Below are 115343 nucleotides of genomic sequence, written 5' to 3'. Positions count from 1 at the left end.
CCACATTGCCCAAATCGAACGGACTCAAGGACGAGGCCCAGAACCACATCGTGCCGCTGACTGTCACGGGCACACCGCAGGAACTTGACACAGGATTCCTGCAGGCAGTCACAAGACCGATACAGAAAGCGTGCGGGCTGATCTCCAACATGGCACAGTTTGAGGCACAGGCGGACAAGGCCGCCGCCAGCAGCAAGGCCGCCAAGGAAGCGAAATCCAAGGAGACGAAGGAAGAACGCGAGAAACGGGAGAAGTACGAGAAACTGATGAAGAAGGCGGAAGAACTGACAGCCGCCAGGAACCATCGGGAAGCCGTCAGCGTGCTTACACAGGCGAAAGCACACGCGAATGCCGCCCAGTTGAAGGAAATCGAGGAGAAGATAAAGGCAGCCGACACGGAAATGAACCGGGGAAGCCTCTTCGACCTAATGGAACAGGAGGCACAGCCGGAACCTTCGGTACAGCAGCAACAGCCACACTCCCAACAGCCAGTATACACACAGACACCGGTACAGAGAAATCCGCAACCGCAACGTCCGCAACAGCCGGTACCGCAGAGACCACAACAGGCATACACGCAGCATCCGCAACAGCCAGGAATATGGCCACCGCAACAACAGCCGCCACAGCCGCAAGCAAGACCGCAGATACAGCCGCACGCGCAATACGTACAGCTGACAGGCGGACAGCAGCCTTCCCAACCTCAATATCCGCCGCAGCCTGAAATTCAGGACTGGCAGGAAGAACGGTTCATGCAGGAGGACGAACAGCAACCGTACCTCTCCGATCAGGAACACCCCGCATACAGTGAGAAGGACTACGAGGAATACATCGATTTCCCGCAGTCCATGCTGGAACCCAAGTATTCACCTTATCAGACAGTTTAAGACATGGCACTCGAAATTAAAGGAATGACACGCTCATTCAGATTCAAGAAAGGAACAGAGTATATTACTCTTCAGGACCCGGATCCGAACATCTCGCCGGACATGGTCATGAACTACTATTCGAACATGTACCCGGAACTGACGACGGCTACCGTTCACGGACCGGTCATCAGGGAGGACATGACAGAATATGAGTTCAAGACAACTATCGGAACAAAAGGATAAAGGATATGGCAAAGGACTACAGAAAAAAGAAGAAATCATGTGTACCATTGGACGGATATCAGGCGGAACAGCTCGCGAGACTTATCATTGCGGAAACCGAAAGGAAGGTGCATTACGGCACGGAAAGGAAGAAACGGATTGCGGCACCCAGCGGTGCCGTAATTCTTTTCTGAACACCACATTCACGCCGATGCCTCCGCCGGAACTGTTCTCGGAAAGTCCTGACGGAAAGCCGTGCAACCTGATCACGCGGGAAAACTACGAGTACCTGCGTGATTCCTTTTTCAGATATGCGAGTCTTATGAAAAAGGAAGCGGTACATGCACCGGGACTCACAATGGCGGAAGGAATAACGAGACTGCATGATGAAATGAGCGACCTTGTCGGCAATGACATGAATGTAAACATCGAGCAGGATGGGGAAAGACTCATTTTCCGTCTCTGGAAATGCCACAGATGGGGAGAACTTACGCTGTATTACTTCCCTGTGAAATTTGTGGAAAATCTCGGGCCGGAACTGAGACGCATATCTGTCACCTTCATCCACAACCTGATGCAGGCAAACGGAATTGACACCATACTGGACGAGGATGACACGGAATATGCGCTTACCTGGCTGGCTGAAGAGAATGACGACGAACAGGACGACAGGAAAAAACGGCTGAAACTGCTGCATTCATACGAGAAAGGCAGGATACACAGTCTGCTCAGGAGAGTGGAAAGAGCTGAAGGACGTGCATTATGTCACCTACAAGGACTCCGTGGAGCAGAACCTGATGGCGCTGGTGCTTACCAAAGAGCGGCTGAACGAGTTCATCAAGACGGGCGAAGTAAAGGAACAGTCGGAAATCTTCGAGGAGTTCGACGTCACCATGTCCGTCATCGAGAGCCTGCTGGTCAGGGAACGGGACAGCGAAGGCAAGATACACATCAGCTGGGGAAGCCAGCGCATCATGAACTGAAAAATGGAAAAACAAATGAGAAACCGCAGATTCCATTCCACAGGCAAAGGTAGCCCGCCCCCTTACCGGCAGGGCAAGGTCATGCCGCAAGCGGTTTTCGGGAAAATCATCCTCGCCGGAGGCTCCGGTATTATCCCGAAAAACCCTGCACTGCCGGGGTGCGGACCTTTTGGAGCCTGTGGAATGAAATCCCCGGTTCCGAATCATAAACTATAATGAAGAATATCATGGACTTGAATCAGGCAGAAGTGGCAGTGACCACGCAGCATCTCATAGACATGGGGCAGGAAAAAGACAACCTGCTGCAAATGTCCGACTTCGGCGACATGGGGGAATTCCTGTGCACCTGCTCCGAACTGTTTCCCGAAGAGGAAACTCCGGAATACAGGTACACGAGATGGGAGGAAATCCCGGACCTGCTCATCAACCGGGAATGGCTGTGTTCCAACTTCTTCGAGATAAGGGAGGCGATGGAACAGCTGGAGGAACCCGACAAGGATTGCTTCTTCGACTGGTGTGACCGTTACGGGCATGACATCAGTACGGAAGACCCGCACCTGCTGGTGGCGCACTATATCGAACTTTATGGAAATGCGGCCTATATCGACGATGAGCCTTGCCCGGACAGCGGGGATGACAGCCTGCTGTACTATCCGGGCATATCAAGCAACTATTTCGACACGGGTATTCCCCGCTTCGAGGTATTCGATGACAATTACGATTAAAGCGTATAAACATATACAAGATGGAAATCAACTTCAAAGGACCGGTAATGCCGGTTGACCCCTATTCGCAAATGGCGTTTGTGGAGATACTGAACATTCTCCTGACGGCAGGGCACATCGTGGATGTGAACAGGTTCCTGATAAACAGGAATGCCAATCCGCTATTCGGCTCGTTGTCAGGATATTTCAGATGGTCATTCTCCGACAACCACTTTACCCTGTGGCAACGGGTGGAATACAACTCGCCGCTCTGCTTCAGCCGGCGCATATTCAGCATCCATTTCGGGATGCTGGCAAGCCGTGACAGGAAAAGAGACAATACGGTAATGAACTAAAAACATATCAATATGAGTCACCAGGTAATTACAAGAATGGCATACAATGCCAAAACCAAGCAGATAGAAACTTGGCAGCATTCCAACAACGTGTGGCCGACAACAGACCATTTTTATGCATTGGATGTGAAAACAGACGAACAGATGTTTGAATTCATAACATTGATAGCAAACGGATTGTGGCAAGGGCGCAAATGGCGTAAAGCATTCAAGACACTTTTTGAAGAATATCCGGAATTGGTCAGGTCCTCATACGAGCACGAGCTTAGAGGCCAACCTTGGAAGGCATACTGTGCCATTTGCAAAAAATATGAGGAACTTGCCCAAAGCAAATGCAATGAAATAGTTGCGCGATTCAGGCAACTTACCGGGATTGTCTGACCCAAACAGATGCAAAATATATGGAAGAGATAAAGATTTCAAACAGACAAATCGCGCTGATGGCTTTCGACCGGTTGCGCAAGGAAGACAAGACAGATTCCGCATTGAAACTCGCACGGTGTATGCTGCATGGCACAAGCATATCTCTTGGCATAGGTGATATCGACTGGGAGATAGACAGGGCAATACAGCAGTGCGGAGGAGTGCCAAGAACAGGATACAGATACACGGCTTATTTCCACTTCAACCGGAATACGGAAATGGCAAAGGAAATATATGACAAGATCGTGAAGGAACTGTATGGTTAGGAAACAACACGGAGGCGGCTTGAAGGCCGCTTCCGTCATTTATAACGGTATGTACGGGAAAAGGAATCCTGCCGTACACAGGTAACAGAAATGGATGAACAGAAAACATTGACATTGGATTTCATCAAATCCCTGATGGAACCGGCCTATACACTAATATGGACGGACTACAATGACAATCTTGACAATCATTGCGGACTGATTCAAAAATGCCTTGACAGCAAGAGCCGCGAACATTTGTGGGAAAAGGCAGACGAGTGGTACAGCGATGCCGAATGGGAAGCTGTCCGTGAGATTATTGCGAAACTGAAAGAGGAATGTGCCGTATTCCATGACTTTGACGGGGAAGCGGTCGATGACTTCTTCGATGAATACGAAGATGAAATCCGTGACGAGATTTACAGCCGCAACGATTCGGACGTGGTGAAGGAATTGGTAAGGCACACGGACGACATTCCTATCCGTGTGGAGATGCTTTCCAACTATGACTGCATCAACTCCAACTGGTTTGAATCGCAAGGCGGTTACAGGTACGAGGAATCCTACTTCGGGGACATGGTGGACAGCCTGAACCTCAATCCGGCGAGAGTAAAGAAAATCTTGACAGAGCACGGCTACAGGGCTTACGGGCGTTTCCCGAACCGTAAGAACCGGAACGGCAAGGAGCAGGTTTCCTACGAACAATTCTACGAGGAACTTATCAATTCCTGCTGCGGGGCGAACCTGCTGACTTACATCGGCAGGGTAAGCCTGAAAGAGCTGTATGAAGCCGACTTTTCATTGAAAGAGGTCATTATCCCCAAAGGCAACTGTTGCGGACTTTTCAGTTCGACGTATGGTGGTGGAAGCCTGCTTGAAATGGAACTGAAACGGGACGTAAAGCTGAAATTGGAAGTCAAGGACTATCATGGTTTCCGCTTCCGGCTGGATGACGAACGTTCCAAATATGACTGTTCGGTCCGGCATGTATATGGGGTGGACGACTCCTTTTTCGGAGATGCGGTTCGCATTGTATCCTGATAAAATCAACTAATCAACAATCAAATCATAGAAGATTATGGAAAAATACGATGTAAAAGTAAGGTACATCTTCGAGGGTACTTACACAGTGGTGGCGGAAGACCGTGAAGAAGCGGAAAGCATGGTGGCGGAAGACTGCGGTCTGGTATTGGGCGGCAACATCCACACAACGCGGGATGACGATGAAGTGACGGACTGGAAGTTCGGTTGTCATCCGGACTTGCAGGTTCTCTCCGTAAGGCAGCGAGGCGGGAAATCCCCCATGTCGGTGTTCGGAGACAGGATCGAAGAACTGCGAAAAGACATCATCGAAGCGATACGGCAGTTGCTCCATGACCATGCCATGAACGCGATACGGTTTCCGGAAGAGGATTATGACCCGGTCTGGGTGATATGGTTTGGCAAGAACGGAGACCCCTACGAATGCAGGGTGACAGGACTCCGGGTAACGGACAGCAGCCTGACCGTCCTTGCCGAAGAGAAAGAAAGCGGTGATGAAGTGGAATGTTACAGCCCGTTCGAACTCGGAGCCAGTAACATCGACTGGCTTTCCGGAATGTATGAGGCTGTATGGCAGCAACTGGAAGAGAGCAAAAAAGTAGAACCACAAACTGAAGAACAATGAAATATCAAGCGGAAAACGCAGTCTCCAGCTTCTTCTACTATATGTGGAACGCCTGGAGCAAGGAAGAATGCAAGGCCGTATTTGGAGATATGTACCGGCACTTCTGGGATAAATGGTCCGCATTGGCGGACAAGTCCATATTCGGCGCGGCGGAACGGTTCTTTGCCGAGTTATCGGAAAACAACCAGAAATTGCTCGTGGAACGTGCCGTTACACTCTATGACGGCAGGGCTTTCAGAAAAGAGCCGGACGATTCCGACATCCTTGTCTGTAAAGAATGCGGTTCACGGCAGTTGGAAATCCAAGCATGGATAAACGCCAATACGGATGAACGTATCAGCTATGTGCATGATGACAATAACGGGCTGTGGTGCGATGGGAAATGGTGCGAAGAATGTGGCGTTCAGGTCTTTTTCTGTACTAAGGCGGAGTTCACACAAAAGATGCAGGGCTGGTGGGAGTCGTGCGGTTTTGAAACAAAGGAACAAATCACAGGGTTGAAAGTCTGTGACTCTCCGCCTTCCGAAAACACGCAGACATTCATTGATGCGGCAGACCAATGGTGGAACAGCCGGGACTACGAACATAAACGGGAAATTTACAACAGGTATAATTCTAAAAACGAATAATATGCAGATTAACATCATTGAACAGATTAGCAACTCATGCAGTTGCAGCCATATGGAAGCGCAGGAATACTTGGATTCTGAAATCCGGTACCTGCGCGAGTTGCAGGAGGCGGACGACCTGAGGGAAGATGACATCGAAATGGCGTGCAGCAACCTCGGACTTGACCTTGACAACCAGGAATATTTTATCAACCGCCTCGCAGGGGCATAAATACCTATAGCTATGGCTTATTTTCATAACATACATTCATTGGCGGACCTGAAGAAGGAATACCGCCGTCTGGCATTGCAGCACCACCCGGACAAGGGTGGCGACACTGCCATCATGCAACAGGTGAACACCGAGTTTGAAAGGCTTTTTGAAGTCTGGAAAGACAAACCGGATGTCTCTGCCGCATCAACCGGGTATGAACATGACTATTCGGGTGCCACGGCAAAGGAATATACCGAGTACGTGTATAATGAATACCGTTGGAAAGGTCGCAACTACAAAGGGCAACATGCCCCTGAAATCGTAGAACTTGTGAGAACTTGGCTAAAGGAAATCTATCCGAGATATAAGTTCTCCGTCAGACGGGAGAACTACAATTCCATTTACATCAAACTGATGAGCGCGGACTTTGAGGCGTTCACCAGGGAATCCGGCAAAGTACAGGATCATATCAACCACTACAACATAGAGCGAAACCCCGATCTTACAGACCGTGCCAAGGAGGTGATGCTGAATGTCTGTGACTTTGTCATGTCATACAACTTCGATGACAGCGATGCGATGACGGATTATTTCCATACCAATTTCTACCTGACATTGGCTATAGGGAGTTACCGGAAGCCTTACAAGGTGGAACTGCCGAAACTTGACTGTAAGGGGAAGGACAAGCCGGAAGTGTTCAAGCATCCCGAAGGTCCGGCACACAAGGCCATCAGGCAGGCGTTGGGCACAGCCCGCTTTGATTTTATCGAGCACAGGAGGCATTCCGGCGAAATGATATTCGGAGAAGACCATTACGGCTCACACGGAGAGCATTATTTCTGGCCGAAGGATTATTCAAGCGCGAAACTGGCTCAGAAACGGATCGACAAATTGGAGAAAGCCGGTATTCGGTGCAAGCTTACAGGCTATAACGGCGGTTACATTCGTTTTATCGGCTACACTCCCGAAGCAGAAGCGTTACTGGAGAAGGAACGACAGGAATACATCACCGCCCATCGGCAATGGCAAACCAAACAGACAGTAATCAATTAAACTTATCAATATGGAACCGAACAATTTGAACGAATGGTGGGGCGGACAGCCCGACGGACTGAAACAGGCATTCTCTCTTTTTCCCGATGGACGGTGGAAAGAGGCGGACCTGTATTTGCGAATCAATATCCGTAACTACTGCCTTCTGAAAAAAGGAGGGCTGCTTCCCGAAGACAAGGACCGCTCGATGCTCAGCGAGATTGTCTGTGAGCTGGCCGATACGGAGCTGTGCCGTGCAAATGGAAAGACACTCGAAGACATGTGCGATACGGACGGGGCTTTTCTGGAAGAGTACCAGGAACTGTTCAACCGGATATACGATGAACTGGAAATGAGAATTACGGATTATATGAACGGACAATCAAAAAAATGTAACAATGAAAGCAAAAGTGTTCAAGTACAAGTCTGACGGGAATACCGTCGTGGCTTCTTATATGGAACTGGAGCCGTATGCGAAGAATGTATATCTCTCCCTGTCAAGAAAGAACGAAGACGGGAATGAAGACGATGACTGTTTCCATGTGGTCTGCCGGATTGAAAACGTTTATTTTTCCAGCGGGCAGTATTCACGCCGGTTTCTCAAGGGAGAAGATTGCAGAGAGGAAGCCGCCACCTATTGCAGGAACTGGATTGCGGATACGCTTCAAAGTGCGGAAAGAGGAGCCTTCGTCAATTTGATCTCCGTTCGCGTGTTCGAGGCTCTCGGACTTGACACCACTTCCCTGGTGCAAGCCCGTGAGGAATATAAAAGAATACAGGAGCAGAAACGCAGGGAGCAGAAGGAGAAAGAGGCGGAAGAGCGCAGAGTGCAGGAAGAGCAACATCAGCGGCTACTCAATGAACAGAAAGAGAAATTCCTGGACGGGGAACGGATCACGGGAGAAATGTTCGTTGAAATCACCGGAAGGGACGGTTTTGACATCCATATCAGAACCAAAGGGACATTCAACAGGCATGTGAGGGGCATTGACAGGAACGGCACCGTCAGTTTCCGGAAAATCAAGGGCTGCCGGACTCCGGACTTTACCGGATGCCATAAGGCCGTGTCCGCCTATCTGGCGTTCATTACAGAAAAAGAGGGCAAATAATTAAATCCGGGGCGGTAACGGTCTGCTCCATGCAGCTGTTACCGCTACCGGCTTCCGGCCTCACAATTCACGGTTCAGCGCCATTGCCAGCGGAAACATCAACCGGTTATAGGCTTTAAGCTTTTGCAAATTCAGTACATATCCGGCATAGGGATTGGTCAGATCGGTATAGAAGAATACATCGGTAAATCCTGAGTGTTCCTCCACGACTTCACCCTCCAACGGAATCTCCTCCACATTGAACCGCTCCAGAGGCAGTTCTTCCAGACGGGTCTGTTCCGCATTTCCCAACACATTGAGGTTACGGTTAAACAGCACGAATCCTTTCTTCCTGTAATCCACACGCATACCGTACGGACGCTCCACAAGGAAAGCATCCGCCGCTTTCTTTATATAGTTTTCCATAAAACTGAAATTAGAATTGCAAAAATACATCTTTTGTCCGGCAATGGCGAACAAATCAGGAAGAGAATCGCCACAGACCATGCAAAGCACACTACCGTGTATTTTATTTCCCACCCTGCAAAGGTAGTCCCGTGTCCGGTGTACCCTGTCAAGGTCAGGCCCCTTGCGGGGTTGGCTGAAAGAAAATCATCCTCGCCTGACGGCTGCGGTATTTTCTTTCGCCAAACCTTGCGGGTACGATCACGGGACAGTCTGGCAGGCGAGAAATAAAAATACCGGCTCCCGGAGCCGGACGTGTTTAACAGATAAAATTCAAAAGTCATGAAAATCCTGAATGAAGAACATTTCGAGAATGTAAAGCGTTATGCCGAATCCATCGGTGACACCTCGCTCCAAAAATGCCTGGAGCGGTTGAAGAGCTGGGAAGAAAATCCCGACCATCCCTGCGAAATCTCACTCTACTATGACCATGCCCCGTACTCGTTCGGCTTTACACAATGTTATCCCGACGGAAGGACAGGCATCGTGGGCGGTCTGCTCTATCACGGAATACCGGACCGCTCTTTTGCCGTAACACTACAACCGTTCCACGGATGGCAGATACACACCTGATAAAAGACAAACGACAGTATTAACTTCATAAAATTCAAGATTATGGAAACGACATTGGCAGTAATGGAAAGACAACAGCAGTTTGACTTCCAGAAAAACGGAATTGAAGTGATGAACTTCGAGACGCTTCAGCGTACCTACAAGGAAAACGACATCTACAACAACCCGGTGCAAGGTATCTACCATTACCAGGTCATCCGGCGCATGATGGACATCTGCGAGAAATACAATCTCGACTATGAGGTGGAGGAAATCTTCGCGGCCCAGAACAGGAACAAGACGCAGCCGGGAGTAAGCATCCTTCCGCAGGTGGAACAGACACATGGCGAAAAAGCCGTGGAAGCGCACATCCTGCGCCGTATCTTCGCCACCATCCGGATCAAGGACTGGGAGACGGACGAACTGACCACAACATTGGTCGTCGCCTACCACCAGGACGGCATACAGGCAGCCATAGGTCCCTGCGTGCTAATCTGTCATAACCAGTGTATCCTTTCACCCGAGCGAAGTGTCTGCAATTACGGCAAGAAGAAAGTCTCGACGGAAGAGGTGTTCGAAACCGTGGACGGCTGGCTTGCCAATTTCGAGGTGAACATGAACGAGGACATCGAACGCATACAACGGCTGAAACGCCGGGTTATATCTATGGAGGAAATCTATATGTATATAGGTCTGTTGACCGCGTTGCGCGTCTCCCACGACAGTTCGGACAGGAATCTGTCATCCTCCGTGGAAACCTATCCTCTGAACCAAGGGCAAATTTCTATATTCACGGAAGAGGTGCTTAAACTGGCTATGACCAAAGGGCAGATTACCGCTTGGGAGCTATACAATATAGCCACAGAGATATACAAGCCCGGAAAAACGGACTTCCCGGCACTGATTCCACAAAACGGAGCAATGGCGGAACTACTGCTTTCCCATCTGCCGGAAGCAGCTGAAGTACAGGATGCCGTTCCGGTAAGCTGACATACAAGCCGCACAAATGGCCTGATTCCGACAATACGCATAAGGGAGAACCTGACAGTCGAAAACAACTGAAAGATTCTCCCTTTTTCATTTACTTCTCAAAAAGCAGCATATATTCCACTTTCCTTCTCCGTTCGATGCTCGGAACCACTTTCCCCTTGTAGCATCTGAAGGAGACATATTCCTTATAGATATCGCGGTCACCCGACTCCAGTTTTTTCAACAGCCGGCTCTTGGGTATTTTTCCATACCCTTTGATACGGGAACAGCCCACATTATACGCAAGAACACTAACGATCAAAGAATCACGTCCCAGATAACTGAACATACGGCACAACTTACGGAGGTCTGCTCTCAGAATGGAATCACCTTGTGCTTTTGTAATACTGTTGGTAAACCTCTCCCCGGGAAGAACTTTGTGCCCCCACCCGACATAAGGCCAATGCTTTTTCTCTCCATGCCAACCCTCGAATCGCTTGACACACTCGACCGCAATACTGAACCTGTCCGGACTTGCCTTTATCGGATTCTCCGCCCTCGACGGCATACCCGGAAAAAAGACCGTGATGGAAAGCACCGCAAACCATATTGCTTTTAACTTCATCATAGGCAGGACCGGCTTAGTGTCCGACAATTGTGACCGGCAATTCCTTGCTATCCGCAGTCACGACGGAATCCTCGTCCTCCGCCTCGTTGTTGAAATCAAAAGTCAATTGGCAAATCTGTGCCGGTTCGCTGTTGTCCTCGAAATAGATGTCTATCGTCTGCTGGTTCTCGCTTTCAGAAGTGTAGTATAGCCTGAACACCTCCCTGTCAAGGGGATAGCGGTCATTGGGCAGCAACACCATCCCGTCATCCATACGGAGTGTACCCTTGCCGTCCGGCTGGAAATATCGGATGGTGTAGCGGGCATCGGAAAACCGTCCTTCACGTTTGAGTTCACACCGTATTTCCACCGTCTCACCTTTCACAATACGTGTGGGGACAGGCAGGGTCTCCACCTTGAACGGATAGGACTGCTGTACATCCATTTCATCATTGCAGGCGGACAACAGACAAGCCGCCAGACCCAGGAACAGGATTGCCATCATTCCGGCCAATTCTCTTTTTTTATTCAATGCATTCATATTCAATCAGATTTTAATACGTTATACTTAATTCTATTTTTACAGAAACTTGTTCTGCAGGTATTCGTTCAGATCCTTGTATCCTTTGTACAAAGAGGAACAGTCCACTATTTTATCCGCGTAGCGTTTGCGGAGCGCCTCCAGCGTGCGCCGTCCGGCTTCGTCCCGGTCCAGGTAACAGTTGACTCTCTCATATCTGTCAAGAACGGGGAACGAGCGTTCCAGCAATGCCACCGAGTTCAGTACGAGATAGTCGTCGCCACATCCCAATTCGAGTTGCATCCACGAGAGGCAGTCGATAAACCCCTCGAAGAGATTGCAAGTATCCGAACCGTTGTCCATCAGCGAAATGTCTTTCGGAGAGAGACTGGCCTTAAAAAAGCGGTTGCGCACCTCGTACCCACCGCTGACATTCCTGAAACCGATGGCGAAATACCGCTTCCCGTGCAAGGTGTACCTGATCTCCTTGCAGTTCGGCATAGCCACATCACCGCTAATGCCACGTTCCGCCAGATAACGGAGCAGGACGCTGTTGTGCAGCGGTCCGGACTGTACCTTCGTGAAACTTTCCTGCCTATGGGAATCTTCCCTGTCATTTTCCCCGGAACGGGAAACGGTCTTGTGTTCGGGAGCAAGACCGCCCCATATCCCTGTGATGAACCTGGCCTGCGCCTTGAAATCCCCGCTGCCGATAAACTCCCCCGCAAGGGTGAATATGTCGCCTCCCTGTCCGGTACCGAAGTCATGCCATATATCCTTACGGACATTCAACTGGAACGAGGCGGTGCGCTCCTCCCGGTACGGGGCCAAATACCAATATTCATCCCCCCGTCTTCTTGCCGGTTCATATCCCATCCGTGCCAGAAAAACGGCGATTGGAATGTCTCTTATCTCTTCTATAGTCATAAGCGATACGGTTCTAATGGATTATGAATTTGACACCCAGACCGAATTGTGTCGTGAACAGGTCCAGCGAGCTTCCCCACAATACACGTTCCCGGATAGCGGCAAGAAGGACGATGCGGTCTGTCACGTATGCCTCAAGTTCCAGGGTTATCGCGCCGCCATAGACAAACGCATCCTTGGCGAGCAGCCTCGAACCGTCATACAGTATCCTCTCGCCCCAGTTCACGGTCTCATAGCCGGCCAGTGCGGAACCGCCGACCGAGAGGAAGACCGTCTTTGTCGGATCAGACAGGAATTTCAGATAATAGCCGCCTTCTGCCGTGAACTGCGCACGGGGTACGCTCGCATCCCGATACCCATAATTCTTCATCAGATACTCGGCGCCTATGACCCAGCGGTTGGCTTTTGGGGTGTATCCGGAAACGGCAAATCCGGTATAATAATTCAAGGGGGACTTTGAGCCGTTCGCAAATCCTCCGCGCAGTTCCACGCCCTTCATCCCGGGCAGGTACCGCTGGGCGTGCGCCCGCCCTGAAAACAGGGCAAGCGACACGGCTGTAACAAAAAGGAACAGATACTTCTTCATGGCTACTTCACTTTAAGTTCGTTGATAACCCCGGCTCTCACGATGTCCTCACTTTCCACGGTGAAGGTCTGGTGTCTGCCACCGCCTTTCTCGTGCATCTCCACCACCAGCACCTTGTCCGAGGGGATGGTGAATTTGTCGAAGACGAAAACGGTGCGCCCGTCCTTTTTCCCCGCGACGGACGTTACATAGTCGTAAGCACGCAGTGGGAATATCACCTGTTCCTGAATGGCGGTACGTTTCATCAGCTTCTTGTCCACAATTTTAAAAGTCACGAAATCCACCTCATAAGGCACGTTGGACCGGTTCTTTATCTGTGTATGAAAATAAAGCAAGCCGTTGTGCGTATAGAGTCCGCGGAGCAGGTACTGGATGCCGAACGCCTTGCTTCCGATATGCTTGATGTGCCGTCTGTTGTCCTTGTGGATGGACTTCGAGATAAGGTGTACCAATTTAGGCGATTCACAGCCCAATTCCTTCAGGTAGATGTCAAGGGCGTTGTTGGGGCGGTTCACCTCACTTCCGTCATGAATGAAATCCTTCATCTCGATATTCAGCAGCAGCGGCTCTTCCGCATACTTCACATTGAAGGTGTAAAAACTTCCGCTTTCGGTAATCACGGACATGTTGGTCTCCTCACGGAAGTCCTTCACGGTGGTCTTTACACGGATGACATTCTCCGCACCGTCCGCCTTGCCTGCAATGAGGTTCGGAGAACCGAGATCCACATAACGCACCGATGACGGGAAAATGATGTGCGTGGTCTTTCCATAGGTCACTTCCAGCCCGTATGGAGGTATCATCCTGTCAAAGGTGAGTTTACGGGTCAGACCGTGATAGAGGTCTCCGTCCTCCTCTTTTTGAGGATACACTTCCTTGGCCAGTGTGACGGCATTGTTTACCGCCGCTACGCTGTCGGCTTCATTTTGGGCGAAAGCGCCCACAGTGCCCCATGCAAGGGCAAGCATTACAAAAAACTTTTTCATGTCGATTGAATTTTAATGGATTGTTATTGATCGTTGTCTTGATAAAGCATCAGGGTATAGCCTGACTTGAGATGCGCCTTCTCTTCACGCATCTTCCGGGATATGTACTGCGAGACACCTTGTATGGCACCCTTTCCGAGTTCGGAAAGCAGCTGGTCACCTGCCGACTGGTTGGTGATGGAGATGCTCGTGCCGAGATTCTGCCCCAGATTGGCGGCAACCTCCCTGACGGCGTTAGCCTCCATTGACCCCGGAATGAAGATGCCGCCCTGTCCGTCATTGTCATACACGGCAAGTTCCACGGGGATGATGGTACCGCCATATTCCACCTGAAGGATATTGACGTGAAGCCTTTCACCCTGTATGCGCCCTTCTCCGGTAAGCAGGGAGTTTTTGGGCAGGATATGCTTCCCTACACGCATTGGCTCCAGCAGTCTCATCCTCACTCCCTGACCGCTGATGACGGTCTGGTCCCCGTGGATGCAGGCCCGGATGGTATTCCTCACATTTCTCTCTTCTTTATGACCGATTGGCGTGTGGAATCTTTCCGGTTGTGCCATTCCTGTAAGCTGTATAGAATCACTGACAGGCTGCGGCAACGATGATACCACCGGTGTGGAAACCAGCCCCACGGGAACGGCTTTCGCCTTTCCGTTCCGCCCGGGACTTTCATTATCGGAACGGCTGTCCGTATTCACACTGCCATTGCCCGGCATATACCTGGCCGCAAGCTCATAGGATTTTTCCAGGAGAGCCACCTGCTCCTCGTAACCCGGCTGCGCGTTCTGTGCGGCGACCGCCTGCTTGAGTTGTTCCACCTCGGCTTTCAACGCCTCCTTCTCCGGATCTTCCTGCGGTGACTCGTAAAAGTTGCCGAGCGTCCTGTTGATGTCATTGTAGGCGGAGACGGATGAAGAACAGGCTTCATTCCTTCTGTCACCTTCACGAGAACTGCCATCCTTGGCATCCGCATCCGGTGACAATTCCACGACAGTCCCGGAGTTCCCGTCTGCCATCCCGGAGAAATCCTCCAGCGTACGCAGTTTTTCCGTCTGTTTGCGTTTCATGTCAGCCTGCTCATAGGCGGCAATCTTGTCCCCTTCTATGCCCGCTTCCCTCGGATCGGGAAGCTCGGTGTTGAATCCCGCATTTTTTTCCTCTTTCTTTTTTTCCTCTTCGGACGGTGCGAAAATGAGCCACATCGCTCCGAGGAACAGGAGGAACATCCCGGCAAAAACCAGGTATTTCCTGATTTCCAGCCTCTGTTTCAATTTATTGACGTCATTACTCATTTTCTTTCTGATTGAATCGGTTAAAAAACTCTTCCATTTCCTGCACCCTTTTATCCGGGAGTGTATCGGCAGGAACGACATCCGGAATTTCTATCGGGGGTATCTCTATGATTTCCGGCCGTACATCCTCCCGTCCGATGTCATGGATGGCACGGAAAATCATATAGAAATTTCCGATGGCAAACAGGGCAGCCAGCATGACAATTGCCGGCACTCTCTTTTCCGGGCTAAGCCCGGCACACAGCTTCCGCAGCTTTTCTTCCACGGATTCCTTGATTTTTACAAACATCTTTTTCATACATTCTGAATTTTAACGGTCATACACTCTTATATCCCTGTTCTCCACCACACGGAAGGCTTCGAGGATGAAGCCGTGCGGATTATTGTCGCTGCGGGTGGAGTTCAGCAGCCTGCCACGCGTGACGAGGCTGCGCTCGGTCACGCTCTTCTCCCTGATAATGGAGAGTTTCGCGTAGGTCACGACCTCATACGGATAGGTATGGAAATCGCACTTGACGCTGTCAATCCCTACACGCTGGTTCACGTTACCCGAAATTATCCGGTTGTAATATCCCTGCTCTGCCAGATCCACATAATGGGCATAGGCGGAACGGTCACTGAGGAACATGGCCCTCCGGATATTGCCTTCAATCGCATTCTTGTCGGGCGAGAGCGTAAAGAACAGTTCGTGGAACCGTCTGACATGCTCCCTTGCTTCCACCGGGCGGTTCTGCTCCAGGTCTTGTGAAAGGGCCAGCATCAGTGACTTGCCTTCATCCAGCACATAGATCTTCTCCCGTTGCGCTTCCGCGAAACTGTAAGCCTTCCATACGGAAAATCCCACAAGCAGGGTGCATACACACAGATAGACGATTCCGAACAGACGCAGGTGTCGGAAGCTGCTCTCGATATTTTTCAATGATTTGAATTCCATTCTGTAAATGTTTTATACTGTTATTACTTGATAAGCCTGCCGGCAATGTTTCCCACCGCCGCTCCGGCAGTCCCGGCCACCACGGAGCCTGTCTTGGATGCCGCCTGGTTCACGTTCTTTCCATAATTGCCCGCACCGCCTCCGGCCTGCACAATCCAGTTCGATACGGTCGGGATGGTGAAATACCCGATGATGCCGATAATGAGGAAAGTGATGTAAACCCCGTTTGAGCTGTCGGGGATGAAATCCGGGTCGGAAAGCTGTTCGATGTCCCTCTGCAGCATCAATACCTGGATTCTCGCCAGCACGCTGCTGAACAGGTCGCTTACGGGAAGCCACAGGTAGATACTGATGTAGCGGACGAACCACTGGCTGAGAGAAGCCTGGAAACCGTCCCAGCAGGAGATGGCAAAGGAAACGGGACCGAGTATCGAAAGCACGATCAGGAAGAATGTCCTCAGCGTGTCGATGACCAGCGCCGCCGCATTGAACAGGAGTTCCAGCAGTTCGCGGAAGAAATTCTGCACGGCCCTTTTCATGTTGTACATGGCACGGTCCACATACATTCCGCAGGCTTCTATAGCGTCAAACGCGCCCAGCTCGTCCAGCCTGTTGTCAAAAGTCTCCTTGTCGACCAGATAGGCTGTCTCGGGATTCCGTTTCATCGCCTCAGTCTCCAGCTTGTCCTTCTGCGCCCTGTACTCGTTCATGTCAAAGGTCTGCGACTCCAATATGGTATGGGTCCCTTTCACGACGGGCGAGAGGATGCTGTTCAGCGTACCCAGAACGAGTGTCGGAAAGAACATGATACAAAGCCCCAAGGCGAACGGACGCAAAAGCGGAAAGACATCCACAGGCTCGGCACGGGCCAGAGCCTGCCATACACGATACGCCACATAGAAAAGCGCTCCCAAACCGGCAAGGCCTCTTGCCACACCGGTCATCTTTGAGCAGAGCGGCATCATTTCCACATACAGATTCTGTAAAATCTGATGCAGGTTGTCAAAATCTATAGCCAACAATAACATAATGAAAGCGGATTAGGAATAATTACCAATAACGTTCGTTCGGTGAGCCGTAGAGTGCCATCACGCGGTCCAGGTCGTTCCGTTTCTTGGCGCGCAGGTAGGACACCCCGATGTTCTTGTTGGTGTAATACTGCACCAGGCTACGGTTTTGCAGCATGTCGTTGTAGCAGCGGTCGATAATGTCCATACGTTCCTTGTCGTTCATCGAAAGGCCGTTCTCGTTGACCACCGTCTTCAGGTCGTTCAGCAGGTGGGCACTTTCTTCCAGCAGTTTGGTGTACCCAAGGGCAATGGCACTCAGTTCTTCCGGTGTAAAATACGGATCGCTGAGCATACGCTCGAAGTTGGTGACATAGATGTCCGTGATATCTCCCACCATCAGGACGGTCTGCTGGACTTTGCGGGCATCCCGGACAAGGTTCTTGACCTTGCGCAATCCGTCGTAATACTCCTTGCCCTGCTTGTAGATTTTTACAGTCTCCTGAAAATTATTCGCCATATTAGTGGCTGTGGAGGACGTGTGAACAATGTTCTTGGCGGCATTGATGATGCCCTGTGCTAGATTGCCCGGGTCGCTCACGACCCATTGCGCTTTTGCTGTGAGGCTGGCAAGGAAGCAGCCCATGCACAGCATGAGAATTTTCTTTTTCATGATGTTTCTGTTTTAATGGTGAATAAAAATCTGTTGAAAGTCAAAGTCCCATTTTTCGCCCTTTGGACGGCGGATTACGGAGGATAGGCTTGTGCACCGGTCTCGGACGGTCTACCTCTGCCACTTTTTCTTTCCCGTGTCTGAGGGATGCGAAGAATTCGTCAGCATAAGGTCTGCGGCTGGTAACCCGGACTAATCTGTTATCCAGTTCTTTGTAGGCTTTCTGTGCCTGACGGGATTGTTCTTCCGGGGCTGCGGTCTTGTCAATACCGTATTTGACCAGAAAATCCGGTTGCACATTGATAAGGTCGTTTGAAGCATCCGGTGACACGGCGATACGCCCCAATTTGTCAAGCTCCCGGTCAAGTCCCTCAAGATAGAAGTCCGGCAGACGGACTCCGGGGATATTCTCGACCGCCTTTTCAGCCGCCGCGCACATCTCGGCTTCTATACGGGGAATGTTCATCCTGACATCAGGCTCAATGCAGCAGTCATCCCTGTCCATCAGATAGCTTTCGAGCCATTCATAGGTACTGCATTTGTCCTCAATGCCATAGCGCAGCTTGACGTAGGTCGATGGCACCATGCTGTATGAGGCGAGTTCGCATAGTTCAGATACATCCCGGCTCTTTCTCTGGAAGTCCAATATTCTTATTGCGGATATTACTTCACTATGTGGCGGGCGTTCAATTCTATTCATCGGATATTTCGTACATCCCCAATCACGCATAATGGTGTACATTGCGAACAAACCATGCACTGATGTGGCTTCCCATGGTGGGATATCCGTCAGTTGAGAGCCGTGTTTCGCCATAAATGGAGTATCCGTCAATACATCCATCATATCTACGGATTCCTTGTTCATCGTTGATATGGGAGAATCGAAGGGTTCGGATTTCGCTATCAGCAGGGCGATCTGTTCAATAGCTTTTTCCGAATGACTGTACTCCCGGATAAGCTTTGCAAGTTCCCCGTGATTGTACACACCGGCAAGACGTTTGGCTTTTTGAGCAATCTCCTGCAATTCCCGGTGGTCCGGTTCCCGGAAGCGACCGACAATCCGATGTCTTATCCATTCGGTAAATTTCATGTCTTTCTTGATTTTTGAATGTTACTTACTGTTACGTTTGCTCTCTGCGAGCTGCCTTATTGCAAGCTCTATGTTGCCGCCGAGTTTGTCCGTAAGGCGCATGAGTTCCAGTTTTTCCGTTTCTTCAGTGGTGTAGCAGTAGGCTAAGCACCCAGCGCCTTGTCATATTTCTATGGTAGGTTTCCGAGTACTCGCCTCCGAACCGGACTTACAAGTCTCCCTGTATCCGGCTCTCCACTAATTAATTCAGTCTGATTCTTCGGTCGGGGTCTATTTTTGCATGACACTTTGAGCAGACAGCCAAAGTTTTTCGTCTTCGAGCTATCATTTTCTTTTCCCAGTCGGATTTACCTTTCAGGTCTTTAAGTTTGCGAACGTGATGCATTTCGAGTTTATCGGTAGCACCGCATAATTCGCAAACTTGGAGCTTCAGCCTTTCCATAAGGCTGTTACGTCCACCTGTTATGGAAACTGTCCGTGGAATAGTGTCACAGTAAATATTCCCTGCAACCTTTTTGCGTTTGAAACCATCATGATAAAATGATTGGTAAAGTGTCTTACCCTTGCTATTTTCATATGCCACTTGGAAAAACTTGTTCTTTTTATATTTCAGAAGTATTTTCTTTACAGATGATTTGTATTTGTTCGCAAATACCTTATACATGCTGTATGACATAATGTGATAGAAAGAATTGATGACATAGCTGTTATTGGCTATTGAGTAATAATTATAGAACCCTCGGATTTCGGCATTGAACTGACTGACTATTTCCAAGTCATCCAAGTTCAGCATGTACGTTCTGACGATGGATTTCCAAACCTCTTTGCCATTGACGACCGCGATTCTTGCGGCTTTATAATCAAAGAGTTTCTTCCGCATCGTTTCAAAATTCAGGTACAATACAGGCTTGTGTCCGAATGCACGAACCGTTTTACCGTACTTATCCTTACGTAAATCGTTACACCTACGTATAAATACGTCATATCCGAGAAATTTCGCTGGTTTCTGCGCATTGGTTATCAGTGTCTTTTCGTCTGACAGTTCCAGTTTAAGAGCTTCATTCAAATAATTCTTAATATCCTCTTTTACTGTTTTGCAGTCTTCAAGATTACCGGTAATTCCAATCAGAAAGTCATCTGCGTATCTCACGTATTTTAACCGTTTGATACTGCTGTCCATTTCATTACGTGCCGGATAGTTGTTCCGTTCTTCTCGTAGCCGCTTAATTTCGGCGGTCATCTGTTTCCTTACCTTTACATCTTTCTCATTCTTTAGTTTCTTTGCCAGTCGGTATCTTCGCTGTTCGTAGAGCTTGTATCGAGCGTCGCCTTTTCTTGTTACCCCTTTATTGAACCGATTGATGTATTCCTTGATGTACTTGTCGAACTTGTCAAGGTAGATGTTAGCCAGTATTGGGCTGATAATCCCGCCTTGCGGAGTTCCACTGTACGTTCTATGAAATACCCAGTCTTCCACATATCCGGCATTCAGGAATTTTCTGATAAGCCGCAAAAATCTCTCGTCGGCGATACGTTCCCGAAGAATATTAATCAGTACGTCATGATTGATATTGTCGAAGAATCCTTTAATATCGCCTTCAATAAACCATTTCACGGCAGTGAATGTCTTTTGTATATCTATAAGAGCAGTATGACAACTTCGTTTGGGACGAAACCCATGTGAAGTATGTTCAAAACTACCTTCATAGATTGCTTCAAGTATCATTCTGACTACTTCCTGTACCAGCTTATCATCAAAAGAGGGTATGCCAAGCGGACGTTTTTTCCCGTTTTTCTTAGGTATGTACGTCCTTTTGGACGGATTAGGCTGATAAGTCTCATTTTTAAGACTGCCAATCAGTTGTTCAACTCGGTCAATACTCATTCCGTCAATGGTTTTACCATCGGCTCCTGCCGTCATGTTGCCTGTCTTGCTGTAAATATTCTGATAGGCTACATAAAACATTTCCTCGTTAAACAGCACTCTATACAGCCGCTCAAACTTATAGTTCAAGTTACCGCTGTGTTTACTCAGACTGTTCAACACATTTTCTGGATTTCTCATGTCTCTCACATCTTCCTTTAAATTGTTAAACTTAATTAGCTGCTCCCCTTCGCCATGTACAAGGCGTTACCCTGCTCAGACTACTATGGAAGCTCCGTTGCCATGCCGGATATTCAGGGGCAGACCCCATAGCCCTACAACTGGCTTTCCGGTTTAGGCAATCCCCGTTTAGAAATTTGACGACTATTTGGCTCGATAGATTGTCGGATACGACTTTCGTCCTTTACTACTTATGGTAGTTGCCTTGCGGTAAGTTTATGCTACTCCTGCTACGTGTCATCAGTGTAGTACCGCAACATAACGGTATAATTCCGAAGAATTATTCAACTGTCTTCCGTCATTGCCCAAGGATACGACTGCTCGGACTATCGTTCAACCAATGCAGGCTTTATCCTCATATCTATCATTTTAACTTGCCATTCGGTCGCAGCCTGACAGTTGGCTGACTTATGGCTTTACCAACGTGCTATGTTCCCTTGTGGGGTTTTCCCCTCCGGTTAGCGGTTGTTAATGGGCATTTTAAACACTTGCCCAGTCGCTTGCCAAAGCGACATTCGTCAAATTCCCTTTACGGGCGCACCATATATTCTTCAAGCGACACCTCGGTGGCATAGACTGCTGACTGTGAGCCTCCGAGACCAATCCACACTTCCTTGTACTTTCGGGAAGGATTGTTTGCCATGTTGATGGAAAGTATCTGCGCCCGCTCCTTGTCGGTCAGACCGAGCAACGCTTGGATCTCATCGAACTTGTTCATATACTTGCGCTGGTCAAGGAGAATCTTACAGTCACTATTATTAATGATGGTACCCTTGACAATCGGGGAAGAAATGATGTCCTCCACTTCCTGGGTCACGACCACGGCCTCACCGAAAAACTTTCTGACGGTCTTGAAGAGGTACCGAAGATATTCCGCCATACCCTCCTTGCTAATGGCTTTCCAGGCTTCTTCCAATAATATCATCTTGCGGATTCCTTTCAACTTTCTCATTTTGTTGATGAAGGTTTCCATGATGATAATGGTGACTATCGGGAAGAGTACTTTATTGTCCTTGATATTGTCCAATTCAAAAACTATGAAGCGTTTACTCTGTAAATCAAGCTGTTTGTCAGAGTTAAGCAGGTAGTCATACTCGCCACCTTTGTAGTAAGGCTCCAATACATTGAGGAATCCCCATACGTCAAAATCCTTCTCACGGGTTCGCTTCTCTTTTAGGATATCCTGATACTCGTCACGGATAAACTCATAGAAGGTATTGAAGGAGGGTTTTATGCTGCTGTCCCTGCGGATTTTCTCCAGAAAGAGATTGACCGCATTGGATAGCGCCACCTCCTCGGCACGTGTCGGCGGCTCGTCGTCACGCTTCCACAGGGTAAGGATAAGCGTCTTGACGGATTCTTTCTTCTCGATATCGAAAATCCCGTCTTCCACGTAAAAAGGATTGAAAGCTATCGGATCTTTTTCTTCATAAGTAAAATAAATCCCGTCCTCGCCGTGTGTCCTGGCATGGATAAGGCTGCACAGTCCCTGATAGGAGTTTCCGGTATCCACCAACAGCACATGCGCACCCTGCTCGTAATACTGGCGTACCATGTGGTTGGTGAAAAAAGATTTCCCGCTGCCCGAAGGTCCGAGGATGAATTTGTTCCGGTTCGTGATTGTGCCGTTCTTCATCGGCAGGTCGGAAATATCCAGATGGACGGGTTTTCCGGTCAGGCGGTCCACCATACGGATGCCAAACGGGGAGAGCGAGTCCTTGTAGGAGGTTTCCCCGATGAACAGGCACAGGGCCTGCTCGATAAAGGTGTGGAAACTCTCCTCGGACGGGAAATCTCCGGCATTGCCGGGTATTGCCGCCCAGAAGAGGGTCGGCACATCCACCGTGTTGTGGCGCGGTTTGGCTTCCATCAACGCCAGCTGGCTGCCCACATCGTTCTTGATGCGCTTCAACTTTTCCCGGTCATCGCTCCATGCCATGACATTGCAGTGCGCACGGATGGAAACCAGCCCTTTGCTGTGTGCCTCGTTCAGGTACTCCTCAATCCATTCGCGGTTGATCTGGTTGGAACGGCTGTAACGGGAAAGCGAGTGCATGTTCCGTGCGGTCTGCTCGAATTTCCTGAGAATTTCAGCCGAATCATCAATGAAGAGATACTGGTTCACCACATGGTTGCAGGTAAGCAGGATGCCTATCGGTGCGGCAAAGGACAGCCGGCAGTCGCTCCGGTCTGTCGAGAGCCTTTCATACCGGCAATCGGTTGACACGTTCGACGGCAGGTCTTCCGGATCGGAAAGCGTATGAAGGCACAGGTAGTTGTCGCCCACCTTCATTTCTCCGGCACCGAGTGACAGATCCTGCAAGCAGGTAGCATCTTCCTGCGACATGGAAAAATACTTCTCGATGATGCCGGCGGAATTGTTGCTCCCGATGATCTCCTCATCCGTCAGGCGGATGATACGTAGCAGGCCGCTGTCGTTTACGATGCGTTCGAATTGTCCGCAGCACTCCATGAACCGGGTGACGGTTTCCTTGTCCTGCATTTCCTTGGGGATAATGAATCCCCTTGTAAGTGCATTGAAACTGCTGGTTGTCCGGCTGTGTTCCTTCGTGGTTTTCGTAAGGAACAGGTAACAGGTATGCTGCAAATACGGCCGCTCGTTGAAATGGCGTTCGAAACTGCGGCTCAGAAAGCTCAGGTCTTCCTTGCAGATATCCGGCTTATATCCCTCTTCGATGAAGAAGTCCTGCTTGTGTACGATGCTGTAGTTCGGCAAGACCTTTACCGCTTTTGCCCAGGTGGAGTGCATGGACTCGTACTCGGCACGTGTCAGCGTGAACAGTTCCGGCAGTTCCACCCGGTATGCCACGGTGATGTCCGCATCCTTGCTGATGATGCAGCCGTTCTCCACGGCCAACAGCGGAAACTTGCTTTCCAGCGTGGCTGTTTTCATTACGTTTTTCATGCTTTTCTGTTTTTAATGGTTGGAGAAAACAACCGGAGGAACTTTCTCCGGCTGATGATGTAGCGGGGATGGCTGCGCAGCGCATGGAGTTTCATAAGGCCCCATTCACCGTATTTCGAATTCATCCTGAAAGTGCCCCAGACCAGCACCGATGCGGAAACGACCCCGAAACCGATGCAGACCCACTGGTCGATACCTGCCATGTACATGACGACGAAGATTACGAACAACGCGAGCAATCCTCCCGCAAAGATGAACAGGTACTGGCTCTTGAGTCCCTTGAACTCCGGGCTGCGCCCAATCCCCTTGTTGACATTGAATTCCGCCATATTACAGGAAGAATGAGCGTAAGATGGTGGCAGCGACAATCAGGAAGATACACGCACCGAACCAGCTGGCGGCAGTCTTTGAGGTGTCCGGGTCACCTGACGAGAACTTGGAATAGACTTTCACGCCTCCGATAAGGCCGATAACGGCACCGATGGCGTAAATCAGCTTGGTGCCGGGATCGAAATACGAAGTGACCATATTGGTAGCTTCCGTAATTCCACCGATACCGTTGCCCTGGGCGGATGCCCCCATTGAAACCAGCAGCGTCATGGCTGCCAAAAAGAATCTTTTTTTCATGTGTCGAAACTTTTAATTGGTGAAACAAAAAATGATTTCGACTGCGAATATATAATGCTTAATTTATTGATTTACAGACTATACGATATGTGACACCGTATGACATCACGTTACATCGGAAAAAGATTTTGAGCTGTTCAAAAAGGGCTTTTCCATCAATGTTAAACAGAAAAACAGGGATAAGAAGAAAGTGGAATTTCATTCCTTCCGGCAAAGGCAGCCCCGTTTCCGCGGCTACTTTCGCAGGAATGAATACATGGTGCGTAAAGCGGATACAGTCATAGCCTATTGGGAATCTTTAGCCGAAAGGGGGAACATACTACACGGTGAGCAAGGCGTTTGAAAGCGGCAAACCGGTCTCAATCTTTATGAAAGGATGAAATAGCGGCTGTCTGTATTGGAATGGAAAAGCGAAGTGTGAAAGCCGGCTTTCACACTTCGCTTCTGTTCATTTTACACGTTTTATACATTGTCTACACCTCAGAACCGGAAAAGGAATCTGACATAGAGAAAGCACACCGATATCACATCGACATGCCTTCTGAAACTATGACAGCAAAAAGAAACAATTAAACGAATTCATCTATATCGAATGCCTCTGTCTTATTTTTTATATTATCCATTGCTGAAATTTGTGAATCATCACAAAGCATACTATCAATAAGATTTCCTATCTTCTTTTTGATAGCGGCTTCTTTCCGCATAATTCTGATGACTTCTTCTTCAGATAGATAGATGCGTGGGGCACGAATTGCAGGATTTCTTTTTATGCCAAAAGATTCTGCTTCTGACTTCGGCATTGCTTGTTGTTTTTTTGTTTTTCTCATTCGATTCCATATTTACATGTATTTATTCCAATCAATTCCAATCTGTTCCAAAGACTGTTTTGATGTCTCTTTTCCATTTGGCATATTTTCCCTAAGCAGTTTTTCCAATTGGCTTTGAGTACTCAATTCGGTTGAAAAGAACCTGAACAGGTCTGTATCCTGAAGTTGGTACAAGGTTTCGGCAGCATTTCGGATTTTCTTTCTGTCATCCGTCCCCGAAATAAGCACATCAGCGACATTGTCCAGTTCCTCAAAAGTCAATGCCCTTGAAAAATCCGGATCAGGAACGCACCCGTCATTTGACATAAGTTCCCGTTTTTCCGATTCTGTCAGTCCTTTTTTGGGAGTAAAGTCATCAATCACGTCATCCGGATTTATATCCTCATCCTCCTCTATGGGTTCCTTTTTCATAGGCTCAGAACGTGTGGGAGTTTTTCTCGCCACTTCCGGGTCTTCAAGATAGACTATCTTCGTCTTGCCGATTACTTCATTGTACTCGTTCAGGGGATTCGGCTGCGTTTCGGTATTCTTTTCATGCCCGACTTTAAGGATATCGTTCTCCGCTTGTGCGATCCATGCTTCAGCCTTGTCCAGTCTTGCCCTATACCGGGCTTTCCTTGCTTTTTCCGCCATCCGTTTTTTGCGTGATTTCCATAACCGGATACGTGCAATGCGCATATAACGAAGCTGATTGTTCCAGAATTTATAAACTTTCGGACTGAATATAAACATCCATACCTTATATAATATATAAGTTGCCGACACGGCTTTTACTGAAAAATAAATTAATGTTGTTTCCATGACTATTGAATTTTAGGGGGTGAAAAACGGTCTTTATACATTCGGGTGATTTCCTCGATGTTGAGTTCTATATGCTCGGCTATGATGTTACTGATATAGCTCGCAATACTTACTTCGGGAGCTATCACATTGAGATAATTCTTTATCTCGTCGTACAGCTTGCGGTTCAGGTACACCTGGATACGTCCGGGCATGGGGGTATTCACCAGATACTTTTGACGAAAGTTACTGTCACTTTTAGGCATATTGCAAGATTTGGAATTTTTCCGGGCAGTTTCTTTTTCCGTATCCTGCCTTTCATTGTTTCCCTCTTCCGGAACCTCAACCACTATGATATCCTCGTTCTCGATGGCATCAGGAATGTCACCGACCATATACCCCCTGATTTTTTCTTCATTCACTTTTACAATTTTCTTTGCCATATCTCAATTACAGGTTAAATTTTACAATCAGTTCGTTTGCCAGTTCCTGCAATCCGCTGCCTTTAAGCTGTCCTGCCGGCGGTGGAAGGAGCGAACAGCGGAAATAGGTGCGTGTCCGGGATGACAGTTCCTTGTCATAGCGGCAGAGATCGGGAATCATTGAATCCAGAATTTTCAACCCCTGTTTCTTCATCAGTGCCATATAGTTGTCAAGCACCTCGGTGTTGCTTCTTTTCTTGACCTTGGTCCAGAACAGGAACACGTCTTTTAAGGGAATGTTATTCCGGTTTTCCGCACACTTCATGACGCTTTTGGCAAAGACAAAACTGCTGTCCATGACAAAATTGTCAGCGGCAATGGGGGTCAATACATAATCCACATTGAAAATGGTCTGCAAAACGCCGGATATGTCCATAGATCCCGGCAGATCTATGAAAACGATATCAAAATCTGCTTTTGCCGCCAACTCTCCGGCCACCTGGCGTGCATTCTCCGGTTTTGCCTGCCTGATAGGATAAATCCTACATCCCCTGAGTCTCTGTTCCTCCAGCAACACCATGTACTTCTTGTTTATCTCCACCATCTCCATGTCCCGTTCCCTCAGATTGAACAGGCTACGCTGGGTGGAGTCACAATCAACGATGGCCACATTCCTGCCCATCGAATAATTCAGGAGACTGGCAAGCGTTATCAACATGGTACTTTTGCCGACCCCACCCTTTTGATTGCTGACCGCAACGAATAACGGATTCTTCTTCATAACTGAACTTTTTTAATGGTTTATTATACTATTGTTTTACTTGTCTGTTGTTTGCTTTGTGACATGGTTTGTTAGTGATACGGTTGCTTTGTGCTCACCAACCGGCAAACCGACCAACCGATAGTTCTCTGCCTTAACAAAGCAAGCATCCAATCATTACCCGCCTGTTACAACAAGTGCTTTCGCTAACCGGCAATACAACGGACAGTTACTTGACTATTGGTTTGTTTTACCGTTCACGCTGCAAATAAAATGGTATTTTCCCATACTTCCACCATGTTTCAAGGGAGGTGACGACCTGTGTCACCATATGTCATCATGTTACATATAACTTGCTATTTTACAACAGAATAAACTGCCATAACTTTGCACCGACAACGGAACGGATACGGCTGCGAGGGCTTTCCGAAGCCGAAGAATGAGGCTGAAGGTCAAAACACAATTTGACGAAGGAAAATTCATTACCAAGCGGTAATAGCAAGTTGTGTTTTCGGCAGCCCGAAATATTTCGGGCAACCCAAAACAACTTGCCGCTCGCCTGACGGCTCGGGAGGGATTTCCTCCAAAGTCGGAAATCCATGACGGAAGATCAGAAACTGAAAAAACTCAATGCGTATGGAAGAAAACAAGAACAGAAAAGCAAGAAAAGGTGTAGGGCGGAAATCAAAATCCGACCCTGCCGTGTACCGCTACGGTATCAAATTCAATTCACGGGAGAACGCGCAATTTGAACTCTCATTCCAGAAATCGGGTATGGCTTACCGTGCGAGGTTTATTAAATCGGTACTTCTGAACAAGGAAATCAAGGTGGTCAGAATCGACAAGGCAGCAATGGACTACTACGTCCGTCTTACCAATTTCTACCATCAGTTCCAGGCCGTAGGCAACAACTACAACCAGGCGGTAAAGGCAATCAAGACCAATTTCGGGGAGAAACGGGCATACGCCCTGCTTCGCAATCTGGAAAAGGTGACCATAGATCTGGTGGTGCTGAGCAAGCGGATCATCATGCTAACCCGTGAGTTTGAAGAAACCTACCTTATCAAAAAACAGAGGGAGGAGGAATGACATGGTGGCAAAAATCAACAGGGGCGCGTCGCTCTACGGGGCTGTCATCTACAACCAGCAGAAAGTGAACGAGTCAACGGCACGCATCATTTCGGGAAACCGCATGATTGCCGATGTCACGGGCAATCCGGAACAGGTCATGAGGAACACGCTCTGGGCATTCGAAAATTACCTGCTTGCCAACAGGAACACGGAGAAGCCGGTGCTACACATATCGCTCAATCCTTCGGTGGATGACCGTCTCACCGATTCCCAATTTGCGGATTTGGCAAGGGAGTATATGCAACGCATGGGCTACGGCGACCAGCCTTACATTGTATATATTCACGAGGACATCGGCCGCAGGCATATCCATATCGTTTCCACCTGCGTGAACGAGAAAGGGGAAAAGATTGACGATGCCTACGAATGGAACCGCTCGATGAAGGCCTGTCGGGAACTGGAAAGAAAATTCGGTCTGAAACAGGTGGAGGACAAACGCAGGGAACTGCTGGAACCATATCTGAAGAAAGCGGACTATCAGAATGGCGATGTAAAGCAACAGGTTTCCAACATCCTTAAAAGCGTGTTCTCCACTTACCGTTTCCAGTCATTCGGAGAGTACAGCGCGTTGCTGTCCTGCTTTAACATCGAGGCGAAACAGGTTAGGGGCGAATTTGAAGGGACACCTTACAACGGCATTGTCTATACCATGACAGACAATACAGGCAAACCGGTATGTACGCCCATCAAGTCCTCCCTTATCGGAAAACGCTTCGGTTATGAAGGACTGGAAAAGCGTATTGGTTACAATACCCGTGAATACAAGAACAAAAAACGGCAGCCCAAAATACGGAACGAGATTGCACTCGCCATGCATGGATGCCGTGGCAACCGGGAGGATTTCATCCGCCTCTTGAACGGCCGGGGAATAGACGTGGTGTTCCGGGAGAACGGGGAAGGACGCATTTACGGCGCGACCTTCATCGACCACAGGAACAGGGAGGTCTATAACGGCTCGCGGCTCGGAAAGGAGTTCTCGGCAAATGCCTTTGAGCGCCTCTTTAATAATCCGGGCAATATCCCGAATCTGGATGCGCCCATGCCGGACACCGGTCTGCAAAGCGGATTCTCCTCCGACATGGAAAGTGCCATAGAACAGGCTTTCGGGATCTTCGACTTTGAAGCAAACGGTCCCGACCCGCAGGAAGAGGCTCTCGCACGCAGGCTGTATCACAAGAAGAAAAAGAAACGCCGCTCACGGGGCATCTCCTAAAAACAATATTCATTCACCATTAAAATTATATCGTTATGCAACAGGAAGATGATTTGAGAGGACTGGCAAAGGTCATGGAATTCATGCGTGCCATATCCATCGTGTTTGTTGTCATCCACGTCTATTGGTTCTGTTACCGGGCATTCGTGGATGCGGGTATCAATATCGGAGTGGTCGATAAGATACTACTGAATTTCCAGAGGACGGCGGGGCTTTTCAGCAACCTGCTGGTGACAAAAGTGTTCGCCGTCATATTCCTTGCGCTGTCATGTTTGGGCACGAAGGGCGTGAAAAACCAGAAGATGACCTGGCGGAAAATATATACCGCCTTCCTTTCGGGGCTTGTATTGTTCTTCATGAACTGGTGGATGTTCGACCTGCCGTTCAGTCCGACAGTTGACGCCGCCATTTACACGGTAACGCTGACCGCCGGGTACATCCTTCTTTTGATGTCGGGCGTATGGATAAGCCGTATGCTGAAACACAACCTGATGGAGGACGTGTTCAATACCGCCAACGAGAGTTTCATGCAGGAGACACACTTGATGGAAAACGAGTATTCTGTAAATTTGCCGACCAAGTTCGTGTATCAGGGCAAGGAATGGGACGGATGGATCAACGTTGTAAACGTTTTTCGTGCGTCCATCGTGCTTGGAACGCCTGGCAGTGGGAAGTCCTACGCGGTGGTGAACAACTACATCAAACAGATGATTTCCAAGGGATTCGCTTTATATTTGTACGATTACAAATTTGATGACCTCTCGGTCATTGCCTATAACGAACTGCTTAAAAACATTGACAAGTACAGGGTCAGACCGGAATTCTACGTGATAAATTTTGATGACCCGAGACGCAGCCACCGCTGTAATCCCATCAACCCGAAATTCATGGCGGACATATCCGACGCTTACGAATCGGCCTACACCATACTCTTGAATCTGAACAAGACCTGGATTCAGAAACAGGGTGACTTCTTTGTGGAATCTCCGATTATCCTGCTCGCAGCCATTATCTGGTATTTGCGGATTTACAAGGATGGCAAATACTGTACCTTCCCTCACGCAATAGAGTTTCTGAATAAACCGTACGCAGATATATTTACAATCCTGACCTCATACCCGTCCCTCGAAAACTACCTCTCTCCCTTTATGGATGCCTGGCAAGGAGGCGCACAGGACCAGTTACAGGGCCAGATAGCGAGCGCAAAAATCCCGCTTTCAAGGATGATTTCACCGCAGCTATACTGGGTAATGACCGGCGATGATTTTACATTGGACCTGAACAATCCCGAACACCCGAAAATCCTTTGCGTGGGAAATAATCCGGACAGACAGAACATCTATTCGGCGGCATTGGGACTGTACAACAGCCGCATTGTAAAGCTGGTAAACAAGAAAGGGCAACTCAAGAGTTCCATCATCATAGACGAGCTTCCGACCATCTATTTCCGTGGTATCGATAACCTGATAGCCACCGCCCGAAGCAACAAGGTGGCTGTCTGTCTCGGTTTCCAGGACTTCTCCCAGCTGACCCGTGACTACGGTGAAAAAGAGGCGAAAGTGATCCAAAATACAGTCGGGAATATCTTCTCCGGGCAGGTGGTCGGGGAAACGGCCAAAAGCCTTTCGGAACGTTTCGGCAAGATTCTCCAGCAACGGCAGTCCATCTCCATCAACAGGCAGGACACATCCACCTCCATCAACACGCAGCTGGACTCGCTGATACCGGCATCCAAGATAGCCAACCTCTCGCAGGGCACATTCGTGGGCAGTGTGGCGGACAACTTCGGGGAAGAGATAGACCAGAAGATTTTCCATGCCCGTATCATAGTTGACAACGAGAAAGTAGCGGCGGAAACGAAAGCCTACAAGAAGATACCCGTCATCAACGAGTTCAAGGATGCGGACGGCAACGACATCATGCAGCAGCAGATAGAGCGTAACTATTCACGTATCAAGGCGGACGTGCTGCAAATAATTGAAGATGAAATGCAACGCATCAAGACCGATCCTGATTTACAGCACCTGATACCCAAAGAAGACAGCGACAGGAAGGAGGAATAGGATACCGCTGTTTTATTTCAGCCTGCAAAGGTCGCCCCGTGCCTGTCAGGATTGAGCAAGGCCGAGCCCTTACGGGTTTCCGCAAAAATCTTCCGCGCTCCGCTTGCGGTATTTTTCCGGAAAGCCTTGCACAATCCGGCACGGGACAGCGAGGCAGGCAAGAAATAAAATACCGGCTCACGAGCCGTGAAATGTTTAACTCAAAAATAAAAAGGTATGAGCAGAAGTAACTTCACCCCGATGAAAAGGTTCCACGAAATCATTGGACGTTATGGTCTGAGGCTGATGGAAGTCGGGACAAACCATTTGAGAGTATTCTCCGAAGGTCGGAAACTTTTCGACTACTATCCGCTGCGTATGAAACTCTTCGATTACCGGCAGTGGAAACAGCTTACCTATCCCTCGCTGATTGACGGAACGGACAAGTGGGAAACAGAGCTCGACGACATTATCAAAGAGCTTATGGTATCACAGCAATAAACAGCAGGATTATGAATGGCAATAACAGCAAGACGCTCGTTTGGGACAACATTCCCGAATGGGCGATTTTTGCATTGGAGTACGGCACCCGGGAGGAACTGTTCCTGTCTGATGAGGACAAGAAAATGATAACCAAGTTCATCGCCGAAAACTTTCCGAACGGCTACACCATGTCGGTGGATTGGGAGTCATACAAGGAATTTGACACCAATCCCGCTTTCGGGAAAGCATGTAAGACCTACAAGGTCACTTTCATAACGGAATCATAACTAAAAATCAAATGAGTATGGCAGATAACAGAAAACATACAAGAGTAGTGAATATCCGTAAGGAGGCATACGATGTGTATATCGGTCGTGCCGGTAAAGGGCAAGACGGGTATTTCGGTAATCCGTTCAGGCTGAAGCAGGACATGATCCGGGGCGGGACACTGGCCGGATTCCGCGAATATTTTTACAGGAGGCTGGTGAACGATGCGGAATACAGGCGCAGGGTTCATGAGTTGCAGGGAAAGACTCTGGGATGCTTCTGTAAACCGCATCCGTGTCATGGGGATATTATCAAGGAATACCTTGACAGGATGGCCGGGCGTGGCGAAGACATAGAGATCGGTACAATTTTCTACAAAGGCAAGGCATACCCGTCGCGTGAGATTACGACCGGCATGGAAACCTATACGATATCGGTGGAGGAGCTGGGACATGAACTGGAAAATGACATGCGAAACCTTTTGGACGAAGCTGTCGAACAGGACGAGAATATCCGTTACTATTGTACCAACGAAGAATTATGCACGTTTCCCGATAGGGAAATGGATAAGATTATATACGGATAGACAACAGACTGATATGGAAACACCTATTAAGGTAGTGTTCAGACGGTTCAAGGAAGGCGGGGTAATTGCTCTCTTTCCATATATACCGTGGAACGAATCCGAAAATACAATCACATCCTACATGCATGCGGGACAGCATGGCGCAGCCGATTACAAGGGAATCATCTCCGGGACACTGCCCGCGACGGAAAAAGAATACAGGAGCCTGCTGGTAGAACTGAAATCCATCGGATACGGCAATCTGCATGTATTGGAACGGGCTCATGCAAGACAGAAGTTTTTCTTATAATTCTACTAAAGCAGACCGGATGAATCTTTTGCCGTAGTCATGGAACCGTTCCACGGATGGAGCATACATATGTAAAAAAGTAAGACCATAAAAAGCACCATTTTTGTTTATTTGAGTGAGTAAAAATGGTGCTAATATCAACTACTGCTATAATTCACCAAACATTATATCCATATCTCGTTTCAAAACTTTATCTTCAAAATTCGCTAATATTTTATCTTTTACAATAATATGATTGATAAGATGTAACACAGTATCATAAGTGAGAGGGTATGCAAAGCCTTTTTCCATTACTAATTTCAATATTTTGGTTCTATTTGCACGATACAATAATTTTGCAGTTTTATTATTGTTTGACAAATATTTACAAAGTTCTTCTGACAAACCTTTATCAGCAAAACGAACTCTCATCTTATTGCGTAACATACTATTCCAAACTTTATTTTTATACTGGGAATATGAAAGTCTGTCAAATAATGTAAGCATTGACCATTCACTACTTTCCAAGGTAGCATAAATTCCGTTCAGAAGTCTGGATTCCTCTTTAAATTCATTCCACTCTTCTTTGCATTTATAACGTAAATCATGTTCAACTTCGTGCCAACCTTCCGATAAAATAGTTCTGATTTGAACTTCATAAGTGTTATCAATTAAATCTTCATAACCAGTTTCTTTTATTGCCGCTTTCATATCTTGCTGAAGATTATTTGGAACACGCATAATTAAATTTAGTCTTTTGGGACAGAATTTATCAACTTCGGCTTCATCAACAGATTCACTGTCAAAATTGGACTGACTTTTTAGATAGTTGTGAACAAGTTCTACATCATCCGTAAAATACAAAGTAATACGAAGAGCCAATAAATCTTGCATCTTCTTGTTGGCTTTACGATATTCTTCAGATTTTTTCTCAAGTTTATTTTTAATAGACATTTCTGACTTAGTACGATAAAACACATGGTACATTACGCCACATTTGTTCAAGACAGCCTCCAAATCTGTAACTATATCCCTCAAAACTTTATTTCCTGCACTCATACTTGTATGTTCTTATGATAATATGCAATACCTGATTTTGAAATGTGCGAATTATTCCCGTCAATCAGAATCATTCCTTTTTTCTTTAATAATTCAAAAGTTGCAAAAACGACATCCAAATTCTTTTCTCCAAATTCTTTTCTAAGGGTAGAGATATACCTCATTTTGGGAGATTTTCCATCAACTTTAAAATACTTGCTAAGTATTTCAATCTCTAGATCTATATCTTCTTGTTTCTGCAAAACAGAAGATGTCGTAACTTTTACCAAAGAAGATATAAAGCCAGTGTTATAGTCATCGCATCCATAACAATGAATATTGTTAGAACCAGAAGACAAATCACTATTCACATCACAATCAATAAATTTGCATCCTGTAAATGTAACATTATAAAAAGCGTTTACATCAAAAGTGCATCTCTCAAAAACAGAATCGACAAACGAAGTTTCTACAAACTTACATTCTTCACTAAGGATATTAATATCTTCAAAATGGAAAGAATTCAATCCTGCACATTTATAATTACCTGTTACTTTCTTTAAAAGAATGCAATCTGTGGTAACAGCCAAATACAAAGACATTTTATCTTTTATAACAGAAAACTTATCCCATAATTTTAATTTATCATCATTGGAAGAATATTTGTATGCGTAAATTGCCAGTTCGATTAGATGCTCAGGTATAGGGTTAAGTTTTTGCAAAAATGTGACAGGTTCTTTCTGAATTGATTTTCCGAGCAAATACCCAAAAATAAATTCATTGATAAAAGTTATAAAATCTTTATTCCCTGTTCTATCTAATAGGGCATGATTTGTAAGTGTGTCAGCAAGTTCATCCAAAGTTTGTTTTGTCGGTGTCAACTCTTTATAATACAAAAGACGTGACTTGTTATATTCTATAATCAGTTCTTTGACGAAACTTCTATTTTCACCAGTTATATCAAAATCAACAAAAGATTTGGCTAAATTTTCAAATATCTGCATTTGGTCTTCCCAACGAATAATAAGATTTTGCCTTTCTTTTTCCCGATTCAGTAGATATTCAAAATACTTATCCGTAATCGTTTCTGGATAAACCAATAAATCACTAAAATCCTCCTTGCTTATATTTCGTAAATAAGTTAGTAGAACAGGATTTGAAATATTATCCAAAGGAACATTCTTTCCAATGATTTCCTCATAACGTTCTGTTGAAAGCCATTGCTTAATATTGGGTTTCTCTAATTGAAATCTGATAACATCAAAGTTTCCATTGTAAGAATCAACCCAATCTCCAAATTCAGCGCCTGCAAATATTGCAGTTTTTCTAGAGGTAAGAATAATCTTAGCTTCATCTGTCAACAAATCTCCTATGGTAGAAAGCATTGTTTCAACTTGCTCAAATTCATTCAATTGTCCAGCCTTTCCATTGTCTATGTTTTTGGACAGTAATTCGTCAAACCCATCAATAATAAGAGGGATTTTCCCTTTTTTTATATTGTAAACAACTAATTCCTGTTTAGCAGTCGTATCCTTCTCTTTGTCAATTTCAGACCAAAGAATATATTTAAACTGCTTTGCATCCCTATTTCTTGACAATTCTGTAAAAATGGGCTTTTGATATTCACTATTATCTAAAAATGATTTATATACTTCGTATGCTGTACAGGTCTTACCAAATCCAGCAGCTGCTTCTACCACTACAAGATGTGCCCCCTTTCTATTGATTGCTTCTTTAATTGCAGAAATGATATCTGAAGTTCCACTAACAGTATCTTCCGCACCTTCACTATATATAGAATATGGCATACTGATATACTGGTACTTAATACCACAATTACAATAATGTTTTACTTGATTAGCAGCAAATTCTGTATATCTTCTATTTATATCATTTGCAGTAGTTTGTGTATTAAAGAACCCCTTAAATAAATAACTTTCTGCTTGTTCAATCGATTTGAACCTTTGTTGTTTTGCATGATATCCCAATTTGGAGTAACGATCAAGTATCGGAGTAGCATCAATATCATCGTCCATTATTTGGATTTCTGCTCCATGGTACATACCTTGATTCAGCAAATACACCCTATATGATGCGGTTCTTTCTTTTACATCATATCCGTACTCTTGGAAAAGGCAATCTAAATGATCCACGTTCATATAACCTATTATTTTGTCCTATCTGATAATATTATATTTATTTCCGCATTCGTTCTATCAATTTTTCCAAAACAAGTTCATAACCCAATCGTGGATTAAATTCTCTATCCGGACGGATAAGATTCTGAGTGTCACCTAAAAAATCAGGATCTAACATTTTTTCTTCCATATTGTTAATGAACTGTTTGTAAGTAGGTGGTTGTTGCACAACAAACGACATATAACGGTTGTAGCAACGTAAAATTTCATTAATATCCACAACCGCTTCCGACAGTGCAACATACAAATCAAAAAGGTCGCGGCCTTTTTTTCTTTGATACAATGCTCTTAATTTTGTTCCCAGCAATTCGTTCAAACGATATGTGGTTATCTCACATTTTCCTGAGAACCAGCTATTCTCCACCTCAAATGGAACTTTAACCAATCCCAATTCGTTGAAATGTTCAAAACAATTTATCTCTATTTTCAAACGTAAGGGGATTGTCGGGGGGATTTCCGACTCCATACGAAATAACATCGTGTTGTTATATCGCTTTTGTTTTGTAACCCTATCAGGCAAAAAACTTAAGACTTCACCTAGCTTGAACATGATTGGTTTTATCGGTCCCGGTGTGATTTGTACTAAATCAATATCTTCACTATATCTAGGCTGTGGCGACAGATATAATTTATGAAGTGCGGTTCCTCCTCTGAACGCAAGCTGTGAAGCAAGGAATTTATCACTGAAAATAGCGACTAATGCACGAGAGATAATAAGGTCTTGTTCTACTTGTGCATTATCATTCCAAGGAACAATCTTATTCCATTGGGTAATGGCTGTTCTGTTTATCATATTTCGTCTGTTTCTATTATCGAATTTATATAAACTTTCCAACGAGTATTCTTTTCTGCATTCTCATCAGTTTTGTGTGTACTAAGGGGAATATATCTAAAACGCTTGACATATGTCAATAATTCAGAATGTAACACTTCTGCAATCTCTTTCTGTTCTAAAATATCATCCAATATATATCCCAATCGTTGGATAGTAGCGATTGATGTATAGTTAAATAAGTTATCGGAAGCTTTACGAAAATCAAGTTTTTCTGCTAATTCATCCAAAATGGTCGCTGCCCTTGAGAGGCCACCGATATATTGTTCATAGTGTACAATATCAATGGCTGTCAATTCAGCATTTGAATAGTATATCACTCCTGTCTCAGAATTCTTGAACAATAAAAAATCAGATGGAATCTCCTTGCGATATCCCCAAACAAGCGAATTATTCTTTGATGAAGAGACGGAAGACTTTGGGAATACCGTCATTACAGAAAACTTCTGTGGCCGTTGATGAGCTGCACCCAAAATTTCTGCGGCATTCAATAAACAGATATAATATGGTTTATTCAGATACGACATCAATTGATCAATGTAATATATTGGAGGAACCATCCTTTTTGCTGCATACTGAGGAGGAATTATGACATAAAAGCCTTTATACACAGGACATAAGATGCCTTGTTTTGATAATCGGAATAATTCATTCTTGATGACTTGCTCCGAATAATCAGGAAATGTTTGCCTTACATCATCAACCGAAAAAGTTGGAAAGCCACCAATTTCCCTATCTCTAATCCATTCTCTTATTGTCATAGCGAGCGTTTTTAGTGCAAAGGTAATCAAAATCTGATTACTTCTGCACTTTTTTAGCGCACTTTTATCATCAAGGTGTCTTATTCCATATTCCTCTATAAAAATCCATCATAAGCACGCTTCGCTTGACAAGTCCCTTCAAGAAGATAACCCGGAGGACGATACCTTCCACGTTCGGGCCTCCGGTTTTCGGGCAAAAAATTCCCTGCGGTAATTTTTCACCCGAAAAAACGTTCCGGTATCGCCGTCCGAGTTGTGGAGACGGTCGGGACTTAGCAAGCGAAGCGACCTACGACGCATAGGACAAGATAAAAAACAATCTGACGGCGGTATTTTGCCGTGCTTGATGTCCCAATGGATTACGCCGTCAACACATCTCCCATACAAAATCTTCTTCCTGTCTTATAGAGCGGCACAAGGAAGCGGGGACTAAAGACAGCTCGCTCGCAACTCTGCATAATACGGTTTTCTCCTTGTCGGTTTCGTGGCGTTCCTGCCGTTTTTTCTTGTCCTGGGGCTTACCATTCGTGTGTGCCCGCCCTTTTCCGCCTTTTTAATCCGGTGCTTTTCCTTGCTTTTTCCTCTGACTTTCCCGTTTTTCCGCCTCCCGCTTTTCCTCCCGCAGTGAAACAGGATGACAAACGGTGAAACATATAGCACAACGTATTGTAAATCAATTATATATCAGAAATCATCCTATATATTTGCACTGACAATCATAGTTATCAACCCTAAAAAAACAAAGTTATGGCAAAGAAAAATGGAAGGGACGATCCCCCTAAACCGCAAGTCGCCGAGAACGAACAGATGAGCGACATCATCCTTATCCTCGACAAGATGGAACTGATTTTACAGGCAGTGTCCCAAATTGACAAGGACGGCAGGTACAAGACGGTTCCGGCAGACAAGGAGCATACAAACTCCTTTCTGAAAATCGACCGCTATGCCAGCATGTTCGAGAATTTCCTGAAGAATTTCTGGAGCCAGCTCAAGGACCCGACACGCTTCGGCATCCTCTCCGTCAAGGAGAAAGCACTGGACGACCCGAAAGTGAGGCAGGCCATCGAAGACCTCGCCGCCGGAAAAAAGACAGACGCGGTGGAAGAATTCCTCAAACAGTACGAGATTGTCCCCCGCGACAAGGAAAACCAAAGTATCAACCATCAAAATCAAGAAGAAATGGCAAAAGAAAATGAAACACAGCAGCAGGCCGCCCAAGGCGGAGGCACGCAGCAACAGCCCCAGTACCGCTACAACGAGTCCATGATCAACTGGGAACAGCTGAAGAACTTCGGGCTCTCCCGTGAGGAGCTTCAGGAACGGGGGCTGCTCGACCAGATGCTCAGAGGCTACAAGACCAACCAGGTAGTGCCCATCAGCATGAACTTCGGCTCCGCCGTATTACGTACCGACGCGAGGCTCTCGTTCCAGCAGTCCCGGGCTGGGGACATCGTACTGGGCATCCACGGTATCCGGCAGAAACCCGACCTCGACCGTCCCTACTTCGGACATATCTTCTCTGACGAGGACAAGAAGAACCTGCTTGAGACGGGCAACATGGGGCGTGTCGTGGAACTGAAAAACCGCAACGGCGAGTATGTCCCCTCTTTCGTCAGCATCGACAAGCTGACCAACGAGGTGGTGGCGATGAAAGCCGAGAATGTCTTCATACCACGTGAAATCAGCGGGGTGAAACTGACCGAACAGGAACAGAACGACCTGCGTGAAGGAAAGAAAATATTCATCGAAGGAATGACGGCCAGATCGGGCAATCCGTTCGATGCCCACATCCAGGTCAATGCCGAGCGCAGGGGCGTGGAGTTCATCTTCGAGAACGACAAGCTCTTCAACCGGCAGTATCTGGGAGGCGTGGAACTGACCAAGAAACAGATCGATGATTTGAACGGGGGTAAGGCCATTTTCGTGGAGGGCATGAAACGCAAGGACGGGGAACTGTTCTCCTCCTACGTGAAGCTCGACGAAGCGACAGGCCGCCCGTCCTACACCCGCTACAATCCCGACTCCCCTGAAGGCGCACGGGAAATCTACATCCCGAATGAAATAGGCGGCGTGAAGGTCACTCCCGAGGAGCAGAAAGAGCTGCGTGAAGGGCGGCCCATCTTCCTCAACGGCATGGTGAACCGCAGGGGCGAGGAATTCTCCTCATTCATCAAGGCGGACCTCGAAACGGGCCGTCTGAGCTATTCGCGCACACCGGACGGTTTCGACCAGCGCGAGGAGTTCAAGATACCGGCCAAGGTATGGGACGTGGAGCTTACCCGCAAGCAGCGTGCCGACCTCCAAAGCGGCAAGGCGGTACTGGTCGAGGGCATCAAGGGGTATGACGGCAAGACCATCTCGCAGTACGTCAAGGCGAACTTCAACCAGGGACGGCTGGACTTCTACAACGAGAACCCCGACCGCAGACGCGACGCCGCGCAGCGCAACGTGGTGTCCGCCGCACAAAGACAGGGAGAGGAAAACCGCCAATCCAGGGGCGCGAGCATAGCCTGACGGTCAAAGTAAAAGTAAAACGAATGTGAAATCCTAAAGAATCAGAACATGGAAATGAACAAGGAAAACAACACGCCTTTCAAGGCGGAGGACGTGAACTGGGACGAGTTGGCAGGCATCGGCATCCTGAAGGACGAGCTGGAGATGTCGGGAGAACTTGACACGCTGCTCAGGGGAGAGAAAACAAAAGTGATGCCGCTCAGCCTCGTGCTCCTCGGTGTGGACGTGGTGATGGACGCCACACTCCAGCTGGTACGCAAGGACGGTGACCCGCTGCTCGAAATCCTCGGCATCAAGTCCGTGGGAGAGTAACTCCACCTTTATAATTATGTAAACCGAATGTATAACCGCCGTTTCCCGTCCCTCCGTACGCCGGCAAGCGGGAAACGGCTTAATTCTTATCCGAATCATGATAGCAATCATAGCAGAAAAACCGAGTGTCGGTCAGGAGATAGCCCGTGTGGTCGGGGCTACAGAGAAAAAGGACGGCTACATAACAGGAAACGGCTACATGGTGACATGGGCGCTGGGACATTTAGTATCACTGGCATTGCCGGGAACATACGGCTACACGAGAACCACCGCCGAAGACCTTCCGATGCTTCCCGAACCGTTCCGTCTTGTGGAACGACAGATACGTACGGACAGGGGCATGGTGACGGACATCGCCGCCGGCAGGCAGCTCAAGGTCATCGACGGGGTGTTCTCCGAATGTGACAGCATCATCGTGGCGACCGATGCCGGGCGTGAGGGGGAACTCATCTTCCGGTGGATATATTCCCACCTGGGCTGTACCAAGCTTTTCAAACGCCTGTGGTTCTCCTCGCTTACCGATGAGGCCATCCGAAAGGGGATGGCAGACCTCAGGGAAGGATATGAATACGACAGCCTCTATGCGGCCGCGGACAGCAGGGCGAAGGCGGACTGGCTGGTGGGCATGAACGCCAGCCGCGCGTTGGCGGCAGTCTCCGGTTCGGCGAACAACTCCATCGGACGGGTACAGACCCCGACCCTCGCCATGATATGCGCGCGCTTCAAGGAGAACCGCAACTTCGTCTCCACACCATACTGGCAGCTTCATATCACGCTGAAGCAGGGAGAGGCGCACCGGCTGTTCATCCATCCGGAGCACTTCGGGGACAAGAAAGCGGCGGAAACGGCATACGGACGCATCATTCCCGGCTCGGCGGTGACAATCACCAAAGTGGAGCGTGGTACGGTTTTCCAGCAGGCCCCACTTCTGTATGACCTGACCTCCCTTCAGAAGGACTGCAACATCCACCACGACCTTACGGCGGACAAGACTCTTTCCATCGCCCAGTCCCTGTACGAGAAGAAACTGGTCTCGTACCCGAGAACGGGCAGCCGGTACATACCCGAAGATATCATGGCGAATATACCCGCCTTGCTGGAAAAAATCATTGCCATGCCTCTGTTCAGGGAGTACGGACGCTCTTTCGATTTTTCCGCTCTGAACACCCGGAGCGTGGATACCACGAAAGTGACCGACCACCATGCCCTGATCATCACGGGTGTCGCTCCCGAAGAGTTGTCCGAGGCGGAATCCGCCGTCTACACCCTGATAGCCGGCAGGATGCTGGAAGCCTTCTCCCCGCCCTGCGAGAAGGAGCGGCTGCTCATGGAGTGTATGTGCGGGGGCATGGATTTCCGCTCCCGCTCCGCCTTCATCGTCAACACGGGCTGGCGGGCGGTATTCGCCCGGAAGGAGGACCGGGAAAAGGACGAGCCGGAAGATGGCGGAGGAACGGCCTTGTTTGCCGAAGGCGGGCTGGTTCCGCTCTCGAGTCGCGGACTGTCGCAGAAGAAGACCCTGCCCAGGCCGCTTTACACGGAAGCCACGCTGCTTGCCGCCATGGAGAACTGCGGAAAGGATATCACGGACGGAGAGGCACGTGAGACTGTCAAGGATTCGGGTATCGGCACACCCGCCACCCGTGCCGCCATCATCACGACCCTGTTCAAACGTAACTATGTCGAGCGTTCCGGCAAGAGTATCCTGCCGACGGAAAAGGGGCTGTACCTCTACGAATCGGTGAAGGACATGATGGTGGCCGACGCAGAGCTGACCGGCACATGGGAAAGGGCACTGGCACGGATAGAGGGACGTACCCTCGATCCGGACAGCTTCATGCTCTCCATCAGGGAATACACCGGAAAAGTAACCGGCGAGATATTGCGCCTCAAATTCCCGGAACCGTCATCACACGCCTTTACCTGCCCCAAGTGCAAGGCCGGCAACGTGGTGGTGAAGTCCAAGGTCGCGAAATGCGACCGTGAAGGATGCGGGCTGCTGGTGTTCCGCCGTTTCCTGAACAAGGAACTGACCGACCGGCATCTTGAACAGCTTTTCTCATCCGGCTCCACCCGGCTTATCAAGGGTTTCAAGGGTAAGAAAGGATGTTCTTTCGATGCGGCACTCACCTTTGACGACAGTTTTAACCTGAAACTTTCTTTTCCCAAGCCCAAAGGTGCAAAAGGCAAATGATCCCGCCATTCCAATTCTGCGGACAAAGGTAGCGGAACCGCCCGTTTCCACCTGCAAGGTCGGGCCTTGCAGGTTTCGGGGAAAATCATCCTCGCCCCGCTCCGGTATTTTCCCCGAAAACCTTGCCTGTGGAGGCGGTCCGCTCTCCGGCCCCCGAAATTGGAAATGACATGTTTCACCCATTAACAATATACGGTCATGAAAACGAGGGAATATATCGGAAAACTGACAACAGGCAAATGGACAAGGATGACAGTATTGGCCATCGCGGCCTTCATCGTGTTCGGTTATCTGTATTCAAGAGGCGTGTCGCCCGTGTGGACGGCAGTCGCCATCGTCTGTTTCAGGGGATTCTTCAGGTTTCTCTATAAGGTAGCCTGCTTCCTGGTGGCAGCGGCGATACTTTTTTGTATCCTCAGCTACCTGGTATTCTGATTCCACCGGCATAAAATATAGGAAGATGGAACAAATACGGCATATAAACCGCTGCAATACCTTGCAGAACAGGGCTGTCCTCACGGAGGACGGCTCTTTTTGTGTTCCATGCCTTATGGAAACAGGGATAATGAAAACACGTTCGGAAAGGAAAGGGAGGCATATACAGCCATTGACAGACCGGAGAACTACCGGGCAAAGTTGGCAAACGCCTCTTTTCGGACGGCAAGGCCGGGCCCTCCGGGTTTCGGGGAAAAATCATCCTCGCCCGGAGGGCTTGCGGTATTTTTCCCGAAAGCCTTGCCTTTCCGGAAGCGTTTGCCGTAAAGCCCTTGTAGTTCAACGGGCTGCCAAAGCCCAGGTATTCACAATTAAAATTATAGAGTCATGAATCAAGCAATCATCTCAAGACCGCCGATGGCACCGGTACAGATACCAGTGCCGATACCGGCAAGAAGGAAGTATCCTGTCCCGGAACCGACCGTCAAATTCCCCCCACGGGAAAGAAGCGGACCCGTACACATCTCCACGCTGCTGGACCCGGTACTGGAGATATGCAGCCATCCCGACCGGAACAGGCTGCTGGCGGAGTTCTTCAACAGATAGAAAGAATACGGTTATTCACACTTTAATTCATACAATTATGTTTTTTACAGCAATCAACCAGATGATGACCGAAGGCGTGGACCTTACGCTGGTCATCCGTAAAGCAAACGGACAACTGGCAGTATCCACGCTGCCGAAGTCGAACGGGCTGAAGGACGAGGCTCAGAACCACATCGTACCCTTGACGGTCAACGGGAAGCCCGAGGAACTGGACGCGGGATTCCTGCAAACCGTCGCACGCCCGATACAGAAAGCGGTGGGACTAATCACCAACATGGCTCAATTCGAGGTGCAGGCGGAGAAGGCCGCATCCGAAAGTAAGGCGGCGAAGGATGCAAAGGCCAAGGAGACGAAAGAGGAGAAGGAGAGGCGGGAGAAATACGAGAAACACCTCAAGAAAGCGGAGGAGCTGATCGCGGCCAAGAACCATAAGGATGCCGTCACCGCACTCTCTCAGGCACGCCTCCATGCCAAGCCACAGGACCAGAAGAAGATTGACGAAATGATGGAGCAGCAGAAAAAGGCGATGAACAAGGGCAGCCTGTTCGAACTGATGGATGAACCGGTGCCGCAAGCCCAGTCGCAGCCACGACCGCAACCTATGGCGGCAACGGCACAACAGCGACAGCAACCGCAGCCACAACCTATGGCAGTTTCCGTACAGCAACCGCCCTATCCGCCACAGCCTCAGGTACCGGGATCCATGGCCGGACAACCGCAACAGCCTTCGATGTGGCCACCTCAGCAACCGCCGCACAGACCGGTTCAACACCAGACCCCACCACAACCGCAATACGCACAGCAGCCTTCCGTACAACCGCAAAACTATGGCGGTCAGGAAGTCACGCACTGGCAGGAACCGGAATTCACGCCTGAAGACTACCGGATGCAATACCCCGCAGACGAAGAAATCAATTACAATCCCAAGGATTACGAGGAATATCCCGATTTTCCCCAATCCATGTTAGAACCCAAGTATTCACCCTATCAAACAGTTTAAGACTATGGCACTCGAAATCACAGGAATGACACGTTCATTCACGTTCAAGAAAGGCAGCGGAATGGTCACGCTCGACGATCCGAACCCGTCGGACAGCCCGGAAATGGTCATGAATTATTACTCCAACTTTTATCCTGAACTGACAACCGCGACGGTACACGGTCCGGTACTCAAGGATGACAAGGCCGTGTACGAGTTCAAGACCACTGTCGGAACCAAAGGATAGGATATATGAGGAAGAACAGGAAAAAGAAAAACAAGAAACCATGTGTACCATTGGACGAACACCGGCAGGAACAGCTGGCAAGGCTCATCATCGGGCAGACACGGAGGGAAACCCGATACGGGGTGGACAGGAAAGAACGGATTGCGGCTCCAAGCGGGGCCGTAATTCTTTTCTGAGCACGGCGCTTGCACCGGTTGCCCTGAAAAGCCTTGTCGTGGAGACATACGACGGACTTCAATGCGGCAGCATCAATGTAATCACGCGGGAAAACTATGAGTTCCTGCGTGATTCCTTTTTCAAGTATGCCCTGTTGCTGCAAAAGGAAGCGGCGCACACACCGGGAAACAGTATCGGGGAGGGCATAGCCAGGCTGTACGACGAGATGGACGCGCTTGTGGGGGATGAGCTGAATGTCAATATCGAGCAGGAAAGAGGCAGGCTCTTCTTCCGTTTGTGGAAGTACCACCGGTGGGGAAGTCTGACGCTGTACTATTTCCCTGTGAGGTTCCTGGAATCACTCAGTCCCGTTTTAAGGAGGATCGCCATTACCTTTATCCACAAGCTGATGACGGCCAACGGTATCAGCACCATTCTGGATGACGATGACGCGGAGTTCATATTCGAGCTGCTCTCGGAGGACGGAGGCGATGACCCGCAGGAATGGAAAAGCCGGGTGAAACTTGTGCGTTCCTATCAGGAGGGGAAAATAGGCAGGCTGCTCAGGCGGGTGGCTGCAAAGTCCTATTACAAGGACCTGCCGGGGGCAATCGGCTCGTACACTCCCCAAAACGGGTTTGAAAGGCAGCTGGTCGACGCCATGAGGAGCGGTCTGCCCTTCCTGACACCGGAACGGGGCATCATGGGGTACGGGTATGACGCCTACTACTCCGAGAATCCGGATTTCCATCCGATGTACCTGCAACAGCAGATAAGGGTCGTCTATGACATCAACGATATAGTGTCTGAATATCTCGTTGACTATTACAATTCAAACAGCAGGGAGACCTATGACATCACGCCGGTAACGACCTGCGACCTCTCGTCCGATACCGGAGAACTGTTCCGGATGGATGACTATCCGGAGCGGTTCTTCAAATGGGCGGATAAGTTCATCAATATAATCTGTTAAAACATGCTGGAAACGAACGAATTGACAAGAAAACTCAGGACGCTGCTCCATCCGCGGGCAGCGCTGATTGCCTATGCCCGGGAAGACAACAGTCATTATGTATATGACAACAGTTATTTCATCGAGGTCAGGGATATAGATGAAAGCGGTATAATGGGCGAAGGCCGTCCGGTGACGGCGGAGTTCATGAACGAGCTGGTACGGGGCTATTCCGAAAGGCACAGCGCCACACCGTATGGAAGGATACCGTCCAACCTGTTGTGGTGCGACCCGCGTAAGGGAAGCGAGAAATACATCTGGTACAACTCTCCCCGGAAACGTATGATGTTCTTCAAGGAAGCCCTCAAGATAGAGAACGCGGAGTATCATCTGCCGGGAATCATCTACGAGGCCGGAGAAAGCCACCTGAATGTCTATGCCTGCAAAGACAGGGAACCGACGGAAAAGACGGAACTTTATGCCGCCCCGTTCTTCAACGTGACGCAGGCAAGCGTCTGTCTGGGTTCCGCCAGAATAGAGAAGCCGAAAGACCTGACCTACGCGAAACTGCTCGAATATTGGGAGAGGAAGTTCTGGCTGACGGAGTTCTCCCATCTGGGAGCGCATGGCAACCCGACCAAATCAAATCTCGTTCTGGTCACGAAAGCGGCAAAGGACAGACCTTTCGACCTTGAAGAACTGAGACCGTTGAACAACTTGAAACTAAAGGACATACTGAAATGAAAAGAGTGCATTATATCGACAACTACCTGATTGACCCGCAGCACCCGGTAACAGTGAATCTTATCGGCGCGGGCGGAACCGGTTCGCAGGTGCTGACATGTCTGGCCCGGCTCGACGTGACATTGCGGGCGCTCGGACACCCCGGCCTGTCCGTCACGCTCTATGACCCTGACATCGTGTCCGGGACCAACATCGGACGCCAACTCTTCAGTGATTCCGACATAGGCCTGAACAAGGCGAAATGCCTCATTACCCGTGTCAATAATTTCTTCGGCAACGACTGGAAAGCGGAGCCCAGACCCTATCCGTCGGTGTTGAAGGAGGTGAAACGGGATGAAATCGCGAACATCACCGTCACCTGCACGGACAACATCAAGTCCCGGCTCGACCTGTGGAACGTGCTGGGAAAGATGCCGCCGGCCTCCTACACGGACAATGCCACGCCACTCTACTGGATGGACTTCGGCAACACGCAAACGACCGGACAGGTTATAATGGGGACCGTGCTGAAAAAAATCAGGCAACCGGCTTCCACGCTGTATGAAGCGGTCGGCTCGCTGAAGGTCATCACCCGTTTCGTGAAATACGCGAGAGTGAAGGAGGAGGATTCCGGTCCGAGCTGCTCGCTGGCAGAAGCATTGGAGAAGCAGGACTTGTTCATTAACTCCACGCTGGCGCAACTCGGGTGCAATATCCTGTGGAAGATGTTCCGCAACGGGATGATAGAGCATCATGGGGTGTATTTGAACCTGGCAACGATGAAAGTAAACCCGATATCAATCTAATATAAAAGTATTTCAGTGTTATTTAGACATAAAAAGAAGCTGTGAGAATACTTCGGTTCGCTGATAGTTTTGTAACTTTGCCCTGCAAAATAAATAAGCATATTACACAATGGAACCATCTATATACAGTTATTCACTTTGCATTGCGCTGCCGTTGATGTCGTTCTTCGGCTTTTATTTTTTGTTGGCTCCAACCCCGGAAAAAGCCATTTTCAATAATTATCTGCGTTCCCGGCGAATTATGGGGGTAGCCATACTGTTACTTGCCGCCAACTATTCGGTACATTTCTTTTTTGGAATCAGGTTCAAGAATACCGATGCCGCCATCCTGATGAACCTGTCCACCTATTTTTTGTGCTACTGGTTGTTCAGTTCGGCCCTCACCACTCTGCTTGACCGCTTTTATATCACCAAATGTCGGTTACGGACGCATATCTGTCTATGGATACTGTTTTCCATCCTTTCCGGCATCGTTCTGCTGTTGTTACCAAAAGGTGGTTTACAGACAACGGTGATGTTTGCCTTGGCCGCATGGTTGGTTATCTATGGGCTGTTCTTGACCCGTAGGCTTCTCCGGGCCTATCACAGGGTCATCCGCATTTTCGATGACACCCGTGCGGATGACATCGGTGCCTATATCAAATGGCTTTCCATTTTCACCTACTGGGCTGTCACATTCGGGGTGGGATGCGGACTGCTGACATTCCTGCCTGATGAATACATCTATATCTGGATTCTGTCATCGGTACCGTTCTACATTTATCTCTTCCTTTGCTATCTGAACTATCTGCTGTTTTACGAACAGGTGGAAAACGCGATGGAGGATGGCATGACTTCTGAAGAGGAAGACCTGTGTGACACCACAAACCGGGAACAGGCACAGAGGCAGGATACTCCTTTTTTCCATGCCGAAATGGCGAAAAAAATCAAAGGTTGGATCGATGCGGACGGTTATATCCGGCCCGGCCTTACCATAAAGGAGCTTTCAGATGTGCTTCATACCAACCGTACCAATCTTTCCGCTTATATCAAGACTACGTATAAAATGACATTCCGCGAATGGATAACCAGTCTCCGGTTGGAGTATGCGAAAAACATGCTGAAGGAGCATCCGGAAATCAATATACAGAAGCTGGCTGAGTCCTCCGGTTTTCTTTCCCGCAGTAACTTTATCAAATTATTTTCCGAGAAGGAAGGATGTACGCCTGCCAAATGGAAAAAAGCAAATCGGGAATAATTTGTGTACTAAAAAACATTGAAAAAGGTCTCAGAAACCCATTTTCAAAAAGTGCTCAAACGACAAAAAAGTGCTAATTCGACAAAAAGGTGCTCTAACGACAATTTGAAAAGTGCTCAAACGACATTTTTTTATAAAACGCTGTATTTCAACAGAAAAAGTTTTTGTAATATTTTGGGCGCTGAATGGCATTTATTACCTTTGGAGAAGACAAAGATAATAAATTCAAGTTTATATGAGCAGAAAAATCACTTTTCTTACCCTGTTTCTGTGGCTGATGACGGTAACTTTTCCTGTCATTGCGCAGCAGAAAGCAGACACGACCTACACCTTCCGGTTCGTTCCGCAGAAGGACACGTTCTACGTGCCTTGGAATGGCAATGACACGGAACTTGCCCGTCTGTTGGAATGTATCGAAAACAACAAAACCACAATTCTTGACGGCAAGCTGCCGCTATTGGTTGACGGCTACTGTAATTCACTGGGCAGTGAAGCCGAGAACCTTGCCACGGCGAAGATCCGTGCCAACCGTGTGAAATCCGAACTGATTATCCGTGCGGAAATAAAAGAGGAGAATTTCATTACCCGCAACCATGCGACTGAGGGTGATTTTGTCACCGTGCGCCTGACGGTACCGGTAAAGGGAACTGCCGCGACGGATGCGGAAGCACGACGCAAGGCGGAAACCGAACAACTGGAAGCCGAGAAGCGTGCCGAACAGGAACGGCTTGCCGAAGAGCAGCGCAAGGCGGAAGAAGCCCGACTTGCCGCTGAAAAGGCAGAAGCCGAGAAAGCCGCTCAACAAAATAAACTTGTCGACACGCCGTCGGAAACTAAAATCACAAATGATTATCATTTTTCCCTGCGTGCCAACCTGCTGCGCTGGGCTACCCTGACACCAGATCTTGGCGTGGAATGGCGCATCTGCCCGTCGTGGGGCATTGCCGTAAACGGCTCGTGGACTTCTTGGAGCTGGAGCGACAAAGACCGCCGCTATGCACTCTGGGAAGTGGCTCCGGAAGTACGTTACTATATGGGTGAGAAGAAAGCCTGGTATCTGGGCGCGATGTTCAAGGCCGGACAGTTCAACTACAAGTTCTCCGAAACAGGCAAGCAGGGCGACCTGATGGGTGGCGGCATCACCGCTGGCTATCAGCTGCGGCTGAACAAGGCACTGGCTCTTGATTTCAACCTCGGTTTGGGCTACCTGAATGCCGATTTCGAAAAATATGAAGTCATCGACGGCGTGCGTGTACGCCGCGGCAACGAAACAAAAGATTGGTGGGGTCCCATCAATGCCGGTGTGACATTGGTATGGAAGTTATTCTAACACGGAGGAATAGAATATGAAAGCAAGACAATATATAAATATGATGGGAATGGCAGCCGCCGTGCTGTTCTCTTCCTGCGTGAAGGACACGCTTTATGACACGCCGCATCCCGACTACGGGAAGATTGCGGTGACAGCCGACTGGTCGGCCCGCGGTGAGGGTATTGACATACCTGCCACATGGACGGTCACCATGGGTGACTATACGGGTACGGAGACTTCCGCCACCCATACCCCCGACCATCTGTTTGCTCCGGGCAGCTACACACTTGCGGTGTGGAACCCGGCTGAAGGAATCACGGTGAACGGCACCACAGCCACCATTGCCGCATCCACGGGAACCCGGGCAGGCACGGATGCCTTTGTGAACAATGCCCCGGGATGGTTCTTCACCTATACGGAACAGGTGACCATCGAGAAAGACAAGGACTATCCGCTGACTGCCGCAATGAAGCAGCAGGTACGCGAACTGACGCTTGTCGTCGAACCTACAGGTGATGCCGCCGGACGCATCACGGAGATTGTTGCCCATCTGACGGGTGCAGCCGGAACACTCGACTTCGCTACCGATACCTACGGAGCCGCTTCGAACGTCGTGCTGCCCTTCACCAAGATTACCGAAGGTGACGATGCCGGCAAGTGGAAAGCCACGGTGCGGCTGCTGGGTGTGACTGGCACGGAACAACTGCTGACGGGTGAAATCCGCTATGCTGACGGCAACCCGACCCCCACCACGCTGAAAAGCGACCTTACGGAAGCCCTCAAGGATTTCAACACCGGAAAGGGCGAATCGCTGACCCTCGGCGGAACGCTGGTTGAGACTCCCGAAGGCATGGAAGTGGACGGAGCCGAAATCAACGGCTGGGGAGAAGTGAAAGGTGATGATGTAAATGCCGATTTGTAAATAATTAGTAAACCGAACGCAGGAGCAAAGCTTGCTTTGATTTTGCTGAGGTGCAGCAAATATTGAAATGGAATTAAACTAATATAATGACTAATATAATGAAGACGAGATTTTTTACACTTGCAACGCTCGCCCTCGCACTGGCAGCCTGCAACAACGACAACGAGAACCTGAACGGTGACCCCGTGGCCGCCCAGTTTACCGCCAACATCGCCCCCGCCACCCGCGCCAGCGGAACCACCTGGACTGGCGGCGACCGTATCGGCATCACCGACATCGGCAACGATTCCCAGTACGGCAACGTGCCTTTCATCCTGAAAAACGGGAAATTTGAGGCAGAAGGAAAGGTTATCTATATCGAAGATACAAAGACCCATACTTTCCGCGCCTACTATCCGTACAACACGACGGGAGGCATCCTCGCAGCCACGACCGATGCCACGGCGCAGCAGAACAAGCCTGCCATCGACTTCCTCTTTGCTTCAGGAGCCACGGGAGACAAAAACAACCCGGTAGTAAGCTTTACCGACAAAACCGCCAAAGGCGGTGAAGACAACTCCTTCCACCACCGCATGAGCCAGATAACCCTTACCTTCGAGGCGGGCGACGGCGTGGATTTCAGCGTGGTCAAGCCTGAACGTTACACGCTAGACGGATTGTTACTCACCGGTACGTTCAACACGGCCGACGGTATTGCCACCGCAGACAACGGAGTACAGACCGGAGAACTGGCCATGAATCTGGCAGACGGCAATCTCACGTCATCGATCATCCTCTTCCCGCAGACAGTTGCATCCCTGCCGTTGGTTGTGAATTACAAAGGTCAGGAATATCATGCCACACTCACCATGCCCGAAGGCGCACTGCTGGCGGGCAACAACTATACCTATACCGTCAAGGTACGCAACAAAGTCCTTGAAGTCAGCGAAGCCACCATTGCAAAGTGGAACGATATAGACGGTGGAGATGTGGGTGCTGACCTGTAGGATTTTAATAATTAATCGATTAGAATGAAGAATTATGAGACATAGATTATATATCCCCGCAGCCACCGCACTGCTGTTCGCCCTCGCCGCCTGCACGCAGGACGAACTTGCTGGCGATAACCGTCTGCCCGAAGGTGAATACCCCGTCGTCATCCGTGCCACCGGATTGTCCGTAGAAGCAACGCCGCTGGCAGCCCCTTCCACCCGTGCCTCTGTGGACGGCGACTGGCAGGGCATCACTTCCGTGGCACTCAAGATGGGCGATGCGGTAAAGGAATACACCGTAACGGCTTCTACCGATTTCAAGAGTGCCACGCTCTCACGCGAGAACGACCCGCACTACTGGACCAGCCGCGACCCGATTACCGTATCGGCGTGGTTACCCTTCGACAATGCCGACATCACACAGATGCCTGCCGTGAAGGTTGCAGAAGACCAAAGCAAACTGGCTGACTTCCAGAACAGCGACTTCATCTCTGCTGAGAACCGGAAGGTGGAATTTAACAACCCGACACTTGAATTTACCCACCGCACGGCACGCGTGACAATCGAACTGAAGCCCGGCACGGGATTCACGAGCGTCGCCGGTGCCACGGTGAGCCTCGTGAGCCTGTCCGCCGATAACGGCAACCCGACCGCCATCAAGACTTACAACGCAAGCGGCAACACCTACGAGGCACTGACCGCCCCGCAGACCGTTGCGGCAGGCAAGCCGTTCGTCAAGGTGGAACTCGGCGGCGGCACCTTCTACTTCCGTCCGCAGAACAACGTCGTATTAGAGGCTGGCAGCCGCTATAAATATACCGTCAAGGTGAACACCACCGGCCTGACGTTAGAGGGTTGCACCATCGGCAACTGGGCTGACGGCGGCGGCGAGAGCGGCGAGGCTGAGGATTTGGGCTACATCTACGACAGCAACACCAAGACCTACACGGTCTATAACGCCAACGGCCTGATGAATGTAGCCGAATTAGTGAACGGAGGTAAGACCGACATAAACATTACCCTCGACAAAAACATTGACCTCACAGGCAAAGTCTGGACGCCGATAGGCACAGACTACGACAACTCATACACCGGCACCTTCGACGGCGGAGGCCATACCATCACGGGGCTGACCGTTACGACAAATGACGAATATGCGGGTCTGTTCGGCTATCTCGGTAATTTCGGTAAATTCGGTACGGTGAAGAATGTGGTGATGGATGGCATACAGATAACATGCAATCACAGGTCGGGTTATGCCGGCGGCGTGGCAGGATATAGCCGGGGCACCATTGAAAACTGCTCGGTGTCGGGCAGCGTCAGCGGCACGGTGAGCGTCGGCGGTGTGGTGGGTGCTCAAAGGGACGGTTCCATCACCGGATGCAGTTCCTCTGCCACAGTGAAGGGAACGCTCAATGTCGGCGGCGTGGCAGGTCAGACGATTTTTGGTGCCACCTTGACCGCTTGCTATGCCACAGGCAACGTGACCATAGAAATAGACCCCAGACAGAATATCTCTGGCGGCGGTCTGGTAGGATTCAACGACGGAATCAGCCTCCTTGCCTGCTATGCCACGGGCAACGTAACCAGTACGGGTAGTAGCACTGGCTATGTACATATCGGCGGCTTTTTGGGAGATAACTACATTACCGTGACCGCCTGCTATTGGAAGAACAATCATGAACAAGGCATCGGCTACAATAGGAAAAGCACCGGAGCCACGAAGGTGGACGGCTCTGTCGTTACCTGGCAGAAAGCCGTTGATGCCATGAACACCGCCTTGCAGAACGCAGGCTCAGAGTGGCGTTACGAACTTAAGGGAGCATTGCCCACCTTGAGGAAGCAGTAAACCGTCGTGGGGAAAAGTTACGCCCGCAACGGAAAGAACCAGAGTAATAAAATAACAGATATAATGAAGACAAGATTTTTTGCACTTGCAGCGCTCGCCCTCTTATTGGGCGCCTGCACACAGGACGAAGCGGGCTTCCTGCCGGAAGGGGCGGAAGGCACACCCATCGTCTTCACCGCCACGGGGCTGAATCCCGTCGCGACAGCCACCGCCGGCACCCGTGCCCCAGCGGACGGCAATTGGGAGGGTGTGCAGAGCGTGGCAGTCCTGATGGACGGCACGGTGAAGGCATACGACGTGACGCCCTCCACCGCCGCCCCCACCAGCGCCACGCTGACCTCCACCGACCCGTACTACTGGACCAGCCACAACGACATCACCGTCACAGCGTGGTGGCCATACACCGAGGGCGAGACAACTCCGCCTGCTGTGAAGGTAAAAGCCAACCAAAGTGCCCAGAAAGACTTTGAGGGCAGCGACCTCATCGTAGCCGACGGACAGACGGTGACCTACGGTAGCCCCACGCTCCGCTTCACCCACCGCACGGCGCGAGTGACCATCGTTCTGACGGACTACACCGAGGGGCTGGCATCCGTGCAGCTGACGGGTCTCTCCACCGAAGGCGACAATCCGGATAAAATCACCCCGTATGACAAGGGCAGCAACACCTACACCGCCATCGTAGCCCCGCAAAGTGTGGCTGCTGGCACGGCATTCATTACCTGCACCTTCACTAACGGCAAGACCTTCGTTTATAAGATGAAGAATGCTACCGACTGGCAGGCGGGCGGTGAATATACCTACACCGTCTCCCTCGCTGCGGCAAAAGACCTGGGCTATACCATAGAGAGCAACGGCAGCTACACCGTGACCTCCGCCGATGGTCTGATGAATGTTGCCGAATTAGTGAACGGAGGTAAGACCGACATTAACATTACCCTCGACAAAAACATTGACCTCACCGGCAAAGACTGGACGCCGATAGGCACAGACTACGACAACTCATACAAAGGCACCTTCGACGGTGGCGGCCATACCATTACGGGGCTGACCTTTACGACAAATGACGAATATGCGGGTCTGTTCGGCTGGCTCAATAGAGCTGGTACGGTGAAGAACGTGGTGATGGAGGGCGTACAGATAACAAGCAATCAAATATATGGCGGCAGTATTGGCGGCGTGGTAGGATCTAGCTGGGGCACCATTGAAAACTGCTCGGTGTCGGGCAGCGTCAGCGGCACGGTGTATGTCGGCGGTGTGGTGGGTGTTCAAATAGGCGGTTCCATCACCGGATGCAGTTCCTCTGCCACAGTGAAGGGAATGGTCGATGTCGGCGGCGTGGCAGGTCAGACGAATTCGAATGCCACCCTGACCGCTTGCTATGCCACGGGCAACGTGACCTTAGAAATAGCCCCCAAAAAGAATATCGCTGGCGGCGGTCTGGTGGGAATGAACGCAGGAAGCAGCCTCCTTGCCTGCTATGCCACGGGCAACGTAACCAGTACGGGTAGTAGCACTGGCTATGTACATATCGGCGGCTTTTTGGGAAATAACTACACCACCGTGACCGCCTGCTATTGGAAAAACAATCATGAACAAGGCATCGGCTACAATAGGGAAAGCACCGGAGCCACGAAGGTGGACGGCTCTGTCGTTACCTGGCAGAAAGCCGTTGATGCCATGAACACCGCCTTGCAGAACGCAGGCTCAAAGTGGCGTTACGAACTTAAAGGAGCATTGCCTACCTTGAGGAAGCAGTAAGCCGTTGCGGACGGAAATGTTCCGCCCGCAACGAACATTAACCGAAGTATAACCCCAATAAAAAAGGAGGACGTGATGGAACACACGGAGAATCCACCATATTGGTTTTGGCATCAAGGCATTGTCAATAATAATATAGACTCCAGTGTAAATATGGAAGCTGTAAGCCGGACATTGTCAAGATTGGTGCTCATTAAAGGCAACAAATCAAGTAATTAAATAAAAAACATGGGACTTTTTCACAGAGGCAAGAAAAATAATGACGATGAGCCGGACAGTGTTCAAACCAATTCATTCTCTGATATTATGAATGGTTTGCAGTACGCCGTAAACTGTGCACAAGATACATTACAGAATCATCAGATACAAAATCTGACCAGACTTTTTGAAGGAACAAATGCAAATAACGCAAATACGTTCCAATCGAAAAAAATCATGGTTGGAGACAAGACTATTGATATTCCACTTATAGCCTTGATATCCCATCATTATCTTGCAATGGATAATGTGCAGATAAAGTTCAAGGCGAAGGTCGGAAGCGTGGAATCACAGATCCCGGAAAACAACTTGCTGTTATCCAGTCCGCACAGAGCCAATCTCCAGATGCAGATGAGCAACATAAAACCGGATGCGGATGATGTCATGGAGGTTTGCGTCAATTTTAAGGTTCAGGAGACTCCGGAGAGCATTTCCCGAATTATTGACGATTTTGTAAAAAATATCTAACAATTTTAAAATTCAAATGTTATGGCAGAAGAAATAAAGAACCAAGGGCAACAAGAAAATGCGGAAAACTTGAATGAAAATGTAAGCGGACAGGCGAAAGAAATTATCTCCGCTGCATTGGAAGAGACTCAAAACAGAGAAACTTCTCCAGTTCTTAAAGCAGATTCAAACGTGACTGACAAATTCAAGGGGCTTCCCATGCGGGAACTTATTGCAGCTCCACTTATTGCAGCAGCCGAAGCACAACAGGAATTGGCAGCGACAGCATGGAATTTCTACCAGCAAATTGCATTTGATGGTAAAAGCGGCAATAAAGCGCGTATATTGGAATTCGATGTCGAAAGACCGATACAGCAGGATGGAAAAATGACAACAATGTCACAAAGTGTCAAGGCTCCGTTTATAGGATTGGTGCCTATTCCTTCCCTGCTCATAGATCGCGTGGATGTCGATTTCCAGATGGAGGTTACCGATACATCAAACGTAAAAAGCACTACCAACGCAGAAGTAGAGGCAAAAGCTTCTGCAAAACATTGGTTTATAAATGCGGAAATCAGCGGCAAAGTCACGACCGCCCGCGAGAACACCCGCATGACCAACCAAACGGCAAAATACCAGATACATGTGACAGCCAGTCAGCAGCCGCAGACCGAAGGTCTGTCTAAACTGATGGATATAATGGCTTCCTGTATCGAGCCTATAAATACAGAAAGCAGTAAATAGAGTATAAACATATAGAACGGGATGTATAAAGTCCCGTTCAAATTTGATAATAATTATTATGAAAACATAATAAATGCATCAAACATCTAAAAACAGCCATATGAAAATTTGTACATGGAATTCCCAAGGAAATCCTCTTAATGATGCTATTAAATTAAATATATTGAATCATCTATTAACAACAGAACAATGTAATGTCGTTATGATACAAGAATGTGGTAATTTCATACTGCCTGCACAACATAGTGGTAGATACCACTATGTTGTGGTAGAACATGCAGGTGCTTATAATTGTAGATGTAATACTTGTATCATTGCGGATTTGAATTTTGTAGCATCAATACATTATCTGATATCAGGAACAGGCCGATCTGCAATTTGTTTAAATTATAATGGATGTAACATTTATACCCTTCATTGCGAATCTGGGTCTGGTGCTGTAGGAGATATAAGAGATTTAGTACGTCATGCAGTATCTCCTTTCATCATTGGCGGAGATATGAATTCAACGCCAAGCGAATTATCAGAATATTTAAGAATAATGACCACAGGTACCAGGAGTAGGCCGGGAAATAGTGCTAATTTTGCTTGTTGTGGTATGCCAACACATTTTTCAGGTCGAGAATTAGATTATTTCCTTATCGATAGCAGATTACAGCTAAGAACATGTGTACTAAGATATCATATGATGGGTGGGGATCACTATCCTGTGATATTGATATTTAGTTAACCAATTATATTTTTCATCAACAAACAGTGTCGCTGCGATATAAAATATTTTTCGGCTATGCCATACTTATGGCGGTCATCGGTAGCATGGCCGCCATTTTGATATATGAACGGCAGCGGATGCGCGAAATTGAGGCAGAGACGGCAAACATAAACCTTGTACGTCGTGGTATCAACACGGCTCATCGCCGTATTACGGGGCTCGCCACATTGGGTGAGGGTGTGGTAAATTGGAACAAAGCGGACTATCTGTACTATCGTAACCACCGACTTCAAGCCGACAGTTTGTTGAACTCGCTTAAACGACACTGCCGTGAATATGTACGCCCGGAACAGATAGACACTCTTCGTGCTCTGCTTGCCGAAAAGGAGACACACCTGCTGCACATAATGGAAATGTTTGAACGGCGAACTGAAGCGGACAGCGTGCTGGTAAACCAGTTGCCGGAAGTGGCGAGGCGTGCAACACATATCCGTACCATAGAACAAAAGAAAAAAGGGATTGCAGGATTCTTCGGGAAAAAAGAAGAAATACAAGTAATGCCATCCCAAAAAGAACTTCATGATTTCAGCGACAGCCTGATAGCAATACATCAAAGACAGGCGAACGAAATGGACATTTATGCCGACAGCCTGCGTATGCGCAACAGGGAATTGAACAGGACATTGAACAAGCTGATAAACGACCTTGACGAACAGGCACAGACTGCCTTCTCACAAAGAGAGTTAAAAATGGCAGAAGCAGAGAAAATGTCGTTCTTTTTAATGGCAGGAGTAATCGGCATGGCCATCATCCTGCTCATCATTTCGCACCTTATCATCATGCGTGACCTTAACCGCAGGGAAAGGGACAAGGCTGAACTGGAAGATACGGCAACACAAAACCGTACACTCTCCGACATGCGCAAGAAAATAATCATCACACTTTCCCATGACATACGAGGACCTCTCAATGCCATCAGTGGCAGTGCTGAACTGGCCATGGATACTCGTGACCGGAAACGCCGCAATGCCTATCTCGGAAACATCCTTGAATCATCCCGTCATATCACCCGGCTTGCCAACAGCCTGCTTGACCTCTCCCGTCTGGACGATGCTAAAGAAACCCTGAACGAAATTCCTTTCCATCTTGAATCCTTTCTGGAAAGTATCGCTGAAGAATACACACGCAAGGCGAACGACAAAGGATTGATGTTTGACAAGGCTTTTATGGGGTGCGGCATCACCGTCCTTGGCGATGCAGACCGCATAAGGCAGATAGTGGTCAACATTCTGGAGAATGCTGTAAAATTCACCCGTACAGGTTATATCAAATTTCTGGCAAGTTATGAAGAAGATACTCTTTCAGTAAAGGTCAAAGATACGGGGATAGGAATGGGCGAGAACACAACACAACGCATTTTTCAGCCCTTTGAACGGGCTGCTCCTGATTTGGATTCAGAAGGCTTCGGACTGGGACTTTCCATTACGAAAGGGCTGGTGAACCTGTTCGGAGGAAGACTCTCTGTTTCGAGCCAGATCGGTAAAGGCAGCGAATTCAAGGTGGAAATTCCGCTTAGGCAGACCAATGAGCCTGCAAGAGACAAGCCAGAAACTTATACGGGAAACCTCAGACTTCCTCGGCGGGTTCTTGTAGTCGATGACGATCCGATACAATTGCGCAACACAGTTGAAATGATGGAACGGAACGGTATCTCATGCCGAGCCTGTACCAATGCACAGGAAGTGGTCAAGGCATTGAGAACCGGAGAATACGACCTATTGCTGACCGATATACAGATGCGTGGTACGGGAGGTTTTGACCTGTTGCATCTGCTACGCCTTTCCAACATAGGAAATTCACGGACAATTCCCATAGCTGCAATGACCGCCCGTAACGACGGCGATGCAGACCGCTATATTCAAGCCGGATTTGCCGGCTGTATCCACAAACCGTTCTATACAAGGGACCTGCTCGAATTTCTCTCGTCACTCATTGGACAGAACAGAACAATGGATAATCATTCTCCAGATTTCGAGGCTCTGTATGTCACTACAGGAGACGAACGCTGGACTTTGGAGACTCTTATAGAGGAATCCAATAGGAACAGTTCTGACTTGCTGGATTCTTTGAGTCAGGAAAAGCTCGACCGGAAGCGGATATGGGAAACTCTGCACAGGATGTACCCGATGTGGGAGCAATTGGGAATAGCCCATGAGCTGGAATCGTACAGCTATGAAGAGTATGTGGAAGATACGGATGAGTCAGCATTCCGCAATGATGTGGAAAGAATTGTCAGAAGAATAGACCGGCTGATATCTGAGACAAAAAGCCGATTATCGTAAATGGACGGACATAATTAAATGAAAACATGAATGAAATACAGAATACTGATAGTTGAAGACAACATCATGCTTGCCGGGCAACAGAAAAAAAGGTTGGAAAAATCCGGTTATGAAGCAGAGATAACAATAGATGAACCTGGGGCACGAAAACTGCTCAAGAAAGAAAGTTTCGACCTTGTGCTGTCCGACGTACGCCTGCCGGAAGGGGACGGTATATCTTTGCTCGAATGGATGCGGAAGGAACGGATGGATATCCCTTTCATTATCATGACCGGATATGCTTCAGTACCGGATGCTGTACAAGCCATAAAACTGGGAGCCAAAGACTATCTGGCAAAACCGGTACAGATGGACGAATTGCAAAGACAACTGAAAGATATTTTCCGTCCCAAATCTGTGATATGCGACAAAAACAAGGATTTGCTCCCCAGAAACAGCCTTCAGATGCAGGAGGTCGAACATCTGGTCAGTACAGTCGCCCCATTTGACATTTCTGTGCTTATACTTGGTCCTAACGGTGCCGGAAAAGAATCGGTTGCACAGCGTATCCACTATATAGGAGAGCGGAAGGATATGCCGTTTGTCGCCGTGAATTGTGGAGTCATACCCAAGGAGCTTGCACCCTCCCTCTTTTTCGGGCACATAAAGGGAACATTTACCGGTGCCGACGCCAACAAGGACGGATATTTTGAAGTGGCAAAAGGCGGAACACTCTTTCTGGATGAAATAGGGATCTTGTCCCTGGACGTCCAAGCCATGCTGCTGCGGGTTTTGCAAGAAGGCACATACATCCCAATAGGTGGTAACAAAGAAAAGCGGGCTAATGTAAGAATTGTAGCCGCCACCAATGAAGATCTCCAACTTGCAATACAAGAAAAACGGTTCAGGGAAGACCTATACCACCGGCTATGCGAATTTGAGATTGTCCTGCCTTCCTTGCATGAATGCCCCGATGACATTCTGTCTTTGGCTCATCATTTCAGAAAAAAGTTTTCCGGAGAACTGAAAAGACCGACAGAAGGCTTCAGTTCTGAAGCGGAACAATTGCTTCTCTCTTACCGCTGGCCTGGGAACGTACGGGAACTGCATAACAGGATAAGAAGGGCGGTACTTATGGCTAAACAGCCGCTCATTGAAACCGCCGACCTGAATATCAAACTGGAAGCGGCGACCGAGGAAATCAATCTTTTTCCTGAAAACGATGCGGAAGAGAAACACTCGATAATACAGGCATTGAAAACCAGCCATGGGAGTCGCAAACAAGCAGCAGGCATACTGCATATTGATCCGTCCACACTATATCGGAAAATGAAAAAATATGGATTGAATGACAAATAACCGTCATTCCATATTTCTGTTTGGAATAAAATGCCTACATTTGCATATGATTGGAAATCCTTGTAATATAGGAATGACAGTCACAACATAAGGAGAAAATATCGGCATTGCTTTAAGCCTTGCCGAACATTACAACATAAGTCGCAAGACGTCTCAGGTAGAAATCTGGTAAATTGATATTGTAGAGGCTTTTGCGTGTAGCTTATGCTATGTCCTATAGCGTGAGCTCATGCATGATTCTACAATGGGCTTACCAGAGCCTCTACCTGATAGTGCGTGAGTTTCACGCTTTTCATTTAGAGGAAAAAAGGTATGGCCAAGTTACAGGTTCTGATAGCAATGACATTAGACGGTTCCATTCCGGCGGAAGACGACCCCTTATTACAATGGATGAGAGACGACAAGGACGGATTCTCATACGGGCGCGACAAATGTACCCGCCGGCTCTATCCGGGTTATCCGCTTGTGGATTTCATGTGCGAGAAAGACATGTCAGACCCATCCATCCTTTATCAAGCCGAGATACATGACGAAGAAAGCATAGAACTTTTGCGTGGTCTCTCAGTTTATCATCTCATAGATGAAATGATCATTTTCCTGTTTCCTTCCACTCGTCCGAACCATAAATCCGTCTCAAAACATCTGCCACGTGGAGAGTGGAAAACCGTAAAATCCAAAACATTCAAAAACGGAATTTGTCGCCTGGTTTATTGCAAGACATTGCAATAAGGCATTGCAACATATTGCATTTGCAATACTTCCATCAGTCTCATTTTTATGGGGCTGATTTTTTATTTTCCTATTACTCAATGACTTGTCATGCTTTTATGTGGCGATATGTTCCGTTGGTCTATGTTTTGGCCTATATCATAATGAAACCTGTTGCGCAACACGGTGTAAAAAATGGAATTATTACACTAAAAACAGAATTCATTATGATACAGATAAACAGGGAGACATTCCAGATGATACTCCATCAGATAATGGAACGGTTTGACAGGATAGATGACAGGCTGAACCGCATGAACAGGCAGACGGCCGCTCTTGAGGGTGACAAGCTGCTTGACAACCAGGATATGTGCGAGCTCCTTGGTGTTACCAAGCGTACACTTGCACGCTACCGCCAGAAGAAACTCGTCACCTACTACATGATTGACGGACGTACCTATTACAAGGCTTCGGAAGTCCAGGACTTCCTGAGCAGGAAAGGAAAGGTACTTCCGGCAAAAATTAAAAAGGAACTCGGTATTCAATTCTAACAAAACGGCAGTATGGAAATTATATGTATAGACAAACGGACATTTGACGAACTGGTTGTCCGATTCAGCATGATAGAGAAAAAAGTCACTGGTATATGCAATCCGGCCAAAGATGCAGGACTGAAAAAATGGATGGACAATCAGGAGGTATGCGGGATTCTCCGCATATCAAAGAGAACGCTTCAGGTATATCGTGAGAAAGGGCTGTTGCCTTTCACCCGGGTCAAGAACAAGTTCTTCTACAAGCCGGAAGATGTGCAAAACATGTTGGAATCAAGTTATCACCCACAAAAAAGAAAGCCATGAGTTACGATCTTATAGACAGAAAGGACCAGCGGATTGATACTATTTTCAAAGGGCTGGAAAACATGGAGCGTATGATAGACGCAATAAGGACGGCTCCGAGACCCGCATTCCACAGTGATTATTTCCTCACGGACGAGGAACTTTCAAAGCTGTTGAAAGTAAGCCGGCGTACCTTGCAGGAATACCGGACCCTCGGTGTGATACCTTACTACCTTGTGCAGGGAAAAGCCCTTTACAAAGAGTCAGACATACAGAAAGTTCTTGACGACGCATATAAAAGATGCAGGGAAGAACAGCGATGGGTATGAAACAATGCAAAAGAAACGGCCTCGTTACAAGGTCGTTTCTTTATTTTCTGATAGCTGGCTTTGGGATTTTCGTCTCTGTTTCCTTACTATAATATCCTCCTCATATAAGCCGGATGTTTGGCTTAGACCAGCTGCCTTCAGACGTTTCATGTCTTCATCTACTTTCTTGTCGGTGACTTTAGCATAAAGCTGCGTAGTTTCAATTCGCATATGGCCCATCATTTTACCGACCGTTTCAATTGGAATGCCCATTGAAAGAGTTATATGAGTTCCGAAATTGTGTCGCGCCTTATGGAATGTGAGTTCAAAACCGTATACCTCACCTAACTTACGGGTAAGCATAATGAAATACTCACGCTTGTATAAATTGAAAACCTTGTCATCATGACGCTGTTCCCGATACTTTTCAATTATCTTCAACGGAATATCCAACAGCCGTACAGAAGACAATGTCCCTGTTTTCTGACGTTGGATATGAATCCACCACGAACCATCCTCAGATTGTATAATATCATTAACAGTCAGTCTTTTCAAATCTGCATAGGCAAGTCCGGTAAAGGTGGAGAAAATGAACATATCTCGGACAAACTGAAGCTGTGGCTTCTCGACCGGGGTTGTAAGCAGTGTCTTCAGATCTTCCAATTTCAGATGACGACTTTTCCGTTTGGGTAATTCCGGATGAAGACGACAGTAAGGATCGCGGCGTATTGTTCCCTGACTGACAGCCCTCATAGTCATCTTCTTCAGTCTATAAAGGTGTTCATGTACTGTCTTCGGACTTAAGTTCCTGTTCGTCCTGAGAAACAGTTCAAAGTCATCATAAAAAACACGATCAAGATTCCGTAAAAGAACATCCTCTATACCACGTTTTTCCTGCACAAAAGCAGAAAGGTGCTTATATGAGCGCAAGTAGGAATCATAACTTTCCTTTATCCGATCCACCCCGATACGCTTCTTGAACTCCTCGTTATGCTCTCTGAAAAGAGCCAGCAGAGTTAGCGGTTTCTGACCGACTCCCATCACAGCATTCTTTACCTGCTCTGCCGTAATAAATCCCAGACTGTTCTTAATCCGCCTATAATGCTCCTTGATTTCTTTTGTCAGATCATCAATGGCCCGGTTGACGGTAATAGCATTCTCACTGCGGCCGTCAGCCCGTCCCTTTTCCGGATTCCAAACGGCAGGATTGACAGACACTTTCGTTCCTATCTGTTCCCATTTGGCATCTATGCTTATCTTGCACAGCAGCTGACATGTTCCGTCTTTACGGATTTTGGTACGGTTTATATAAAACAATATCGCAAATGTACTGCGACGTTTGATTTCCATATTATCAGTATTTCTTTTCATAATCCTATTTTTTGCCATTATCAAATAACTACAGAAAACCTCTCAGCAATTTTTTTATCCAATGCTTTTGTATCTGTATCTATCTTATTGTCTGTAACCTTTGCATAAAGCTGTGTAGTACCAATTCTGCTGTGTCCCAACATCTTGCTGACCGTTTCAAGTGGTACACCATGGGAAAGGGTGATTTCGGTCGCATAGGTATGACGGGCCACGTGGAAGACCAGCTTGCGTTCTATGCCACAGAGTACGGCTATCTGTTTCAAATAATGGTTCAACGAACTGTTGGAATACATAGGAAGAAGCTTTCCCTCAGGAGCCACATCCCGGTACTTTTCAATGATATGAAGCGGCAATTCCATAAGCGGTATTTCAAAATCTACACCGGTTTTCTTGCGTGAACTCCTAATCCACCAAATGCCATCTTCAGCAAGGGAAAGATTCTCATTTGTCAGCATACACATATCGCTATAAGGAATACCAGTATAGCAGGAAAACAAAAACAAATCCCGTACATGATAAAGGGTGCGACTATGCAAAGGGGTGGTCATGATTCTGTTCAATTCCTCTGTTGTAAGATATTTTTGTTCCGATTGCGGATGCGTCGGTTCATAACCCACAAAAGGAAACGCTGTAATGATACCGTCCGCAATCGCTTCTCCGACAATTGTTTTCAGCCTTACAGTAAGATTTACAATCGTTCCTGGAGCCAAATGACATTCCGTACGCAAATGCAAATCGAATTTTTCAATGAAAGAACGGTCTAATGCTGCAAAAGGAATGTCTGACAACTTGTATTGTGACTGTAAGAAACGAACCAGATGATCATAGGAATTTCGATAACCGTTCAAGCTGCTTTCCGTCCGGTTAATCCCAACACGTTTCTCGAAATTTCTCATGAAAAGCCTGAAATAGCTTAACAAGGTTTCCTGTTCCGGAGCCATTCCCAAAAGCTGGTGTTTTACTTCTTCTGCAGTAACAACTTCACGGTTTGCGGATTGTTCCGCATAGATACTGAAAGCAGCTGCACGTATTTCATCCAGCCTGTTATTTATGTCTCGGGCCGCAGCGCTTTTCCCACAGGCACGTCCAGATAACCACAAAGACTGTGGCACACGAAGCTTAACACTGAATGCTGTTTCAGAGTACTTGCCGACAATAAGCCGTGCCATTACGGGACAATTTCCCTTGGCATCCGCCTCGCTCTTTTTAAGGTAGAACGAAACCTTTACATCTGTTTGATTCATAATCTGTTCCATTGTTTGCAAAATTAACGGAGACAGAGTTAATCATCGGCATGTAAAATATCGTCAAACATAGACAAAGCTATCACCATTGACTTCCGGAACCTATATTTTTCATATCTCAAAAAAAATAAGTACCTTCGCTAAGCCAAAATGATAAAACTGCGTTCTTTATGGTCGGAGCAAAAAGGATTTTCAAACAACTCCATACAACTGGAATGGGCAACGGATAGGTAGCAATTTTTCCGCTTAACTATTCAAAAAACAGCTTCAAAGCACACGTTTACAAATGCGGAATAATGCTGCGTATCTCCCTGAAAACCCAATAGTTTACATTATTTTTCCTGAATCCATCCATAATCGGGCGAGTTTTCTTATATTTGTATAACACACAAAAAAATGAAACACACAATGAAAAGTACACTAATTATGGCAGTTTTTATGGCATTTACCTTTATGGGGTGCCAGCCCAAAGTTCAAGATTTGAACGTGAAAAATGAGAAGGTTACAGTGAATTCTGAGAACTGGGATATTACGGTAAATCGTTCCATGTTTTCGTCTGCTGATGCAAACGTGAACAAGAGTTGCGAGGTATTGAACAAGAAAATTGAGAAGTTCGTGAATGATTTGCAGGATAGTTTGAAGGCTGATGCGAACGAGTTCTTTCAATCATGGCAAGGAAGCGGGGAAGAGCGTCCGGCATGGATATACGAGTTGCAAGTAGGAGATAGCGTGTTCATGGCAAATGACCGGTACGTGAGTGTTCGTTTGATGGTTTACACGTTTACGGGTGGGGCTCATGGAATAACAAATTTCTATACGTTCAATTATGACGTGCAGAATCAGAAATTCTTAACCGATCAAGAAGTGTTGAATTACGTGAATGAAGCGCAGATTAATGCCCAATTGAAAGCGAATTTCAAGAATCCGGAAGGTTGTTTTACAACAGATCCCACGCTGAAAGATGTGACTACTGTAAACTTTAATAAGAAATCTGTTTGTTTTACCTATGGTCAATATGTGCTGGGAGCTTATGCGTGTGGGGTGGCAGAAGTGACTGTGCCCCGGGCGGCATTGAAAAACGATTTATTGATTAAGTAAAGCGATATTGCTTTATAGAAATTGGCCGGAAAGTTTCCCGGCCAATTTTATTTTGTTCATTTTAGCAAGGCGGCGCTTTCAACCAGTCGGATAAATTCTTTCCGATATCCTTCCGGATCGTAATTCGTGGCTTGTTTGGCGAGATCGATAACGTCGTCGAATGTAAAATTGTTCTTGTATTCCGAGTTTTGTAATAACATTCCGAAGCCTGCAACAGCGGCAGAGAACCGGAAATTCTCGGAGCTCTTTTTTAGCGGTGTATTATTATCGATAATAGTTACCTCCATTTTAGAACTTTTATGTGATTCCGGTTGCTTGTAGCGGAGTTTCACGGTTAGTAGTTCTGGACTATCTGTTAATGTTTTCTTTTCATTCTTTTCGGTTTTCTGGTATTTCAAGGGGTCGATGCTTGGAATAAAATTGCTTTTAATACCGACTGGGATGATTTCGTACAAGGCGGTAACACTATGTCCGGCTCCCATTTCTCCGGCATCTTTCGTGTCATCATTGAAATCTTTTGCTTCCAGCAGACGACTTTCATAGCCAATTAAACGATAGGCCTGAACCTTGGCCGGGTTGAATTCCACTTGAATCTTCACGTCTTTGGCAACCGTGAAAAGGGTTCCGCCGAATTCGTTCACTAATACTTTTTTCGCTTCTGTCAGATTGTCAATGTAAGCGTGATTTCCGTTTCCTTTCTCCGCGAGTATTTGCATCCGGTTATCTTTGTAGTTTCCCATCCCGAAGCCTAAAACGGTCAGGTATATACCCGTATTTCGTTTCGTTTCAATCATCTTTTCCAGTTCTTCGGGTGAAGAAATCCCGATATTGAAATCCCCGTCTGTGGCTAGGATGATACGATTATTACCTCCTTTTATGAAATTATTCTCGGCAACCCGGTAGGCTCGTTGTATACCATCTCCACCGGCCGTGCCACCGCTAGCATATAAGCCGTCGATTGCATCCAGAATTTTGGCTTTATCACTTCCCGGAGTAGAGGCAAGTACCTCTTTCGTGTGGTTTGCATAAGTGACAATTGCTACCCGGTCTTGCGGGCGAAGTTGTTTCACGAGTAATTTCAGGGATGATTTTAATAGCGGGAGTTTGTTCGCGTCACTCATGGAACCGGACACGTCGATCAAAAATACAAGATTGGAAGCAGGAAGATTATCCGTGGGAATTTCTTTTGCTTTGATGCCGATGTGTACCAGTTTGTGTTGCATGTTCCACGGGGCGTTGGATACCTCGGTGGTAATACATACCGGGTCTTTTCCCTGTGGTGTGGGATAGTCATAGGTGAAATAATTCAAGAACTCTTCCGTGCGTATGGCATCAATTGGAGGAAAAGTTCCTTGGTTAATAAAACGTCGTACATTAGAGTAAGCTGCATTATCCACGTCAATCGAGAATGTGGAAAGAGGCTCGTCTAATGTCGGCAGAAAACGATTTGCGGCAAATTCATTATACTCTTCCGTGTTTTGTTGGTGAACTAATAGCATTGCTTTACCTTGAACATGCTTCTCGGAATGGAGTTTAAGCATGGCACTTTTATGATGGGTGATTTCGGTTTTGGCAACAATGACTTCTTCCTCCATCACCATTCTGTCCTCTTTTAGATAGACATTTAATTTCTTCTCTTTTACCGGGATATATTGGATTTCTAACCCGATAAAACTGAAACGTAGGGTATCTCCGATATTTGCCTGTATCGTGTAATTCCCCTGTGAGTCAGATACAACGCCAATATTCGTGTTCCTAATGAAAATGGTGACTCCGGGTAATGCCGAACTGTCTGCGGCAAGCATTACTTTACCGCTTACTTGGATTTTTTGGGCTAAAACCGCATGGGATAATCCAATGAATATAATTAATCCCCATGTTAATTTCTTTAGAATGGTATTTGTTTTCATATGTCGTTTTTTTAGATTCATTTTATCTTAAGATGACTGTTTAAAAGAAATTCCATAAATATTTAGAGAGATTTTTTTTTATTCTTATATTTGTAAAAATTAACGCGTAAACATGTGAAGCCGGAGCAGGAGAACCTAACGGATGAAGAACTACTGAAAAGATATTGTGACAGTGGTGAATTGGTGTATTTCGTGGAAGCTTATAAAAGATACATGCCTTTAGTATACGGGGTAGCCTTAAAGTATCTGAAGCGACCGGAAGATGCACAAGATGCCGTTATGCAATTATTTGAAGAATTGGTTGTGAAGATAAAAGAGGTGGAAATACAATCATTTAAAGCTTGGCTATATACCTGCATTCGCAATAATTGTTTGATGGAAATTCGGAAAAGAAGTAAAAATTTGTCTGTTTCTTTAGACGATTCTTTTATGGAATTTTGCGATGATTTTCATCTTACAGTTGTATCCGAGAGTGAAAATCGGGAGGAATCGTTACGAGAATGTGTTGAGAGTTTGCCAGAAAAACAACGTATCAGTGTGAAATATTTCTTCTTCGATGAACTTTCGTATAAAGAAGTAGAGGAACGCACGGGGTTTTCTTTGAAAATGGTAAAGAGTTTTATACAGAATGGGAAACGGAATTTGAAATTGTGTTTGGAACGTAAAGGGGTAACATCAAATGGAATGGATTGACGACATAAAAGAATACCTGCATGGCAACCGGAGGGGAAAGGCTGCTAACCGTATGGAGCGGGAGGCTTTATCCGATCCGTTCTTGTTTGAGGCGTTGGAAGGATTGACTTCAATTCCAAGCGATCCTATTGATGGTCTGATTCGTTTGGAACGCCAGTTAAATGAACGAGCCCGTTCTTCCTCCAAACACAAATGGACATGGATGTATGTTGCAGCCTCGCTAGCTGTTTTATTGGTTTGTGGAACATGGTGGTTTACCCGGCAAGAGAACATGCTTGATGAACCCGTGATGACGGTTGCCCAATTATCAGATTCGGTGAAGGCTAAAGAGAGGGAAAGGGTAACGCTTGAAAGTCAAGCAATGGATTTGTCTGATAAAACGGATTCTTTAATGGTACGCCCAAGTGATAAAAAGCAGTTGCAATTCTCGGATGACAAAATAGAAGGTGCGCGGAAGATGAAAGAGTTTGCCGATCAAGAAATTTCTTCTGCAAATGTTCAAATGGAAGATACTTCCCGACAGATGATGCGGAAAATGAACGTAGTCAATAATCCCGTGTCGGGTACGATAACGGATGAAAAGGGCAATCCGTTAGCGGGAGTAACAGTCGTCCTTTCCGGTTCCACGATGGGAGTAGTCTCGGATGACAATGGGTACTTTACTTTGGAGCTTCCTGCATCAGAGGGCTTACTTACCTTCTCTTTTGTCGGTATGAAGGCCCGAAATATTTTGGTTAAGGCGGGAGATAAATTGCAAGTGAAGATGGAAGAAGATACAAAAGGTCTGGACGAAACGGTTGTTACCGGTTATGTTGCAAAAAAGCGAGAGGTTGAAACGTCTAATGTGAAAATACAAGAAACCACCGCTACTATTGCCGGTAAACAGAATGTTGCACTTGGGACCTTGTCTGGAGATGATATTCGTCATTTCAATCAATACATGGAAAAAGCTTTACGTTATCCGAAGGCAGATTTGGATTCGAATAAAATGGGGACGGTTATACTTTCATTTGAGTTGAATCAGAGAAAAGTTCCCAGCCGAATTCGGATAGAAAGTGGCTTCTCGAAAGAGAGCAATAAGGAGGTTATCCGATTATTGGCCGAGGGACCTAAATGGGAAAACTCTCTGTCAAATAAGCGAATACGAGTTTGTGTCCATCTCACAATTGGAAAGAATGGAGAATCTCATAAAGCCATCTTGAACGTATTACCTTCCGGGAGTAAATGAAAACCTAAAATAAAAGGCGAACATCTTCTTCTATTTTGCGAATGGCTGGATAAGCTCCGAAATGTAAATTCTTTTTTAATTGATCGTCAATGCTGTTCCGGTATCCGAAAAGGTTGACGTGGGGCGGTTGTCGTGAACCGGAATACGAATCTTTCGCAATTCGTAGCACCTTTTTACAAACTTCCCGATTCAACATGTAAACCATATCGTAGATATTATGTCCTCGGATAAAAAGATACGTGGTATCTGGGGTTAGTCCCATCTTTTGATACTTTCTCTCGAGTATGGAAAGGTTTGCTTTGGGATAATTCTTCCGGAGTTGAGCAAGTTTCTGTTCTATCCGTCCTTTCAGCTTGTTTAACTCGTGGCGTCCGTTCTGGCGGATGTCTGGTCGACGTTGCCATTGAAACGAAACCAGTTCGTTGAAATCAGCGATCGAAAATCGTTTTGGATCTGCTACCAAGAAATAAAGATGCCACAGGAATAATTTGTACACGATATTCGAATACTCTTTCAGGAATTGGTGAAAATCGAACACGTTATTAGGTAGAGTCGTGATCCGGTAGCATAGCTCGTTCAAACCCTTGTCATAACAATGATGGTTCTCGAAAGAATAAGTATAAGTCTGAAAAATATAATGCTTGACATCAATCCCTTGTTCTTGTAGCAAATAGCGATAGTCACTATCGATGCAGATAAAAAATTTCGGGTTTAGGTATTTGACATATTTCAGACATTGCGTCACTCCTTTGGTTTCATGACCCCGTTCGTTCCGGGAGCCCGCGATAAAATGAAACCGGTCATTCGGGCGGAAATGTTTAAAAATATCACTCCAGAAAACAATGTCGTCTTTATCTTCCACGTGAATAGTCGCCTTACAACGCAAGAGCTGGGCGTCCATCATAAAACGTTTGGCTGCATGGTAATAATATTTTTCTTTGGATATAGGAGGAGAAAACATAGAAGATAAGAATTAAAAGCTAAAAACTAAATAGATTCCTAAAATCTAAAATTAACAAGGTTATTAAATTAATAAGTCTTCGATAAATACCAACTTATCGCCCCAACCATCGCCAAACAAACTCGGGGAGTGGGTAGAGGTGATGATTTGACAATGTGGATTCAGTTTTTGAATTTCTTCAAAAAGACGGTACTGCCACTCGATATGTAACGAAATTTCCGGTTCATCCATAAGTAGAATATAGGGTTGTTCGTCCATCAAGAACACGCGGAGCAGGATGATCAATAATTGTTTCTCGCCTGATGATAGCTTGTAGAGATGTATAATTTCATCCCCATCTCGAAAAACCAGTTGATTGGTCATCGGATCTATTTCGATGGTTTTCCCCGTTCCGGCAAACAGGTGGTTCACGGTGTCATAAAACTTGCGAATCCTGCAATTAATCTTTTCCGCTTGATCCGGGAAATTTGTAGCTCGAAGGCGGTAATCAGAAAACGAATTGTTATTTTCGCCCACGCTGTACACGATCTCCTTCAATTCGCTGAGTAGGGGACTATCCTCTTTACCCATTTTCCGTCGGTCACGGATAGGTACATCAAATGTACTTATCTTCAAATAATTTACCCCGGCTAACTTTTGTTTTACGGATGCTAGGGTACTATCTTTCCGAAAGCTGATCAAGATGTCGTCAATCGTAACCTCTGCCTCAATATTATATAATTTCAAGCGTTTAATATCTGCCGAAAGTAAGGCGTCAATAATATTGAAGAATGTGGTTTTCCCGCTACCGTTAATACCTGTCAAGATATTTACATCGGGATTGAGATTTTCCCACCGGAAATTATATTTCCCCCATATATTGCGGATCTCTATTTTCTGAATCTTGTTCGCTTTCATATGCTACTTCTTGATGGTAAAGTTTATCCGTTATCACGAACAAAGATAATGTTTACAGGTTGAAAAAATTCTCTGATGTTCTATTATTTTTCTAGTTTGTATGAAAGACTTTCTTTCCTTTGTCGATTTAATGAATTTCTTTTGAAATTTGTACTTTTGTGTCGTTTTCTAGAAAACTATAAATACACTGAGAATATGCAGGGATTTTATGCGATATTATTATTAATTGTTTCAAACGTATTTATGACTTTTGCCTGGTATGGCCATTTGAAACTACAAGAAATGAAATGGATTGACAATTGGCCTCTCTTCGGGGTAATCCTGTTTTCGTGGAGTATCGCTTTATTGGAGTATTGTGCTCAAGTTCCGGCCAACCGATTAGGGTTCATTGGGAATGGAGGACCTTTTTCCCTGATGCAGTTAAAAGTGGTTCAAGAAGTAATCACACTGACCATATTCATAATCTTCTCCATGCTTTTCTTCAAAGGCGTAACTTTCCAATGGAATCATTTGGCTGCTTGTGTTTGTTTAGTGTTAGCGGTTTACTTTGTGTTCATGAAATAATTGTGGAGTGAGTTAGTTTCTTGTCGGGAGGATTCCTATCGGGATGAATCCATATCGTCAAGATTCCACGATCCATTTCTCGATATTCCTTGTTTTCGAACTAAAGTTCACCCCGATTTTAAATATTTTTCGCTTGTCAGATTGGAATGGTTGGGCGTAATGCTTGTCGTGGATTTGTTGCAAGGCATCCTCGGCACTGCCATTCAGTTTAAACTCCATGATATAGATATAATCTTTGGTCTTCAACACGAGATCCACGCGACCCTCGGAAGTGTGATACTCTACTTCCGTGTAAAAACCTACCAACTTGAAGATAATGAAAAGCACGTTTTGATAATGCCGTTCCTGTTCGCTGATCAGTTCGTAAGGAGTATCGGCCAGGAAGCTTTTCAACCTATTGAAAAAGGCTTCTAGTTGCCCGGCACGTATTTCACGGACGAATTTTTGTATTTCAAACGGGGCTTCGATTTTGTTGAATCGGGTGTAAAAAGGCATCAGAAAATTGATAAAACCTTCCTCCACTTCTTTATTTGGAAATCCTAGGCGGTACAATCCGAATTCTTTATCATAGCTTTTAATAGTGAGGTACCCGCTTTGGAAGATCACGGGAATAGGCTGTTCATCACCGTAAATGCTATTCAAGACGTCGGAACTGGTTTCTTCGGTAGCCATGCGTTCCAAGTCATAATGATTGCGTTTCAGTAGCTCCACGAGATACGTCGGTGTGCCCGTTTCGAACCAGTAATTGTTGAAGTCTTTCCGCTTGAATGCGTTTAGCAGGCTAAACGGATTATATATACCAATCGAGTCGTGTGTGAAGTGATACCCGTCATACCATTTCCCCAGTTCCGCGTTGACTTCATCGTAGGTCATATTTTGGACCTTGGCAAATTCATGTAATTCTTCTTCTAAATTTTCATGTATTTCCTGATTGCTGACACCGCAAAGAGTGATATATTCATTCCACATGGAAAGATCTTCCAAGTTATTCAGGTCACTGAACACGCTTACCTTACCGAATTTAGTCACGCCCGTGAGCATGGCAAACTGGATACACCCGTCCATTGTTTTAAGTACCCCGTAAAACGGTTTCAGCGTGTTACGGTATTCCCGTTGAAGCTCCTCGTTACCGATGGCTTGTAACAGAGGTTTGTCATACTCGTCAACAAGAATGGCAACCCGTTGTCCGGATTGCTTGTAGGCTCGTTCCACGACTCCTTTGAAGCGTAAGGCCAAAGTACTTTCTCCGGCACCCGTGCCAAACACCGATTCCCACTTGACAAGGGCTTCGTTTAGAATTTTGTCCAAACTGTCGGGGGCATCATATTTCCCGATATTCAGATCGATATGCAGTACCGGGCGTTTCACCCAATCTTTTTCCAGCTTCTCGATGGCCAACCCTTTAAACAACTCCTTTTCTCCCCGGAAATAGGCTTCCAATGTTGAGATTAACAGGCTCTTGCCAAAACGACGCGGGCGACTGAGGAAATAATAACTACCCGTTTTTACCAGCCGGTAAATCAAAGCAGTTTTGTCGATATAGAAATAACCTTCTTTCCGGATCTTTTCGAAATTCTGGATACCTATGGGGTAAATTTTCTCACTCATGCGCGTTCGTTTATGGATAATAATAGAACAAAGATACTCAATTTTATATGATTATCGACAATGAACGACAAGTTTAACGCCTGCTGTCAAGCGAACTTTCACCGGATACGGATGCGCAATTCTTTCGGATCGAACGTGATGGTCTCGTTACGAAACAGACGTTCGATATGACCGCTATTGATCATCTGTTGCGTGGGCAGGTAGTGCAAATGCGGGCGATCAATTAAAGCAATGGAATCACAGAGCGTGAGAGCGATATCGAGCTCGTGAGTTGAAAAGAGAATGCATTTATTTTGCTCGTGTGCCAGCTTCTGCAATAGAACACCCAACTCGTAACGGTTCGGTAGGTCCAGAAAAGAGGTGGGTTCATCAAGCAGGATAATGGGCGTGTCTTGAGCGAGAGCCCGGGCGATCATGATTCGCTGGCACTCCCCGTCCGACATCTGATCCATTGTTCGTTCGGCGTAGGTGGACATATCGAGTAATGCCAACGATTGTGCAACGATTTCTCGATCTCGTGCTTCCAAGCGTCCGACCCAGTTCGTGTAGGGAGCCCGTCCTAAAGCCACGACATCTTGACACTTTAAGTTCGGGATTCGAATCTTTTCGGTAGTCACAAAACTGATGATTTTTGCCAACTCCTCCGGTCGCAATCTGCTTATCTCTTTCCCGTTCAGTAACACCTCTCCCGAGGCAATCTCTCCTAATCTGGCGATGGCTCGCAACAAGGTGCTCTTTCCACTGCCATTGCGCCCCAATAAGGCGATTAAACCTCCTTCACTCAATTTGGCTGACACGCGGTCCAGCAAGATGCGTTGTCCGTATCCTAATGTTAAATCTTTCAGTTGTATCATGCTACACGAAGGTTTTTGTATACCACCCAAATAATAACCGGGATGCCTAGTAAAGCAGTAATGCAATTAACGGGTAAAATAAGTGTTTTGGCAACGATGTCGCACGCTAACATGGCGATGATCCCTAATAATATACTTCCGGGCAATAACGTCCGGTGGTCGGCATTGTTGAACAACATACGGGCCACATGAGGAACGGCAAGCCCCAGGAAACCCACGGGACCACAAAATGCGGTTACAGTTCCCGTAAGCAGTGTGGTTGATATAAAAATGAGAGTCCGGGCCTTTCGAATGTTAAGTCCCATCGTTTGTGCGTAACTGTCTCCCAGCAAAAGAAGGTTCAAGGCTTTGATGCAATAGACGGACAGTATGGTACCGATACAGACCACGGGTATCATGATAAACAGTTTGATGGTCGTTACATGTCCCAGGGAACCCATGGACCAAAGGAAAAACATTTTCAGTTGCTCGGCTGAACTTAAGTATTGTAATATCTGTACAATAGCACCCGCGATATAACCGATCATGACCCCCATGATCAATACTCCTAATATATTTTTCATGTAGCGGCTGATAATGGCTATGAGTAGTAATACCAGGATAGCACCGCCCCAACCGGCTCCGACAATTCCCACGGATTGCCAAAAGACGGAGTGATTTAAACCGAGTAATGGTGCACCCAAAATGAAGAATGCAACACCTAAACCGGAACCGGAGCTAACCCCCAACAGATAAGGATCTGCCAAGGGATTGCGAAAAACAGTTTGCATTTGCAAGCCGCTTATCGATAGAGCCACACCGATGAGTAGTGCTACAATCGTTCTAACCAACCGGATCGACAATACGATATTTCGGGTAATCTCGTCAACCTCGTTGCCTGTCAATGCATTCCATACCTCTCCGACCGTAAGGGCTGAATCTCCGGATAATAAATCTAGCACGAACAAAATGACTGCTAAAGGAATTAACAATGTGAATATAATGGTGTTGCGGTGCATACGTGGTATTAATCTAAAGCTTGAATTTACAAATTATTCCAAATGTCTGAAATAATACAATTCTTCTGTCACCAGTTCGGGATGCAGGATTTTTATCAAGTCTCGAAGCACGATGTCCGGATGGATAGACCCTGACTCCCAGTAATCATTTCCTCCTCCAGGGGTGCGGCGCAAATTGTTGTTATACACGCTATTTGTCTGTATCGCCTTGGCATCTTTGAAATTCGGATTTACCGCCTTCAGCTCGTCTAAAGAGATGGCGGAACCAACATTAAGCCATACATCTGCTTTGCGGATTAATTCATAAGCTGTTTCCAAACCGATGGCTTCAGCACCGTTAGAGGTGTTTTTCTTGTAGATATAATCCCCTCCGGCATCACTGATTAATCGTGCAATATAGCTTTTAACGGAAGGCATAAACCAGCTATCCTGCCAAGGTGTATTCAGCATAACGGTTGGACGATGGGTTGCGTTTGCAGCTAGTTCTTTCATGGCATTATAGCGTTCAGGAATGTCTTGAAAGGCTTGTTTCCCGGCTTCTCGGCAATCCGTTAATTCCGCAAGGGCAACCATCCATTCTGCTTTTCCTAGGGGCGATTCTTCCATGTATTCGGCCACGTACATGTAAGGAATATGTAGCTCTTTTAATTTATCGGTTACCGTAGATTGGGCATCTCCAATACCGTAAAGTAGCACCAAGTCCGGGTTTAATCCCACAAGCAGTTCGTAGTTAATCTCGGCTCCCATATCCTTGATCTCATCTTTGTGTTGATTGATATAAGGATTCGTAATGAAGTGGATACCGGAAACACCGACCACCCGATTCACTTGCCCGAAGGCATCCAGCATGGCAATGTACGAGGAAGACATACAAACAATCCGCTTCGCTCCCGCGGGAATGACAACACCCTTGAAATCTTGTGGAGGAATCTCGTCATTGCGTGCTATGAAGTAAGACATCTCAACGTCTTCCGCTCCTTTCCATGGATTGCGCACGTGAACGATCGTACTCTCCGTGTGATCTGCTCCCATGATGTCAAATCCTTTGGCATATTGTGGAATGTAAACATTTTTGGTAAAAGTGATTGTAGACCTCGATTGACAACCGAGTAGGGTTAAAAGACAAGTGACAGTAAATAATATTTGTTTCATATCTTGTTAATAATGGTATTCTGATAAATCATCCGACCTCCGCGAATGTAAATCTTTGTAAATCATAGCAGGTCTTCTGACTTATCCCGTTTATTGCGCCTTCCCGGTTGAAACCAGTGGCAAGAATGCAATAAACCATATCCTCCAACAGAGAGGGAAATACAGCAACGGATATTGTTCCGGATTCACACCGGATTCCCTTTTCATCCTCAACAATAATATTGTACTAGAACTATGACGGCACGAAAATAATATATATTTTCAAAATTTCAAAAGATGCTTGAAAATAGTCTTTTTCATCTGTTTTTAGCCCTATTTAAGACATCTTAAATCCCTTAATTTTAGATTTAATGAAAAAATATACTTAAGATTTTAGATAATGTTTATTTTTTTATATTTTCGCGATGATTTTGGTGTCACATAATATTTTTAATCATGTGGTGAAAAGGGAATCCGGTGTGAATCCGGAACAGGCCCGCTACTGTAAACTTCAGCAATGTCTTTGGCAAGACTCGTATCCACTGTTTCGAATGGAAATGGGAAGGATGTTCAAAGGCGAAGTAAGTCAGAAAACCTGCCAAAATTGTAATAGTATTCAAAGTTTCGAGGAGTAAACGATGAATCAATTGGTTTAAGATCGAGGTGCACACGTTCAAAAACTTTTTGTTCACAGTTTTCATCCTTATTTTTAATGTTTATTTGTAAAAAAGATGATGAAAAAGCTTTTGTTTTTATGGTTGTTTTTTGCCGTATTGTTTGCGGCATGTACAGATGATGACGATAATGGCGGCGAAATTCCGATGCCGGAAGTCAATAAAGTAAAGATGATCGTTGTTAACGAGGGGTTATTCAACACGGGTACTGCCGATATTTCCGTCGTATATGAGGATGGAACTACTATTTGGAATGCTTTTGAAAGGGCGAACGGAGTGCCTATGGGTGATGTTGCCCAATCTATTACTTATATTAATGGGAAATATTTTGTTGCGTTAAACGGTTCTGGCAAAATTGAAGTCGTGGAGCCGGAAACTTTTAAATCTATAGGTACAATACTTTACACGCAAAAAGGAAAGCCTCGTTTTATGGCTCCCATTAATGATACAGTAGCTATTGTATCTGATATACAAGGACAATTGGTACGGGTTAATACATCTGATTATAGTGTTATTGAATATATACCTCTTGCGACGAATTGGGGAGTTGAAAAAATTGTAAAAATTGGTGATAAGCTCTTTGGAGCCAATCCAGCAGGTAAAGGAATTGCAGTATTTGATATAGATAATATTTCAGAAGCAGGGAAACGTATTATTCCGGTGTTGGTGAAAGATAATGCAAAAACCAGTAAGATGCATTTGGATAAAAATAATAAGTTGTGGGTACTTACGACAGGTACAAATACTCAAAAAGAAAGTTGTGTGTTTTGGAATTGTATAGATCCTGATACAGAAGAGGTTTTGGATGTTGTTGAAATTCCTTTTTTAAAGAAAGGTGATCCAAATTTGAAAATTGATTCCCCCATGGCTGGTGGTTTCCTTTATTATAGATCTGATATCAGTGGAGATAAAAGTACTATTTATTTTAGTATGAATGCTTGTACTGACGTGGAAAATGGGACTTATCAGCTTGCTGTTTTTGAGTTAAACGTTGATACTAAAGCTTACAAATTGTATAGAAAAACCTTGGGAGTTACTAATATGTATGGAATGGGTGTTTCTCCGGATGGAGAAGTATATGTTTGCGATGCAATTGATTATGCGGCACAGCGAGGCTATTTGCGTCATTTCTATGCAAATGGTTCGGAAACAGCTGTTAAAGTTGGTGTTTATCCCCGAATGATTTGGTTTACAGAAAACGAAACGCCTTCTGTTAAATAGGTAAGACTAAAAATGCGTCATTGATTTAAATAGAATTGGATTATGAAAAAAATATTATATTTAGGGGTACTCTGTACCATTTTATTATCAGCTTGTAATGATGATGACAAGGGGGAGATTACCCCTCCTAGGGACGTACAAATGCTTGTTGTGAATGAAGGAGTAAATGGAGAGGGAGGCTTGTCTGTCATTTATGGAGATGGAACGATAGAAGTGAATGCTTACGAAAAAGCCAATGAAAAAATATTGCAAGGCTCTCCTTATGCTATTAATTCAATCAATGATAAATATTTTCTCACGGCAAGTGCTCCCGCTAGAATAGAGATCCTAGACCCGACAACCTTTGTTGTATTGAAAACGATTGATTATGAAAAAATAGGCATGCCTCGGGATATTATCCCAATTAGTGAATCGGAAGCGATCGTGGCAGACTCTATTCATCAACTTACTAAAATCAATACAGTTACAAATACTGTCGTTGAGCACATAACTCTTGCGGAAGAATGGGGTATGGAGGAGATCGCGATCGTTAATAATAAACTTTTCGGGACTCATCTTGATGCTTCGGGGATTGCAGTATTTGATATAGATAATATTACAGGAAACCCTCAAAGTGTCATTCCGGTAAGTATAAGTAAAAGTGTCAAGACTTGTAAAATGCATGTAGATAAAAACAATAAATTGTGGATATTCTCCACTGGAAAGAATGCAGAAAGCCGGAACTGTGCATATTGGATCAAAATAGATCCGGAAACACAGAAAGTTGATTCTGTTGAAATACCATTTTTTAAACGTGGGGACGAAGAATTGGAATTAGGTGTACCTATGGGAGCCACGTATAATAAATCTTATCTGTCTCTTGATAAGGGAACCATTTATTTTACATTGCAGGCTTGTGCACGCATTTCTGCCGGACGAGATCGGTTAGCCATATTTGCTTTAGATGTTAACGATAATAGCTATAAACTGTATCGGGAAACTCCAGGTGTGGAAGCAAGATTAAATGGAATGGGAATTTCTCCGGAAGGTGAAGTCTATCTTTGTGATGCCAATGGAACTATTGCTGGTTTCGTGCGTCAATTCCCAGCCAATGAAACAATTTCTGCTATTCAGGTGGGTATAAAACCGCGAATGATTTGGTTCCCCCGGTAAATAAAAGTGGGGATCCCTCAATCAAGTTTGCTTAGAAATACTTTTACTATAAATATTTTGAAAGAAAACTGTCTGATTTTGATCGATCGGACAGTTACTTTTCTTTTAAGAACTCTATTGTTTAAAATAAATCTTACTTTTCCTGTTTATGAAAATGCTTAATCTTTTCGTGATCTATATACTGTTTCTCCCCGTGGTCACATTTGCACAAAAACGAGATAGTATTGCCATGCGTGGTGTAATTGATACGGTTGACGTGATCGAAAACAGAGCATATAATGCACAAGATGCAAATGCCGGTTCTCGTGTAAGTCGCATTTCTGTGGAAGTCATGCAGGCTAATAAGTCAAGATCATTGGCAGAATTGTTATCCGACAATTCGGCTATCTATATTAAAAGTTTAGGACAAGGGGCTCTTGCTACTGCTTCTTTCCGAGGAAGTAGTCCATCCCAAACTAGAGTTAACTGGAATGGAATTAATATTACGCCTCCTATGGCCGGAACATTTGATTTTTCACAAATTCCTGTATTTTTTATCGATAACGTGGATCTCATACATGGTAGCGGACACGTGAAAAGTGGAACCGGGGCGATCGGGGGAAGTGTCAATTTGTTTAATCAACCCGGATGGAATAAAAAGAACAAATATAAAATCTTCGGTGAATACGGTTCATATAATACGTATACAGCTGGGGGAAATCTTTTGATCGGGAAAACTAAAAGTTCCTATCAAACTCGATTTTATCATCAACATTCTGACAATAATTACACGTATCTTAATAAAATACTGGTTCCGACAAAACCTTTTCGGGAACAGAGAAAAGAAGCTCAATACGATCAGTTTGGTGTAATGCAGGAGGTTTATTTCAAATTATTACCAGATTTGACATTATCAACGATAGGTTGGCTTCAATGGGGGAAAAGGAAACTCCCTCAGCCTCTCACGGTTAATGTATTAAGCCATGAACAACAAAAAGAAACAAATTTGAGAGGATACGTGGGAGCAGACTACATTAAGGGGAAACATCAATTTTTTGCAAAAGCCGCTTATTTATACTATCGATTACGCTATGATAAATGGAACGATAGCAAAAATGGAGTATTTCCACCTGAAGGCAATACGAATAAATCTGAAACATATACAATTAGCGGGGATTATCATTGCAATCCATTATCCGGACTGCATTTGAATACTACGTTAACTTATACATACGACCGGATTAACGCGGAAAGTTATATGGAAATCGATTCTTCAAAATATTATATTGATGGGCTTGATTCTGCCTATTATGAAATCCCGACGGTTGCAAGTCCTTCCATAAAAAATCGAGAAGTGCTTTCATGGCAAGCCAATGCTCGTTGGAGCGTATTCCCGTGGTTATTGATTAACGGGCAATTTATGACGGAATGGAATGACGGGAAAAATGTATCTACTTATTCTATGGGATTTCTTTCTCAAATTCATCAAGACATTTTGACGATCCGCGGAAATGTGTCATATAATTACCGCTTCCCTAGCATGAACGATCTATACTGGAGGCCGGGAGGAAACCCTGGATTGAAACCGGAAAAGGGCTATTCTTATGATATTACTTTTACCTACACTCCTCGCTTGGGACATGGTTTTCATTTAAATACAGTGGTGTCTTCCTACTTGATGACTATTGACGATTGGATTGTTTGGCTGCCTGAGGATGGGAAACAATGGTTCTGGACACCTCAGAACATGCGGGATGTACTTTCATATGGGTGTGAGGTTTTCATGCGAGGAGAATACAAGACAAAAGATTTTAACCTGAGTATTACAACGAATTACACGGTGTCCGTGTCTAAAACGCGTAAGAAAAATCATAAAGATGACAATTCCTATATGCGACAGATTCCTTATGTCCCTAAATACAAATGGAATACTCGTCTTTCTGTGAAATACAAAAAACATTTCTTTGCATATCAAATCTCTTACTTTGACAAAAGATTTTTAACCACAGATGAATCGTACAGTACACCAGCGTACACTGTTCATAATTTACTTGTAGGTTCTTCTTTCGATATTGGAAATATCCGAGTTTCTCCGCAAATTCGAATAGATAATCTTTTTGATACCTATTATGAATCGACCAAGTATTATCCGATGCCTTTGCGAAATTGTTTGGTGTCGGTTGTGTTTGAATTTTAGTTTGTATGAAGCCCTTGATTGATATTTTTCAATTTAGTGTTTTTTACTCCGGTTTTCGCAAACATACCGAGTCGGAAACATCTTTCCCGTCAGCATTTTTGGCAAAAACGTAAATAATGAGTTCCTCGGCAGTGGCATCTCGGGGAAAATCCACGGTTGTGTTCAGCGTTTCACCCCGTTTACCCAGTTCTTTGACAAGGCAGCGGTGTTTATTATCGTAAAGGAAAACTGCATAGATGCTATCATCCATGAAACAATCCACGGATTCGAATTGGACTCCGGGAGAGGTGAAAGAAACTTTCCTGTTTTCAGCATCAATTTCCGCGTTGACCATCGGAATAACCAGTTGACCTGCAGCAACCCGTAACTTCCCGTAATCGATGGTGCCTTGAAATTCCTGTGTGGCTCTTTTCTGTCGGTTCACGGGAACTTCCGGATGTATTTTCTCCACCGTGATGGCATGTGTTACGTTAGCGCTTGTAAACCCGTAGAAACCTTGTGGGTAACCGTTCCCACCGGGAAATCCCAGTCGGATGACCGGGGAGAGCCATCTTTTTCTACTCGTTGTTGTCCCGAATGCCACGGATTGCCGTTTCTGGCCTTCTCCTCCAGCCTTACGTTTTAATGATGTTGACCGACAATAGTTTTTGCCGTTTTTCCCCACGTATGGGATCACGTTTCCAAATTTTCCTCGTATTTTCCCAATGGGGTTTATAAATTCTGCCATGTTTCTTGTATTATGGTTATGGTGGTGAAGGTACGGTTAAAAAACCGTATTCTAATGAATATCAATGATTATTTTAGGAATAATTCATGATCACATCTGTACCACTTCCATGTAAAGCGCTATTAGAACGCTATTAAAGCGCTATTAAAACGCTATACGCAATAGCGTTTTATTAGGATTTTAATAGTATAGTAAAAGTTTTTTATCTACTTTTACTCAGGAATTAATAAGGTATTAATTCTTAAATATTTATTGATATGGAGAATACATTGTCTATTCCTGTTGCTCTCTTGGCACAGGGGCCTATACGGATTGACGGAGTCACGTATTATCGCCACGGTAATAAAGTTAGAGCCTGTCGATCTCAACGGGGGCCGAAAAAAGGGCGACAGGAAGGGGAGGAAGAATCCTCGAATCGTTTCACCGAGGTAAGGAAGATGTGGCGGATTTATCGCCGGGCTATCGGGGATTTGCCGATATGGAGGGTTATGGCTAAAGAAACAGGAGTGAACAAGAGTGATTCTCTGTTTCATTCTCAAAACGGGGGATGTTTCCGTCCGGGAGTAGGAGTTTGGGCATTCCCGACATTTCGGTTTTCAGTAGGAACATTGGATGCACCCGTGATTACAGGTGCCGCACGAGAGGGATGGTCCGTGACGTTAAATTGGGAAAATGATATTGATCGCCCGAAAGCGGGAAATTCGGATCGGGTGTACGTGGGTTATTTTTACGACACGCAACCTCGTGCCCCGCAAATGGTGTCGTGCCTCGGAGCCTGTCGGAGGGATGGCAGGGTGATTGTCGATGTTCCATCTGCGGGGCAGCCTGACGGGACACGTTTACATCTTTATTTGTTCTTTGGTAACAAGATGTCGAGTCGGTTTTCCCCGAGTGAATACGTGGAGGCTTAAATTATCAAAATACATATCGTGAGGTGAACCCTAAAAGTTGACAAAAACTTTTAGGGTTCATTATTTTAGGTGCCTTTTTGTAATGTTGATGATGGTCGTGTTTCTAATGTTTGGTTTGTTATTAAATAATAAATATTGTGAAAAGTAAAAATAAACATTTTTAAATCTGGCTAACATGTGTTTTTTGTATAATTTTGTGACGATTTTGGTGTCACATCTCGTTTCGGGCGTGTGGTGAAAAGGGAATCAGGTGAAAATCCTGAACAGACCCGCTGCTGTAAACTCCATCAAAGTCTTTAAACACGACTCACATCCACTGTTTCGACATGAAATGGGAAGGGCGTTTAAAGACGGGGTAAGTCAGAAGACCTGCCAACTTCATTAGATCTAAAGCTTTCTGGGATTAGAGCTTGGATGCAGATATTATTTTTATCATACTGTTGTTGCGATAGGTAATTGTAGCTATTTGTATCTGTTGTGTGGTACTGGAAAGCTGTTATGTTTTTTTTATAACAGTAAAGAATGAAGTTAATAACTTTGATTGTATTGATTTTGCTATGCTTTGAAGGTGGTAACTTTTTGAGGGCGCAGAACGTGGATTCGACCAAAATGTATCATATCGACGAGGTGGACGTGTCTGCTCCGCGGGTTCGTAAAGAAGTGATACCTGTGCAGGTCATGGAAGGAAAGGTATTAGAAAGATTAAGCGTTCACTCTGTTGCTGATGCCCTGCGTTATTTTTCCGGTGTACAAATTAAAGATTATGGTGGTATCGGTGGTTTGAAAACAGTGAATATCAGGGCAATGGGTACGCAGCATGTAGGGGTATTTTATGATGGCATCGAATTGGGGAATGCTCAGAACGGGACGGTGGATCTCGGGCGTTTCTCTTTGGATAACATGGAGACGATAACTCTCTATAATGGGCAACGGAGTGCTATTTTCCAGCCGGCAAAAGATTTCGGCTCAGCAGGTTCTATTTACATGACTACCCGAGTTCCTCGATTTCTGGGAAATAAGAAACATAACGGTAAATTTACTTTTAAGACCGGGTCTTTCGGTTTGTTGAATCCGGCTCTTTTGTGGGAAAGCCGGTTGTCCGATCGAATAAGTGCTTCTTTTAGTTCCGAATACATGTACACTACCGGGAAGTATAAGTTTAGTTATCGGAAGAAAAACGGATACGATACTACAGAAATCCGCCGGAATGGAGACGTGTATGCTTTGCGTGCGGAATACGGGATGTTTGGAAAAATGAATAGTGGAGATTGGAAAGCGAAGATTTATTTTTATGATTCGGAAAGAGGTTATCCCGGGGCATCGGTACGAGAGGAACCGGGGAAGTTTAAACACCAAGATCGGCAATGGGATACGAATTTATTTCTGCAAGGTTCTTTTCAGAAGCATTTCAGTTTTTATAGTTTGTTGCTGAATGGGAAATATGCTTATGATTATTTACATTATCTTTCGGATCCGCGTTTGGATGTGAGTACGATGTACGTGAACAATCACTTTCGTCAACATGAGATTTATTTCTCGTCAGCGCATATGTTTACTCTTTTCCCTTTTTGGAATGTAAATATTTCAGTGGATTTTCAGTGGAATAAGTTGAATGCAGATCTTGTGGATTTTGTTTATCCCAAGCGTTATACTGTATTGACTGCGGTTGCCACCGCGTTGCATTTCGAGAGATTCAAATTGCAGGCAAGTTTATTAGGTACTTTTGTGCATGAACGTACTAAAGTGGAAAATGGTGCCGCAGATGATATGCGGGAGTATACTCCAACGTTGGTGGCTTCATGGCAACCTTTCCAGACGGGGAGTTTCAACGTACGGGCTTTTTACAAAAGGATTTTCCGGATGCCGACATTGAACGATTTGTATTACACGTTTATTGGGAATATATATTTGAAGCCAGAGTATACCAATCAATATGACATGGGGGTAACGTATGTTAAGACGTTTGATAAAGGGGTCTTGGAACATTTCGAGTTGCAGGCAGATGTGTATTATAACGAAGTGTCGGATAAGATTATTGCCATGCCGACTTCCAACCAGTTCCGTTGGACAATGATAAATCTGGGAGAGGTTGAAATTCGGGGTGTTGATGTCGCTTTGCAGGGATGTTGGCGATTTGGGCAAGATTGGTTATTGGATACCCGGGTAAATTACACGTACCAGAAAGCCCAAGATTTCACGAAAAGAGAGAGCCATTTTTACGGGGATCAAATTCCTTATATCCCTTGGCACAGTGGTTCTTTAATATTAAACGGGACGTATAGAAGTTGGTTTGTGAATTACAGTTTTATTTACACGGGTAAACGTTACGAGGCGAGTGCTAATATTCCGGAAAATAGGGCTAAAGAGTGGTATACGAGTGATTTTTCGTTGTCCAAGAATTTCTCGTGGCGAAAGACCGCGATTCGTTTGACGGCAGAGATTAACAATATTTTTAATCAGCAATACGAGGTTGTACAATGTTACCCGATGCCGGGGACGAATGTGAAGTTCATTGTTAACGTGACAATTTAAAAATGACAAAATGTAAGTTATCTAATTGAAAAGTAATATAGATATGAATAAAGGAGTATTTAGGCTATTTATTTTCCTGTTGGGGATGTTGTCGGTTTATTCTTGTCGAAATGATGATGACGAGATTATCCAGTCAGTTGTGACTAAAGTCACGCCAAGTGATTCGGTTCTTGGCCCCGTGAAGGGTTTTTTCTTACTCAACGAGGGAAATATGGGAAATAACAAAGCTTCCCTCGATTATTTTGATTATGCTACTGGTGAGTATCATAAGAATATATTTCCGGAACGGAATCCCGATGTGGTGAAAGAGTTAGGAGATGTGGGTAATGATATCCAGATATACGGGAGTAAGTTGTATGCCGTGATTAATTGTTCGCATTTGATCGAGGTTATGGATGTGAACACGGCGAAAGAAATCTCTAAAATAACGGTGACAAATTGTCGATATATTGTTTTCAAGGATGGTTATGCTTACGTGAGTTCGTACGCGGGACCGGTGTTGATAGATCCGAATGCGCGTTTGGGGGAAGTGGTGAAAATTGACACGGCAACTTTACAGGTCGTGGGTTCCTGTACGGTGGGATATCAACCGGAGGAGATGGTGATCGCCGGAAATAAATTGTACGTGGCAAATTCGGGAGGGTATAGGGTTCCGAATTATGATAATACCGTGTCCGTGATTGATTTGGAAACATTTAAGGAGGTGAAAAAGATCACGGTTGCAATTAATCTTCACCGGATGCGTATTGATCGAAATGGGTTGATTTACGTGACTTCCCGAGGAGATTATTATAATGTACATTCAAATACATACGTGATTAATACCCTGAATGACATGGTTGAAAGTACATTGAATTTCCCTGCCAGTGAACTATATCTTTGCGGAGATTCTCTTTATTCTTATAGTACCGAATATAGTAAAATTACAGGGAAGTGGACAATTAATTATACGATTTATGACACGAAAGTCAGACGTGTTGTTTCTCGCAATTTTATAAAAGACGGAACAGACAAGTTGATCGTAACTCCTTACGCTTTGGCTGTGAATCCGGAAACAGGGGAAATTTTAGTTGGGGATGCGGGGGATTATGTTACTCCGGGTACCCTTTATTGTTTTACTCCCGATGGCAAGAAAAAATGGAGTGTGCAGACGGGTGATATTCCTGCACATATCGTGTTCTCGACAACTTCTTTACAAGATTATAAATGATTTAATATTATAAGTTATGAAAAAAGAGTTTAGGTTTAAATTTTTGTTACTGATGACGTTATTGGTCGGTGGCTTTGTGGCCTGCGATGATGACGATGAAAAAATTGAGGTGGGTAATCCTGATTTTACCTTTAATTCGGAGACCGGGGAGTATAACGTGAAAATCGGCAAGGAGATTCCTCTTCGTGTTCACGTGAAGGATGCGGTGAATCCCGTGTACGCTTGGAAACAGGAAGGAAAGATTGTGGCGGATGATACGGTGTATTATTTCAAAGGGGAGTCTTTAGGAGAGTGTTTTGTCAATTTCCGTTTGGATGCAGATAACGGAAGTGTGGAGAAGCAAGTAAAAGTGACGGTGGTTGATCGGTTGGCACCCCAAATTAAGTTGGAGTCTGCGGCGGTGGCTTATTGTGGAATTGCCAGAGGATTTGCAGCCGAAACGGAGTATACGGATGAAACGACCACATTCGAATGGAGTTATAGTGGGAAAGTCGTATCTCATGATTCCGTTTATATGTTTAAAGAGGAAGATATAAATATCTATTCTCTGGCCTTGAAGGTGACGAACGAGGATGGTGTTGATGTGAAAAATATCAACGTGTCGGTTATTCCCGAGGAAGAACCATTGTTGTTTTTCGATAACGCGCGTTACGTGCAACCCTCCATGTTGGATAAAGCGATCACGATGACTTGTCCGATCGGTAAGCATGTCGTGTTGGCTCCCGTGAAATTTGCGATCAGTGATCAAGCGGTTTACGAATGGAAAGTTGACGGACAGGTGCAGAGTGGAAAGACTTCTATTTATTTTGATTTTACTCCATCCGTGGAAGGGAAAACGTATGAAATTGACGTGAAGGCGACGGATAATGGCAAAACGGCATCCACGAAAGTTTACGTGCAATGTACCCCGAAGGAGGGAACTTATTTTAGAGCGGTGACATCAAAAAGCAAAGTTTTTTCTGATCATTGTTTTGAATTTATGCCTGCTCCCGGTCAATTTGTTAATTTTAATCAAAACCAAACTGCAGAAGACGCTCGCATGCGAATCCAAACGGCCTTGGATAAATTGGATAATGATAGCAATATGGCGTGGATTGCTTCCCTGGGTGCATGGGGAGGTTATTTTATATTGGGATTTGATCATAGCGTGGAAGATGATGGACTGGGAGAAGCGGACTTTGATATCATAGGTAATCCCCTTGGTAAGAACTGGTGTGAGTGTGGTGTTGTATGGGTAAGTCAAGATGAGAATGGAAATGGAATCCCTGATGATACATGGTACGAGTTGAAGGGAAGTGAAACGGGTAAGCCGGGTATCACGCAACGATATGCCTTGAAATATTATCGTCCTACGGCAGATAAACAGGATGTGTTATCTATCGATAATGATGGTAATTTGGACTTTTTGAAACGTAATGCTTATCATCCGGAGAGCGGTTATTATCCTTGGTTTATGAAAGAGGAGTATTATATTCTTACCGGTACTTGTTTGGGAAATCAATTCAAGACAGCAGGGATTGAAACAAACTGGGGTTTTGATTGGGGATATGTGGATAATGTTAATGACCCGACAGGATTCAGAATCGAAAATGCCATCCAGCAAGATGGAAGTCCGGCTAATTTGAAATATATTGATTTCGTGAAGGTACATACAGGTCAAATGGGACAAGGTGCTGCCGTGGGAGAAGTTTCTACCGAGTCTTCTGCTGCAATGGATTTACGTTTAAAAGCGAAAAAATAATATCTAAAAAATAATATGTTATGAAGAAGATTATTCTTTGGGGAGTTTTTCTTTTCAGCCTAACATTTCTTGTCGGTTGTGAAGATGATAACGATCCTTTTGTGGGAAGTGATAATTTTATCACATCTTTTAAATTGAAACAGGGAGAAAATTCTTACGAGGCGTTATTACGGGGAGATACAATTATATTGGCAACTCCGGATGGAGTTGTGCTGAGTGAAGTTACGCCGGATATCGTGTGCAGTGAAAACAGTTCTATAAAACCGGATCCTTCCACGATAACCAACTGGGAGGAGCAAATCTATTTCGTGGTAACTTCTCACAGTGGTGCGGAAAGAAGATACCTATATGTTCCAGAGAAGAAGGCGTTAACTTTTGAAGGTATTGTTATGTTGAATACCCAGGAAGAGGTGGATGCTTTCGGGGCAAAGGGATTAACTCGAATTGACGGAAGCTTGATTATCGGTCGGCAGACGGGGAGGGATACCATTCGTTCTTTGGAGGCATTGTCTACTTTAAAGCGTGTGACGAGTGATATCACGATTAACCAATTGTTTATGGGGTATGAATTGACCGGTTTGGATAATCTGGAAGAGGTTGGAGGAAAATTCCATATAAATTCTGCGGATAGTTTGTGGGGAGTGACGTTGAATCGTTTGGTTCGCGTTGGAGGAGATTTGAATATCACTAGTAAAGCAATTAGCGAGATCCTTTGTCCTCGTTTGGAGTCTGTGGGGGGAACTGTTACTTTGGCTGCGGCTTCTGTAACCTTGAATTTTTCTTCTTTACGGCAAATAAGCGGTGATCTTAATTTGAATGGAAAGACTGCGATGTCAAGCATCGTGTTCCAGTCTTTGGAACGAGTAGGGGGTGCTATCGGTTCTACCATGACTTCTTTGAAAAAACTGGAGTTCCCGGTGTTGCAAAATTGTGGTAAATTGTCTGTGGTTAAAGGAGCTTTGGCTTTGCTTTATGTTCCTCAATTGGAAAATGTTGATATGGAATTGTCGGTGGAAAATAATCCTTTGTATGAAGTGTCTTTCCCGATGTTGTCCCATGCCGGGGCAATTATGTTGAATTGTCCTAATGTAAATCAGTTTAATGCTCCGTCTCTGAAAAATGTGGATAATAATCTCAGTCTTACGTTTGCCGGGGTTAATCCGGAACGGTTCTCGGCATTGGAAAAGATTGGAGGAGCGTTGTCATTAAATTTTGTGATAGAGAATTTTAAATTACCGGCTAGTTTGAAAAAATTGGGAACTTTGATTATCTCTGCCGGAATCACGAGGTTAGATGTTCGAGGAACGGAAATGGATGAGATTCAGTTTAATGGTACCGGCTTAGAAAATACAACTGTAATCGGGGATGATGTTTTTGCCGGAAGTTTCAATTTACAAAATCTTGGAGGGTATTTCCCGAAATTGGAAGGTTTCCGAGAGATTGAAAATCTTACTATCGGTTATTTGGGCATGAGTGGTAAGCCTGTTGAAATTGCCGGAGTTCGTAAAATTGCCGGAGATTTTTCTTATTGGGCAAATTCGAATGTGTCGGAAATATTGCTTACGGATTTGGAAGAAGTTAGCGGAAATTTTAAACTCTATTCCAATATTAAGAAATACCATTTCCCGAAATTGGAGCGTATCGGAGGAAATGCGATGATGTCCATCGATAATTATGATGATCAAACCTTCCCGTTATTGACTACGGTGGGTGGCGATTTGGTATTCAAGACAGGATATCAAGACAGGTGGGGGTCTTATGGTCCACAAGAAATCCTTTATCCTTCGTTGCGGAGTGTAGGCGGAGTATTGGACATTCGTCCTTTAACGCCGAATCCATGGAATGAGAATCCTTCAGAAGTGAATAAGACGTTGACAAATTTGGATTTTCTTTCCGGGGTTGAAAAAATAGGTGGTTTCCGGTTAGTGAATCATGAGGCCATCGTTTCTTATGAAGGATTGAAAAAAGCGATATCAACTTGTCCGGCATCTAAATGGCAGGTAGAGAACAATGGTTACAACCCGACTTACGAGGAGTTGGTTGAAAAGCAGCAATGGACAAAACCTGAGTAGTTTATGAATAAAAATAGAGAATATGAAAATAGGTAATTTTATATATGTTTTATGGTTTATCTTCGCTGGCTTTATGGTCGGTTGTGAGGATGACGATAGTTTGTTCTCCGGAGATGAGAACTATATAACTTCTTTTCGTTTGGTGCAGGGAGAGAAGACTTATGTCGGTGATATTGTCGGAGATTCGTTGATTCTGGCTGTTCCGGAAAGTGTCTCTTTTGAAAATGCGGTAGTGGAGTTTACTGCAAGTGAAAACACCACGTTGAGTCCCGATCCTTCCACGATCACGAATTGGGGTGAGGAGCGTACGTTTACGGTTACTTCTTACAACCGGACGCAACGTGTTTATAAATATTTAGTTGTAAGGACTCTTTTGGCACAGGCTGGAGATGTCGTGTTGTCGACCCCGGAGGAGATAGAAGCTTTTGCAGCTCGAGGAATCAATAAGATAGAGGGAAACCTGACGATTGGGAAGTTCATGGGAACCGTGAAAGAGGATACTTTGACCTCTCTTTCTCTTCTCTCTTCCTTGAAAGAGGTTACCGGGAAAATAACGATTAATCCGACTTACGGTGGAACATCTCTCGATGGATTACAAAATTTGGAACAGGTTGGTGGATTGACAATGGTTTCTCGTTCTTCTCAATATGGAGCTCCGGGAATATCTCGGTTGAGAGAGATTGATTTATCGCATTTGAAAAAAGTGGGTTCCGATTTAGTTATTTCTGCCGATACGCTTTATTCTTTGAACCTTGGAGCCTTGCAGCGTGTTGGTAATAATTTGCAATTCGAAGTATGGAGTATTGAAGATCTAAGTGTAGATGCTTTGACTGTAGTTGGTGGTAACTTGTCTTTCCCGGGAAGGCATTATAATGGAGGAGGTAATATGTTACTTCCTGAGCGGATGGAATTTCCTCAATTGAGCGTGATTGGAAATCAATTGCAAATGCAAAATCCTCATAGAATTAAGGAATTGCTATTCCCAGCTCTAACATCGGCATCCGAAATTTCTTTACAGCAGACGGATGTATTGGCGAAAATTGATTTCAGACAATTGAAAGAAGTGGTTGGGAATTTTACATTACAATGGACTCACCGGATCCAAGAGTTTGATTTTCCCGAATTGAGTTCTGTCGGAGGTTTCAAAATATATTATATTGAAGATTTGGAGAAAGTGAATGCAAGCAAATTGAGAAACGTGGGAACTGGCGGGTTTTCGATAGAGGTTTGCAACAAGTTGAAGGATCTTAAATTTGATGCGTTGACAGCAGTACAAGGTAATTTTACATTGGCTTCAGATGATGTTAGTTCGTTGAGTAATTTGAAAGAAGTGGGTGGAAAGTTTACATTAACCGCAAATATGGAACGTTTGGACGGTTTCAATAATCTTGTGTCTGTCGGAGAATTTGCGTTGAGTGGGGCTGCTCTAAAAGAGGTAAACGGTTTTAAGGTTTTAACTTCTATTCATGGGAATGTGACATTAAGCAACATGAATAATGTGGTGCGTATAGATGGTTTTGATGCTTTGAGATCGGTGGGCTCCAAACTAACCGTGCAGAACATGGAGAAATTGGAGAAAATTTCGTTCTTATCGAATTTGCAAGGAGTGCATTTTACGCAATGTGATTTTTTGGCCCTTTCTGCTTTGTCGGAATTGGATGCTTCAGGTTTCTCTGTTGATAAATTGACCCTTAGTAATGTCGGACCGGATTTTATTTTGCGAGGCAATGCGGAGTTTGAAGGTGAAATGTTTTTAAATAATAGCCGTGGTGTTCATTTTGAAGGTATAGAGCATGTTCAGACGCTAACAGTTTCGTGTTTTGTTCAGCAAGAACCGGCTGTGTTTAATTTTGCAAATTTGAAAAAAGTTCGTAAGCTCACGACTAACTTAGGATATTCAGCTAATGCAGCAGCCCTTTGTTTCCCGGATTTGGAAGAGGTTGAAGGAGCATTAACTTTATCGGAAGGTAGTAGTGCTCAACAAATGCAACCTACACAATTCCCAGTCTTGAGGAAAGTAGGGACATTAGCTTACACGGGAGTTGTCTCGGTATTGAATTTGCCGTTGTTGGAAAGCGTGGAGGGAGAGTTCCGTGTTAGTACTAGTTATCAGAATGGACCGGTTAAGATGTTGGAAGAGATTCGTGTTCCTAATTTGAAACAAGTCGGAGGGCTTGTTCTGACATCAAATGCCTATAGTGCAAATAATTACAATAATGTAATTGTTGATTTGAAGTGTTTTGAAGCGCTGGAGAGTGCCGGTTATGTCAATATTCAGAAGCAGGCAGGCTTAGTTTCTTTCGAGGGATTGGAAAAAGTTATAAGTAAGCTGGAAGATGAGGGGTCTTGGGTTGTTTCTGGAAATGGTTATAACCCGACTTTTGAGCAGGTGAAGGCGGGAGAACTTGTAAAATAAGAGTATCATAAATCTTGTTATGAGGCTGTCTGAAGTTCTATTTGGACAGCCTCTATTTTTTATTTCGCCGTGCAACAATATTCGGGATGGCTACACCTAGTGAAATACAAAGAATGATGAGGGCTGAATTGACGCCATTGAAGAAGGCGTTGGTAACTTCTCCGATTACCCCATGAAGTTCGATAAAGCCTAATAACGAGCGATACATTAATACTCCCGGAATCATAGGAATGACAGAGGGAATGGTTAGTACGTGGTTGGGAACATGAAACCAATGTGTGGCTTTTACGGCAATAAGGCTGACCGTGAAACTCCCTATGAATGAACCGATAACTGGTCCATAGCCCAGTTCTAAGTTTACGAAATTACGCATGCATACCGCAATAATTCCACCTGTGCCAACGATCCACAACAGGCGTTTGGGTACGTTGAATATCATTGAAAATCCCATTGCTGCAATGGCAGCCGCAAGGGCATACACGAGATAGGAATCGTGAGGAACGATGCTTAATTCATTGATTTTTTGATTTATGTTGAGATCGTTCACGATTAATATCCGCATGGCAAATGCAATACCGAAAGTCATGGCTCCGATCATCATGATCGTGTTGGCTGCGCGAGTGATGCCAACGAGTAGGTGATTGTCGATCATGTCATCAACAAAATTAATTAGCGGAACGCCGGGAACGATGAATAAGGCACAAGCCAATAACGGATGATAAGGTGTTGAGGATAAACCGGAGAAAGAAGAGGCATAGGCTAGGCAAGTGGAGACAAATGCAGCAATGCCAATACTCATGTAGACATTGATACCGGTCTTCATGCAACGTGCTCGTACCCGGAAGCCTATGAAAGCACAAATGGAGGCAAACAGGAAGGCGATCCAGTCGGAACCGAATAATTTGCAGAATCCACCACAGGCAAAGCCTGCGCCGATAGCTACCAGATAAGGAGTGTAATTTCGGGGGGTATGGATAATGTTCTCTAATTCTTTTTCATAATCATCCAAGGAATAGTTTTCTTCTGTCGCTTTGAATGATAGTTTACTGATTTGTGAAATCATGGTCATGTTGATTGCATGATTTTCGCACTTTTGAAATTTGGAAAATGAATGTTGTTCATCACTTACGTTGACCATGATCATGGTCCAGCGAATGTCAATATGTAGTTTCTCTTCGGGGATATTCATAAAAGCTGCGACACGTTTCATATTTCGTTCAATACGATTTGTGTCTGCCGCGCTTTCCATCAATAATTTCCCCGTGCGGAGTAAAAGATCCAGTTTACGCCGTAAAAGAAGTACATCCCATACTTCAGGATTGACTTGATCTGTAGTATGATGAAATTTGGTATTTGAACTTTCCATGTTTGGGTGCTAGCTTTCAAATATGGTTAAATGTATCCGTATTTTAAATAGGTTATCCCAAAGCGAGAATAAGTAATTGTGCCGAAAGAACCCGAAGGAACATGGCTAATGGGTAAACGGTGGCATAACCTACGGCCGGGGCGTCGCATGAGGTCTGTTCATTGGAATAGGCTAATGCGGGAGGATTCGTGTTGGCCCCGGAAAGAATACCGATCAGCGTGTAATAATTTAGTTTACAACCATAGCGTCCAATTAGTCCGGTCAAAAGTAGCGGGAAAATGGTAATGATTGCTCCATAGCCGATCCACATGTAGCCTCCTTCGTTCACGATGGTTTCGATAAAGCCTTTTCCGGCTCCTAAACCGACACAAGCAAGGAATAAGGAAATTCCTATTTCCCGAACCATAAGGTTGGCACTCATGGTCGTGTACGTGATTAATTTGTAGTGTGGGCCGAAACGGCTGATGAGGATTGAAATGATAAGGGGACCTCCGGCTAGCCCTAGTTTTAGCGGTTGCGGAATTCCGGGCAGCATGAATGGGATACTTCCTAGTATACACCCGAGGGCGATGCCGATAAATATAGGTATCAAGTTGGGATGGTTCAAACGTTTCAGGGAATTGCCAAGTATTTTCTCTGCATGACTCACTGCCAGTTCGCTTCCGACGACGGTGACACGGTCTCCCATTTGCAGTTGTAAGTTTGGAGCTGCTACCAGATCCACCCCGGAACGGTTTACCCGGGTAATGCTGGCCCCAAAGTTTCGGCGTATCCGGAGCTGGGATAAAGTTTTCCCGTTCAGTTCGGGCTTCGTGATGAGGATGCGGCGTGAGACGAGATTGCTATCCTCATCTTCCCATTTCACGTCAATTTGTTTACCGAAAAATACGGTAATGGCTTCAATATCTTTGGGGTTGGAAATTACAAGTATTTGATCTCCAAGATGCAGTTCGGTGTCCGAGTTGACCAGTTCCTGTTTCCCGTATTGATCGCGTATACGTGAGATGACAAATTTGCGGTTTACCAGGGGATGAATGTCTTTGATGGTTTTATTGTCAATAGCCTTGTTGATGATTTCCAAAGAGACGGGACGTACTGTAAGTTCCTGTAAGTGGCCCATGCCTTTTTCAGCCTCGGCTTCTTCTGTTGTCGTGTTAATTTTTAGGATGTACTTTAGGCTTTGTAATGCCAAGATTGCTCCGATTACTCCTAGAGGATAGGCTACGGCATATCCCATAGCGATTTCCGGGGCGTCGATACCGTTTAGGTCGCTGTTGGCTTGTTGGGCAGCTCCTAGACCAGGCGTGTTGGTGACAGCTCCGGAAAGGATGCCTACTATGGTTGTGATAGGAGTGTCTGTCACGAGATAGAGGACAATAGCAACCGCGACACTTAGTGAAACGGACGTGACGGCCAGTATGTTCAGCGTGAAGCCGCCCTTTTTGAAGGCGGAGAAAAAGCCTGGACCTACCTGTAGGCCGATGGAATAAACGAATAGGATTAACCCGAATTCTTTCAGAAAGTGAAGTAGGTGTTCGTTTAGGCTTAAATTGAAATGCCCGAAAACGATTCCAACAAAAAGAATCCACGTGACACCAAGTGAGATCCCGGCAATTTTTACCTTTCCTAGCATGATGCCGAAAGCGATTACTAACGATAAAATAAGCACGGAGTGTGCTACTCCGCCACCCCAAAGATTGGGACTTCCCTCGAAAAGATCTTTTAATAATTCCATAAATAAATTGGCAGCACCGGATTGCAAAAGCAATACGCCTGCACTAAAATTATAATTGTATATTTGTTTTTCGTACTGTTTCTCTAATCCCTCGAGCAAAAACAGCCTTTAATGAATGGCAGGTCTTCTGACTGGCTCCCGTCCCAATTCCTTCCCGATTTCTTTTAAACCAGTGGAAAAAGTATGTATCGGGACGTTGAATGGAGTTTTACAGCAGCGAGGACTGTCCGGGATTTTCACCCGATTCCCTTTTCATCCGGTTGATGATTCAATCTCCCGGAACCAATTCAGTGCAAAGGTAATGAATTTGTTGAAAACGTTGTGTTATTTTCTTGGTATTTCGGATGCTTTCAAGTGAATTATTATTTCTCATATTCTTTTCTGTCTTCTAAAGATGTTGAATTAATTTTATTGATGTTAGAGGCTCCTGAAGAGTGTAGGGAGAGGATGATCGGATCTCCGGAGTACGTGGCCTTTGAAGCACCGGAAGTATGTAGGCTGATTTTTTCCTTGACTTGGAATTGAGCTTTTGCAGCTCCCGATACTTCTGCTTTTAGTTCGTTTACCGAAAAGTTGTCAAGGGCTGCTTTCGAGGCTCCCGATACTTCTATTTTACAACGAATCGTGTTGCCTTGCAGGGTCAACTTAGAAGCTCCACTGATATTGAAATTAGATTCGGGGCTGGTTATTTTACCTTTGAAGTTAGAGGCTCCGCTTAGTTTTATTTCAAGTTTTTCTTTTGCCAAGAAGTCTCCGCCCACGAGCATTTTGCTTGCCCCGGAAAGGTCTACTTTTAGCTTGTTTGTCGTGAAATCCCCGATCGTTTCCAGTTTGCAGACCCCGGTTAGCTTGACCTGATTGAGGGTGGTAACGGTGACTTCTGCCGTGAATTGGTCTTCATCATTGTTTCTTCTATTTTTACTCGTGATCTTCCCTTCGATATGGATTTGCAGTTTCCCGTCGGGATTCAGTCTTAGGACAAGTTGCTTTTCAAACCGGGCGGGAATGTTTACCGTGACTCCGGTGGAGGTGCCTTGTCTGACAATAATACTAAAGACCCCGTGAGCCTCGATCTCTGTGATTTTTTTGCCTTGGAATTGGGATACGGTGATTTGTTCTTGTGCGAAAGCGCCGGCTATCGTGAGGTAGAGCATGAAAATGACAAACAATATTTTTTTCATAGTGATTTGTTTTATGATGAAACGCTTAAAGGTGATGAAAAGTTACAGGCATTGGTGTTATAAACCAATTATATTTTATACATTTGTTCCCGTCAAAGTTCTTTGCAACATGTAATCAGACTGCTCAGGTGCCCCGTTTCAGCGGGGAGAATAGGGAACCGTGTGAGAATCACGGACTGTCGCGCAACTGTAATCACCAGAAAGGATTTGCCACTGATGTCCACTGTTCAAAAGATGGGAAGGACGGCAAAAACGGTGAAAGTCAGGATACCTGCCTTTGCGGATTGACAATGCTTTCGCGGAATAAAGCTAAGGTCAGACTTATTAGCCCTGTTGAAATACGTGGGTCGTAATTTCTTTCTTATTTTTTCCCTTTATTTCGTGTGAAGCTAAATAGTGTATAAACTAATTTAGTATGAGAAAATCGTTTGAAAAATTTCTGGAAAGACAAGATGCTTTAGCCCGACAATACGGTAAGGAGTACGAGGATAAACAGCATAATCGGGGAAAGCTTACCGCTCGGGAACGGATTGCATTTCTTTTCGATGAGGGAACGTTTGAAGAGGTGGATGCTTATTCTCCTTCGGCTACGACTTCTTTTGGTAAAGCCGTACGTTCGTACGGGGATGGCGTGATTGCCGGATTCGGTACCGTGAATGGACGTCAGGTTTTTGCTTATTCGCAGGATTTTAACGTGCAAGGTGGTTCATTGGGTTCCGTGCATGCGGCTAAAATTATGAAGGTACAGGATATGGCATTGAAAACGGGGTCTCCTGTCGTGGGACTGATCGATTCGGGAGGAGCCCGGATTCAGGAAGGAGTGGCTAGTTTGGCGGGGTATGCAGGAATATTCCGGCGAAATGTACTTTCTTCTAGAGTGATCCCTCAGATTTCGGTTATCATGGGGCCGGCTGCCGGGGGTGCTGTTTATTCGCCTGCTTTGACCGACTTTATTTTTATGACGGCAGCAACTAGTTATATGTTCGTGACTGGTCCTAACGTGGTAAAACAGGTGCTGAATGAAACAATTTCTCCCGAAGAACTTGGTGGTGCCTCTGTACATGCGGAAAAATCGGGTGTGGCGGATTTCGTTTTTAATGATGATGAAAATACGTTGTTGGGAGTGAAGATGTTGTTGGCTTACTTGCCTTCCAATAATATTGAGAATGCTCCTTTCCTGATGACGGATGACCCGGTTGACCGGGTAGAAGAGATTTTACGGGATATCGTGCCTGAGGATCCGGATAAGCCTTATGATGTGAGGGATGTTATCCGGTTGATTACCGATAAGGGAAAGTTTTTGGAGATTGCGGAGAGTTATGCCCCCAATATCATTATCGGCTTAGCCCGCTTCGGAGGATTCGTGACCGGGATTATTGCGAATCAACCTAAAGTGATGGCGGGTACTCTGGATATGAATTCATCGGTAAAAGCTGCTCGCTTTATTAATTTCTGTGATAGTTTTAATATTCCGATTGTTACTTTGGAGGACGTACCCGGTTTCCTACCGGGGGCTGATCAGGAACATGCTGGAATTATCCGGCATGGAGCCAAACTCCTATATGCTTACACGCGGGCAACGGTTCCCAAGATTACCGTGGTTCTGCGTAAATCTTATGGAGGAGCTTATATCGTGATGAACAGCAAAGGGATTGGTGGAGATTATAATTTTGCATGGCCGACAGCCGAAATTGCCGTCATGGGGCCGGAAGGGGCTATTGCGATTCTTTATCATAAGGAGCTTGCCGAGGCAGATGATCCTGTAGCTTTGAAAAAAGACTTGCTGGTGCGGTATAGGGATGAGGTGGCTAATCCTTATATCGCTAACGAGAAGGGATTTATTGATGAGGTAATAGATCCGGCGGTTACCCGACAGAAAATTATACGGGTATTGAAATCTCTGGAGAAAAAATCGGTGAGCTTACCACGACGTAAGCATGGAAATATTCCTCTTTAAATGTAAAATGTAAAGTATGATAAAATCAGTTTTAATAGCTAACCGGGGCGAGATTGCTATCCGGATTGCACGTACGGCCAAACGTATGGGAATCGTGACATACGCCATTCGTACCCGGAAGGAACCGGAGGCCGTGTATTTATCGTCTGTAGATTTTGTTCTTGATTTCCCGGAGACGGATGGGAAAGTGTCTGAATTTTTGGATATTGACTGTTTGATTTATTTGGCCCGGGAGCATGAGATCGAGTCGATACATCCGGGGTATGGCTATTTGTCGGAGAATGCGGAATTGGCAGAACGTTGTCGAGAGAATGGAATTATTTTTATCGGTCCCTCGCCGGAAGTGATTCGTCTAATGAGTGATAAAGTGGCAGCAAAGGAGATTGCGGAACGTAGTGGAGTACCGATGCTGGGAGCTAGCAAGGGAGCTGTCCGGAATATTGATGATGCTCGGGAAACGGCAGACAAGCTGGGGTATCCGGTTATTATAAAGGCTGTCTCCGGGGGAGGCGGAAGAGGTATGCGTATTGTACGTAAGAAAAGTGAATTGTCGCAATTATACAAGTTAGCCACGGCAGAGGCGCAAGTGGCTTTTAATGATCCTTCTGTTTTCATTGAAAAGTATCTTGAAAGTCCGAAGCATATCGAGTTTCAGATTGTTGCCGATAATCATGGAAATGTGATTCACTTGGGCGAACGAGAGTGTTCCATTCAGCGTAAACATCAAAAGTTAATGGAAGAGGCTCCCTCTCCGGCTCTCGATGATCGTTTACGGAAAAAGATGGCCACGGCTGCTGTTGCTTTGGCTAAAGCTGCAAGGTATCAAAATTTGGGAACCGTGGAGTTTTTGCTGGATAGTCAAAAGCGTTTTTATTTCATGGAGATGAATACTCGTATTCAGGTGGAACATCCTGTTACCGAGGAAATCACGGGACTTGATCTGGTGGAGTTGCAATTTAATATTGCTGCCGGGCGTAAACTACCGTTTCGTCAGTCTCAAATTCGACTTACAGGTTGGGCTATCGAATGTAGGATTAATGCGGAGGATGTGCAGGCAGGGTTTACTCCCAGTATGGGAATTATCCGACGATTGCGTTTGCCGCAGGGAAATCATATCCGTATTGAAACGGGAATTGCTCCCGGTTCGGAAATTACTCCTTTTTTCGATTCGATGGTGGCTAAATTGATCGTTACCGGCGAGACGCGAGAACAAGCGATCGAGCGGATGCTTTCCGCGCTGGAGAGATTCCATGTAAAGGGAATCCGGACTACGGTTCCCTTTTGTAAAGCAGTTCTTCATAACGACACTTATCGGAGTGGTGATTTCGATACCTCGTTTGTAGAGAATCGGTTGAGTTCCCCCATTTGGAGAGAGCCTCACGAGGAATTATTGGGTGCTTTGTTTGCGGTATATACGTATACTCACGAGAATACACCGGAAGTTGGTCCTGACACCCGTATAGATCCTTGGGTGCTTAATAAACGAATTAGAAATTTATAATGATCGGAATGGATAATAAAGAAGTGACGAAATATATAGCTCTTAGTGGCAGTAACACGGCGTATGAGTTCACCGTGAAGAATAATTACGAGTTTAGCCTGAAACGGCAAAATATGCGTATTGACTTAGTCGAGGAGGCAGATGGTTTTTTGATCCTATTGTACAAGGGGATTCGCTACCCGGTGGAAATCGTGTCTCGCCGACAGAATGAATACGAGATTTTACTTAATGGGGTGGCTTATACTTTTTCGGTGGAAACTCCCTTTTCTTTGAATCGGAAAAGATTATTGGCAGGCCGACAGAGTGAAATCTTCGATATAACCATTAAATCTCCTATGCCGGGAAAAATTCTGGACGTGTCGATAGAAGTAGGACAGGAGATTAACAAGGGAGACACCCTAGTTGTGCTTGAGGCAATGAAAATGCAGAATGTCATTGTTGCTTCTCAAAAAGGACGGGTTCACCGGGTATGTGTGATTGCCGGTCAAACCGTGAGTAAAGACGAGATCCTGGTGGAAATCGGGGCGTAGGCACTCTCTTTCGTGAAAAGGCCACTTACGAGGGTAAGGTATTCCGGTAAATGGGCATCGTTACTCCATTGTAATTCAATGTGAAGGAGTTCAGAGGTTGTTTTGCTGATGTCAAACCCGACGGATTCAAGGGATGGGCGTATTTCTTGAGGATGGAGACAGGGATGCCCGTTTATTCGGGTACACGTGTTTTTGGGGCATAAATGGCAGGTCCCTGCATAAAAGGCCCGGCTACCGGAATATTCATGTTCAAGAGTCAATAGCCGTGGATCGATGATCTTTCGGACGGATTCTATGGTTTGGAGGGAAATTGTTTTGTGTTCTTCTAATGTCGTGCAGGAGTCGCGTGTTGCCGTATCGAATGTTATTTTAGTCCCGATGATGTACGTTTGTTGATAACCGGAGAGATATTCGTCCGTGTTAAACTCAAAAGGCGGGCAGGCCCAACAACGATTATAGCGTTCACATTGCCGGCAGAAAGAAATGAACTTTTCCGGATCACGAAACTCCTGAATGTATTGTGAAGTCGGGAGTGAGACAATATGGTGCGTGAGTGTATACATTTTTGGGCTGGTTTCATCAAACGTATTGGGGATATGGATTGTATTCCCAGAGGATAACCTTTCCCGAACGAAGCGAGGCGGGAACGTTTATCAATCTTTGGTTGGAACTTCCCCGAAAGAGGAGTCCTTCTTTCCGTTTGGTCGGATCGAATCGTCCGTCGACTAAAACATCTATATAAGGCAGGATTTGAGAAAGCCGTTTGGAGCTAATGATTTCTTCGTAACGGAAGCCCGTGTAGCACCAGATGTTTTTGGACGTGGTGCTTTTCAGGCGTTGGGCCAGTCGCGTGAAACCCTCTACTTGAAATAGCGGATCTCCTCCACTGAATGTTACGTTGGAGAAGGGATTATTTGTGATTTTCGCTATAATATAATCCAAAGGAACCGGGTGACCGTTCCGTAAGTTCCAGGATTGCGGGTTATGGCAACCCGGACAATGATGGGAACAACCCGCCGCGTAGACGGATACCCGGAATCCGGGTCCATCAACAACGGTATCTTCAATAATATCCAATAATGTAATCGTGTTAGTCATGTCTTACCCGATCGTTTAATTCTGCTAGTTTTGCATGATTCCAGCGGTCCGTGGTACCTACCAGATAACCGGTAATTCTTTGCAAGCGGTCAATGTTTGTACTTCCGCATTTCGGACAAGCTTCCAAATGTGCCGAAGCATCTTCGAAACCGCAGTCCATACAACGATTCCGGTTGTGGTTCACGGAACAATAACCCATGTTGTATCGATCCATCATATCGACAACTGACATGATCGTGCTCGGATTGTGAGTGGCATCCCCGTCTATTTCGACATAGAAAATATGACCACCCCGGGTCAAGTCGTGATAGGGAGCCTCTACTTCGGCTTTATGGCGGGCACTGCATTTATAATACACGGGCACGTGATTGGAATTCGTGTAATATTCCCGATCCGTGATTCCCGGTAAGATACCGAAACTTTTCTTGTCTTTTGCGGTAAATTTCCCGGAAAGCCCTTCGGCTGGAGTGGCAAGTACACTGTAATTGTGCTGATATTTGTCCGAGTACTCGTTTGCCTTATCTCTAATGTGCGATACGATGCGCAGGCCGAGTTCCTGTGCCTTGGCATCTTCTCCATGATGTTTACCGGTTAGAGCAACCAGACATTCGGCCAGGCCGATAAAGCCGATTCCTAGAGTTCCTTGGTTAATGACACTTTCGATGGTGTCATCCGGTCCCAATTTTTCACTACCCAACCAAAGAGAAGACATGAGTAAGGGAAATTGCTTTACCCGGGCTGTTTTTTGGAATTCCAGGCGTTTGTGCAGTTGTAAAGCTGTTAAATCGAGTATTTCATCCAGTTTTGAAAAGAACGTTTCCACCCGAGCGGTCTCGTCTTTTATCTCCATGCATTCGATGGCAAGTCGAACGATGTTTACCGTAGAAAAAGAAAGATTCCCACGTCCGATAGAAGTTTTTTCTCCGAAACGATTCTCGAATACACGGGTGCGACATCCCATGGTGGCTGTTTCATAACGGAATCGTTCCGGGTCATCAGCTCTCCATTTTTCGTGTTGATTGAAAGTGGCATCCAAGTTTATGAAATTCGGGAAAAAACGACGTGCGGAAACTTTACATGCGAATTCATATAGATCGTAATTCGGATCTTCCGGAAGGTAGTTTACCCCTCTTTTCTTTTTCCAGATTTGAATAGGGAAAATTGCCGTGGCTTCATTACCCACTCCCCGGTAGGTAGAACGCAACAACTCTCGAATGACACAACGTCCTTCGGCAGAAGTGTCCGTGCCGTAGTTGATAGAACTGAAGACGACCTGATTACCACCCCGGCTATGGATGGTGTTCATGTTATGAATAAAAGCTTCCATGGATTGATGTACCCGGTTCACCGTGCGATTGATAGCGTGTTGTAGAACTCTTTCTTCTCCGGTCAATCCTGTCAGTTCTCGTGGCATGTAGTCCGAGATTTCAATGTGATAAAGATGGTTATAGTTTTCTCCGTATAACTCTTCCAGTACTTTGACTTCTTCTATAAAACTCGAGCGTACGTAAGGAGCCAGATAAAAGTCGAAAGCAGGAATAGCCTGTCCTCCATGCATTTCGTTTTGGGCGGTTTCCAAGGAGATGCATCCAAGGATACTGGCAGTTTCTATACGTTTGGCCGGACGTGATTCCCCGTGTCCGGCAAAGAATCCGTTTTTCAGAATTTTATCCAACGGGTGTTGCACGCAGGTGAGACTTTTCGTGGGATAATAGTCTTTGTCATGGATATGTAGGTAGCCTTGGCGAACGGCGTTTTTTACTTCCTCGGTTAACAGGTAGTCGTCGACAAAAGGTTTGGTCGTTTCACTGGAAAATTTCATCATCATTCCTGCCGGGGTGTCCGCGTTCATATTAGCGTTTTCCCGGGTAATGTCATTGGATTTTGTTTCGATAATTTCCAGGAAAATATCTCTCGTCTTTGCTTTGCGCGCAATGCTCCGCTGGTTCCGATAAGCGATATATAATTGTGCCACATCTTTTCTGCGGCTTTTCATGAGTTCGATCTCTACATGGTCTTGTATTTCTTCCACGGTCATCCGTTCAGCTCCTCGATAGGCAATTCGGTCGGCAATGGTGGATGCTAATTCCATGTCCTCTCCCTGTGCCGTGTGGAGCATTGCCCGGCGAATGGCTGCAATGATTTTCTCTTCATTAAAGCCGACAACCCGGCCATCCCTTTTTACAACTGTCTGAATCATATCTTTTTTATTCCTTTAGTTTAATTGCAATTACATGAATTTTTAATTTATCTTGGTTTGAGATGACTTATGATTAAAAACGGGATGTAAGTATATTTGGAATACCTGCGTTCCCGGCTTTTTCCTCGAAAGCCTTTGAAACCTCTGATCTTGGCAGGTCTTCTGACTTGTTCCCGATCAAGTGCCTTCCCATTGAAAACAGTGGCTATATGATACTTGAATCGTTGAGTGAAACTCACAGCAGCGGGACTGTTCAGGATTTCCACCTGATTCCCTTTTAATCCCTCTTGAAGGAACCAAAATCTAGACAAATGTATGAAGAAATTTTTTTTATTGGTGAGAAAAAAATGTCTTTTTTGGAAAACTTTCTCGTTTAATTTTTCCAAAAAGTTTTCCAAAAAGAAAATTTTTGATTCAAGATAGAGTTGCCAGCAGCGCGTTTAAATTGGATGCGAAAATTTTTACAGACATGGCAAGTAGAATGATGCCAAAGAATTTTCGTAGGATGTAAACGCCACCTTTTCCGAGAACCCGTTCTACTAAATAGACGTTACGTAAAACAACATAGACGACAGTCATGTTAAGAAGAATGGCAATAATAATACTAAAAACACTGCATTCTGATTTAAGTGTCAGTGTGGTCGCTAATGCCCCGGCTCCCGCGATAAGTGGAAAAATGACGGGTACGATTGTTGCCGAACCTTCCGGGCCATCATTTCTGAATATCTCGATACTAAAGGTCATTTCTATGGCGAGCACGAAAAGTACCAATGCCCCGGCAAGGGCAAAGGAGGAAATGTCGATGTTGAATAGTTTCAATAATCCGTCCCCCGCGAAAAGAAATACTATAAATATAATGAGAGATATTCCTGCGGCTTTTTCTGCACTGACTTTTTTTCCTGAATCATTCAACCCGATGATAATGGGGGTTGATCCCGTGATGTCAATCACGGCGAAAAGTACCATAAAGGCGGTGAATATTTCTTTTATATTGATACTGAAGTCCATATTCGTGTTAACATGAAATTTGCGGGTTACAAGTGCAGTACGTATTTATGAAACCGACCTTAAAGAAATGTACTTGCCACTTGTAGTCCCGCAAATTTACGATTATTTTTTATAAATCCCATATTTCAGCATCGGAAGGTACGTGTATCCGTGCGGACAACGGGGCGATGCGTGTGATATTTAATAGGTGTTTATAGGTGAAATTCTCAGAAATAGAATTATTTCCCCAACTTCCGCACCCGAGCGTGTTGGTCACGGGGAGACCGTTTTGTATGGAACCTCCCGCCGTGGTAGCACACGGGGCATTCACGATCAGGCGTGATACGGAAAGTTCCGTTCCGGCCTTGATAATATTTGCCTGGTTGTTGGAGTGGATGCCGGCCGTGTGTCCGTTTCCTTCCATGAATAGATTTGTCTTGGCGATTTTTATCGCTTCGTCAAAATTGTCATAAGAAAAAGCAGCCATGACAGGACACATTTTTTCTTTGCAGATGAGGTCGTCACGTCCTATCCCGTGCGCTTCTACCACGAGAACACGGGTGTTTCCCGGTACGAAGATGTCGGCTTTGCTTGCGATTGTCTGGACGGATTGTCCGACAATGTCCCTGCAAATATGCCCGTCTTCAAAAAGTGCATTAACCACTTTGTCCCGATCTTCTTCAGGCACGATGTACGCCCCGTGACGACGAAAAGCGTCCATGACTTCCTGTCTGTCATCTTTGTGATAAATAAAACTTTGTTCTCCAGAACAGATAATACCATTGTCAAAAGAACGGCCGGTGATGACTTTTTCTGCCGCTGTATCGAAATCAATAAATCGATCCAGGATTACCTGTACGTTACCCGCTCCGACACCAAAAGAGGGTTTGCCCGAAGAGTAAGCCGATTTCACCATGGGCATTCCACCCGTGGCCACCACGACATCACAAGCTTCCATCAACTCGCAGGTCTTTTCGATCGTGGGTTCTTCAATCACCTGAACCAGACCCTCCGGAACTTCAAACGGGGCGATGGCCTCGATAATGAGTTTAACAGCTGCACTGGAGCATTGTTTTGCTTTCGGGTGAGGAGCTATGATGATGGCGTTCTTCGTTTTTAATGCAAAAATGATTTTAGACATCGGGGTAACCACGGGGTTTGTCATCGGGGTAATACCGGCAACCACACCAATAGGTTTGGCGATTTCGATAAGATTAGTTCTCTCGTCAATACTTAGGATCCCCATGGATTTTTTCCCTTTCAGGTTATACCATACCCCCTTGGATTTATTCCTGTTTTTGGCAACTTTGTCTTCGTAGACACCCATTTGGGTCTCGTCAATCGTAAGGCGTGCCAGTTCTTCTGCATGGTCAAAAATCGTGCGGGCGGCAGCTTTAATGACTTGATCGACTCCTTCCTGGTCGAATCGTTCGTCATAAATGACTTGAGCTTTGCGGGCTCTTTCTATCATTTCTTTTATTTCCATGATATATTTAATATAGGGTTGAATAGATTTCTTTTATTTCTTCTCTTGTTAATTCCACGTGATTGTTGGCCAACAGGCGTTGTTGTGTCTGAAGTACATTGTCCGTGAACCCGTCAATCTCTTCGGGCTTCATACCATACGTGTGGAGAGGGTTTTTGGACAATAATTTGCCTAGTAAGCAATCGAGTTCTTCATACACGTGTTTCGTGTCGGTTCCCAGGAGATTCGCAAGTAACGCATTAACTTCCGTGATATTCCCGGAAGGCTTTTTCTTGTAATAAAACTTGAATACTTCCGTGAAGAATTGATAATTGGCTTCCCCGTGAGGTACGTGATAGTTTCCTCCAAGCGGGTAGGATAACGCGTGTACGGCACCCACCCCGGTATTCCCGAATGCAATGCCGGCATAATTACTGGCAATCAGCATTTCTCTCAGATGTTCCAGACGATATTCCGGTCCTTGTGCAGCGATGTGCTTGAAAACATCAATAATGCTTTTGATAGCTGCCCGGCAGAATATTTGGGTATAGGGATTGGATTTCGGGGATACGTATGATTCTACGGCATGGATGAGGGCATCGATCGAACTGCACACGAAAAACTTGTAGGGAAGCCCCCGCACTAGTTCAGGGATTAACACGGCATCATCGGCTAGTAGGGTGTCATCGGCCAATCCCATTTTCGTGTGGCGGGATTTGATCTCGGCGATCGAAATATTGGTTACCTCGCTACCGGTGCCGCAGGTAGTGGGGAGGATCACCAATTGACGGGCCTTCTCAACGGGTATTTTGCGTTCGAAAGCATCAGTTGCATTAACGATGCCGTGCAGAGTAAATAGTTTTGAGATGTCAATGACGGTTCCTCCCCCTACGGCTATCACACGGGTATAATTTTCCAGTTCTATGTCCGCGAGAATATGATTAATCATCTCGTCAGACGGCTCCCCCATTCCGTAGTGTTCCTGCATGATAAAACGACAAGGAAGGTGAAGATCACGCATGTATGGATTGTATAGGAATTCATTCGTGATGATTAAATCTTCTTTCTTGAGATTGAATTCTTTGGCAAAGTCCGCGAAAGAATTGAATTCACTTAAACGGGTTTTTAATTTGAATAATTGCATGACTATTTCATTTTATATGGTTTGTAATGCTAATGGAAAACGATGAAAGAACTCCTCCGTGAGCGATTCTCTGAAATCGGGATGAGCGATCCGAATTAGACTTTCGGCTCGTTGCCTTAAAGTTTTCCCCTTGAGGTGAGCGATCCCGTATTCCGTGACAATATAATCCACCTCGTTTCGTGAGGTGGTGACGGCGGCACCTGCTGCCAGATAGGGTACGATACGGGAAACCTTTCCCCGGGCTGCCGTGGAAGGCATGGCCAGGATGGATTTGCCGCCTTCGGAAAGAGCTGCCCCCCGGATGTAATCAACTTGGCCTCCCGTCCCGCTGAATTGTTTTGGACCGATGGTTTCGGAACAAACCTGTCCGGAAAGATCGATCTCGATGCAGGAATTGATGGATATTAATTGACGATTCTGACGAATAACGTAAGGATCGTTTACATAATCCACGGGAAATAGAGCGACATTGGGATTGTTATCAACAAAATCATACAGACATTGGCTTCCCATGAGGAAGGTGGCCACCAGTTTTCCCGGATGAAGGGTTTTACATTTTCCGGTAATTACCCCCTTTTCTACCAAATCGATGACCCCGTCGGAAAACATTTCCGTGTGAATACCCAAATCTTTTTTGTCTTGCAGGCATTGCAGAACGGCATCGGGGATAGCTCCTATTCCCAGTTGCAGGGTGGAACCATCCTCGATGAGTTCCGCGCAGTACCGACCGATGGCTTGTTCCGTTTCCCCGATTTTAGGCAGCGGTATTTCAAACAAGGGATTGGAGGTCTCCACGATATAATCCAGTTCCGAAACGTGAATGTGGTTATCGCCTCCGACATGAGGCATCCGGTCGTTTACTTCGGCAATTACCACGCGTGCGGCATGAGCCGCGGGTTTCGTGTAGTCTGAAGACACCCCGAAACTACAATAACCTTCCTCGTCCGGTGTGCTGAGATGAACGATTGCCACGTCAACGGGCAGGGTCCCGTTGCGGAAAAAGTGTGGTAATTCGTGAAAGAAACAAGGGGTGAAGTCCGCACGATCCTCGTTCACGGCTTGTCGGGTATTTCCTCCCACGAAATTGGTATTGTGCCGAAAATGGGATAGCATTTCCGGTTGTGTATAAGCTCCGTCACCAAGACATAACATGTGGTATATTTCCACGTCATGGAAATCATCTTTATGTGCAACAAGGGCTTTCGTGATTTCCTGCGGAACACCTGCCGCGTGGGCAAAGACAACCCGATCCTTATCCCGGATGGCCTTGATCGCTTCTTCGGCAGTGGTCGTTTTTTGTGTATAAAGTTCTTTCCAGTTCATCGTTTTTCTATTTTTGGGGGTTGAGAAATTGGCGGGCGAAGTCGAGTATGCTGGGATCTATTTCGTTTACCAGTATTACTTTACCGATCTGATCTCCCATTTTTTCCACGAGAATACGTTGCACGGTCTGTTCAATCGTGATCTGTGCGGCGGGACATCCCTTGCAGTTGCCGAGTAGGGCCACCCGCGCGTCTTTCCCTCGGACTTCCCGGATAACAACATCCCCCCCGTGATCCTGGAGGAGAGGGCGAATGTGTGTATTTATGATCTCCTCCAGGTGCTTCCACAGAGTTGTGGGGTTTTGATTATTTCCGGTTCTTGCTTTCATCAATCCGGGCAATTTGTTTCGCTAGCTCCTTTTTGCTTTCGAGGTTTCCCTGCCGGGCAATCATGATGCGTTGGGCTTGCGGGGAGCCGGCTCCGTGCATGGACTCCGTGCGATAGCCTACCGCCGCGGTCCCAAGCGTGATGTTCTCGATCAAGCGAAGAACGCGCATCCGGTTTTCCGTGTCAGTACCCGTGGCCCCTTGCAGGTATTTTTTTACATATTTCCCGATATACGGATCTCTTAAATCTTGGGCTGAAGGCATGGTTACCATTAATCCTCCGGCAATATCTTCTGCTAGTCTGGCAATTTCATACGGGAAACGAGTCACGTTCTGTTTGCAGACATTGGCAAGTAATAAATCAATCTGGTAGTTGCCCGCGAGCGTGGGTTTCCCTTCTGCCGAACAAGCGATTCCACACGAGTAAAGAGTCTCGTTGAGGTGCATCATTTCGATGATCTTATCTTTGATATGGTTGGCTTTAGGGACTCCATTGTAGTCGGCGGCGAGAGCGGCAGCCCCGATAAGTACATCTCCGACACCGACTTTACATCCCCCGTAAGATTGCCTGTGATAACCAGCAAAACGCTCTACCATCATGCCGGTAAATTCATATTCCTTACACATAAAGACGCGTTCGTTGGGAACGAATACATCGTCAAATATCACAAGAGCTTCATGTCCGCCGAATTGTGAGTTCCCCAAGTCAAGATCCGCATCTTTTTCCATTTTGCGGGTATCGCAGGACTGGCGTCCGTAGATCATGAGTACACCTTCGGCATCAGAAGGAACGGCAAATGAAACGGCGTAGTCTTTATCGGCTTCTTTCATGGCCACGGTCGGCATGATCAAGTGTTCGTGGGAATTGACAGCTCCCGTCTGGTGGGCTTTGGCTCCGCGAACGATGATTCCATCCGGACGTACTTCCTTGATACGTAGATACAAATCCGGATCCTCTTGTTGTGATGGAGAAAGACCCCGATCTCCTTTCGGATCGGTCATGGCCCCGTCCACCGTGAGATCGTTGTCTTGCACGTATTTCAAGTACTCCGTGAAACGTTTGTGATATTCCGTCCCGTGAGCTTGGTCGATTTCGTAAGTGGTAGAGTAAATGGCATTGAAGGCGTCCATTCCAACGCAGCGTTGGAAACAAGCCCCGGTTTTCTGCCCGACCAAACGTTGCATCTTTACCTTATTGATCAAGTCTTCGGTGCATTGATGCAAGTGGCAAAAACGATTAATGGTTTTTCCGGTAAGATTGGATTTAGCCGTCATGAGCGTTCGATACTCCTCTTTTTCAGCCAATTCATAAGTCATGGCCACTGAATTCATGGATGGGCGGATCATCGGGTGATCGACCGGATTACTGATTAGTTCTCCCATGAAATAGACTTTCAGGTTTAGTTTCCTGAGACTTTCAATGTACTGTTCTTTTGTCATCATGATCTTTGATATTTTGTTAGTTGTAATATTTTGAATAAAGAAAAAATGCAGTAAATAAAAGCCGTCTGCGGGCTATTACAGGGGGAAATTTGAAGGAAAGAATGCGAGAAGAGAAAAGGCACGGAAAATCGAAGCGTATGTTTGCCGTTGAAGGGATAACACGCGCGGTCTCTCGTTGCCATTATAGAGAAACATGTTCTTTTTCTCGTTGAAAAAGAATTGATTACGTCAGTATAAATATACTCACGTTGTAATGCTCCTTTGTTCATAATGTTCCGTCACGGGGACGTCAACACAATTTTATTTTTATGAATAACTTCGCACATCTCCTTTACCCCAAATCCCCAGAGTAACGGATTTATATGTTGTCAGGCAGGTCTTCTGACTTGTTCCGGTATTCGCGGCCTTCCCTTTTCTCGTTGAAAAAGTGACCATTAGAATGCGAAAACCTTTTTGAGAACTTACAGCTGAGGGCACAGTTCCGGATTTTCACCGGATTCCCTATTCAATCTTTTCCCTTGCTGGGGAAAGAGATCACCATGACATCGCGAAGGTATATAAATATAATTGTATTCCTACTTTTTTTCTGTAATTTTTTTAATGGACTTATAACGCAGAAGTAACTAACATAAGTTCGAGTTCGTACACGAAATGATAATTGAAACATGATTGCATCCGGACCACTACCGTGTAAAGCGCTATTAAAGCGCTATTAGAACGCTATTAAAACGCTATACGGAATAGCGTTCTAATAGGGATTTATAAGCATACTAAAAACTTTATATCCGGAATTGATCCGCTAGTGATAATGATGTATAATTCTATTGTTTTAACAGCAGTTATGTGGCTCCCAATGTGCTGTCATACATGTTTAATGTTTGTGCAGTTATATTCTTGATGTTCCGTGCGATAATGTGATTTTTATACCAAACTCACGTTAATGATATACGATTTTGTAATGAAATGTGAATCCCGAAGTACATCGAATGTGTCATGGGTGGAGCGTGTATTACCTTGAAAAGAGACTACTGCAAACCTATGTTGGAATTGGAAAGAGGGGATAGGTCGTGATGATTCAAGGGTTGCTAAATTTTGAAAGAAGGAAAGTTTTTCCGAAAAAAGAGATTGTCTAACAAGTCAGCCTTTTAATGACTACCTCCCCTAACCCCTCCTTGCACAGGAGGGGAAACCGCTTGGTAATCAATTCTCCCCCTGTGTAAGGGGGAGTTGGAGGGGATAGTTTGTTGATACTGTATAAGACTTGTTAGACAATTTCGATGTCATGTTTGGTGAAGTTTATTTCCCACGAATCGCGGTGATTCCCGGTAGTTCTTTGCCTTCGATGTATTCGAGTAAGGCACCACCTCCGGTGGACACGTAGCTAACCTTGTCGGCCAGCCCGAATTGGTTGATGGCAGCGACGGAGTCTCCACCCCCGATTAAAGAGAAGGCTCCATTTGTTGTGGCTTTCACGATAGCATCGGCGATAGCTTTGGTTCCCACGGCAAATTTGGGCATCTCAAATACGCCTACGGGGCCATTCCAAAGGATTGTTTTGGATTGCTCGATGATTTTAGAGAAAGACGCGATGCTTTCCGGGCCTACATCCAATCCTTCCCATCCATCAGGAATTTCCATGGAAGAAACGATTTGTGTGTTAGCACCGTTGTCGAAAGCATCGGCAGCCACGGTGTCGGTTGCCAGTACGAGATTTACTCCTTTTTCTTCGGCTAGTTTCATGATTTC

The 115343-nt window shown here is 45.8% G+C and carries 111 protein-coding genes, 2 pseudogenes and 7 riboswitches (2 of these 120 running past the window's edge); of the genes and pseudogenes, 66 read left to right on the top strand and 47 right to left on the bottom strand.

What is annotated here, in order from left to right; all coding sequences use genetic code 11:
- The 15 genes and pseudogenes from D8S85_RS11610 to D8S85_RS11540 all read left to right on the top strand — a co-directional run.
- Window positions 1-887 carry the 3' portion of a PRTRC system protein E gene (locus D8S85_RS11610; protein WP_075965633.1) on the top strand. It extends 88 nt beyond the left edge of the window, so 887 of the gene's 975 nt are visible here — the last part of the coding sequence; its start codon lies off the left edge, out of view; it ends in the stop codon at window positions 885-887.
- A gap of 3 nt (window positions 888-890) precedes the next feature.
- Window positions 891-1112: a PRTRC system protein C gene (locus D8S85_RS11605; RefSeq protein ID WP_075965634.1), complete on the top strand. Its 222-nt coding sequence runs from the start codon at window positions 891-893 to the stop codon at window positions 1110-1112.
- Window positions 1113-1831: 719 nt separating this feature from the next.
- Window positions 1832-2074: pseudogene (locus tag D8S85_RS22265) on the top strand (hypothetical protein); the annotation flags it as partial.
- Between the two features lie 15 nt (window positions 2075-2089).
- Entirely contained in the window at window positions 2090-2290 is a 201-nt protein-coding gene (locus D8S85_RS11595; protein WP_005832102.1) for a hypothetical protein, read from the top strand.
- Window positions 2291-2301: 11 nt separating this feature from the next.
- Window positions 2302-2799 carry a hypothetical protein gene (locus D8S85_RS11590; RefSeq protein WP_009276377.1) on the top strand — a complete coding sequence of 166 codons (498 nt, stop codon included), beginning with the start codon at window positions 2302-2304 and terminating at the stop codon, window positions 2797-2799.
- Between the two features lie 20 nt (window positions 2800-2819).
- Window positions 2820-3134 (top strand): hypothetical protein, encoded by a 315-nt coding sequence (locus tag D8S85_RS11585; RefSeq protein WP_005647143.1) that lies wholly within the window; start codon window positions 2820-2822, stop codon window positions 3132-3134.
- A 12-nt stretch (window positions 3135-3146) separates the two neighbouring features.
- On the top strand, window positions 3147-3515 hold the full coding sequence (locus D8S85_RS11580) for a hypothetical protein (protein ID WP_005647142.1): 369 nt from the start codon (window positions 3147-3149) through the stop codon (window positions 3513-3515).
- 20 nt (window positions 3516-3535) lie between these two features.
- On the top strand, window positions 3536-3823 hold the full coding sequence (locus D8S85_RS11575) for a hypothetical protein (RefSeq protein WP_005647140.1): 288 nt from the start codon (window positions 3536-3538) through the stop codon (window positions 3821-3823).
- A 90-nt stretch (window positions 3824-3913) separates the two neighbouring features.
- Complete coding sequence (locus tag D8S85_RS11570) at window positions 3914-4843, top strand: hypothetical protein (RefSeq protein ID WP_005832104.1); 930 nt, start codon at window positions 3914-3916, stop codon at window positions 4841-4843.
- A 37-nt stretch (window positions 4844-4880) separates the two neighbouring features.
- Window positions 4881-5468, top strand: a complete 588-nt coding sequence (locus D8S85_RS11565; protein WP_005832105.1) for a hypothetical protein — start codon at window positions 4881-4883, stop codon at window positions 5466-5468.
- Complete coding sequence (locus D8S85_RS11560) at window positions 5465-6097, top strand: hypothetical protein (RefSeq protein WP_005832107.1); 633 nt, start codon at window positions 5465-5467, stop codon at window positions 6095-6097. Before D8S85_RS11565 ends, D8S85_RS11560 begins: the two co-directional genes overlap by 4 nt.
- A 1-nt stretch (window position 6098) precedes the next feature.
- Entirely contained in the window at window positions 6099-6308 is a 210-nt protein-coding gene (locus D8S85_RS11555; RefSeq protein WP_005647134.1) for a hypothetical protein, read from the top strand.
- 12 nt (window positions 6309-6320) lie between these two features.
- Window positions 6321-7343 carry an LPD29 domain-containing protein gene (locus D8S85_RS11550; RefSeq protein WP_005832109.1) on the top strand — a complete coding sequence of 341 codons (1023 nt, stop codon included), beginning with the start codon at window positions 6321-6323 and terminating at the stop codon, window positions 7341-7343.
- A gap of 10 nt (window positions 7344-7353) precedes the next feature.
- Window positions 7354-7752, top strand: coding sequence for a hypothetical protein (locus D8S85_RS11545; RefSeq protein ID WP_127075087.1), 399 nt, complete (start codon window positions 7354-7356; stop codon window positions 7750-7752).
- A complete protein-coding gene (locus D8S85_RS11540; RefSeq protein ID WP_005832111.1) occupies window positions 7721-8431 on the top strand; it encodes a hypothetical protein in 711 nt (236 codons plus the stop codon). The genes D8S85_RS11545 and D8S85_RS11540 overlap by 32 nt, the downstream gene beginning before the upstream one ends.
- 60 nt (window positions 8432-8491) lie before the next feature.
- Here the strand turns inward: D8S85_RS11540 and D8S85_RS11535 are convergent, their stop codons facing one another.
- Window positions 8492-8836, bottom strand: a complete 345-nt coding sequence (locus D8S85_RS11535; RefSeq protein ID WP_008777488.1) for a hypothetical protein — start codon at window positions 8834-8836, stop codon at window positions 8492-8494.
- 321 nt (window positions 8837-9157) lie between these two features.
- Here D8S85_RS11535 and D8S85_RS11530 point away from each other — a divergent pair, with 321 nt between their 5' ends.
- Window positions 9158-9448 (top strand): DUF4120 family protein, encoded by a 291-nt coding sequence (locus D8S85_RS11530; RefSeq protein WP_005832116.1) that lies wholly within the window; start codon window positions 9158-9160, stop codon window positions 9446-9448.
- A 42-nt stretch (window positions 9449-9490) separates the two neighbouring features.
- Window positions 9491-10417, top strand: coding sequence for a hypothetical protein (locus D8S85_RS11525; protein WP_005832118.1), 927 nt, complete (start codon window positions 9491-9493; stop codon window positions 10415-10417).
- A 91-nt stretch (window positions 10418-10508) separates the two neighbouring features.
- On the opposite strand, the gene D8S85_RS11520 is transcribed toward D8S85_RS11525, so the two are convergent.
- The 19 genes from D8S85_RS11520 to D8S85_RS11415 all read right to left on the bottom strand — a co-directional run bounded on the left by D8S85_RS11520 (window position 10509) and on the right by D8S85_RS11415 (window position 27485).
- Window positions 10509-11024, bottom strand: coding sequence for a glycoside hydrolase family protein (locus tag D8S85_RS11520; protein WP_005832121.1), 516 nt, complete (start codon window positions 11022-11024; stop codon window positions 10509-10511).
- A gap of 13 nt (window positions 11025-11037) precedes the next feature.
- Entirely contained in the window at window positions 11038-11544 is a 507-nt protein-coding gene (locus tag D8S85_RS11515) for a DUF3872 domain-containing protein (RefSeq protein ID WP_005832123.1), read from the bottom strand.
- Between the two features lie 39 nt (window positions 11545-11583).
- Window positions 11584-12450, bottom strand: a complete 867-nt coding sequence (locus D8S85_RS11510) for a toprim domain-containing protein (protein ID WP_005832125.1) — start codon at window positions 12448-12450, stop codon at window positions 11584-11586.
- 13 nt (window positions 12451-12463) lie between these two features.
- Window positions 12464-13036, bottom strand: a complete 573-nt coding sequence (locus D8S85_RS11505; protein WP_005832127.1) for a conjugal transfer protein TraO — start codon at window positions 13034-13036, stop codon at window positions 12464-12466.
- A 2-nt stretch (window positions 13037-13038) separates the two neighbouring features.
- Window positions 13039-14022 carry a conjugative transposon protein TraN gene (traN, locus tag D8S85_RS11500; RefSeq protein ID WP_127075085.1) on the bottom strand — a complete coding sequence of 328 codons (984 nt, stop codon included), beginning with the start codon at window positions 14020-14022 and terminating at the stop codon, window positions 13039-13041.
- Window positions 14023-14045: 23 nt separating this feature from the next.
- Window positions 14046-15314: a conjugative transposon protein TraM gene (gene traM, locus D8S85_RS11495; protein WP_005832131.1), complete on the bottom strand. Its 1269-nt coding sequence runs from the start codon at window positions 15312-15314 to the stop codon at window positions 14046-14048.
- Window positions 15307-15612, bottom strand: coding sequence for a TraL conjugative transposon family protein (locus D8S85_RS11490; RefSeq protein ID WP_008777483.1), 306 nt, complete (start codon window positions 15610-15612; stop codon window positions 15307-15309). Before D8S85_RS11490 ends, traM begins: the two co-directional genes overlap by 8 nt.
- Window positions 15613-15624: 12 nt before the next feature.
- The gene (gene traK / locus D8S85_RS11485) at window positions 15625-16248 is read right to left on the bottom strand and encodes a conjugative transposon protein TraK (protein ID WP_005832135.1); all 624 of its coding nucleotides are present in this window, start codon (window positions 16246-16248) and stop codon (window positions 15625-15627) included.
- A 23-nt stretch (window positions 16249-16271) separates the two neighbouring features.
- Window positions 16272-17276, bottom strand: a complete 1005-nt coding sequence (traJ, locus tag D8S85_RS11480; protein WP_008765484.1) for a conjugative transposon protein TraJ — start codon at window positions 17274-17276, stop codon at window positions 16272-16274.
- 22 nt (window positions 17277-17298) lie between these two features.
- A complete protein-coding gene (locus tag D8S85_RS11475; RefSeq protein ID WP_005680468.1) occupies window positions 17299-17928 on the bottom strand; it encodes a DUF4141 domain-containing protein in 630 nt (209 codons plus the stop codon).
- A 40-nt stretch (window positions 17929-17968) separates the two neighbouring features.
- Complete coding sequence (locus tag D8S85_RS11470; protein WP_005680467.1) at window positions 17969-19018, bottom strand: hypothetical protein; 1050 nt, start codon at window positions 19016-19018, stop codon at window positions 17969-17971.
- A gap of 241 nt (window positions 19019-19259) precedes the next feature.
- Window positions 19260-21083, bottom strand: a complete 1824-nt coding sequence (locus D8S85_RS11455) for a reverse transcriptase/maturase family protein (protein WP_032845029.1) — start codon at window positions 21081-21083, stop codon at window positions 19260-19262.
- Between the two features lie 568 nt (window positions 21084-21651).
- Entirely contained in the window at window positions 21652-24048 is a 2397-nt protein-coding gene (locus D8S85_RS11450) for a TraG family conjugative transposon ATPase (protein WP_005680465.1), read from the bottom strand.
- Window positions 24045-24377 (bottom strand): DUF4133 domain-containing protein, encoded by a 333-nt coding sequence (locus tag D8S85_RS11445; protein ID WP_008777481.1) that lies wholly within the window; start codon window positions 24375-24377, stop codon window positions 24045-24047. The genes D8S85_RS11450 and D8S85_RS11445 overlap by 4 nt, the downstream gene beginning before the upstream one ends.
- A 1-nt stretch (window position 24378) precedes the next feature.
- On the bottom strand, window positions 24379-24675 hold the full coding sequence (locus D8S85_RS11440; protein ID WP_004310646.1) for a DUF4134 domain-containing protein: 297 nt from the start codon (window positions 24673-24675) through the stop codon (window positions 24379-24381).
- A 569-nt stretch (window positions 24676-25244) separates the two neighbouring features.
- Window positions 25245-25502 (bottom strand): hypothetical protein, encoded by a 258-nt coding sequence (locus D8S85_RS11430; protein WP_005680464.1) that lies wholly within the window; start codon window positions 25500-25502, stop codon window positions 25245-25247.
- 12 nt (window positions 25503-25514) lie between these two features.
- The gene (locus D8S85_RS11425; RefSeq protein ID WP_005680463.1) at window positions 25515-26303 is read right to left on the bottom strand and encodes a DUF4122 family protein; all 789 of its coding nucleotides are present in this window, start codon (window positions 26301-26303) and stop codon (window positions 25515-25517) included.
- A 2-nt stretch (window positions 26304-26305) separates the two neighbouring features.
- Entirely contained in the window at window positions 26306-26725 is a 420-nt protein-coding gene (locus D8S85_RS11420) for a DUF3408 domain-containing protein (protein WP_004310648.1), read from the bottom strand.
- 7 nt (window positions 26726-26732) lie between these two features.
- On the bottom strand, window positions 26733-27485 hold the full coding sequence (locus D8S85_RS11415; protein WP_127075083.1) for a ParA family protein: 753 nt from the start codon (window positions 27483-27485) through the stop codon (window positions 26733-26735).
- Between the two features lie 609 nt (window positions 27486-28094).
- Here D8S85_RS11415 and mobA point away from each other — a divergent pair.
- The 7 genes from mobA (at window position 28095) to D8S85_RS11380 (ending at window position 33475) form a co-directional block, all read left to right on the top strand.
- Entirely contained in the window at window positions 28095-28553 is a 459-nt protein-coding gene (mobA, locus tag D8S85_RS11410; protein WP_004310651.1) for a conjugal transfer protein MobA, read from the top strand.
- A 1-nt stretch (window position 28554) separates the two neighbouring features.
- Complete coding sequence (mobB, locus tag D8S85_RS11405; RefSeq protein ID WP_005680459.1) at window positions 28555-29808, top strand: conjugal transfer protein MobB; 1254 nt, start codon at window positions 28555-28557, stop codon at window positions 29806-29808.
- Between the two features lie 35 nt (window positions 29809-29843).
- Entirely contained in the window at window positions 29844-31871 is a 2028-nt protein-coding gene (gene mobC / locus D8S85_RS11400) for a conjugal transfer protein MobC (protein ID WP_008765488.1), read from the top strand.
- Window positions 31872-32087: 216 nt separating this feature from the next.
- Window positions 32088-32351: a hypothetical protein gene (locus D8S85_RS11395; RefSeq protein ID WP_005680457.1), complete on the top strand. Its 264-nt coding sequence runs from the start codon at window positions 32088-32090 to the stop codon at window positions 32349-32351.
- Window positions 32352-32362: 11 nt separating this feature from the next.
- Window positions 32363-32620 (top strand): DUF6926 domain-containing protein, encoded by a 258-nt coding sequence (locus D8S85_RS11390; protein ID WP_005680456.1) that lies wholly within the window; start codon window positions 32363-32365, stop codon window positions 32618-32620.
- Between the two features lie 17 nt (window positions 32621-32637).
- Window positions 32638-33186 carry a DUF4326 domain-containing protein gene (locus D8S85_RS11385; protein ID WP_032846768.1) on the top strand — a complete coding sequence of 183 codons (549 nt, stop codon included), beginning with the start codon at window positions 32638-32640 and terminating at the stop codon, window positions 33184-33186.
- 13 nt (window positions 33187-33199) lie between these two features.
- Complete coding sequence (locus D8S85_RS11380; RefSeq protein ID WP_032837620.1) at window positions 33200-33475, top strand: hypothetical protein; 276 nt, start codon at window positions 33200-33202, stop codon at window positions 33473-33475.
- 147 nt (window positions 33476-33622) lie between these two features.
- Here the strand turns inward: D8S85_RS11380 and D8S85_RS11375 are convergent, their stop codons facing one another.
- Genes D8S85_RS11375 through D8S85_RS11360 form a run of 4 tightly spaced genes read right to left on the bottom strand, consistent with a single transcriptional unit; the run spans window position 33623 to window position 38283 of the window.
- Complete coding sequence (locus D8S85_RS11375; RefSeq protein ID WP_005680453.1) at window positions 33623-34513, bottom strand: GTP pyrophosphokinase; 891 nt, start codon at window positions 34511-34513, stop codon at window positions 33623-33625.
- Window positions 34510-36651, bottom strand: a complete 2142-nt coding sequence (locus D8S85_RS11370; protein WP_005680452.1) for an NACHT domain-containing protein — start codon at window positions 36649-36651, stop codon at window positions 34510-34512. Before D8S85_RS11370 ends, D8S85_RS11375 begins: the two co-directional genes overlap by 4 nt.
- A gap of 37 nt (window positions 36652-36688) precedes the next feature.
- Entirely contained in the window at window positions 36689-37483 is a 795-nt protein-coding gene (locus D8S85_RS11365; RefSeq protein WP_005680451.1) for a nucleotidyl transferase AbiEii/AbiGii toxin family protein, read from the bottom strand.
- Window positions 37480-38283, bottom strand: a complete 804-nt coding sequence (locus D8S85_RS11360) for a type IV toxin-antitoxin system AbiEi family antitoxin domain-containing protein (RefSeq protein WP_005680449.1) — start codon at window positions 38281-38283, stop codon at window positions 37480-37482. The genes D8S85_RS11365 and D8S85_RS11360 overlap by 4 nt, the downstream gene beginning before the upstream one ends.
- Window positions 38284-39030: 747 nt before the next feature.
- Here D8S85_RS11360 and D8S85_RS11355 point away from each other — a divergent pair.
- The 26 genes from D8S85_RS11355 (at window position 39031) to D8S85_RS11230 (ending at window position 63973) form a co-directional block, all read left to right on the top strand.
- The gene (locus D8S85_RS11355) at window positions 39031-40797 is read left to right on the top strand and encodes a DUF3945 domain-containing protein (RefSeq protein WP_005680448.1); all 1767 of its coding nucleotides are present in this window, start codon (window positions 39031-39033) and stop codon (window positions 40795-40797) included.
- Window positions 40798-40845: 48 nt separating this feature from the next.
- Entirely contained in the window at window positions 40846-41109 is a 264-nt protein-coding gene (locus D8S85_RS11350; RefSeq protein ID WP_004310026.1) for a DUF4099 domain-containing protein, read from the top strand.
- 97 nt (window positions 41110-41206) lie between these two features.
- Window positions 41207-43303: a type IA DNA topoisomerase gene (locus D8S85_RS11345; RefSeq protein WP_127075081.1), complete on the top strand. Its 2097-nt coding sequence runs from the start codon at window positions 41207-41209 to the stop codon at window positions 43301-43303.
- A gap of 198 nt (window positions 43304-43501) precedes the next feature.
- The gene (locus D8S85_RS11340) at window positions 43502-43738 is read left to right on the top strand and encodes a hypothetical protein (RefSeq protein WP_005680446.1); all 237 of its coding nucleotides are present in this window, start codon (window positions 43502-43504) and stop codon (window positions 43736-43738) included.
- 108 nt (window positions 43739-43846) lie between these two features.
- A complete protein-coding gene (locus D8S85_RS21515) occupies window positions 43847-44065 on the top strand; it encodes a hypothetical protein (protein WP_004310028.1) in 219 nt (72 codons plus the stop codon).
- A 60-nt stretch (window positions 44066-44125) separates the two neighbouring features.
- Entirely contained in the window at window positions 44126-44344 is a 219-nt protein-coding gene (locus D8S85_RS21885) for a hypothetical protein (RefSeq protein ID WP_025832076.1), read from the top strand.
- 37 nt (window positions 44345-44381) lie between these two features.
- Complete coding sequence (locus D8S85_RS11325; protein ID WP_004310030.1) at window positions 44382-45344, top strand: PRTRC system protein E; 963 nt, start codon at window positions 44382-44384, stop codon at window positions 45342-45344.
- Between the two features lie 4 nt (window positions 45345-45348).
- The gene (locus D8S85_RS11320) at window positions 45349-45570 is read left to right on the top strand and encodes a PRTRC system protein C (RefSeq protein WP_004310031.1); all 222 of its coding nucleotides are present in this window, start codon (window positions 45349-45351) and stop codon (window positions 45568-45570) included.
- A 40-nt stretch (window positions 45571-45610) separates the two neighbouring features.
- Complete coding sequence (locus tag D8S85_RS11315) at window positions 45611-46699, top strand: hypothetical protein (RefSeq protein WP_004310032.1); 1089 nt, start codon at window positions 45611-45613, stop codon at window positions 46697-46699.
- Window positions 46700-46702: 3 nt separating this feature from the next.
- The gene (locus tag D8S85_RS11310) at window positions 46703-47422 is read left to right on the top strand and encodes a prokaryotic E2 ligase family D protein (RefSeq protein WP_005680445.1); all 720 of its coding nucleotides are present in this window, start codon (window positions 46703-46705) and stop codon (window positions 47420-47422) included.
- The gene (locus D8S85_RS11305; protein WP_004310034.1) at window positions 47419-48207 is read left to right on the top strand and encodes a PRTRC system ThiF family protein; all 789 of its coding nucleotides are present in this window, start codon (window positions 47419-47421) and stop codon (window positions 48205-48207) included. Before D8S85_RS11310 ends, D8S85_RS11305 begins: the two co-directional genes overlap by 4 nt.
- A 109-nt stretch (window positions 48208-48316) precedes the next feature.
- A complete protein-coding gene (locus D8S85_RS11300; protein ID WP_005680444.1) occupies window positions 48317-49444 on the top strand; it encodes a helix-turn-helix domain-containing protein in 1128 nt (375 codons plus the stop codon).
- A 235-nt stretch (window positions 49445-49679) separates the two neighbouring features.
- Window positions 49680-50774 carry a DUF3575 domain-containing protein gene (locus tag D8S85_RS11295; protein WP_127075079.1) on the top strand — a complete coding sequence of 365 codons (1095 nt, stop codon included), beginning with the start codon at window positions 49680-49682 and terminating at the stop codon, window positions 50772-50774.
- 16 nt (window positions 50775-50790) lie between these two features.
- On the top strand, window positions 50791-51678 hold the full coding sequence (locus D8S85_RS11290; RefSeq protein ID WP_127075077.1) for a FimB/Mfa2 family fimbrial subunit: 888 nt from the start codon (window positions 50791-50793) through the stop codon (window positions 51676-51678).
- A 98-nt stretch (window positions 51679-51776) separates the two neighbouring features.
- The gene (locus D8S85_RS11285; protein ID WP_048927465.1) at window positions 51777-52664 is read left to right on the top strand and encodes a fimbrillin family protein; all 888 of its coding nucleotides are present in this window, start codon (window positions 51777-51779) and stop codon (window positions 52662-52664) included.
- A 34-nt stretch (window positions 52665-52698) separates the two neighbouring features.
- Window positions 52699-54498 carry a fimbrillin family protein gene (locus D8S85_RS11280; protein ID WP_127075075.1) on the top strand — a complete coding sequence of 600 codons (1800 nt, stop codon included), beginning with the start codon at window positions 52699-52701 and terminating at the stop codon, window positions 54496-54498.
- 63 nt (window positions 54499-54561) lie between these two features.
- Complete coding sequence (locus tag D8S85_RS11275) at window positions 54562-56259, top strand: fimbrillin family protein (protein ID WP_127075073.1); 1698 nt, start codon at window positions 54562-54564, stop codon at window positions 56257-56259.
- A 228-nt stretch (window positions 56260-56487) separates the two neighbouring features.
- Entirely contained in the window at window positions 56488-56985 is a 498-nt protein-coding gene (locus D8S85_RS11270; RefSeq protein ID WP_008778190.1) for a DUF2589 domain-containing protein, read from the top strand.
- Window positions 56986-57006: 21 nt separating this feature from the next.
- On the top strand, window positions 57007-57708 hold the full coding sequence (locus D8S85_RS11265) for a DUF2589 domain-containing protein (RefSeq protein ID WP_008765497.1): 702 nt from the start codon (window positions 57007-57009) through the stop codon (window positions 57706-57708).
- Window positions 57709-57808: 100 nt separating this feature from the next.
- Window positions 57809-58438: an endonuclease/exonuclease/phosphatase family protein gene (locus tag D8S85_RS11260; protein ID WP_005680434.1), complete on the top strand. Its 630-nt coding sequence runs from the start codon at window positions 57809-57811 to the stop codon at window positions 58436-58438.
- Between the two features lie 26 nt (window positions 58439-58464).
- Window positions 58465-60762, top strand: coding sequence for an ATP-binding response regulator (locus D8S85_RS11255; RefSeq protein ID WP_240648619.1), 2298 nt, complete (start codon window positions 58465-58467; stop codon window positions 60760-60762).
- Between the two features lie 30 nt (window positions 60763-60792).
- Entirely contained in the window at window positions 60793-62100 is a 1308-nt protein-coding gene (locus D8S85_RS11250) for a sigma-54-dependent transcriptional regulator (protein WP_004311804.1), read from the top strand.
- Between the two features lie 312 nt (window positions 62101-62412).
- A complete protein-coding gene (locus D8S85_RS11245) occupies window positions 62413-62829 on the top strand; it encodes a hypothetical protein (protein ID WP_004311805.1) in 417 nt (138 codons plus the stop codon).
- A gap of 206 nt (window positions 62830-63035) precedes the next feature.
- Window positions 63036-63359, top strand: coding sequence for a helix-turn-helix domain-containing protein (locus D8S85_RS11240; RefSeq protein WP_127075755.1), 324 nt, complete (start codon window positions 63036-63038; stop codon window positions 63357-63359).
- Between the two features lie 12 nt (window positions 63360-63371).
- Complete coding sequence (locus D8S85_RS11235) at window positions 63372-63665, top strand: helix-turn-helix domain-containing protein (RefSeq protein ID WP_004311807.1); 294 nt, start codon at window positions 63372-63374, stop codon at window positions 63663-63665.
- Entirely contained in the window at window positions 63662-63973 is a 312-nt protein-coding gene (locus D8S85_RS11230; RefSeq protein WP_004311808.1) for a helix-turn-helix domain-containing protein, read from the top strand. The genes D8S85_RS11235 and D8S85_RS11230 overlap by 4 nt, the downstream gene beginning before the upstream one ends.
- A gap of 24 nt (window positions 63974-63997) precedes the next feature.
- On the opposite strand, the gene D8S85_RS11225 is transcribed toward D8S85_RS11230, so the two are convergent.
- Window positions 63998-65323, bottom strand: a complete 1326-nt coding sequence (locus D8S85_RS11225; RefSeq protein ID WP_004311809.1) for a site-specific integrase — start codon at window positions 65321-65323, stop codon at window positions 63998-64000.
- A gap of 20 nt (window positions 65324-65343) precedes the next feature.
- The gene (locus tag D8S85_RS11220; protein WP_032845939.1) at window positions 65344-66567 is read right to left on the bottom strand and encodes a site-specific integrase; all 1224 of its coding nucleotides are present in this window, start codon (window positions 66565-66567) and stop codon (window positions 65344-65346) included.
- Between the two features lie 408 nt (window positions 66568-66975).
- On the opposite strand from D8S85_RS11220, the gene D8S85_RS11215 reads away from it, so the two are divergent.
- The gene (locus tag D8S85_RS11215; protein WP_158641558.1) at window positions 66976-67665 is read left to right on the top strand and encodes a DUF3298 and DUF4163 domain-containing protein; all 690 of its coding nucleotides are present in this window, start codon (window positions 66976-66978) and stop codon (window positions 67663-67665) included.
- A 56-nt stretch (window positions 67666-67721) separates the two neighbouring features.
- Here the strand turns inward: D8S85_RS11215 and D8S85_RS11210 are convergent, their stop codons facing one another.
- A complete protein-coding gene (locus tag D8S85_RS11210) occupies window positions 67722-69575 on the bottom strand; it encodes a vWA domain-containing protein (protein WP_106480791.1) in 1854 nt (617 codons plus the stop codon).
- 114 nt (window positions 69576-69689) lie between these two features.
- Between D8S85_RS11210 and D8S85_RS11205 the strand changes: the two genes are divergently transcribed.
- Window positions 69690-70268, top strand: a complete 579-nt coding sequence (locus D8S85_RS11205) for an RNA polymerase sigma factor (protein ID WP_228423195.1) — start codon at window positions 69690-69692, stop codon at window positions 70266-70268.
- On the top strand, window positions 70255-71496 hold the full coding sequence (locus tag D8S85_RS11200) for a carboxypeptidase-like regulatory domain-containing protein (RefSeq protein ID WP_106480790.1): 1242 nt from the start codon (window positions 70255-70257) through the stop codon (window positions 71494-71496). The genes D8S85_RS11205 and D8S85_RS11200 overlap by 14 nt, the downstream gene beginning before the upstream one ends.
- 4 nt (window positions 71497-71500) lie before the next feature.
- Here the strand turns inward: D8S85_RS11200 and D8S85_RS11195 are convergent, their stop codons facing one another.
- Complete coding sequence (locus D8S85_RS11195) at window positions 71501-72457, bottom strand: DUF4435 domain-containing protein (RefSeq protein WP_181951156.1); 957 nt, start codon at window positions 72455-72457, stop codon at window positions 71501-71503.
- 63 nt (window positions 72458-72520) lie between these two features.
- Window positions 72521-73354 carry an AAA family ATPase gene (locus tag D8S85_RS11190; protein WP_106480789.1) on the bottom strand — a complete coding sequence of 278 codons (834 nt, stop codon included), beginning with the start codon at window positions 73352-73354 and terminating at the stop codon, window positions 72521-72523.
- A gap of 195 nt (window positions 73355-73549) precedes the next feature.
- Between D8S85_RS11190 and D8S85_RS11185 the strand changes: the two genes are divergently transcribed.
- On the top strand, window positions 73550-73918 hold the full coding sequence (locus tag D8S85_RS11185; RefSeq protein WP_106625080.1) for a DMT family protein: 369 nt from the start codon (window positions 73550-73552) through the stop codon (window positions 73916-73918).
- A gap of 57 nt (window positions 73919-73975) precedes the next feature.
- Here the strand turns inward: D8S85_RS11185 and D8S85_RS11180 are convergent, their stop codons facing one another.
- The 4 genes from D8S85_RS11180 to D8S85_RS11165 all read right to left on the bottom strand — a co-directional run bounded on the left by D8S85_RS11180 (window position 73976) and on the right by D8S85_RS11165 (window position 78530).
- Window positions 73976-75526 carry an ATP-binding protein gene (locus D8S85_RS11180; protein ID WP_106480788.1) on the bottom strand — a complete coding sequence of 517 codons (1551 nt, stop codon included), beginning with the start codon at window positions 75524-75526 and terminating at the stop codon, window positions 73976-73978.
- Window positions 75527-75624: 98 nt separating this feature from the next.
- A complete protein-coding gene (locus tag D8S85_RS11175; RefSeq protein WP_106480787.1) occupies window positions 75625-76380 on the bottom strand; it encodes an ABC transporter ATP-binding protein in 756 nt (251 codons plus the stop codon).
- Window positions 76377-77378, bottom strand: a complete 1002-nt coding sequence (locus tag D8S85_RS11170; RefSeq protein ID WP_106480786.1) for a FecCD family ABC transporter permease — start codon at window positions 77376-77378, stop codon at window positions 76377-76379. Before D8S85_RS11170 ends, D8S85_RS11175 begins: the two co-directional genes overlap by 4 nt.
- 33 nt (window positions 77379-77411) lie before the next feature.
- Window positions 77412-78530 carry an ABC transporter substrate-binding protein gene (locus D8S85_RS11165; RefSeq protein ID WP_106480785.1) on the bottom strand — a complete coding sequence of 373 codons (1119 nt, stop codon included), beginning with the start codon at window positions 78528-78530 and terminating at the stop codon, window positions 77412-77414.
- Window positions 78531-78579: 49 nt separating this feature from the next.
- Window positions 78580-78782: riboswitch (cobalamin riboswitch) on the bottom strand.
- 142 nt (window positions 78783-78924) lie between these two features.
- Window positions 78925-79126, top strand: a riboswitch (cobalamin riboswitch).
- A gap of 114 nt (window positions 79127-79240) precedes the next feature.
- Between D8S85_RS11165 and D8S85_RS11160 the strand changes: the two genes are divergently transcribed.
- The 3 genes from D8S85_RS11160 (at window position 79241) to D8S85_RS11150 (ending at window position 83732) form a co-directional block, all read left to right on the top strand.
- A complete protein-coding gene (locus D8S85_RS11160) occupies window positions 79241-80404 on the top strand; it encodes a DUF5074 domain-containing protein (protein WP_106480784.1) in 1164 nt (387 codons plus the stop codon).
- 42 nt (window positions 80405-80446) lie between these two features.
- Window positions 80447-81556 (top strand): NHL repeat-containing protein, encoded by a 1110-nt coding sequence (locus D8S85_RS11155; RefSeq protein WP_106480783.1) that lies wholly within the window; start codon window positions 80447-80449, stop codon window positions 81554-81556.
- 148 nt (window positions 81557-81704) lie between these two features.
- Window positions 81705-83732 (top strand): TonB-dependent receptor, encoded by a 2028-nt coding sequence (locus D8S85_RS11150; protein WP_106480782.1) that lies wholly within the window; start codon window positions 81705-81707, stop codon window positions 83730-83732.
- Window positions 83733-83775: 43 nt separating this feature from the next.
- Here the strand turns inward: D8S85_RS11150 and D8S85_RS11145 are convergent, their stop codons facing one another.
- The gene (locus tag D8S85_RS11145) at window positions 83776-84459 is read right to left on the bottom strand and encodes a hypothetical protein (protein WP_106480781.1); all 684 of its coding nucleotides are present in this window, start codon (window positions 84457-84459) and stop codon (window positions 83776-83778) included.
- A 257-nt stretch (window positions 84460-84716) separates the two neighbouring features.
- Here D8S85_RS11145 and D8S85_RS11140 point away from each other — a divergent pair, with 257 nt between their 5' ends.
- The 6 genes from D8S85_RS11140 to D8S85_RS11115 all read left to right on the top strand — a co-directional run bounded on the left by D8S85_RS11140 (window position 84717) and on the right by D8S85_RS11115 (window position 95341).
- Window positions 84717-85370 carry a hypothetical protein gene (locus D8S85_RS11140; protein ID WP_228423194.1) on the top strand — a complete coding sequence of 218 codons (654 nt, stop codon included), beginning with the start codon at window positions 84717-84719 and terminating at the stop codon, window positions 85368-85370.
- Between the two features lie 189 nt (window positions 85371-85559).
- A riboswitch (cobalamin riboswitch) is annotated at window positions 85560-85761 on the top strand.
- A 131-nt stretch (window positions 85762-85892) separates the two neighbouring features.
- Window positions 85893-87902, top strand: coding sequence for a TonB-dependent receptor (locus D8S85_RS11135; RefSeq protein WP_106480780.1), 2010 nt, complete (start codon window positions 85893-85895; stop codon window positions 87900-87902).
- 43 nt (window positions 87903-87945) lie between these two features.
- Window positions 87946-89112, top strand: coding sequence for a YncE family protein (locus D8S85_RS11130; RefSeq protein ID WP_106480779.1), 1167 nt, complete (start codon window positions 87946-87948; stop codon window positions 89110-89112).
- A 16-nt stretch (window positions 89113-89128) separates the two neighbouring features.
- A complete protein-coding gene (locus tag D8S85_RS11125) occupies window positions 89129-90853 on the top strand; it encodes a PKD-like domain-containing protein (RefSeq protein WP_106480778.1) in 1725 nt (574 codons plus the stop codon).
- Between the two features lie 20 nt (window positions 90854-90873).
- Complete coding sequence (locus tag D8S85_RS11120) at window positions 90874-92925, top strand: hypothetical protein (RefSeq protein ID WP_106480777.1); 2052 nt, start codon at window positions 90874-90876, stop codon at window positions 92923-92925.
- Between the two features lie 22 nt (window positions 92926-92947).
- Window positions 92948-95341, top strand: a complete 2394-nt coding sequence (locus tag D8S85_RS11115) for a hypothetical protein (RefSeq protein ID WP_127075067.1) — start codon at window positions 92948-92950, stop codon at window positions 95339-95341.
- Window positions 95342-95405: 64 nt separating this feature from the next.
- Here D8S85_RS11115 and D8S85_RS11110 read toward each other — a convergent pair.
- From D8S85_RS11110 to D8S85_RS11100, 3 genes and pseudogenes are all read right to left on the bottom strand, one after another.
- Window positions 95406-96707 (bottom strand): annotated as a pseudogene (locus D8S85_RS11110) (threonine/serine ThrE exporter family protein); the annotation flags it as partial.
- A 52-nt stretch (window positions 96708-96759) separates the two neighbouring features.
- Window positions 96760-98442 carry a putative transporter gene (locus tag D8S85_RS11105; RefSeq protein WP_127075753.1) on the bottom strand — a complete coding sequence of 561 codons (1683 nt, stop codon included), beginning with the start codon at window positions 98440-98442 and terminating at the stop codon, window positions 96760-96762.
- A gap of 100 nt (window positions 98443-98542) precedes the next feature.
- A riboswitch (cobalamin riboswitch) is annotated at window positions 98543-98745 on the bottom strand.
- Window positions 98746-98804: 59 nt separating this feature from the next.
- The gene (locus D8S85_RS11100; protein WP_106480774.1) at window positions 98805-99623 is read right to left on the bottom strand and encodes a GIN domain-containing protein; all 819 of its coding nucleotides are present in this window, start codon (window positions 99621-99623) and stop codon (window positions 98805-98807) included.
- A gap of 109 nt (window positions 99624-99732) precedes the next feature.
- Window positions 99733-99916, top strand: a riboswitch (cobalamin riboswitch).
- A 122-nt stretch (window positions 99917-100038) separates the two neighbouring features.
- Here D8S85_RS11100 and D8S85_RS11095 point away from each other — a divergent pair.
- From D8S85_RS11095 to D8S85_RS11085, 3 genes are read left to right on the top strand one after another with little or no spacing between them, the layout of a single operon-like run.
- Window positions 100039-101580, top strand: coding sequence for an acyl-CoA carboxylase subunit beta (locus D8S85_RS11095; protein ID WP_127075065.1), 1542 nt, complete (start codon window positions 100039-100041; stop codon window positions 101578-101580).
- Window positions 101581-101596: 16 nt separating this feature from the next.
- Window positions 101597-103081: an acetyl-CoA carboxylase biotin carboxylase subunit gene (locus tag D8S85_RS11090; protein ID WP_106480772.1), complete on the top strand. Its 1485-nt coding sequence runs from the start codon at window positions 101597-101599 to the stop codon at window positions 103079-103081.
- A gap of 8 nt (window positions 103082-103089) precedes the next feature.
- Window positions 103090-103611 (top strand): acetyl-CoA carboxylase biotin carboxyl carrier protein subunit, encoded by a 522-nt coding sequence (locus tag D8S85_RS11085; RefSeq protein WP_158641557.1) that lies wholly within the window; start codon window positions 103090-103092, stop codon window positions 103609-103611.
- Here D8S85_RS11085 and D8S85_RS11080 read toward each other — a convergent pair.
- From D8S85_RS11080 to D8S85_RS11035, 10 genes are all read right to left on the bottom strand, one after another.
- Window positions 103566-104174 (bottom strand): DUF2284 domain-containing protein, encoded by a 609-nt coding sequence (locus D8S85_RS11080; protein WP_106480770.1) that lies wholly within the window; start codon window positions 104172-104174, stop codon window positions 103566-103568. The genes D8S85_RS11085 and D8S85_RS11080 overlap by 46 nt on opposite strands.
- Window positions 104175-104190: 16 nt before the next feature.
- Window positions 104191-104709 (bottom strand): anaerobic ribonucleoside-triphosphate reductase activating protein, encoded by a 519-nt coding sequence (nrdG, locus tag D8S85_RS11075; RefSeq protein ID WP_106480769.1) that lies wholly within the window; start codon window positions 104707-104709, stop codon window positions 104191-104193.
- On the bottom strand, window positions 104702-106909 hold the full coding sequence (locus D8S85_RS11070) for an anaerobic ribonucleoside triphosphate reductase (protein ID WP_106480768.1): 2208 nt from the start codon (window positions 106907-106909) through the stop codon (window positions 104702-104704). Before D8S85_RS11070 ends, nrdG begins: the two co-directional genes overlap by 8 nt.
- Before the next feature lie 135 nt (window positions 106910-107044).
- A riboswitch (cobalamin riboswitch) is annotated at window positions 107045-107225 on the bottom strand.
- 98 nt (window positions 107226-107323) lie between these two features.
- Complete coding sequence (locus D8S85_RS11065) at window positions 107324-107917, bottom strand: MarC family protein (RefSeq protein ID WP_106480767.1); 594 nt, start codon at window positions 107915-107917, stop codon at window positions 107324-107326.
- Between the two features lie 109 nt (window positions 107918-108026).
- Entirely contained in the window at window positions 108027-109382 is a 1356-nt protein-coding gene (locus D8S85_RS11060; RefSeq protein WP_127075063.1) for an aldehyde dehydrogenase family protein, read from the bottom strand.
- A gap of 7 nt (window positions 109383-109389) precedes the next feature.
- Window positions 109390-110505, bottom strand: coding sequence for a 4-hydroxybutyrate dehydrogenase (locus tag D8S85_RS11055; protein WP_106480765.1), 1116 nt, complete (start codon window positions 110503-110505; stop codon window positions 109390-109392).
- Window positions 110506-110517: 12 nt separating this feature from the next.
- Window positions 110518-111828: an acetyl-CoA hydrolase/transferase family protein gene (locus D8S85_RS11050; RefSeq protein WP_106480764.1), complete on the bottom strand. Its 1311-nt coding sequence runs from the start codon at window positions 111826-111828 to the stop codon at window positions 110518-110520.
- A gap of 7 nt (window positions 111829-111835) precedes the next feature.
- On the bottom strand, window positions 111836-112156 hold the full coding sequence (locus D8S85_RS11045; RefSeq protein WP_106480763.1) for a NifU family protein: 321 nt from the start codon (window positions 112154-112156) through the stop codon (window positions 111836-111838).
- On the bottom strand, window positions 112134-113597 hold the full coding sequence (locus D8S85_RS11040; RefSeq protein ID WP_127075061.1) for a 4-hydroxyphenylacetate 3-hydroxylase family protein: 1464 nt from the start codon (window positions 113595-113597) through the stop codon (window positions 112134-112136). Before D8S85_RS11040 ends, D8S85_RS11045 begins: the two co-directional genes overlap by 23 nt.
- Before the next feature lie 354 nt (window positions 113598-113951).
- Window positions 113952-114155, bottom strand: a riboswitch (cobalamin riboswitch).
- A 738-nt stretch (window positions 114156-114893) separates the two neighbouring features.
- On the bottom strand, window positions 114894-115343 hold the end of the coding sequence (locus D8S85_RS11035; protein ID WP_106480761.1) for a phosphoglycerate kinase. The gene runs 744 nt beyond the window's last position; 450 of the gene's 1194 nt are visible here — the last part of the coding sequence; the start codon falls outside the window, past its right edge; its stop codon occupies window positions 114894-114896.

Source organism: Butyricimonas faecalis (assembly GCF_003991565.1).
Taxonomy (GTDB): domain Bacteria; phylum Bacteroidota; class Bacteroidia; order Bacteroidales; family Marinifilaceae; genus Butyricimonas; species Butyricimonas faecalis.
Note: the sequence above shows the minus strand (reverse complement) of the source record. Positions and strands in the feature narration are given on the sequence as shown.

Bases quoted from the DNA above. Each gene is read 5' to 3' on its own strand.
- D8S85_RS11270 (WP_008778190.1), top strand. From the start codon at position 56,488: ATGGGACTTTTTCACAGAGGCAAGAAAAATAATGACGATGAGCCGGAC.
- D8S85_RS11325 (WP_004310030.1), top strand. From the start codon at position 44,382: ATGTTTTTTACAGCAATCAACCAGATGATGACCGAAGGCGTGGACCTT.
- D8S85_RS11340 (WP_005680446.1), top strand. From the start codon at position 43,502: ATGAAAACGAGGGAATATATCGGAAAACTGACAACAGGCAAATGGACA.
- D8S85_RS11210 (WP_106480791.1), bottom strand. From the start codon at position 69,575: ATGAAAACAAATACCATTCTAAAGAAATTAACATGGGGATTAATTATA.
- D8S85_RS11430 (WP_005680464.1), bottom strand. From the start codon at position 25,502: ATGAGAAAAACAAAAAAACAACAAGCAATGCCGAAGTCAGAAGCAGAA.
- D8S85_RS11080 (WP_106480770.1), bottom strand. From the start codon at position 104,174: ATGTATACACTCACGCACCATATTGTCTCACTCCCGACTTCACAATAC.
- D8S85_RS11180 (WP_106480788.1), bottom strand. From the start codon at position 75,526: ATGAGTGAGAAAATTTACCCCATAGGTATCCAGAATTTCGAAAAGATC.
- D8S85_RS11515 (WP_005832123.1), bottom strand. From the start codon at position 11,544: ATGAATGCATTGAATAAAAAAAGAGAATTGGCCGGAATGATGGCAATC.
- D8S85_RS11345 (WP_127075081.1), top strand. From the start codon at position 41,207: ATGATAGCAATCATAGCAGAAAAACCGAGTGTCGGTCAGGAGATAGCC.
- D8S85_RS11590 (WP_009276377.1), top strand. From the start codon at position 2,302: ATGGACTTGAATCAGGCAGAAGTGGCAGTGACCACGCAGCATCTCATA.
- D8S85_RS11555 (WP_005647134.1), top strand. From the start codon at position 6,099: ATGCAGATTAACATCATTGAACAGATTAGCAACTCATGCAGTTGCAGC.
- D8S85_RS11350 (WP_004310026.1), top strand. From the start codon at position 40,846: ATGGAAATGAACAAGGAAAACAACACGCCTTTCAAGGCGGAGGACGTG.
- D8S85_RS11130 (WP_106480779.1), top strand. From the start codon at position 87,946: ATGAATAAAGGAGTATTTAGGCTATTTATTTTCCTGTTGGGGATGTTG.
- D8S85_RS11425 (WP_005680463.1), bottom strand. From the start codon at position 26,303: ATGGAAACAACATTAATTTATTTTTCAGTAAAAGCCGTGTCGGCAACT.
- D8S85_RS11440 (WP_004310646.1), bottom strand. From the start codon at position 24,675: ATGAAAAAAAGATTCTTTTTGGCAGCCATGACGCTGCTGGTTTCAATG.
- D8S85_RS11585 (WP_005647143.1), top strand. From the start codon at position 2,820: ATGGAAATCAACTTCAAAGGACCGGTAATGCCGGTTGACCCCTATTCG.
- D8S85_RS11240 (WP_127075755.1), top strand. From the start codon at position 63,036: ATGATACAGATAAACAGGGAGACATTCCAGATGATACTCCATCAGATA.
- D8S85_RS11065 (WP_106480767.1), bottom strand. From the start codon at position 107,917: ATGGACTTCAGTATCAATATAAAAGAAATATTCACCGCCTTTATGGTA.
- D8S85_RS11215 (WP_158641558.1), top strand. From the start codon at position 66,976: ATGAAAAGTACACTAATTATGGCAGTTTTTATGGCATTTACCTTTATG.
- D8S85_RS11265 (WP_008765497.1), top strand. From the start codon at position 57,007: ATGGCAGAAGAAATAAAGAACCAAGGGCAACAAGAAAATGCGGAAAAC.
- D8S85_RS11135 (WP_106480780.1), top strand. From the start codon at position 85,893: ATGAAGTTAATAACTTTGATTGTATTGATTTTGCTATGCTTTGAAGGT.
- D8S85_RS11190 (WP_106480789.1), bottom strand. From the start codon at position 73,354: ATGAAAGCGAACAAGATTCAGAAAATAGAGATCCGCAATATATGGGGG.
- D8S85_RS11185 (WP_106625080.1), top strand. From the start codon at position 73,550: ATGCAGGGATTTTATGCGATATTATTATTAATTGTTTCAAACGTATTT.
- D8S85_RS11505 (WP_005832127.1), bottom strand. From the start codon at position 13,036: ATGAAGAAGTATCTGTTCCTTTTTGTTACAGCCGTGTCGCTTGCCCTG.
- D8S85_RS11395 (WP_005680457.1), top strand. From the start codon at position 32,088: ATGAGCAGAAGTAACTTCACCCCGATGAAAAGGTTCCACGAAATCATT.
- D8S85_RS11165 (WP_106480785.1), bottom strand. From the start codon at position 78,530: ATGAAACAAATATTATTTACTGTCACTTGTCTTTTAACCCTACTCGGT.
- mobA (WP_004310651.1), top strand. From the start codon at position 28,095: ATGCGTATGGAAGAAAACAAGAACAGAAAAGCAAGAAAAGGTGTAGGG.
- D8S85_RS11580 (WP_005647142.1), top strand. From the start codon at position 3,147: ATGAGTCACCAGGTAATTACAAGAATGGCATACAATGCCAAAACCAAG.
- D8S85_RS11105 (WP_127075753.1), bottom strand. From the start codon at position 98,442: ATGGAATTATTAAAAGATCTTTTCGAGGGAAGTCCCAATCTTTGGGGT.
- D8S85_RS11230 (WP_004311808.1), top strand. From the start codon at position 63,662: ATGAGTTACGATCTTATAGACAGAAAGGACCAGCGGATTGATACTATT.
- D8S85_RS11285 (WP_048927465.1), top strand. From the start codon at position 51,777: ATGAAGACGAGATTTTTTACACTTGCAACGCTCGCCCTCGCACTGGCA.
- D8S85_RS21885 (WP_025832076.1), top strand. From the start codon at position 44,126: ATGAATCAAGCAATCATCTCAAGACCGCCGATGGCACCGGTACAGATA.
- D8S85_RS11290 (WP_127075077.1), top strand. From the start codon at position 50,791: ATGAAAGCAAGACAATATATAAATATGATGGGAATGGCAGCCGCCGTG.
- D8S85_RS11450 (WP_005680465.1), bottom strand. From the start codon at position 24,048: ATGAAAAACGTAATGAAAACAGCCACGCTGGAAAGCAAGTTTCCGCTG.
- D8S85_RS11145 (WP_106480781.1), bottom strand. From the start codon at position 84,459: ATGGCAGAATTTATAAACCCCATTGGGAAAATACGAGGAAAATTTGGA.
- D8S85_RS11060 (WP_127075063.1), bottom strand. From the start codon at position 109,382: ATGGAAATAAAAGAAATGATAGAAAGAGCCCGCAAAGCTCAAGTCATT.
- D8S85_RS11250 (WP_004311804.1), top strand. From the start codon at position 60,793: ATGAAATACAGAATACTGATAGTTGAAGACAACATCATGCTTGCCGGG.
- D8S85_RS11370 (WP_005680452.1), bottom strand. From the start codon at position 36,651: ATGAACGTGGATCATTTAGATTGCCTTTTCCAAGAGTACGGATATGAT.
- D8S85_RS11525 (WP_005832118.1), top strand. From the start codon at position 9,491: ATGGAAACGACATTGGCAGTAATGGAAAGACAACAGCAGTTTGACTTC.
- D8S85_RS11530 (WP_005832116.1), top strand. From the start codon at position 9,158: ATGAAAATCCTGAATGAAGAACATTTCGAGAATGTAAAGCGTTATGCC.
- D8S85_RS11280 (WP_127075075.1), top strand. From the start codon at position 52,699: ATGAGACATAGATTATATATCCCCGCAGCCACCGCACTGCTGTTCGCC.
- D8S85_RS11385 (WP_032846768.1), top strand. From the start codon at position 32,638: ATGGCAGATAACAGAAAACATACAAGAGTAGTGAATATCCGTAAGGAG.
- D8S85_RS11260 (WP_005680434.1), top strand. From the start codon at position 57,809: ATGAAAATTTGTACATGGAATTCCCAAGGAAATCCTCTTAATGATGCT.
- D8S85_RS11365 (WP_005680451.1), bottom strand. From the start codon at position 37,483: ATGATAAACAGAACAGCCATTACCCAATGGAATAAGATTGTTCCTTGG.
- D8S85_RS11320 (WP_004310031.1), top strand. From the start codon at position 45,349: ATGGCACTCGAAATCACAGGAATGACACGTTCATTCACGTTCAAGAAA.
- D8S85_RS11220 (WP_032845939.1), bottom strand. From the start codon at position 66,567: ATGAATCAAACAGATGTAAAGGTTTCGTTCTACCTTAAAAAGAGCGAG.
- D8S85_RS11565 (WP_005832105.1), top strand. From the start codon at position 4,881: ATGGAAAAATACGATGTAAAAGTAAGGTACATCTTCGAGGGTACTTAC.
- D8S85_RS11510 (WP_005832125.1), bottom strand. From the start codon at position 12,450: ATGACTATAGAAGAGATAAGAGACATTCCAATCGCCGTTTTTCTGGCA.
- D8S85_RS11120 (WP_106480777.1), top strand. From the start codon at position 90,874: ATGAAGAAGATTATTCTTTGGGGAGTTTTTCTTTTCAGCCTAACATTT.
- D8S85_RS11055 (WP_106480765.1), bottom strand. From the start codon at position 110,505: ATGCAATTATTCAAATTAAAAACCCGTTTAAGTGAATTCAATTCTTTC.
- D8S85_RS11095 (WP_127075065.1), top strand. From the start codon at position 100,039: ATGAGAAAATCGTTTGAAAAATTTCTGGAAAGACAAGATGCTTTAGCC.
- D8S85_RS11570 (WP_005832104.1), top strand. From the start codon at position 3,914: ATGGATGAACAGAAAACATTGACATTGGATTTCATCAAATCCCTGATG.
- D8S85_RS11115 (WP_127075067.1), top strand. From the start codon at position 92,948: ATGAAAATAGGTAATTTTATATATGTTTTATGGTTTATCTTCGCTGGC.
- D8S85_RS11200 (WP_106480790.1), top strand. From the start codon at position 70,255: ATGGAATGGATTGACGACATAAAAGAATACCTGCATGGCAACCGGAGG.
- D8S85_RS11380 (WP_032837620.1), top strand. From the start codon at position 33,200: ATGGAAACACCTATTAAGGTAGTGTTCAGACGGTTCAAGGAAGGCGGG.
- D8S85_RS11155 (WP_106480783.1), top strand. From the start codon at position 80,447: ATGAAAAAAATATTATATTTAGGGGTACTCTGTACCATTTTATTATCA.
- D8S85_RS11150 (WP_106480782.1), top strand. From the start codon at position 81,705: ATGAAAATGCTTAATCTTTTCGTGATCTATATACTGTTTCTCCCCGTG.
- D8S85_RS11315 (WP_004310032.1), top strand. From the start codon at position 45,611: ATGTGTACCATTGGACGAACACCGGCAGGAACAGCTGGCAAGGCTCAT.
- traN (WP_127075085.1), bottom strand. From the start codon at position 14,022: ATGAAAAAGTTTTTTGTAATGCTTGCCCTTGCATGGGGCACTGTGGGC.
- D8S85_RS11045 (WP_106480763.1), bottom strand. From the start codon at position 112,156: ATGAAAGCAAGAACCGGAAATAATCAAAACCCCACAACTCTGTGGAAG.
- D8S85_RS11050 (WP_106480764.1), bottom strand. From the start codon at position 111,828: ATGAACTGGAAAGAACTTTATACACAAAAAACGACCACTGCCGAAGAA.
- D8S85_RS11175 (WP_106480787.1), bottom strand. From the start codon at position 76,380: ATGATACAACTGAAAGATTTAACATTAGGATACGGACAACGCATCTTG.
- D8S85_RS11090 (WP_106480772.1), top strand. From the start codon at position 101,597: ATGATAAAATCAGTTTTAATAGCTAACCGGGGCGAGATTGCTATCCGG.
- D8S85_RS21515 (WP_004310028.1), top strand. From the start codon at position 43,847: ATGCCTTATGGAAACAGGGATAATGAAAACACGTTCGGAAAGGAAAGG.
- D8S85_RS11245 (WP_004311805.1), top strand. From the start codon at position 62,413: ATGGCCAAGTTACAGGTTCTGATAGCAATGACATTAGACGGTTCCATT.
- D8S85_RS11605 (WP_075965634.1), top strand. From the start codon at position 891: ATGGCACTCGAAATTAAAGGAATGACACGCTCATTCAGATTCAAGAAA.
- D8S85_RS11125 (WP_106480778.1), top strand. From the start codon at position 89,129: ATGAAAAAAGAGTTTAGGTTTAAATTTTTGTTACTGATGACGTTATTG.
- mobB (WP_005680459.1), top strand. From the start codon at position 28,555: ATGGTGGCAAAAATCAACAGGGGCGCGTCGCTCTACGGGGCTGTCATC.
- D8S85_RS11170 (WP_106480786.1), bottom strand. From the start codon at position 77,378: ATGCACCGCAACACCATTATATTCACATTGTTAATTCCTTTAGCAGTC.
- D8S85_RS11470 (WP_005680467.1), bottom strand. From the start codon at position 19,018: ATGAAATTTACCGAATGGATAAGACATCGGATTGTCGGTCGCTTCCGG.
- D8S85_RS11140 (WP_228423194.1), top strand. From the start codon at position 84,717: ATGGAGAATACATTGTCTATTCCTGTTGCTCTCTTGGCACAGGGGCCT.
- D8S85_RS11310 (WP_005680445.1), top strand. From the start codon at position 46,703: ATGCTGGAAACGAACGAATTGACAAGAAAACTCAGGACGCTGCTCCAT.
- D8S85_RS11455 (WP_032845029.1), bottom strand. From the start codon at position 21,083: ATGAGAAATCCAGAAAATGTGTTGAACAGTCTGAGTAAACACAGCGGT.
- D8S85_RS11070 (WP_106480768.1), bottom strand. From the start codon at position 106,909: ATGATTCAGACAGTTGTAAAAAGGGATGGCCGGGTTGTCGGCTTTAAT.
- traJ (WP_008765484.1), bottom strand. From the start codon at position 17,276: ATGTTATTGTTGGCTATAGATTTTGACAACCTGCATCAGATTTTACAG.
- D8S85_RS11040 (WP_127075061.1), bottom strand. From the start codon at position 113,597: ATGATGACAAAAGAACAGTACATTGAAAGTCTCAGGAAACTAAACCTG.
- D8S85_RS11160 (WP_106480784.1), top strand. From the start codon at position 79,241: ATGATGAAAAAGCTTTTGTTTTTATGGTTGTTTTTTGCCGTATTGTTT.
- mobC (WP_008765488.1), top strand. From the start codon at position 29,844: ATGCAACAGGAAGATGATTTGAGAGGACTGGCAAAGGTCATGGAATTC.
- D8S85_RS11390 (WP_005680456.1), top strand. From the start codon at position 32,363: ATGAATGGCAATAACAGCAAGACGCTCGTTTGGGACAACATTCCCGAA.
- D8S85_RS11545 (WP_127075087.1), top strand. From the start codon at position 7,354: ATGGAACCGAACAATTTGAACGAATGGTGGGGCGGACAGCCCGACGGA.
- D8S85_RS11575 (WP_005647140.1), top strand. From the start codon at position 3,536: ATGGAAGAGATAAAGATTTCAAACAGACAAATCGCGCTGATGGCTTTC.
- D8S85_RS11235 (WP_004311807.1), top strand. From the start codon at position 63,372: ATGGAAATTATATGTATAGACAAACGGACATTTGACGAACTGGTTGTC.
- D8S85_RS11355 (WP_005680448.1), top strand. From the start codon at position 39,031: ATGGCAAAGAAAAATGGAAGGGACGATCCCCCTAAACCGCAAGTCGCC.
- D8S85_RS11535 (WP_008777488.1), bottom strand. From the start codon at position 8,836: ATGGAAAACTATATAAAGAAAGCGGCGGATGCTTTCCTTGTGGAGCGT.
- D8S85_RS11445 (WP_008777481.1), bottom strand. From the start codon at position 24,377: ATGGCGGAATTCAATGTCAACAAGGGGATTGGGCGCAGCCCGGAGTTC.
- D8S85_RS11415 (WP_127075083.1), bottom strand. From the start codon at position 27,485: ATGAAGAAGAATCCGTTATTCGTTGCGGTCAGCAATCAAAAGGGTGGG.
- D8S85_RS11550 (WP_005832109.1), top strand. From the start codon at position 6,321: ATGGCTTATTTTCATAACATACATTCATTGGCGGACCTGAAGAAGGAA.
- nrdG (WP_106480769.1), bottom strand. From the start codon at position 104,709: ATGACTAACACGATTACATTATTGGATATTATTGAAGATACCGTTGTT.
- traM (WP_005832131.1), bottom strand. From the start codon at position 15,314: ATGAGTAATGACGTCAATAAATTGAAACAGAGGCTGGAAATCAGGAAA.
- D8S85_RS11225 (WP_004311809.1), bottom strand. From the start codon at position 65,323: ATGAAAAGAAATACTGATAATATGGAAATCAAACGTCGCAGTACATTT.
- D8S85_RS11085 (WP_158641557.1), top strand. From the start codon at position 103,090: ATGGATAATAAAGAAGTGACGAAATATATAGCTCTTAGTGGCAGTAAC.
- D8S85_RS11295 (WP_127075079.1), top strand. From the start codon at position 49,680: ATGAGCAGAAAAATCACTTTTCTTACCCTGTTTCTGTGGCTGATGACG.
- D8S85_RS11540 (WP_005832111.1), top strand. From the start codon at position 7,721: ATGAAAGCAAAAGTGTTCAAGTACAAGTCTGACGGGAATACCGTCGTG.
- D8S85_RS11195 (WP_181951156.1), bottom strand. From the start codon at position 72,457: ATGTTTTCTCCTCCTATATCCAAAGAAAAATATTATTACCATGCAGCC.
- D8S85_RS11360 (WP_005680449.1), bottom strand. From the start codon at position 38,283: ATGACAATAAGAGAATGGATTAGAGATAGGGAAATTGGTGGCTTTCCA.
- D8S85_RS11275 (WP_127075073.1), top strand. From the start codon at position 54,562: ATGAAGACAAGATTTTTTGCACTTGCAGCGCTCGCCCTCTTATTGGGC.
- D8S85_RS11375 (WP_005680453.1), bottom strand. From the start codon at position 34,513: ATGAGTGCAGGAAATAAAGTTTTGAGGGATATAGTTACAGATTTGGAG.
- D8S85_RS11100 (WP_106480774.1), bottom strand. From the start codon at position 99,623: ATGAAAAAAATATTGTTTGTCATTTTCATGCTCTACCTCACGATAGCC.
- D8S85_RS11475 (WP_005680468.1), bottom strand. From the start codon at position 17,928: ATGAAAAAGAAAATTCTCATGCTGTGCATGGGCTGCTTCCTTGCCAGC.
- D8S85_RS11490 (WP_008777483.1), bottom strand. From the start codon at position 15,612: ATGAAAAAGATGTTTGTAAAAATCAAGGAATCCGTGGAAGAAAAGCTG.
- D8S85_RS11520 (WP_005832121.1), bottom strand. From the start codon at position 11,024: ATGATGAAGTTAAAAGCAATATGGTTTGCGGTGCTTTCCATCACGGTC.
- D8S85_RS11300 (WP_005680444.1), top strand. From the start codon at position 48,317: ATGGAACCATCTATATACAGTTATTCACTTTGCATTGCGCTGCCGTTG.
- D8S85_RS11560 (WP_005832107.1), top strand. From the start codon at position 5,465: ATGAAATATCAAGCGGAAAACGCAGTCTCCAGCTTCTTCTACTATATG.
- D8S85_RS11305 (WP_004310034.1), top strand. From the start codon at position 47,419: ATGAAAAGAGTGCATTATATCGACAACTACCTGATTGACCCGCAGCAC.
- D8S85_RS11595 (WP_005832102.1), top strand. From the start codon at position 2,090: ATGAGAAACCGCAGATTCCATTCCACAGGCAAAGGTAGCCCGCCCCCT.
- traK (WP_005832135.1), bottom strand. From the start codon at position 16,248: ATGGAATTCAAATCATTGAAAAATATCGAGAGCAGCTTCCGACACCTG.
- D8S85_RS11420 (WP_004310648.1), bottom strand. From the start codon at position 26,725: ATGGCAAAGAAAATTGTAAAAGTGAATGAAGAAAAAATCAGGGGGTAT.